Annotated in this window: 118 protein-coding genes (2 of these 118 only partly in view); 54 read left to right on the forward strand and 64 right to left on the reverse strand. The window is 42.4% G+C overall.

Translation table 11 applies throughout. The features are described from left to right. The 8 genes from I5M19_RS10630 to I5M19_RS10665 form a co-directional block, all read left to right on the forward strand. Positions 1–1,377, forward strand: the 3' portion of a protein-coding gene (locus I5M19_RS10630; RefSeq protein WP_200066310.1) for an FAD-dependent oxidoreductase. It extends 453 nt beyond the left edge of the window; only the last 1,377 of its 1,830 coding nucleotides appear in the window; its start codon lies beyond the left edge, outside the window; its stop codon occupies positions 1,375–1,377. Between the two features lie 41 nt (positions 1,378–1,418). After that, complete coding sequence (locus I5M19_RS10635; protein WP_200066311.1) at positions 1,419–1,754, forward strand: tRNA-binding protein; 336 nt, start codon at positions 1,419–1,421, stop codon at positions 1,752–1,754. Next, positions 1,751–2,125: an SdpI family protein gene (locus I5M19_RS10640; protein ID WP_200066312.1), complete on the forward strand. Its 375-nt coding sequence runs from the start codon at positions 1,751–1,753 to the stop codon at positions 2,123–2,125. Before I5M19_RS10635 ends, I5M19_RS10640 begins: the two co-directional genes overlap by 4 nt. Positions 2,126–2,131: 6 nt before the next feature. Beyond that, entirely contained in the window at positions 2,132–2,602 is a 471-nt protein-coding gene (locus I5M19_RS10645) for a nucleoside deaminase (protein ID WP_200066313.1), read from the forward strand. Between the two features lie 183 nt (positions 2,603–2,785). After that, positions 2,786–3,397, forward strand: a complete 612-nt coding sequence (locus tag I5M19_RS10650; protein WP_200066314.1) for a superoxide dismutase — start codon at positions 2,786–2,788, stop codon at positions 3,395–3,397. A gap of 99 nt (positions 3,398–3,496) precedes the next feature. Next, complete coding sequence (locus tag I5M19_RS10655) at positions 3,497–3,826, forward strand: hypothetical protein (RefSeq protein ID WP_200066315.1); 330 nt, start codon at positions 3,497–3,499, stop codon at positions 3,824–3,826. A 1-nt stretch (position 3,827) separates the two neighbouring features. Continuing rightward, positions 3,828–4,820, forward strand: a complete 993-nt coding sequence (locus I5M19_RS10660; RefSeq protein ID WP_200066316.1) for a zinc-binding dehydrogenase — start codon at positions 3,828–3,830, stop codon at positions 4,818–4,820. 1 nt (position 4,821) lies between these two features. After that, positions 4,822–5,847: a ferredoxin--NADP reductase gene (locus I5M19_RS10665; protein ID WP_200066317.1), complete on the forward strand. Its 1,026-nt coding sequence runs from the start codon at positions 4,822–4,824 to the stop codon at positions 5,845–5,847. Positions 5,848–5,949: 102 nt separating this feature from the next. On the opposite strand, the gene I5M19_RS10670 is transcribed toward I5M19_RS10665, so the two are convergent. The 3 genes from I5M19_RS10670 to I5M19_RS10680 all read right to left on the reverse strand — a co-directional run bounded on the left by I5M19_RS10670 (position 5,950) and on the right by I5M19_RS10680 (position 7,730). Continuing rightward, positions 5,950–6,720 carry a hypothetical protein gene (locus I5M19_RS10670; protein ID WP_200066318.1) on the reverse strand — a complete coding sequence of 257 codons (771 nt, stop codon included), beginning with the start codon at positions 6,718–6,720 and terminating at the stop codon, positions 5,950–5,952. Between the two features lie 50 nt (positions 6,721–6,770). Beyond that, positions 6,771–7,274 (reverse strand): heavy-metal-associated domain-containing protein, encoded by a 504-nt coding sequence (locus I5M19_RS10675; RefSeq protein WP_200066319.1) that lies wholly within the window; start codon positions 7,272–7,274, stop codon positions 6,771–6,773. A gap of 66 nt (positions 7,275–7,340) precedes the next feature. After that, a complete protein-coding gene (locus I5M19_RS10680; protein WP_200066320.1) occupies positions 7,341–7,730 on the reverse strand; it encodes an HYC_CC_PP family protein in 390 nt (129 codons plus the stop codon). A 118-nt stretch (positions 7,731–7,848) separates the two neighbouring features. Here I5M19_RS10680 and I5M19_RS10685 point away from each other — a divergent pair, with 118 nt between their 5' ends. Then, on the forward strand, positions 7,849–8,766 hold the full coding sequence (locus I5M19_RS10685) for a DUF6607 family protein (RefSeq protein WP_200066321.1): 918 nt from the start codon (positions 7,849–7,851) through the stop codon (positions 8,764–8,766). 20 nt (positions 8,767–8,786) lie between these two features. Here the strand turns inward: I5M19_RS10685 and I5M19_RS10690 are convergent, their stop codons facing one another. The 5 genes from I5M19_RS10690 to fumC form a co-directional block, all read right to left on the reverse strand. Next, entirely contained in the window at positions 8,787–9,284 is a 498-nt protein-coding gene (locus I5M19_RS10690) for a DUF3347 domain-containing protein (protein WP_200066322.1), read from the reverse strand. Positions 9,285–9,334: 50 nt separating this feature from the next. Next, complete coding sequence (locus I5M19_RS10695; RefSeq protein WP_200066323.1) at positions 9,335–9,775, reverse strand: low molecular weight protein-tyrosine-phosphatase; 441 nt, start codon at positions 9,773–9,775, stop codon at positions 9,335–9,337. Positions 9,776–9,859: 84 nt separating this feature from the next. Next, positions 9,860–10,657, reverse strand: a complete 798-nt coding sequence (locus I5M19_RS10700) for a S1/P1 nuclease (protein WP_200066324.1) — start codon at positions 10,655–10,657, stop codon at positions 9,860–9,862. Between the two features lie 7 nt (positions 10,658–10,664). Next, positions 10,665–11,168, reverse strand: a complete 504-nt coding sequence (locus tag I5M19_RS10705) for a fumarate hydratase (protein ID WP_200066325.1) — start codon at positions 11,166–11,168, stop codon at positions 10,665–10,667. A gap of 47 nt (positions 11,169–11,215) precedes the next feature. Next, complete coding sequence (fumC, locus tag I5M19_RS10710; RefSeq protein WP_200066326.1) at positions 11,216–12,613, reverse strand: class II fumarate hydratase; 1,398 nt, start codon at positions 12,611–12,613, stop codon at positions 11,216–11,218. 183 nt (positions 12,614–12,796) lie between these two features. Here fumC and I5M19_RS10715 point away from each other — a divergent pair, with 183 nt between their 5' ends. The 18 genes from I5M19_RS10715 to I5M19_RS10800 all read left to right on the forward strand — a co-directional run bounded on the left by I5M19_RS10715 (position 12,797) and on the right by I5M19_RS10800 (position 39,440). Further along, entirely contained in the window at positions 12,797–13,162 is a 366-nt protein-coding gene (locus I5M19_RS10715; protein ID WP_200066327.1) for a CoA-binding protein, read from the forward strand. Positions 13,163–13,397: 235 nt separating this feature from the next. Further along, positions 13,398–15,779: a glycoside hydrolase family 3 C-terminal domain-containing protein gene (locus I5M19_RS10720; protein WP_200066328.1), complete on the forward strand. Its 2,382-nt coding sequence runs from the start codon at positions 13,398–13,400 to the stop codon at positions 15,777–15,779. A 6-nt stretch (positions 15,780–15,785) separates the two neighbouring features. Continuing rightward, a complete protein-coding gene (locus I5M19_RS10725; protein WP_200066329.1) occupies positions 15,786–18,122 on the forward strand; it encodes a glycoside hydrolase family 3 protein in 2,337 nt (778 codons plus the stop codon). Between the two features lie 21 nt (positions 18,123–18,143). Next, entirely contained in the window at positions 18,144–19,682 is a 1,539-nt protein-coding gene (locus I5M19_RS10730; RefSeq protein WP_200066330.1) for a carboxylesterase/lipase family protein, read from the forward strand. 569 nt (positions 19,683–20,251) lie between these two features. After that, complete coding sequence (locus I5M19_RS10735; RefSeq protein ID WP_200066331.1) at positions 20,252–22,615, forward strand: alpha-L-rhamnosidase-related protein; 2,364 nt, start codon at positions 20,252–20,254, stop codon at positions 22,613–22,615. Positions 22,616–22,907: 292 nt separating this feature from the next. Further along, positions 22,908–23,663, forward strand: coding sequence for an ROK family protein (locus tag I5M19_RS10740; protein ID WP_200066332.1), 756 nt, complete (start codon positions 22,908–22,910; stop codon positions 23,661–23,663). Between the two features lie 38 nt (positions 23,664–23,701). Then, positions 23,702–25,705: a transketolase gene (gene tkt, locus I5M19_RS10745; RefSeq protein WP_200066333.1), complete on the forward strand. Its 2,004-nt coding sequence runs from the start codon at positions 23,702–23,704 to the stop codon at positions 25,703–25,705. Positions 25,706–25,783: 78 nt separating this feature from the next. Further along, positions 25,784–26,479, forward strand: a complete 696-nt coding sequence (gene rpiA, locus I5M19_RS10750; protein WP_200066334.1) for a ribose 5-phosphate isomerase A — start codon at positions 25,784–25,786, stop codon at positions 26,477–26,479. A 130-nt stretch (positions 26,480–26,609) separates the two neighbouring features. Then, entirely contained in the window at positions 26,610–27,707 is a 1,098-nt protein-coding gene (tal, locus tag I5M19_RS10755; protein WP_200066335.1) for a transaldolase, read from the forward strand. A 9-nt stretch (positions 27,708–27,716) separates the two neighbouring features. Then, the gene (locus tag I5M19_RS10760) at positions 27,717–28,340 is read left to right on the forward strand and encodes an HAD family hydrolase (protein WP_200066336.1); all 624 of its coding nucleotides are present in this window, start codon (positions 27,717–27,719) and stop codon (positions 28,338–28,340) included. 1 nt (position 28,341) lies between these two features. Beyond that, complete coding sequence (gene gndA / locus I5M19_RS10765; RefSeq protein ID WP_200066337.1) at positions 28,342–29,766, forward strand: NADP-dependent phosphogluconate dehydrogenase; 1,425 nt, start codon at positions 28,342–28,344, stop codon at positions 29,764–29,766. A 30-nt stretch (positions 29,767–29,796) separates the two neighbouring features. Then, positions 29,797–31,311, forward strand: coding sequence for a glucose-6-phosphate dehydrogenase (gene zwf, locus I5M19_RS10770; protein WP_200066338.1), 1,515 nt, complete (start codon positions 29,797–29,799; stop codon positions 31,309–31,311). 11 nt (positions 31,312–31,322) lie between these two features. Next, positions 31,323–32,051, forward strand: coding sequence for a 6-phosphogluconolactonase (pgl, locus tag I5M19_RS10775; protein WP_200066339.1), 729 nt, complete (start codon positions 31,323–31,325; stop codon positions 32,049–32,051). Positions 32,052–32,053: 2 nt separating this feature from the next. Then, positions 32,054–32,611 (forward strand): DNA-3-methyladenine glycosylase I, encoded by a 558-nt coding sequence (locus I5M19_RS10780; protein WP_200066340.1) that lies wholly within the window; start codon positions 32,054–32,056, stop codon positions 32,609–32,611. A gap of 172 nt (positions 32,612–32,783) precedes the next feature. Further along, entirely contained in the window at positions 32,784–35,594 is a 2,811-nt protein-coding gene (polA, locus tag I5M19_RS10785) for a DNA polymerase I (protein ID WP_200066341.1), read from the forward strand. A gap of 5 nt (positions 35,595–35,599) precedes the next feature. Beyond that, a complete protein-coding gene (locus I5M19_RS10790; RefSeq protein ID WP_200066342.1) occupies positions 35,600–36,466 on the forward strand; it encodes a S8/S53 family peptidase in 867 nt (288 codons plus the stop codon). A gap of 290 nt (positions 36,467–36,756) precedes the next feature. Then, positions 36,757–38,181 (forward strand): glycogen synthase, encoded by a 1,425-nt coding sequence (locus I5M19_RS10795; protein WP_200066343.1) that lies wholly within the window; start codon positions 36,757–36,759, stop codon positions 38,179–38,181. Beyond that, positions 38,178–39,440 carry a glucose-1-phosphate adenylyltransferase gene (locus I5M19_RS10800; protein ID WP_200066344.1) on the forward strand — a complete coding sequence of 421 codons (1,263 nt, stop codon included), beginning with the start codon at positions 38,178–38,180 and terminating at the stop codon, positions 39,438–39,440. The genes I5M19_RS10795 and I5M19_RS10800 overlap by 4 nt, the downstream gene beginning before the upstream one ends. A 59-nt stretch (positions 39,441–39,499) precedes the next feature. Here I5M19_RS10800 and I5M19_RS10805 read toward each other — a convergent pair whose 3' ends face one another. The 3 genes from I5M19_RS10805 to I5M19_RS10815 form a co-directional block, all read right to left on the reverse strand. Continuing rightward, positions 39,500–40,177, reverse strand: coding sequence for a metal-dependent hydrolase (locus I5M19_RS10805; protein WP_200066345.1), 678 nt, complete (start codon positions 40,175–40,177; stop codon positions 39,500–39,502). A 27-nt stretch (positions 40,178–40,204) separates the two neighbouring features. Continuing rightward, positions 40,205–40,510 (reverse strand): YbaB/EbfC family nucleoid-associated protein, encoded by a 306-nt coding sequence (locus tag I5M19_RS10810; RefSeq protein ID WP_200066346.1) that lies wholly within the window; start codon positions 40,508–40,510, stop codon positions 40,205–40,207. A gap of 103 nt (positions 40,511–40,613) precedes the next feature. Then, complete coding sequence (locus I5M19_RS10815) at positions 40,614–41,825, reverse strand: serine hydrolase domain-containing protein (RefSeq protein WP_200066347.1); 1,212 nt, start codon at positions 41,823–41,825, stop codon at positions 40,614–40,616. 110 nt (positions 41,826–41,935) lie between these two features. On the opposite strand from I5M19_RS10815, the gene I5M19_RS10820 reads away from it, so the two are divergent. Further along, positions 41,936–42,958 (forward strand): tetratricopeptide repeat protein, encoded by a 1,023-nt coding sequence (locus I5M19_RS10820; RefSeq protein ID WP_200066348.1) that lies wholly within the window; start codon positions 41,936–41,938, stop codon positions 42,956–42,958. Between the two features lie 7 nt (positions 42,959–42,965). On the opposite strand, the gene I5M19_RS10825 is transcribed toward I5M19_RS10820, so the two are convergent. Then, on the reverse strand, positions 42,966–43,115 hold the full coding sequence (locus I5M19_RS10825) for a hypothetical protein (RefSeq protein ID WP_200066349.1): 150 nt from the start codon (positions 43,113–43,115) through the stop codon (positions 42,966–42,968). Positions 43,116–43,210: 95 nt separating this feature from the next. Between I5M19_RS10825 and I5M19_RS10830 the strand changes: the two genes are divergently transcribed. The 3 genes from I5M19_RS10830 to I5M19_RS10840 all read left to right on the forward strand — a co-directional run bounded on the left by I5M19_RS10830 (position 43,211) and on the right by I5M19_RS10840 (position 44,488). Next, positions 43,211–43,765 (forward strand): RNA polymerase sigma factor, encoded by a 555-nt coding sequence (locus tag I5M19_RS10830; protein ID WP_200066919.1) that lies wholly within the window; start codon positions 43,211–43,213, stop codon positions 43,763–43,765. A 12-nt stretch (positions 43,766–43,777) separates the two neighbouring features. Continuing rightward, positions 43,778–44,167 (forward strand): hypothetical protein, encoded by a 390-nt coding sequence (locus tag I5M19_RS10835; RefSeq protein WP_200066350.1) that lies wholly within the window; start codon positions 43,778–43,780, stop codon positions 44,165–44,167. Positions 44,168–44,272: 105 nt separating this feature from the next. Then, complete coding sequence (locus I5M19_RS10840) at positions 44,273–44,488, forward strand: hypothetical protein (protein WP_200066351.1); 216 nt, start codon at positions 44,273–44,275, stop codon at positions 44,486–44,488. 9 nt (positions 44,489–44,497) lie between these two features. Here I5M19_RS10840 and I5M19_RS10845 read toward each other — a convergent pair whose 3' ends face one another. Both I5M19_RS10845 and I5M19_RS10850 read right to left on the reverse strand, forming a co-directional pair. After that, positions 44,498–44,983 (reverse strand): DinB family protein, encoded by a 486-nt coding sequence (locus I5M19_RS10845; RefSeq protein WP_200066352.1) that lies wholly within the window; start codon positions 44,981–44,983, stop codon positions 44,498–44,500. Positions 44,984–45,013: 30 nt separating this feature from the next. Further along, a complete protein-coding gene (locus I5M19_RS10850; protein ID WP_200066353.1) occupies positions 45,014–46,564 on the reverse strand; it encodes an NAD(P)/FAD-dependent oxidoreductase in 1,551 nt (516 codons plus the stop codon). A gap of 188 nt (positions 46,565–46,752) precedes the next feature. On the opposite strand from I5M19_RS10850, the gene I5M19_RS10855 reads away from it, so the two are divergent. Beyond that, entirely contained in the window at positions 46,753–47,319 is a 567-nt protein-coding gene (locus tag I5M19_RS10855) for an RNA polymerase sigma factor (RefSeq protein ID WP_200066354.1), read from the forward strand. A gap of 53 nt (positions 47,320–47,372) precedes the next feature. On the opposite strand, the gene I5M19_RS10860 is transcribed toward I5M19_RS10855, so the two are convergent. Then, complete coding sequence (locus tag I5M19_RS10860) at positions 47,373–49,664, reverse strand: GH92 family glycosyl hydrolase (RefSeq protein WP_200066355.1); 2,292 nt, start codon at positions 49,662–49,664, stop codon at positions 47,373–47,375. A 193-nt stretch (positions 49,665–49,857) separates the two neighbouring features. On the opposite strand from I5M19_RS10860, the gene I5M19_RS10865 reads away from it, so the two are divergent. The 4 genes from I5M19_RS10865 to I5M19_RS10880 all read left to right on the forward strand — a co-directional run bounded on the left by I5M19_RS10865 (position 49,858) and on the right by I5M19_RS10880 (position 52,406). Beyond that, on the forward strand, positions 49,858–50,436 hold the full coding sequence (locus tag I5M19_RS10865; protein WP_200066356.1) for a LemA family protein: 579 nt from the start codon (positions 49,858–49,860) through the stop codon (positions 50,434–50,436). Positions 50,437–50,525: 89 nt separating this feature from the next. Beyond that, positions 50,526–50,960, forward strand: a complete 435-nt coding sequence (locus I5M19_RS10870; protein WP_200066357.1) for a TPM domain-containing protein — start codon at positions 50,526–50,528, stop codon at positions 50,958–50,960. A gap of 9 nt (positions 50,961–50,969) precedes the next feature. After that, entirely contained in the window at positions 50,970–51,782 is an 813-nt protein-coding gene (locus tag I5M19_RS10875) for a TPM domain-containing protein (protein WP_200066358.1), read from the forward strand. A 72-nt stretch (positions 51,783–51,854) separates the two neighbouring features. Next, positions 51,855–52,406: an NUDIX hydrolase gene (locus I5M19_RS10880; RefSeq protein WP_200066359.1), complete on the forward strand. Its 552-nt coding sequence runs from the start codon at positions 51,855–51,857 to the stop codon at positions 52,404–52,406. Between the two features lie 10 nt (positions 52,407–52,416). On the opposite strand, the gene I5M19_RS10885 is transcribed toward I5M19_RS10880, so the two are convergent. The 32 genes from I5M19_RS10885 to I5M19_RS11040 all read right to left on the reverse strand — a co-directional run bounded on the left by I5M19_RS10885 (position 52,417) and on the right by I5M19_RS11040 (position 81,228). Continuing rightward, entirely contained in the window at positions 52,417–53,694 is a 1,278-nt protein-coding gene (locus I5M19_RS10885) for a thioredoxin family protein (protein ID WP_200066360.1), read from the reverse strand. Positions 53,695–53,861: 167 nt separating this feature from the next. Further along, positions 53,862–54,365, reverse strand: coding sequence for an acetyl-CoA carboxylase biotin carboxyl carrier protein subunit (locus I5M19_RS10890; RefSeq protein ID WP_200066361.1), 504 nt, complete (start codon positions 54,363–54,365; stop codon positions 53,862–53,864). Further along, a complete protein-coding gene (locus I5M19_RS10895) occupies positions 54,362–55,024 on the reverse strand; it encodes a DUF4159 domain-containing protein (RefSeq protein ID WP_200066362.1) in 663 nt (220 codons plus the stop codon). Before I5M19_RS10895 ends, I5M19_RS10890 begins: the two co-directional genes overlap by 4 nt. Next, positions 55,021–55,731 carry a 16S rRNA (uracil(1498)-N(3))-methyltransferase gene (locus I5M19_RS10900; protein ID WP_200066363.1) on the reverse strand — a complete coding sequence of 237 codons (711 nt, stop codon included), beginning with the start codon at positions 55,729–55,731 and terminating at the stop codon, positions 55,021–55,023. The genes I5M19_RS10895 and I5M19_RS10900 overlap by 4 nt, the downstream gene beginning before the upstream one ends. Before the next feature lie 12 nt (positions 55,732–55,743). Then, positions 55,744–57,084 carry a hemolysin family protein gene (locus tag I5M19_RS10905; protein WP_200066364.1) on the reverse strand — a complete coding sequence of 447 codons (1,341 nt, stop codon included), beginning with the start codon at positions 57,082–57,084 and terminating at the stop codon, positions 55,744–55,746. A 6-nt stretch (positions 57,085–57,090) separates the two neighbouring features. After that, positions 57,091–57,636: an inorganic diphosphatase gene (locus tag I5M19_RS10910; protein WP_200066365.1), complete on the reverse strand. Its 546-nt coding sequence runs from the start codon at positions 57,634–57,636 to the stop codon at positions 57,091–57,093. Positions 57,637–57,652: 16 nt separating this feature from the next. After that, positions 57,653–58,294 (reverse strand): DedA family protein, encoded by a 642-nt coding sequence (locus I5M19_RS10915; RefSeq protein WP_200066366.1) that lies wholly within the window; start codon positions 58,292–58,294, stop codon positions 57,653–57,655. A 55-nt stretch (positions 58,295–58,349) separates the two neighbouring features. Further along, positions 58,350–59,729 (reverse strand): NADH-quinone oxidoreductase subunit N, encoded by a 1,380-nt coding sequence (locus tag I5M19_RS10920; RefSeq protein WP_200066367.1) that lies wholly within the window; start codon positions 59,727–59,729, stop codon positions 58,350–58,352. 92 nt (positions 59,730–59,821) lie between these two features. Then, positions 59,822–59,986: a hypothetical protein gene (locus I5M19_RS18840; protein ID WP_200066920.1), complete on the reverse strand. Its 165-nt coding sequence runs from the start codon at positions 59,984–59,986 to the stop codon at positions 59,822–59,824. Beyond that, a complete protein-coding gene (locus I5M19_RS10930) occupies positions 59,983–60,195 on the reverse strand; it encodes a four helix bundle protein (protein WP_200066368.1) in 213 nt (70 codons plus the stop codon). The genes I5M19_RS18840 and I5M19_RS10930 overlap by 4 nt, the downstream gene beginning before the upstream one ends. Positions 60,196–60,242: 47 nt before the next feature. Then, positions 60,243–61,709 carry a complex I subunit 4 family protein gene (locus I5M19_RS10935; RefSeq protein WP_200066369.1) on the reverse strand — a complete coding sequence of 489 codons (1,467 nt, stop codon included), beginning with the start codon at positions 61,707–61,709 and terminating at the stop codon, positions 60,243–60,245. Positions 61,710–61,734: 25 nt separating this feature from the next. Next, positions 61,735–63,633, reverse strand: coding sequence for an NADH-quinone oxidoreductase subunit L (nuoL, locus tag I5M19_RS10940; protein ID WP_200066370.1), 1,899 nt, complete (start codon positions 63,631–63,633; stop codon positions 61,735–61,737). A gap of 94 nt (positions 63,634–63,727) precedes the next feature. Then, positions 63,728–64,057, reverse strand: a complete 330-nt coding sequence (nuoK, locus tag I5M19_RS10945; protein WP_200066371.1) for an NADH-quinone oxidoreductase subunit NuoK — start codon at positions 64,055–64,057, stop codon at positions 63,728–63,730. Continuing rightward, a complete protein-coding gene (locus I5M19_RS10950; protein ID WP_200066372.1) occupies positions 64,057–64,557 on the reverse strand; it encodes an NADH-quinone oxidoreductase subunit J family protein in 501 nt (166 codons plus the stop codon). The genes nuoK and I5M19_RS10950 overlap by 1 nt, the downstream gene beginning before the upstream one ends. A gap of 58 nt (positions 64,558–64,615) precedes the next feature. Continuing rightward, entirely contained in the window at positions 64,616–65,113 is a 498-nt protein-coding gene (locus I5M19_RS10955) for a NuoI/complex I 23 kDa subunit family protein (RefSeq protein WP_200066373.1), read from the reverse strand. Positions 65,114–65,130: 17 nt separating this feature from the next. Then, positions 65,131–66,162, reverse strand: coding sequence for an NADH-quinone oxidoreductase subunit NuoH (gene nuoH, locus I5M19_RS10960; RefSeq protein ID WP_200066374.1), 1,032 nt, complete (start codon positions 66,160–66,162; stop codon positions 65,131–65,133). Beyond that, positions 66,162–67,154, reverse strand: a complete 993-nt coding sequence (locus tag I5M19_RS10965; protein WP_200066375.1) for a 2Fe-2S iron-sulfur cluster-binding protein — start codon at positions 67,152–67,154, stop codon at positions 66,162–66,164. The genes nuoH and I5M19_RS10965 overlap by 1 nt, the downstream gene beginning before the upstream one ends. A 51-nt stretch (positions 67,155–67,205) precedes the next feature. Next, a complete protein-coding gene (gene nuoF / locus I5M19_RS10970) occupies positions 67,206–68,567 on the reverse strand; it encodes an NADH-quinone oxidoreductase subunit NuoF (protein ID WP_200066376.1) in 1,362 nt (453 codons plus the stop codon). A 184-nt stretch (positions 68,568–68,751) separates the two neighbouring features. Further along, entirely contained in the window at positions 68,752–69,276 is a 525-nt protein-coding gene (locus tag I5M19_RS10975; RefSeq protein WP_200066377.1) for an NADH-quinone oxidoreductase subunit NuoE family protein, read from the reverse strand. Continuing rightward, positions 69,269–70,480, reverse strand: a complete 1,212-nt coding sequence (locus tag I5M19_RS10980) for an NADH-quinone oxidoreductase subunit D (RefSeq protein WP_200066378.1) — start codon at positions 70,478–70,480, stop codon at positions 69,269–69,271. The genes I5M19_RS10975 and I5M19_RS10980 overlap by 8 nt, the downstream gene beginning before the upstream one ends. A gap of 6 nt (positions 70,481–70,486) precedes the next feature. Further along, a complete protein-coding gene (locus I5M19_RS10985; protein WP_200066379.1) occupies positions 70,487–70,990 on the reverse strand; it encodes an NADH-quinone oxidoreductase subunit C in 504 nt (167 codons plus the stop codon). Beyond that, the gene (locus tag I5M19_RS10990) at positions 70,990–71,532 is read right to left on the reverse strand and encodes an NADH-quinone oxidoreductase subunit B (RefSeq protein ID WP_200066380.1); all 543 of its coding nucleotides are present in this window, start codon (positions 71,530–71,532) and stop codon (positions 70,990–70,992) included. The genes I5M19_RS10985 and I5M19_RS10990 overlap by 1 nt, the downstream gene beginning before the upstream one ends. Before the next feature lie 116 nt (positions 71,533–71,648). Continuing rightward, positions 71,649–72,020 (reverse strand): NADH-quinone oxidoreductase subunit A, encoded by a 372-nt coding sequence (locus I5M19_RS10995; RefSeq protein WP_200066381.1) that lies wholly within the window; start codon positions 72,018–72,020, stop codon positions 71,649–71,651. A 76-nt stretch (positions 72,021–72,096) separates the two neighbouring features. Continuing rightward, positions 72,097–73,815, reverse strand: a complete 1,719-nt coding sequence (locus tag I5M19_RS11000; RefSeq protein ID WP_200066382.1) for a tetratricopeptide repeat protein — start codon at positions 73,813–73,815, stop codon at positions 72,097–72,099. A 16-nt stretch (positions 73,816–73,831) separates the two neighbouring features. Next, positions 73,832–74,764 carry a PstS family phosphate ABC transporter substrate-binding protein gene (locus I5M19_RS11005; protein ID WP_200066383.1) on the reverse strand — a complete coding sequence of 311 codons (933 nt, stop codon included), beginning with the start codon at positions 74,762–74,764 and terminating at the stop codon, positions 73,832–73,834. Positions 74,765–74,994: 230 nt separating this feature from the next. Continuing rightward, positions 74,995–75,819, reverse strand: coding sequence for an energy transducer TonB (locus I5M19_RS11010; RefSeq protein WP_200066384.1), 825 nt, complete (start codon positions 75,817–75,819; stop codon positions 74,995–74,997). Between the two features lie 24 nt (positions 75,820–75,843). Beyond that, a complete protein-coding gene (locus I5M19_RS11015) occupies positions 75,844–76,380 on the reverse strand; it encodes an ExbD/TolR family protein (RefSeq protein ID WP_200066385.1) in 537 nt (178 codons plus the stop codon). A 4-nt stretch (positions 76,381–76,384) separates the two neighbouring features. After that, the gene (locus tag I5M19_RS11020; protein WP_200066386.1) at positions 76,385–77,002 is read right to left on the reverse strand and encodes an ExbD/TolR family protein; all 618 of its coding nucleotides are present in this window, start codon (positions 77,000–77,002) and stop codon (positions 76,385–76,387) included. Positions 77,003–77,096: 94 nt separating this feature from the next. Continuing rightward, on the reverse strand, positions 77,097–77,936 hold the full coding sequence (locus I5M19_RS11025) for a MotA/TolQ/ExbB proton channel family protein (protein WP_200066387.1): 840 nt from the start codon (positions 77,934–77,936) through the stop codon (positions 77,097–77,099). A 300-nt stretch (positions 77,937–78,236) separates the two neighbouring features. Beyond that, on the reverse strand, positions 78,237–79,841 hold the full coding sequence (pckA, locus tag I5M19_RS11030) for a phosphoenolpyruvate carboxykinase (ATP) (RefSeq protein WP_200066388.1): 1,605 nt from the start codon (positions 79,839–79,841) through the stop codon (positions 78,237–78,239). 155 nt (positions 79,842–79,996) lie between these two features. Beyond that, complete coding sequence (locus tag I5M19_RS11035; protein ID WP_200066389.1) at positions 79,997–80,332, reverse strand: translation initiation factor; 336 nt, start codon at positions 80,330–80,332, stop codon at positions 79,997–79,999. A gap of 2 nt (positions 80,333–80,334) precedes the next feature. Further along, positions 80,335–81,228, reverse strand: a complete 894-nt coding sequence (locus I5M19_RS11040) for a diacylglycerol/lipid kinase family protein (protein WP_200066390.1) — start codon at positions 81,226–81,228, stop codon at positions 80,335–80,337. A gap of 208 nt (positions 81,229–81,436) precedes the next feature. Between I5M19_RS11040 and metK the strand changes: the two genes are divergently transcribed. Next, entirely contained in the window at positions 81,437–82,687 is a 1,251-nt protein-coding gene (gene metK, locus I5M19_RS11045; protein ID WP_200066391.1) for a methionine adenosyltransferase, read from the forward strand. A gap of 38 nt (positions 82,688–82,725) precedes the next feature. Here the strand turns inward: metK and I5M19_RS11050 are convergent, their stop codons facing one another. Beyond that, the gene (locus tag I5M19_RS11050) at positions 82,726–83,373 is read right to left on the reverse strand and encodes a CGNR zinc finger domain-containing protein (protein ID WP_200066392.1); all 648 of its coding nucleotides are present in this window, start codon (positions 83,371–83,373) and stop codon (positions 82,726–82,728) included. Positions 83,374–83,488: 115 nt separating this feature from the next. Here I5M19_RS11050 and I5M19_RS11055 point away from each other — a divergent pair, with 115 nt between their 5' ends. Continuing rightward, positions 83,489–84,418, forward strand: a complete 930-nt coding sequence (locus I5M19_RS11055) for an EamA family transporter (protein WP_200066393.1) — start codon at positions 83,489–83,491, stop codon at positions 84,416–84,418. Between the two features lie 46 nt (positions 84,419–84,464). On the opposite strand, the gene I5M19_RS11060 is transcribed toward I5M19_RS11055, so the two are convergent. Then, positions 84,465–85,913: a glycosyl hydrolase gene (locus tag I5M19_RS11060; protein ID WP_200066394.1), complete on the reverse strand. Its 1,449-nt coding sequence runs from the start codon at positions 85,911–85,913 to the stop codon at positions 84,465–84,467. A gap of 102 nt (positions 85,914–86,015) precedes the next feature. Here I5M19_RS11060 and I5M19_RS11065 point away from each other — a divergent pair, with 102 nt between their 5' ends. Then, positions 86,016–86,612, forward strand: coding sequence for an NUDIX domain-containing protein (locus I5M19_RS11065; protein WP_394370713.1), 597 nt, complete (start codon positions 86,016–86,018; stop codon positions 86,610–86,612). Between the two features lie 45 nt (positions 86,613–86,657). Next, positions 86,658–87,395, forward strand: coding sequence for a lysophospholipid acyltransferase family protein (locus I5M19_RS11070; RefSeq protein WP_200066395.1), 738 nt, complete (start codon positions 86,658–86,660; stop codon positions 87,393–87,395). 96 nt (positions 87,396–87,491) lie between these two features. Here the strand turns inward: I5M19_RS11070 and ypfJ are convergent, their stop codons facing one another. The 3 genes from ypfJ to I5M19_RS11085 all read right to left on the reverse strand — a co-directional run bounded on the left by ypfJ (position 87,492) and on the right by I5M19_RS11085 (position 91,591). Next, positions 87,492–88,337 carry a KPN_02809 family neutral zinc metallopeptidase gene (ypfJ, locus tag I5M19_RS11075; protein WP_200066396.1) on the reverse strand — a complete coding sequence of 282 codons (846 nt, stop codon included), beginning with the start codon at positions 88,335–88,337 and terminating at the stop codon, positions 87,492–87,494. An 83-nt stretch (positions 88,338–88,420) separates the two neighbouring features. Continuing rightward, entirely contained in the window at positions 88,421–89,713 is a 1,293-nt protein-coding gene (locus tag I5M19_RS11080; protein WP_200066397.1) for a M20/M25/M40 family metallo-hydrolase, read from the reverse strand. 6 nt (positions 89,714–89,719) lie between these two features. Then, a complete protein-coding gene (locus I5M19_RS11085) occupies positions 89,720–91,591 on the reverse strand; it encodes a M61 family metallopeptidase (protein ID WP_200066398.1) in 1,872 nt (623 codons plus the stop codon). A 136-nt stretch (positions 91,592–91,727) separates the two neighbouring features. Here I5M19_RS11085 and I5M19_RS11090 point away from each other — a divergent pair, with 136 nt between their 5' ends. Both I5M19_RS11090 and I5M19_RS11095 read left to right on the forward strand, forming a co-directional pair. Then, entirely contained in the window at positions 91,728–92,552 is an 825-nt protein-coding gene (locus I5M19_RS11090; protein ID WP_200066399.1) for a DUF1365 domain-containing protein, read from the forward strand. 67 nt (positions 92,553–92,619) lie between these two features. After that, positions 92,620–93,858 carry an SAM-dependent methyltransferase gene (locus I5M19_RS11095; protein WP_200066400.1) on the forward strand — a complete coding sequence of 413 codons (1,239 nt, stop codon included), beginning with the start codon at positions 92,620–92,622 and terminating at the stop codon, positions 93,856–93,858. Here I5M19_RS11095 and I5M19_RS11100 read toward each other — a convergent pair. Genes I5M19_RS11100 through I5M19_RS11115 form a run of 4 tightly spaced genes read right to left on the reverse strand, consistent with a single transcriptional unit; the run spans position 93,852 to position 97,589 of the window. After that, entirely contained in the window at positions 93,852–95,225 is a 1,374-nt protein-coding gene (locus tag I5M19_RS11100) for an MFS transporter (protein WP_200066401.1), read from the reverse strand. The two genes, I5M19_RS11095 and I5M19_RS11100, sit on opposite strands and share 7 nt — an antisense overlap. Positions 95,226–95,284: 59 nt before the next feature. Further along, on the reverse strand, positions 95,285–96,061 hold the full coding sequence (locus I5M19_RS11105) for a molybdopterin-dependent oxidoreductase (protein WP_200066402.1): 777 nt from the start codon (positions 96,059–96,061) through the stop codon (positions 95,285–95,287). Beyond that, complete coding sequence (locus tag I5M19_RS11110) at positions 96,051–96,749, reverse strand: cytochrome b/b6 domain-containing protein (RefSeq protein WP_235985827.1); 699 nt, start codon at positions 96,747–96,749, stop codon at positions 96,051–96,053. The genes I5M19_RS11105 and I5M19_RS11110 overlap by 11 nt, the downstream gene beginning before the upstream one ends. Positions 96,750–96,776: 27 nt before the next feature. After that, positions 96,777–97,589 (reverse strand): DUF1223 domain-containing protein, encoded by an 813-nt coding sequence (locus tag I5M19_RS11115; protein WP_200066403.1) that lies wholly within the window; start codon positions 97,587–97,589, stop codon positions 96,777–96,779. Between the two features lie 211 nt (positions 97,590–97,800). Here I5M19_RS11115 and I5M19_RS11120 point away from each other — a divergent pair, with 211 nt between their 5' ends. The 5 genes from I5M19_RS11120 to I5M19_RS11140 all read left to right on the forward strand — a co-directional run bounded on the left by I5M19_RS11120 (position 97,801) and on the right by I5M19_RS11140 (position 100,361). Beyond that, positions 97,801–98,388 carry a sigma-70 family RNA polymerase sigma factor gene (locus tag I5M19_RS11120; RefSeq protein WP_200066404.1) on the forward strand — a complete coding sequence of 196 codons (588 nt, stop codon included), beginning with the start codon at positions 97,801–97,803 and terminating at the stop codon, positions 98,386–98,388. A 3-nt stretch (positions 98,389–98,391) separates the two neighbouring features. After that, positions 98,392–98,667 carry a hypothetical protein gene (locus tag I5M19_RS11125; protein WP_200066405.1) on the forward strand — a complete coding sequence of 92 codons (276 nt, stop codon included), beginning with the start codon at positions 98,392–98,394 and terminating at the stop codon, positions 98,665–98,667. Positions 98,668–98,723: 56 nt separating this feature from the next. Continuing rightward, positions 98,724–99,092, forward strand: coding sequence for a hypothetical protein (locus tag I5M19_RS11130; protein ID WP_200066406.1), 369 nt, complete (start codon positions 98,724–98,726; stop codon positions 99,090–99,092). A gap of 91 nt (positions 99,093–99,183) precedes the next feature. Then, positions 99,184–99,762: a peroxiredoxin-like family protein gene (locus tag I5M19_RS11135; protein ID WP_200066407.1), complete on the forward strand. Its 579-nt coding sequence runs from the start codon at positions 99,184–99,186 to the stop codon at positions 99,760–99,762. A gap of 89 nt (positions 99,763–99,851) precedes the next feature. After that, positions 99,852–100,361, forward strand: coding sequence for a hypothetical protein (locus I5M19_RS11140; RefSeq protein WP_200066408.1), 510 nt, complete (start codon positions 99,852–99,854; stop codon positions 100,359–100,361). 5 nt (positions 100,362–100,366) lie between these two features. On the opposite strand, the gene I5M19_RS11145 is transcribed toward I5M19_RS11140, so the two are convergent. From I5M19_RS11145 to modA, 3 genes are read right to left on the reverse strand one after another with little or no spacing between them, the layout of a single operon-like run. Further along, positions 100,367–100,987 carry a sulfate/molybdate ABC transporter ATP-binding protein gene (locus I5M19_RS11145; protein WP_200066409.1) on the reverse strand — a complete coding sequence of 207 codons (621 nt, stop codon included), beginning with the start codon at positions 100,985–100,987 and terminating at the stop codon, positions 100,367–100,369. Then, positions 100,984–101,655 (reverse strand): molybdate ABC transporter permease subunit, encoded by a 672-nt coding sequence (gene modB, locus I5M19_RS11150; protein WP_200066410.1) that lies wholly within the window; start codon positions 101,653–101,655, stop codon positions 100,984–100,986. Before modB ends, I5M19_RS11145 begins: the two co-directional genes overlap by 4 nt. A gap of 11 nt (positions 101,656–101,666) precedes the next feature. Further along, the gene (gene modA / locus I5M19_RS11155; RefSeq protein ID WP_200066411.1) at positions 101,667–102,431 is read right to left on the reverse strand and encodes a molybdate ABC transporter substrate-binding protein; all 765 of its coding nucleotides are present in this window, start codon (positions 102,429–102,431) and stop codon (positions 101,667–101,669) included. A gap of 129 nt (positions 102,432–102,560) precedes the next feature. Here modA and I5M19_RS11160 point away from each other — a divergent pair, with 129 nt between their 5' ends. The 6 genes from I5M19_RS11160 (at position 102,561) to I5M19_RS11185 (ending at position 111,223) form a co-directional block, all read left to right on the forward strand. Further along, positions 102,561–103,415 (forward strand): glycoside hydrolase family 16 protein, encoded by an 855-nt coding sequence (locus I5M19_RS11160; RefSeq protein ID WP_200066412.1) that lies wholly within the window; start codon positions 102,561–102,563, stop codon positions 103,413–103,415. Positions 103,416–103,430: 15 nt separating this feature from the next. After that, positions 103,431–104,660 carry a glycoside hydrolase family 5 protein gene (locus I5M19_RS11165; protein ID WP_200066413.1) on the forward strand — a complete coding sequence of 410 codons (1,230 nt, stop codon included), beginning with the start codon at positions 103,431–103,433 and terminating at the stop codon, positions 104,658–104,660. A gap of 116 nt (positions 104,661–104,776) precedes the next feature. Then, on the forward strand, positions 104,777–106,678 hold the full coding sequence (locus tag I5M19_RS11170) for a 7TM diverse intracellular signaling domain-containing protein (RefSeq protein WP_200066414.1): 1,902 nt from the start codon (positions 104,777–104,779) through the stop codon (positions 106,676–106,678). A gap of 446 nt (positions 106,679–107,124) precedes the next feature. Beyond that, positions 107,125–108,996, forward strand: coding sequence for a glycoside hydrolase family 30 beta sandwich domain-containing protein (locus I5M19_RS11175; protein ID WP_200066415.1), 1,872 nt, complete (start codon positions 107,125–107,127; stop codon positions 108,994–108,996). Positions 108,997–109,038: 42 nt separating this feature from the next. Next, positions 109,039–110,274 carry a family 16 glycosylhydrolase gene (locus I5M19_RS11180; protein WP_200066416.1) on the forward strand — a complete coding sequence of 412 codons (1,236 nt, stop codon included), beginning with the start codon at positions 109,039–109,041 and terminating at the stop codon, positions 110,272–110,274. Between the two features lie 58 nt (positions 110,275–110,332). Continuing rightward, positions 110,333–111,223: a hypothetical protein gene (locus I5M19_RS11185; protein WP_200066417.1), complete on the forward strand. Its 891-nt coding sequence runs from the start codon at positions 110,333–110,335 to the stop codon at positions 111,221–111,223. Positions 111,224–111,282: 59 nt separating this feature from the next. Here the strand turns inward: I5M19_RS11185 and I5M19_RS11190 are convergent, their stop codons facing one another. The 3 genes from I5M19_RS11190 to I5M19_RS11200 form a co-directional block, all read right to left on the reverse strand. After that, positions 111,283–112,185, reverse strand: coding sequence for a prohibitin family protein (locus I5M19_RS11190; RefSeq protein WP_200066418.1), 903 nt, complete (start codon positions 112,183–112,185; stop codon positions 111,283–111,285). Between the two features lie 71 nt (positions 112,186–112,256). After that, positions 112,257–112,445 carry a DUF6358 family protein gene (locus I5M19_RS11195; RefSeq protein ID WP_200066419.1) on the reverse strand — a complete coding sequence of 63 codons (189 nt, stop codon included), beginning with the start codon at positions 112,443–112,445 and terminating at the stop codon, positions 112,257–112,259. 6 nt (positions 112,446–112,451) lie between these two features. Then, positions 112,452–112,766, reverse strand: coding sequence for a rhodanese-like domain-containing protein (locus I5M19_RS11200; RefSeq protein WP_200066420.1), 315 nt, complete (start codon positions 112,764–112,766; stop codon positions 112,452–112,454). Positions 112,767–112,891: 125 nt separating this feature from the next. Between I5M19_RS11200 and I5M19_RS11205 the strand changes: the two genes are divergently transcribed. Beyond that, positions 112,892–114,010 (forward strand): DUF4407 domain-containing protein, encoded by a 1,119-nt coding sequence (locus I5M19_RS11205; protein WP_200066421.1) that lies wholly within the window; start codon positions 112,892–112,894, stop codon positions 114,008–114,010. Positions 114,011–114,024: 14 nt separating this feature from the next. On the opposite strand, the gene I5M19_RS11210 is transcribed toward I5M19_RS11205, so the two are convergent. Both I5M19_RS11210 and I5M19_RS11215 read right to left on the reverse strand, forming a co-directional pair. Continuing rightward, a complete protein-coding gene (locus I5M19_RS11210) occupies positions 114,025–115,287 on the reverse strand; it encodes an NAD(P)/FAD-dependent oxidoreductase (protein ID WP_200066422.1) in 1,263 nt (420 codons plus the stop codon). A gap of 1 nt (position 115,288) precedes the next feature. After that, positions 115,289–115,343: the end of an alpha/beta hydrolase gene (locus I5M19_RS11215; RefSeq protein ID WP_200066423.1), read on the reverse strand. It continues 1,085 nt past the right edge of the window; only the last 55 of its 1,140 coding nucleotides appear in the window; its start codon lies off the right edge, out of view; it ends in the stop codon at positions 115,289–115,291.

Consider the following 115,343-nt stretch of genomic DNA (forward strand, 5'->3'; position numbering starts at 1 on the left):
GATGGCAAAGACGTAGTTATAAAAACCAAAGTATTGGTAGATGCTACCGAAACCGGCGATGTGGCCGCGCAGGCAGGAGCAATATTAACCGCGGGATTTGACAGCCGTAAGGATACCGGAGAACAACTGGCCCCTGAAAATGCGACCAACCAGATACAGGATATTACATGGATAGCTATTTTAAAGGATTACGGCCGTGCTGCCGACCGTACCATCGCCAAGCCTGATGGTTACAATGCTGCCGATTATGCTTGCCTTAAATCGGCCGAAGTAAAAAAATGGCTGGCAAATTCCAAACTGCCTAATGATAAGTACATGGTCAATTTCCCGGGTTGTGGGGGTAACCAATATCCGGTAACATCTGATGATCTTTCACCGGAGAATAGAAAAAAAACCTATCAGCAGGCCCGGCTGCATACCTTGGGGCTAATATATTATCTGCAAACCGTATTGGGCTATAAAAATTTAAGCGTAACGGATGAGTTTAAAACACCCGATCATTTACCATATATTCCATACATCCGTGAAAATAAACGCGCACAAGGTTTAGTAAGAATGGTACTGGATGATATTTACACGCCATACAGCCGCCAGTCGAAACTTTACCGTACATCAATTGGCGTGGGCGATGCTTTGCCCGGGCAGCATTATACCGAAGCCGGTGTACCGAAAATAAATTATCCGCCTTTTCCTGCTTACAGCATCCCACTGGGCGCGGTTGTAGTTAAAGACCAGGAGAATTTACTGGTTATTGAAAAAGCGATGTCGGTAACCCATTTGGTTAACGGCAGTGTTACCTACCCATCGGTACAAATGACCTTAGGACAGGGTGTGGGAGCTACCGCGGCTTACTGCGCGTTTTTTAAAACAACCACCAACCATTTAGATGTGAGGGTGATACAAGGCGAGATACTTGATTTTAAAGGATCGCTGATGCCTTTTGCCGACGTTAAACAAGGCGATACAGCATTCAGGGCTATACAACAGATAGGCGCAACCGGGCTCCTCGAAGGTTTTCAGAAAGTAAATGGCAGTACCGCCGAAGTGCTTTTTAAACCAGATACCATTGTTTACACCGCGGAACTTAAACCGATACTTAATGAAATTTATGCGCGTTCGTTCCTGTGGTTTAACCGGGTAAAGCCTGGCGAAAAATTCACTTTGGGTAATCTGCTATCATACATCAGCGAAATGACGCTTACCGATCCGGAGACGCTGAACCTGATGATGCAGAAATCGTGGGAAACAAAATATAAGTTTGGCACCAAATTCGATCTTAACCGGCCGGTAACCCGGATGGAATTTGCCGTACTGGCCAACCGTTATTTAAATCCGTTTTCGCGTGCGGTTGATATCAGCGGGAAGCTAATTATATAAAAATAAGCTTATTTTTATATAAAGCCTTATACCTTTGCTTTATGGAAACCATTAACTGGAGCGATTTTGAGCGGGTAGAGCTACGCGCCGGAACCATACTGGAAGTATCGGATTTTCCGGAAGCGCGTAAACCGGCGTATAAGTTAAAGGTCGATTTTGGTCCGCTGGGCATTAAACAATCCAGCGCGCAGATCACTAAGCATTACTCCAAAGCAGAACTGCCGGGCAGGCAAATAGCTGGTGTTGTAAATTTTCCGAAGAAACAGATCGCTAATTTCATGTCGGAGTTTTTAGTTACCGGGTTTGCCGATGAGAACGGCGATATTGTATTAACCACTATTGATAAACCCGTACCAAACGGCAGTAAACTGATATGAATGTACCAATAGAAAGCTGGTTTATTGGTCCGCAGCTGATAGGTGCGGTTTTTATTGTCATGGGGTTGATACAACGTTATTATCCACCAAAACATATCAACGGTTTGTATGGTTACCGTATGCCATCGGCTACTAAAAATCAGCAAACCTGGGATGAGGCTAATCGTTATTCGGGCACATACATGTACAGAATCGGGTGGGTAATGCTTGTTATGGGCATTATAATTACAGTTTCCCTCTATCAAATTCCGATGCAGGCAAATTTGCGCGATGGCATCAATGTAATGTTGCTGATTGCAGGCTCTATTGTGCCTTGTGTAATGCTGATCATATCCACAGAAAAACATTTACAAAACACATTTCACGATTAAGTACTGATGAGATATTTTACTTTCGGCGATGAGCCGGCAATATCACCCGACGAGTTTTTCATGAACGAAGCGCTAAAAGAAGCCCGCTTAGCGTTGGCCGAAGATGAGATACCCATAGGCGCTATTGTGGTTTGCAAAGGGCAGATCATAGGCCGGGGCCATAATTTAACCGAGCGGCTTAATGATGTATCGGCACATGCCGAAATGCAGGCACTAACCGCCGCAGCTAATTACATGGGTGGAAAATATTTAAAAGATTGCACCTTATACGTTACGCTGGAGCCCTGCGTGATGTGTGCGGGCGCCTCATACTGGTTTCAGGTGGGTAAGATAGTTTTTGGCGCTTATGATGTACGCATGGGTTTTGGCAGGCTTAATCAAACCATTACGCACCCCAAAACAGTAATAACGGGCGGCATTCATGAAAATGAATGTGCCGAACTGGTGCGCAATTTTTTTAAAAGCAAGCGTAAATAAGCACTACCTGTGGGATGTCATTTATGGGTAAGATTTAAGAAAAACTGAAAACAAAATGCTACAGAATTTATTCTATTAATACCTGTGAAGTGTGTTAAACATGACATTACTTTAGAACAAAATTTATATTCAACCCTTATATTTGTTCATCACAATTTTTTTAAACATTAAAAATTAAATATTATGGCATTCTCACTACCGGCGTTACCTTACGCTTCAGACGCATTGGAACCTCATATTGATAAAGCTACTATGGAAATTCACCATGGTAAGCATCATCAGGCTTATGTAAACAATTTAAACAAAGCTTTAGAAGGCAAACCGGAAGCTGATGGCAGCATCGAAGATATCATCAAAAATATTTCAAAGTTCCCAATGGGCGTTCGCAATAACGGCGGCGGTCATTTTAACCATACCCTATTCTGGACAGTATTGTCACCAAACGGTGATGGCGAGCCAACAGGTGCTTTAGCAGAAGCTATTAACAGCACATTCGGTTCGTTTGCTGATCTTAAAACAAAAGTATCTGAGGCAGGTGCAACCCGTTTCGGTTCAGGCTGGGCCTGGCTTATTGTTACGCCTGACAAAAAACTTGCGGTAACATCAACACCAAATCAGGATAGCCCGTTAATGGATATTGCCGAAGTAAAAGGCACGCCTATTTTCGGCATTGATGTTTGGGAGCACGCCTACTACCTGAAATATCAGAACAAGCGTCCGGATTATTTAGCTGCTATATGGAATGTAGTAAACTGGAACCACGTTTCAGAATTATATGCTAAAGCAATAGCTTAATAATTAACTATGGATCATGAGATAATGATCTGAAATGAAAACAGAAGCGGCAGGTTGGAAACAATTCTGCCGCTTTTTAATTATTTATTAAATACTCCGATGAATATCTTTAAAAGAATTATAAAAAGATCAAATGCGGATAATAGGTTTTTAGGAGAATGGATAGTTGACAAAACTGATTTAAGCACCCTTAACGAAATTGGAAATGTGAAGATGACCTTTACAGCAGACGGAAAACTTACATATGAATTTAAACTGTTGGATAAAAGGCAAATTATAAATTTAACGTACGACGTTATAGGAAATAAAATAATAACCGATCAGCCTTCGCACCCACATACAGAAGAATCAGATTTTGAATTTGAGACTTCCACGACTCTAATTATAACTTTTAACGGCCATAAAAGCCGCTTTATAAAAGCAAAGTAATATGAAAGCAATTGTTTTAGAATCTGCAGAGCGCTCCATAGTTTATAAAGAAGTTGAAAAACCGGTACCCGCAGAAGGGGAGGTTTTGGTTAAAATTATAGCCGCTGCCTTAAACCGCCGCGATTACTGGATAACCGTTGGCAAATACGCCGGCATCAAATACCCTACTATATTAGGAGCAGATGGCGCGGGCATAGTTGCCGAAGCAGGCTCAGGTGCCGAAGAGTGGCTTAATAAAGAGGTGATTATTAACCCCTCGCATAACTGGGGGGAGCATCCAGAATATCAATCAAAAGAATTTAAGATACTTGGCCTTCCCGAAGATGGCACCATGGCCGAATATGTTAAGGTAAAAGCCGAATACCTGTATCCTAAACCCGCATACTTAACCTGGGAACAGGCGGCCGCTATTCCCTTAGCTGGCTTAACCGCTTACCGTGCTTTGTTTACCAAGGGCAGGATGAAAAAAGGAGACACAGTTTTAATTAATGGTGTTGGTGCCGGAACAGGTACATTTCTGCTACAGTTTGCCGTAGCCGCGGGCTGCCGGGGTTTTGTAACATCGGGCAGTGGCGAAAAAATTGAACAGGCTAAATTACTGGGGGCCGCAGCTGGCGTAAATTATAAAGCTCAGGACTGGGCACAGGAACTTAAGCATTTATCGGGTGGATTTGATGTAATAGTTGACAGTGCTCTGGGCGATGGCTTTGCTAAACTACCGGACATATGCAATCCGGGTGCGCGTATTGTATTTTTTGGAGGCACGGCGGGCAATATTCCGGAGATAAACGGAAGACCGATATTTTGGAAGCAATTGCAGATATTGGGAACTACTATGGGTACTCCAGAAGAATTTAAAGTGATGCTTGAATTTGTAAATGAACACCAGGTAGTGCCTGTAGTAGATGAGGTGTTCCCCTTAGCGAAGGCAGCTGAGGCTTTTGCTAAAATGGAGAATTCATCGCAGTTTGGAAAATTAGTACTGGCAGTTTAAGATGATTGATTTAAGAGTAGACACTATAAAATGGGAACTTCCGGATACTGCTACTTTTTATTTCACTACCACTATTGGCAAAGAGGTATCTTATAAAGCGGGGCAATTTATAACACTGGTGTTTCAGCATCACGGGGAGGAGATACGCCGTTCTTACTCGTTAAGTTCATCGCCCGATGAGGGATTCCTTTCTATTACCGTAAAGCGGATAGCCAACGGAGAAATATCACGTTTCCTGCTGAACAAAATTAAACCCGGGGATATACTTACTGCCATTGAACCCGCCGGACGGTTTATGGTAACCGACAGCCAGGCCGAGAAAGACATTGTGTTTTTTGCAGCAGGGAGTGGTATTGCACCGGTACTTTCACAATTAAAATATATTTTAAAACGGCCGGGTAAAAGCCGCATTCATCTTATTTACAGCAATAAAAAGGATGCCTCCATACTATTTGCACATGAGCTTAATGAACTGGAAACCGTTTGCCGTAACAGATTAAATGTTGTACACCTTTTGAGCAGCGAGGCCCGGCGTCTTAATAATGTAATGGTAGAGCAATTGGTAAATGAGCAACTGCATTTTGGCGGTGATAAAGCGGAGTTTTACCTGTGCGGGCCATTCGCCTATATGCGAATGATAAATCTTACCCTGCTATATATGGGTATTGATGCCAGGCAGATACGTAAAGAGAACTTTGTATTAGAGACAGTACCGGTTACCGCCACACAAATCACCTATCCGCCAAAAAATATCCGCATAAAATTCAACGGCGAGTGGCACGATGTTACAGCAGGCGAAAACCAATCTATTTTACAGGCCGCACTGCAAAATAACATCGCTTTGCCTTATAGTTGCCGCAATGGTATATGTTCGGCGTGTACAGCCCTTTGTAAAAGCGGCAAAGTTGAAATGGCAAAAAATGAAGTGCTTACCAACGAGGATATAGCCAACGGGTTGGTACTTACCTGCACAGCCCACGCTTTAACCGACGATGTGGAAATAGAATATCAACCTAAGCTGCTTTAGCGGCCTCTGTTATACTTAAGCCATAGGTTATTTATTATGATATATAAAAAAAGCGGCCTGAATTACCAGACCGCTTTGCCTATCACCTACTGAATGAGCTTATCACAGGTTAAAGAAATTGTACTCTAAACGTATCAGGTACATATTTTTGGAATTTCGCTGCATATCATTATACAACGGTGTGCGATACGAAAGATCCAACCGGCACACACTGTTAAATATAAACTGAACTGCGGGAGCAATATCCAGATAACTTTGCCCATATCCCGGATTTACCTTGCCCAGCAACTCGGCATACAGATTCATATTTACCTGTTTATAACTGGTGTAATGCTTTGGCAAAAACAGGTATCCCCCTGATAGCGTATAAGCCCCGGCATCCCTCGCGCCCGTTAAAGGCAACGAATTATCACCTGTATTGTTAAAGGCATGCAGGTAACTCACCGATCCGGAGAACGCCAGCTTATGTACAAGCTTGGTAAATACTACCCCACCCTGAAAACCGGTATTATCGCCCTCCAGACCTATCTCCTGCGTGGTAAAACGGTTACTGCTGAAAGCCGCCTTTGCAAAAAAGGCACCTCTGAAATGCTCCTGCACCGAATCAACCGTCAGAAAACGCACCTTGGCGTAAAGGCTGCCACCTTCAAACCTTTGCTTTTCCTGATAAATATCTGAGCGGTAAACCGCGCCATGTAGCATTAGTTCCTTACTAAAACCATACATTACTTCCAGCGTGCTCCGGTTCTTGAAGGTTGGCGAAAAATAGCCCTGGTTCTCCAACCGTATCCCTAATGATTTGGTAGCCATGTTGCTGGCAGGTTCGGTATTTACATATAGCTCCTGCGCAAATAAATTGCACGCTAATGCCATAAGGCAAAAAGCCAATAAAAGTTTCCTCATCTTTTATAATTATAAGATGCTTATATAGCGATGTGGAACGTTCTGCCCGAGGCGGTTTCCGCGGCATCAGTAACCTTATCCTCGTATTTTTTTGAGACAGATGCCGGGGCGAACCCTTTATCTACAAGAGTAAGCATAACCGGACCGGTGAGTGCTTTATCAGCCGGACTAACTATTTTAAATACATCGCCTGCGTAACTAAAAGTGTTATTGGCAACCTTAGTGTTAGCGAAGTTATAGGTAGGTTTAAGATAGTTTACTGAAAAACCCGCGCCTTTTACTTTTTTACTGATCATATCCAGCTTTACCGGAACATCTTTTTTAAATGTGATCAGATATAAATTACGGGACAGATCGGGTTTTATTTCGCTGATGAATGGTAATGAGCTTAATGCTTTTTCGGTGGCTTTGGCACACATGGAGCAGGTAAGACCGCCTACCTGCAGTTCGGCCTTAGTGAATTGTGCTTTTGCAGATGTTACCACAGCTAATAATATAATAGTGAATATTTTAAGAGATTTCATGATTTTAAAAATTGAATTAAACAGTAAATAAATAAGTAATATTAATTGGGGACAATTAACTACTTATCAGATACGGAAAATGCAATTTTTAATACATAAGGTTAGGCCATCGTGCGCAATATCCGGCGGGCCGCGATCATAAAATTTGTCAGCTTGTGCTCGCTGCGGCGATAAAAACAGATCACCAAATAATGACCTTGGTATATCAAACGAAAATAAAGGATTTAAAAACTCGTTGGCTTCATTCTGATGATCATCCTTTATCTTCACGGTAAGGTGCGTATCCTTACAACATTTCATTTTACCCTCCGTCATTGGCTGCACGCAGCTTTTTACCGGAGCGTTAATTTGAACATCGGCAACGTAATTGCCACAATAGTGCAGGTTAAGCGCAAAGCCGCTTGCTGTAACTACATACAGCAACATCAACAATACGGTGCCTAACCTTTTTATCATACTGCAAATTTATGGTATAAATAGGCTAAACCTCATTATATAGAGAAATATTTTAGGTGAATTGTTGATTTATAGTCAATTTAATACTTTATTTGTATTTAGATTAATTATAAATAATATGAAAAGAATAATACCATTATTTATTATTTGCCTTTTGAGTTGTGCTTTTGTTAAGGCCCAATCAAAATTAGAGCAGGACAGGCAGGCCATTCGTTCGCTCGCAGGTTACTATAAGGTAACTTTTAATTATGCGGAAACCTTTGCGCCCGATACCACCTATAAATTTCATCCGCGTTACCAATCCTGGGGGAATGAGTGGGCCGTTATAGTAGAGGATTCACCTAAAAAAATTGTGATACAACATTTGCTGGTGGTTGGCGACAGCATGGTAATAAAACACTGGCGACAAGACTGGACATATGAAGACCCCACCCTGCTCGCTTTTGATACAGCTAATACATGGAAAAAAGCAACCTTTTCTCCGGCCGATATCAAAGGCAAGTGGACGCAAAAGGTATATCAGGTTGATGATAGCCCGAGATACGAAAGTATGGGCACCTGGGTACATGTAGATGGCAGGCATCAGTGGCAAAGCGAAACCGATTCGCCACTGCCACGCAGGGAGTTTTCTAAACGGAATGATTACAATGTGCTGCATAGAGGTAACCGTATATATTTAACTCCGCAAGGTTGGATGTTTGAACAGGACAACAACAAAATAATACGCACGGCTGATGGTGATAAGCTACTGGCACAGGAAAAAGGCTACGAAGAATTCACCAAAACTGATGAGGCTAAATTTGCTTACGCCAAAACATGGTGGGCAAGTCAGCAAAATTACTGGGCCGATGTGCGAAAAATTTGGGATGAGGTGCTGGGGAAAAGCACCACTGTTAAGCTTAGCGGTAAAAAGGATGGTAAACTACTTTTCGAGCGGCTGTTTGATATGGGCGACCAGTCGGTAAAAGAAAAATGGAATTCCGCTAAAAACCGCGAAGAAGCTAAAAAAGTAATTATGGCCTATATGGTATCGTGATAACCACTTAAAACCTGCTGTTAGTTAACGGCAGGTTTTAGGGTTATTTTAACATCGCCACACTCCAGCATTTTGCTGCCGTAATACGGATTGCGTATTTCTTCCGACTCACTTAACCAGTAAGCCTTTTTCATGGGGCAGTATTGCTGATAAAGGGTTTGCTTATTAATTTTCAGGGCTGATACCAGTGCATACATATTTTTGGATAAGCTCTCAAAATGTTCCCGCTGATGGTCAATCTTATCCGTTTCACTGATGTGACGAGCATCAAATTTTAGTTGATCTGCATATTTAGCTAATACCTTTTGCTGTGCGGGCAGTAATTCTTTACCCGGTTGTGCTGACAATTCAGATAATAATATCCCTGCGCGGCTTTTAGCCAAGGGAGCATTATCTGCTGCCAGCGAGTTCTTTACATTAATATACGCATTGGTAATATGATCAATAGTATTTACTTGTGGCGCTTTAACAGCAAATAAGCCGCAGGAAATAAAAAATCCAATAATAATATTCTTCACAATTAATTTATAATTTGGTTAACAAAGCTATTAGTATTTCGCTCCCCTGTTTATTTATTTTTATACTGATCGATGATCTTCTTGCAACCAGCTTCTATCATTTTAAAAACAGGGGTAAATTGTGTATCATCATAATAAGGATCGGGAACTATTTTATCGCCTAATAACAGTTTTACCTTTGCGCGATGCGCATCATCGCCGGCCATCGCTAAAATATCCGAGAGGTTACTTTTATCCATTACCAGTATCAGGTCGAACTCATCAAAATCACTTTTGCGGAACAAACGGCACACCTGCCCACTGATGTCGATACCCTGCTCGCGGGCGGCCTTAACCGATCGTCTGTCGGGGCCTTCGCCTACATGCCAGTTGCCTGTGCCTGCCGAATCTATCTCCCAATCCAAACCCTCTTGTGTGGCCAGGTGCTGCATAATACCTTCCGCCAGCGGCGAACGGCAAATATTGCCCAGGCAAACCATTAATATTTTCATAAGGTAAATGTGAAAATATGCAGTATGCTGATGTGCAGATATTTATTTGCACATTCAAGCATCAGCATAACTGCACATCAATTATTAGCCAAACAACTCGTTTAATACTCCTGCTAAACGTACACCGCCTTTTAGTAATTGGTTATTAAGCAGGCTGATGTATTTAAAATTGTATTTATAACCATTTATGTTCTCTCCGTTTTGGGCGTCTGCATAAATATTGTCCGCTAACTTGCTCGACTCAAACAACCATTGGCTTATCGGTGCTTTTTGCCATTCGGTGCGCTCGGTGGCCGTAGTATGGTTTATCGCGTTAGCATATTCGGTATAGCTTAACTGCTGAAATTCTATTAATTGCGTATCCCATATAGAATGCAAGTTGGTAGGTGTGCTGAACCAGTTCACCTTTATATCATTACCTCCCTTATCCGCAGTGTGTGCAGTATGCATGGGCTGGTGAACATCTTCCACAATATGGATAAGCATACGCAGGTAAAGTAATTTATTGGCTTGCGGCAGATCTTTCTTTTTCAGTTCACCTATTAAAAAGTTCAGCTTGGTGTAAGCATCCACGCTGGTATCCTTTAATAAAAATGCCTGCATTTCCGGATAGGTGTATGGCTTATCAAAATCAATATAATGCCAGCTGGAAAGGTAGCTGTACGCCGGATCGGATTTAATAAAATCAGCCCAATTACTGGCCATAGCTACCGACTCATCTCCTAAAATTGCCTGTATGGCTTTACGTGCTTTGGGGGTAAGGTAGCTTTCGGCTATCTGGCCGCAAACCCGGTGCCCGGTGGTACCCCATGCCATACTTTGCAGGGGCAGATACATAACAGCTACTCCTAACAATAGCTTTTTTAATACATTCAGTTTCATATATAATTTACAAGGGTTTGGGAATACAAGTACTCTTTTTTATTAAACGTAATTCAAGAGGTATAACGCTGGATGTGGGATTAAATTGAATAAGCGAGTCGGTTTTTTTACCGATCACAAATTCTTCTTCATAAACACCCGACCTGAAGCATCCTCCGGGCTCTTTATAACTCATATCAGCATTGCAGAAAAGTCCCTTCAAATGCAGGGTGTCACTCTTTTGATAATAGTCGCCTTTAGCATACTCAGCCCAATGACCGCTTTTATAACACGTATCCGCCCCGGGATTGGTTTTACTGAATGATTGCACGCTTACAAAAAAAGAATCGCAGCTGAATTTAAAATGGTATAAAGAATAATTAACCAGCTGTTTCTCCATACTGATACTGTCCTGCTGCCACTCACCCTGCAAATAATCCGTTCCCAGTGTTTGCATATCCGGATTGAAACGGCAGGAGAGCGAAAGCATTAAACCAACAGCTAACAGGACAAAGACAGGTGTTTTTTGCATAGTATTTAATACCCTCTCCTTTTGTGGGAGAGGGTTAGGTAATGATCTTATTTTAAGCTGCCTATCATATTTCCAGGCTTCACCCATTCGTCAAACTGTTGGCTGGTAAGTAATTCCAGCTCTATGGCCGCTTCACGTAACGATTTATTTTCCTTTAATGCTTTCTTAGCAATTTTGGCCGCATTCTCATAACCGATATGCGGATTAAGCGCGGTTACCAGCATCAGCGAATTTTCCAGGTGCTTTTTAATACCGTCGTAATTTGGTTCAATGCCCGATGCGCAGTGGTCAGTAAACGAAACGCAGGCATCGCCTATCAGCCTGGCAGATTGTAAAAAGTTCGCCGCCATAACAGGCTTAAACACGTTAAGTTCATAATGTCCGTTTGAGCCGCCTATGCTGATGGTTACATCGTTACCCATTACCTGCGCGGCAACCATGGTAACCGCCTCGTTTTGGGTTGGGTTAACCTTGCCCGGCATAATAGATGAACCCGGTTCATTATCCGGGATATGTATTTCGCCGATACCCGAACGCGGTCCCGAAGCCAGCATGCGTATATCGTTAGCTATCTTCATTAACGATACCGCTATCTGTTTTAACGCGCCGTGGCTCTCCACAATAGCGTCATGCGCAGCCAGTGCCTCAAATTTGTTTTCGGCAGTAACAAAAGGCAGGCCTGTAAACTGGGCAATGTATTCCGCCACTTTAACATCATAGCCCTGGGGTGTATTTATACCCGTACCAACGGCAGTACCACCCAAAGCCAGTTCGGAAAGGTGGGGAAGCGTATTTTTTAACGCCTTTAAGCCATGATTTAGCTGCGATACATAACCCGAGAACTCCTGTCCCAAAGTTAGCGGAGTGGCATCCATCAGGTGGGTACGGCCAATTTTAACCACACTTTTAAAAGCTTCGCTTTTAGCCTGTAAGGTATCGCGCAGTTTCTCCACACCGGGGATGGTTACATCCGTCAGTATTTTGTAGGCCGCGATATGCATAGCTGTAGGGTAAGTATCATTTGACGACTGCGATTTATTCACATCATCATTAGGGTGAATAAAAGTTTTACCCTCACCCAGTTTATTACCCTGCAAAACGTGTGAACGGTTGGCTACCACCTCGTTCACATTCATGTTTGATTGCGTGCCCGATCCGGTTTGCCATATCACCAGCGGAAACTCGTTCGCCAGTTCCCCTTTCAATATCTCGTCGCAAACCTGTGCTATCAGGTCGCGCTTTTCGGCAGGCAGTACGCCGCAATCCGTGTTGGTATAAGCGGCGGCCTTTTTAAGGTAAGCAAAAGCCTCTATGATCTCCTTAGGCATTGATGCCTCCGGACCTATCTTAAAATTATTGCGCGAGCGCTCGGTTTGCGCTCCCCAGTATTTATCGGCAGGCACCTGTACAGGGCCCATGGTGTCATGTTCGGTTCTGAAACTCATTATAATAGTACTTTGTTGCGGGTGCAAAGTTAGGATTTTATGCTTAGTTAGCTAAATGCCTGCCGGTAATCTTTTTAGTACAATGTATATTAACACCCCCATTGCCACATCCCGGTAAAAATCACGAACAAAAAGCCTTCTGCAACTGTTGAACTATTAGCGTTTGCTTAATTTTGTATAACCATGGCTGATAAAAAAACACTGATACTTGGCGCAACGCCCGACACCGGTCGTTATGCTAACCTGGCTGCTAACCGACTGGTAAGCCGCGGACACAGCATTGTTAACGTAGGCATAAAAACCGGCGAAGTAGCAGGTGTACCCATAGAAAAACCCGAAACCATCCACACCGATATTGATACCATTACCCTGTACGTTGGTCCGCAGAACCAGCCGCCCCTGTACGACTATATACTTAACACCAAACCCAAACGCATCATATTTAACCCCGGCACCGAAAACGCCGAACTGCGCCGCATGGCCCACGAAAACGGCATAACCACCGACTACGCCTGTACGTTGGTGCTGTTATCTATAGGCCAGTATTGAGATTCTTATTAATTTCCTTCTTATACCTATAATCTATATATGTTATCCTAAACTTATTTTAGGAATTAATAATATATTGGCTAAATATTCCCGCTAACTCATTCAACACTTGTTATTTAAAATAATAATATATACTATTGTGTATTATTGACACAATATCTGTTTTTTTGTGTCAGCACAACCAATCAATTATTTTATTATAACCTGATATTAACCACTTAAAAGAGTGTTCCTCATGAGAAAAAACTACACTGTATGCACGGTATTGTCCGTTTTTGCGCTGGTATGCCTGCTGCAAATCCCGGGCTTCGCCCAAAACAAAAAAAGCGCGCCACAGCTTAACACCAAAAATGTAAAGCAGGTGGTAGCCGCCATGACGCTCGAAGAAAAAGCCAAGATGGTGGTAGGGATGGGTTTCCGTATGCCGGGCATGCCGCCGCCGAGTAAAAAACAAAAAAAGGAAGGTGTGGATATCGGCGGGTTCAAGCTCCCCCCTTCCGATCCGGATGCTTATAACATTCCGGAGCGAGTGCCCGGTGCTGCTGGTCGTACCCATGCTATTGCGCGCTTAGGTATCCCGTCGCTAACCGTTTCCGACGGGCCTGCGGGTTTACGTATTCAGCCCAAACGCGATGGCGACAGTGTTAAAACTTATTATGCCACCGCTTTCCCGGTAGCTACTTTACTGGCTTCCTCCTGGGATACCTCGCTGGTACGCAAAGTAGGTGTTGCCTTTGGTAACGAAGTGCGCGAGTACGGCGTGGATATTTTATTAGCTCCCGCCCTTAACATTCACCGCGACCCGCTGGGTGGCCGTAATTTTGAATACTACTCCGAAGATCCTTTAGTATCCGGCCGCATGGCCGCTGCCATAGTAGAGGGCATCCAATCGAACGGAGTGGGTACTTCCATTAAGCACTTTGTAGCCAACAACCAGGAAACCAGCCGTAACAGCATCAACACTATAGTAAGTGAACGTGCCCTGCGCGAGTTGTATTTAAAAGGTTTCGAGATCAGCGTAAAGGCTGCCCAGCCGTGGACGGTGATGTCATCATACAACCTGCTGAATGGCACTTATACGTCCGAACGCCGCGACCTGCTCACCACCATTTTAAGGGGAGAGTGGGGTTTTAAGGGGTTCGTGATGACGGATTGGTTTGGCGGTAAGGATGCCGTTGCTCAGATACACGCCGGTAACGACCTGTTAATGCCGGGCAGCCCTAACCAGTCGGAAGCCATTGTAGAGGCTGTTAAATCGGGCAAACTAAATGTAAAAGATCTGGACGAAAGCGTAGAGCGCATACTACATATTGTGCTGGAATCGCCTACGTTCAAAAAATACAAATATTCTGATGCACCCGATCTTAAAGAGCATGCCGAAGTTTCGCGCATGGCGGCAGCTAACGGTATGGTATTGTTAAAGAATGATGATAGCGCCCTGCCGCTTAAGAGTGGCAAAAGCGTGGCTGTTTTTGGCAATACCTCTTATGATATTATAGCAGGCGGTAGCGGTAGCGGCGATGTAAACAAGGCCTATACCATATCACTTTTACAAGGGCTGGATAATGCAGGCTATAAGGTAGATGCTAACCTTGCCAACAGCTATACCGGCTACATTGCTGATGCTAAGGCCAAACGTCCTAAACAGCGCAACTTTTTTATGCTGCCGCCTCCCATCCCTGAAATGGATGTTACCGGGATGATAACTACCGAAGCCGAAAATACCGACGTAGCCCTGGTTACCATTGGCCGCAACGCGGGCGAAGGTGCCGACCGTAAACTGGAGAATGATTTCTATCTGTCGGATACAGAAAAAGCCATGCTGAAAAGTATTTCGGATGCCTACCATGCTAAAGGCAAAAAAGTAGTGGTGGTATTAAATATAGGCGGAGTTATTGAAACTGCCAGCTGGCGCGATTGGGTTGACGGTATTTTATTGGCCTGGCAACCCGGCCTGGAAGCAGGCAACGCCATCGCCGATATATTAAGCGGCAAGGTAAATCCATCTGGCAGGTTAGCTACTACCTTCCCGGTTGATTACGGGCAGATACCTGCCGGTAAAAACTTCCCGGGCACCCCGGCAGCAAAACCTACACAGGTAGTGTACGAAGAAGGCATGTACGTAGGTTATCGTTACTTTAACACCTTTAATGTAAAACCGGCGTATGCCTTTGGTTATGGTTTATCGTATACCAATTTTGATTTCAGCGATATTAAACTGAGTGATAAAAACTTCAACGGTACGCTTACCATAAACGTAAGGGTTAAAAATACCGGGTCTGTTGCAGGCCGCGAGGTAGTGCAAATGTACCTGTCGGCACCAACCAAAACATTGGATAAACCATCCGAAGAGTTGAAAGGTTTTGTTAAAACTGTGATGCTGCAGCCGGGGCAATCGCAGGTTGTGGGTTTTGTTATACGCGCTACAGATCTGGCTTCATTCAATACCGATAAACAAGCATGGATAGCCGATGCAGGAAAGTACACGGTTAAAATAGGTCCATCGTCTGAAGACATCAAACAAAGTGAGAGTTTTAACCTGGCTGCCGATATAATTACTGAGAAGGTAAATAAAGCATTAGTACCACAACAGCCAATTACCGAACTAAAAAAATAAACCCCTATGCGTACCAATTATAAATTTTTACTATTGACAGTCCTGTTGCCTGTAGCGGCATCGGCCCAAAACAAGTGGACAGAAACCAAAAAGGGCGATGTTGTTTTTGTGAACAATAAGAATGGCCGCGAACTGGGCTACTCGGCAACATCGGGAGTTAAAATTTTAACCGTAGATGGCCTGGCCTTTAAGGATCTGAACAAGAACGGAAAGCTGGACAAATACGAGGATTGGCGCCTGCCGGTTGATGAGCGGGCAAAGGACCTGGCCGCTAAAATGAGTGTGGAACAAATAGCCGGGCTTATGTTATACAGCCGCCATCAGCCTATACCGGCGGCTCCTGCGGGGCCGTTTGCTGGTACGTACAACGGTAAGGTGTTTGCCGAAAGCGGCGCAAAGGCATCAGACCTGTCTGACCAGCAAAAGCAATTTTTAAAGGATGATAACGTACGTCATGTGCTTATTACCTCGGTACAAAGCCCGGAGATTGCCGCTCAGTGGAACAACAACGCGCAGGCCTTTGTAGAGGGTATTGGGCTGGGTATACCAGCCAATAACAGTTCCGATCCGCGCAACGGAACGGTGGCCACGGCGGAATATAATGCCGGTTCGGGAGGCACTATTTCCATGTGGCCCGGGTCATTGGGGCTGGCGGCCACTTTCGATCCTGCGGTAACACAAAATTTCGGGCACATTGCGGGGCAGGAGTATCGCGCGCTGGGTATAGCCACCGCGCTTTCGCCACAGGTTGATATCGCTACCGACCCGCGCTGGGCACGTGTAAGCGGCACTTTCGGCGAAGATCCGCAGTTAGCAGCCGATATGGCACGCGCTTATATTGATGGTTTCCAAACCTCAACCGGCAGCAGCGAATTAAAGGGCGGCTGGGGATATGCCAGCGTTAACGCCATGGTAAAGCACTGGCCGGGTGGCGGCGCAGGCGAAGGTGGCCGCGACGCGCACTATGGCTTTGGCAAATATGCCGTGTATCCGGGTAATAATTTCGCGCAGCATTTAATCCCTTTTACCCAGGGCGCTTTTAAGTTGAATGGCAAAACAGGTATGGCTGCCGCGGTAATGCCTTATTACACCATCTCTTACAATCAGGACACCAAAAACCACGAGAACGTAGCCAACAACTACAACAAATACATTATTACCGACCTGCTAAGGAACAAATACCATTATGATGGTGTGGTATGTACCGACTGGCTGGTGACCGGTGATGAAACCGCAATAGATAATTTCTTGTCGGGTAAATCATGGGGGATGGAGAAAGCCAGCGTAGCCGAGCGTCATTACAAAATACTAATGGCCGGGGTTGATCAGTTTGGGGGTAATAACGAAGTAGCGCCCGTAGTAGCTGCTTACCAAATGGGCGTAAAAGATCACGGTGAAGCATTTATGCGTGCCCGGTTCGAGCAATCTGCCGTGCGTTTATTGCGTAATATCTTCCGCACGGGTTTGTTTGAGAACCCTTATCTTGATCCGGAAGCTTCGCAAAAGCTGGTGGGTAATCCCAACTTCATGAGCGCGGGTTACCAGGCGCAGCTAAAATCAATAGTGATGCTGAAGAACAAGAACGGCATACTGCCGCTGCAACAGGGCAAAACCGTTTACGTACCAAAAAAATACACGCCGGCCGGTCGTAACTTTTTGGGTATGAACACCCCCGAAAAACTGGAGTACCCGGTTAATATGGATATCGTAAAAAAATACTTTAAAGTAACCGATAACCCCGATGAAGCCGACTACGCGCTGGTATTTATCAGCAGCCCGGCGGGCAATGGCGGTTACAACAGTGAGGATGCTAAAAACGGCGGCACCGGGTATGTGCCCATATCGCTGCAATACGGAAAGTACACTGCTGAAACTGCACGTGCCACCAGTATTGCCGGGGGCGATCCGTTAGAGAGTTTTACCAACCGCAGTTACAAAGGCAAATCAACCATAGCTACCAATACAACAGATTTAACTATGGTAACCGATACCTATGCTAAAATGAAAGGCAAACCGGTAATTGTTTCAGTCAATATTAATAACCCTATGGTTTTCGGCGAGTTTGAACACGATGCCGATGCCATCATAGCCGACTTTGGTGTACAGGGACAAGCCAGCCTGGATATTCTGACAGGAAAAACAGAGCCATCAGCCTTGTTGCCTCTGCAAATGCCTGCCGACATGAAAACCGTTGAAGCACAATTTGAGGATGTACCGCATGATATGAAATGCTATACCGATAGCGAAGGCCATTTGTATGATTTTGGCTACGGACTAAACTGGAAAGGTGTAATTAAAGATAATCGCACGGCCAAGTATGTTAAACCCGTTGCAAAACCATAAATTCGTTTTAAACCTTAAATTATGAAACGCTTTTTTGCCCTACCGCTAATATTGTTGCTGGCCTGCTGCACCACAGCACAAACTAATTTGAATATTGTAAAAACCGATGCCGGGGATATATCAGGAGCGGTTAACCAGGATGGCAGCGTACATATTTTTAAGGGGATACCCTTTGCCGCACCACCCGTGGGTGATTTGCGCTGGAAAGAGCCTCAACCTGTAAAATCCTGGAGTGGCGTAAAAGCATGTACCGCCTACGGCCCAAGTCCTATGCAGGCCGAACCTAACCCGTTTGGGGTATATACCAAAGAGTTTTTGATAGCCAAGCAGCCCATTAGCGAAGATTGCCTTTATTTAAACGTGTGGACAGGCGCACAATTATCCGGAGAAAAACGCCCCGTACTGGTGTATATTTATGGCGGGGGATTTGTGAGCGGCGGTACCAACGTACCCATTTATGATGGTGAGGCCATGGCAAAAAAGGGGATCATTTTTGTGACAATAAATTACCGTGTGGGCATATTCGGTTTTTTTGCCCATCCGGAGCTTACGAAGGAATCACCGCACAGCCAGTCAGGCAATTATGGCATTATGGATCAATTGGCGGCTTTGCAGTGGGTACAAAAGAACATAGCTGCCTTTGGCGGCGACCCGGAAAAGGTAACCATAGCGGGGCAGTCGGCAGGATCCATGAGTGTAAATTATTTAGTGACCTCACCATTGGGCAAAGGCTTATTTAACGGAGCCATAGCCGAGAGTGGCGCTTATATGCTGCCCGACCCATCCGGAGGAACGTCGCTGGCACAAGGCGAGCAAAGCGGCGTGGAGGCGGCTAAAGCATTAAATGCGAATTCGCTTGCCGAACTGAGGAAACTGCCCGCTCAGGAATTATTAAAACAAAACAACTTCAGGCCTATAATAGATGGTTATGTGATGCCAAAAACTCCCCCGGCCATTTATGCGGAAAACCAAGAGAACAAAGTGGCTTTACTAACCGGATGGAATGAGGATGATGCCTTTTTTGGCGAACTGAAAGATGCTGCCGACTATAAGGCGCAGATGCAACACCGTTTTGGCGACAAAGCTGCTGAAGCATTAAAACTTTACCCCGGCGGAAACGATTCGGTGGCAAAGGTTTCGCAGATACGCTTATCGCGCGATGGGTTGTTCGGCATACAAAATTACAGCTGGGTAAATGCCCAAAGCGCAAAGAACGGTGCGCCGGTTTATCTTTACCGCTTTACACGCCGTATGCCTGCCACACCGGAATTCGAGAAATACGGGGCCTTCCATACCGGAGAGGTGGCTTATGCTTATGATAATCTGAAATTTGTTAACCGCCCTTTTCAACCCGTCGATCAACAACTGGCCAACACCATGTCGGCATACTGGGTAAACTTTACTAAAAACGGAAATCCTAACGGCAAAGGCTTACCGGAATGGCCCGCTTATAATACACAAACCAACATGACCATGATATTAGGCAAGGAAACCAAGGCCGAGCCATTGCCGGATAAGGCCGCTTTAGATTTCACCATAAAACAACTTACTCAACACTAACTAAACTATATATTAACTGATGAAAGCGGTGGCCTAAAACCATCGCTTTTTTTGTTTTTGGGGGATAAATATTTTTGAATTTCATTCATGCAAGGGGAGAGCGCAAAAAACCATCTCCACTGCATTTAAACGCGGTTTTCAATTTTAACACTTGCAAAATCTGTTAATTTTTTTACCTGTAACCCGTGTTTGAGAGGTAACAAATTTTTGGTTTTTACCGCTGTAAGGCGGTAGAGCGGTAATAATTTTCGAAGGGTTTCCCGGCCCAATTTCAGCACTTTTTGAGTATAATAAATATACGAAAAACTAGCAGGATTTGAAAGGCGGGGTTTGAGCATAACATAATGAAAATTGATATTTTACCAGCATTACAAACGTCAATTTTGGCTGAAGCCATACCTATCTCTAATTCTTCCGTCCCATAAATGGGACGGCAATGAAGTTAGTAGCTGTTTTAGTTTACTTTTTTCTAAAGTCCGTATCTTTGCTATTCCTAAAACCCATAAATGGGACGCCAATAAATACATTTTTGTACCTTTAAAACCAACCTGTTACCAATACCTTAATTCATGAAATACAAAGCTGCTGTACTGGCCCTGTTATGCTTTCTATTGCTGCAAAATGCCTGGGCGCAAACCGTTAACACCCTATTGCTTGATCATCCCTGGAAGGCCCAATGGATAACCGTTCCTGATGCGCCGGCCAAAAGCTACGGTGTTTACCATTTCCGTAAAAGTATTGCGCTGGATGCAGCACCCAAAAAATTCATCATCCATGTATCGGCAGATAATCGTTACAAATTATATGTTAATGATCAACTGGTTTCGCTTGGCCCGGCACGCGGGGATATGTATTACTGGAATTACGAATCCCTTGACATAGCTCCTTACCTCCTGGCCGGAAAAAACATGATCCGCGCCGTGGTTTGGAACGAGGGAGAATACCGCCCTGAAGCACAAATAACCGACCGTACCGCCTTTATGTTGCAGGGGGATACCCCCGCAGAAGAAATACTGAATACCAACAACACCTGGCAGGGTATACGCGACCCGGCCTATCAACCCCTAACGGGCGTGGGGTACAGCACCTATTATGTGGCAGGTCCCGGTGAAATGGTAAACATGCACCAGACTGTTAAAAACAATAGCGATACCGAATGGAAAGCCGCAAAAAATATTGACCGTGGCAATCCCAAAGGAACGGTAAACGCAACAGGGTGGATGCTGGTACCGTCATCGCTGCCACAAATGGAACTAAAAACGCAACGCCTGGCAACTACCAGGCAAGTTACGGGCGTTAATATTCCGGCCAGCTTCCCGGCGCGAAAAGGCGGATTCGCAGTGCCGCCACATACCAGGGCATCCTTCCTGCTCGATCAGGGGTTCCTCACCAATGCCTATGTAACGCTCAATTTTAGCGGGGGCAATAACGCGGGCATATCGCTCACGTATGCCGAGTCGCCCATGATTAATGTGGGCAACATTTACCAGATAGTAAAACCCAACCGTAACGAAACTGTGGGGTTCAAATTTGTGGGCCGCAAGGATAGCCTGATAGCAAATGGCAGCAACGGGCAAGGTTTCACCACGCTGGCTTACCGCACCTTCCGTTATATTTTGGTAAACATCAGCACCGATGATGAACCTTTAACTATTGATGATATCTATGGTACGTTTACCGGCTATCCGTTTAAGCTGAATGCCAGCTTACAGGTTGCCGATCCTGAAGTTCAGCAAATACTGGACATTGGCTGGCGCACCGCGCGTTCATGCGCAATGGAAACCTATATGGATTGCCCCTATTACGAACAGCTGCAATATATAGGTGACGGACGCATACAGGCATTAGTATCGTACTTTAACAGCGGCGACGACAGGCTGGCCCGCAACGCCCTTAACCAGATGGATCATTCGCGGCTGGCAGAAGGGATTACGCTGAGCCGGCACCCATCCTACACGCCGCAGATCATCTCCACCTTTTCACTTTGGTATATCTGCATGCTGCATGATTACTGGATGTACCGCCCCGATACCGGTTTTGTAAAAAGTAAGCTGAACGGCACCCGTGAAATACTGAATTTTTTTAGCCGGTACCAGCAAGCCGATGGCTCGTTAAAAAACGCCCCGTACTGGACCTTTGTTGACTGGGTAGATAGCAAAGGCTGGGATTTTGGTCAGCCGCCAAAAGCAGCAGACGGCACATCGGCCATATTGGATATGCAATTGCTGCTCACTTATGAGCAAGCTGCAGAAATGGAAAGCAAATTGGGTATGTCTGTGTACGTACAGTTATATCAAAACAAAATAGCGCAATTAAAAGCTACCATTCAGCGTAAATATTACGACAGTAAAAAAGGCCTGTATGCCGACACGAAGGATAAAACAACATGGTCGCAGCACGCGAACGCGCTGGCCATTTTAACCGGAGTTGCTGGCGTCCATACAGCCGCATTAAGTAAAAAACTGGAGCGTGATACTACCTTGGTACCTTGTACTATCTACTTTAAATATTACCTGCACAGGGCCTTAATAAAAGGCGGTTTAGGAGACGACTATATGAATTGGTTGGGCGTTTGGCGCGATAATATTAAGATGGGCCTGACCACCTGGGCGGAAATTTCGGACCTGCAGCACAATCGCTCAGACTGCCATGCCTGGGGGGCCAGTCCTAATATTGAATTTTACCGTACGGTGTTAGGCATCGACAGTTATGCCCCCGGCTTTAGTAAGGTTAAAATAGAGCCGCATTTAGGTAAAATGGAAAAAGCATCGGGGCAAATACCTCATCCTGATGGAACTATAGCGGTAAATTATGTGAAAAGTGGCGGAAAGTGGAGTTTAAAGATTGGGTTACCCGGCAAAACTACCGGAATTTTGGTATGGAAAGGAAAAAACTATCCTTTAAGCGGTGGCAATAATAATTTTAATTTATAATTATATAATTATGCCTGTCGGGTAAATTGTGAAATTTTAAATATACATACAGCAGATGAACTGTATATTAGAGCAATCTTGTTTGTTAAATGTCATATCATGTCAGGCTTATTAAGCAACAGGAAACCTTTAGGGATATAAACTGTTATACTATGACAAGGCGCTATACTGTTATTCCTGCTTTGTTAATTTGATGCTTAATATTATAGTTTAATAATATCTATTTATTATTAAAAATGTGATATTTACAGCACGATCCGGGCTAATGGCCTGTTAACTATATCAACGGTTCATGAAAAGTACTACTGCTCCATTAAAGATCCTCTCTATAGATATCGGCGGATCGCACATTAAAGCTACAATTTTAGATAGTAAAGGTAAATTACAAATAGATTATCAGAAAGTGGTTACCCCATCGGAAGCTGACCCTGACAATGTAATTAAAGCCATAAAAACCTTAGTTAAAGGCTTTCCTCCCTATGACAGGATATCAGTTGGCTTTCCGGGATACGTAAGGAACGGCGTTGTAAAAACAGCACCTAATCTGGGCAGTCACTTTTGGGAAGACGTTGATCTGAGTAAAAAATTAAAAGAAGCCTTAGGTAAGGAAACCCAGGTAGTTAACGATGCCGATATGCAAGGCCTTGGCGTGGTGAATGGCCAGGGGCTTGAAATGGTAATTACCTTAGGTACAGGGTTTGGTACCGCCCTTTTAATGAACGGCCACCTGCTGCCACATCTGGAGATAGCTCACCACCCTGTGTCTAAAGGGCGTGATTATGATGAGTATATCGGTGATAAGGCCCTGGATAAAAAGGGAGCTGAAAAATGGAGCCGCCGCGTAAAAAAGGTTTTTAAAATTTTGAAAACCGTATTCAATTACGACACATTATATATAGGAGGAGGAAACTCCAGCAAGCTTAAATTTAAGCTTGATAAGAACATGAAAATAGTAACAAATGCCGATGGTATAAAAGGGGGAGCACGATTGTGGGATGAGGACAGAAAACCCCTGAGTAAAATAGGTATTGCCACACCCACCAAATAAATTAACCCTACCCCTTATTCCTTCATTATTTTAAAAAAATGGATAACACAAACAAAGATCTTGAAAAATTAGCAATTGATACCGTACGCATCCTATCAGCTGATGCCGTACAAAAAGCAAACTCAGGCCATCCCGGCACACCTATGGCTCTTGCGCCAATGGGCCATGTGCTGTGGTCAGAGGTGATGAATTATAACCCAAAAAATCCTGATTGGGCAAACCGCGACAGGTTCATCCTATCGGCAGGGCATGCCTGTATGCTGCAATACAGCTTTTTATACTTAACGGGGTACGATCTTTCCCTGGATGACATCAAAAATTTCCGCCAGCTTAACAGCAAAACAGCTGGTCACCCGGAGTATGGTTTAGCACCGGGTATTGATGTAACTACGGGTCCGCTTGGGCAGGGCTTTGCCAATGGCGTTGGTTTTGCCATAGCGCAAAAGCATTTGGCTGCACGTTATAACAAGCCGGAATTCGATCTTTTTAATTATCATATTTATGCTATTTGCAGCGATGGCGATTTGATGGAAGGTGTAACTTCAGAAGCGGCCTCGTTAGCGGGCCATTTGGAGTTAGGCAATCTTATCTACCTGTATGATGATAACAAAATATCCATTGAAGGCAGCACCGATATTACTTTTAACGAAGATGTAAGTATGCGTTTCCGCTCATACGGCTGGCATGTACAGGAAGTTGACGATGTTAACGATGTACACGCGCTGCAGTTAGCATTAAGAAACGCGAAAGCTGAAACACAGAAACCTTCCTTAATTCGTGTAAGATCATTAATAGCTTATGGCAGTCCTAATAAATCGGGTACAGCCGGATCACACGGATCACCGCTTGGTGCTGATGAAATAAAATTAGTAAAGGAATTTTTCGGGTTCGATCCGGAAAAATCATTCGTAGTGCCTGATGAAGTAAAAAAATTCTATCATGAAAAAGGCGCAAGGGGTGCAGAATACGAAAAGAAATGGAACGAGCTTTTTAAAGCATATAAAGAGAAATTTCCTGAGCTTGCCGCGGAATATGAACTGGCCGCCAGCGGCGAATTGCCAAAAGGCTGGAAAGATAACCTGCCAACTTTTAAGGCAGATGGCAAAATGGCAACCCGCCAGGCATCAGGTAAAGTGTTAAACGCTATTGCCGCAAGCATTCCGCAACTTATGGGCGGCTCTGCGGATCTGGCACCATCAACAGAAACACATCTTAAAGAGTTTGATTCCTTTACTTCAGAGAAGCGTGATGGACGTAATTTCCACTTCGGCATACGCGAGCATGCCATGGGTTCGGCTATTAATGGTATGGCTTTAACTAAGGGTATCATTCCTTACAGTGCTACCTTTTTGATATTCTCAGAATATCAGCGCCCGCCAATAAGGCTGGCCGCTATCATGAAGATCAGTCCTATTTATATTTACACGCATGATAGTATTGGTTTAGGCGAGGACGGTACAACTCACCAACCTGTTGAGCAATTGATATCGTTACGTTCTATACCTAACATTACGGTGATACGCCCGGCTGACGCTAACGAAACCGTACAGGCGTGGCGCGTGGCTTTAGAGCATAAAGGCGGGCCTGTTGTATTAGTATTTACCCGCCAGGGATTGCCAATTATTGATCAGGATAAATACACCAGTGCAGCCGAACTGGAAAAAGGCGCCTATATCTTATCAGACAGCGACAAAGAGCCTGAAGTTATTTTAATGGCAACCGGATCAGAGGTATCATTGATACTGCAGGCCCAGGAAAAATTAAAAGCTGATGGTATTGCAGCCCGTGTGGTAAGTATGCCATCATGGGAGTTATTTGAAAAACAATCAGCAGCTTATAAAGAAAAAGTTTTCCCTAAAGCTGTTAAAAAACGTTTAGCGGTGGAAACCGGCTCACCTTTAGGCTGGCATAAGTACGTTACCGATGAGGGCGATATTATAGCCATGACCACTTTTGGCGAATCAGCTCCGGCAGAAGAACTTTATAAGGTGTTCGGCTTTACAGTTGATAACGTAGTTAAAAAAGCTAAGGCTTTACTTTAGGAGATATAAGTAGATGGTATTGGGCGGTTGGGCTGAAACCTGCTGCCTGATGCCGTTTATTAACATCAATCTCATTAAATGGATAGTTTAATCAGTCAGTTGGAATGGTCGGGCGAGATCATTAACAAAAGTGGTAAACAAAAAGTAGGGCTTGAAATTGCCTCAATGGTAAAGGATGGCGATGTACTTGGGGTTGGCTCCGGCTCAACAGTTTACATGGCTTTACTGGCCATAGCTGACAGAATAAAAACAGAACGGATAAACGTTAAGGCTATCCCCACTTCGCTGGAGATCTCTATGTTTTGCAGCAAGTTGGGTATACCATTAACTACGTTGTTTGAACATACACCCGATTGGCTTTTTGATGGCGCGGATGAAGTTGACCCGAACAATAACCTTATTAAGGGGCGCGGAGGTGCAATGTTCAAAGAGAAGTTGCTGATAAGCGCAAGTACGGTTAATTATATTATTGTTGACGACTCTAAAAAAGTGGAGAAGTTAGGTACTAATTTCCCTATCCCGGTGGAAGTTTTTCCGCAGGCGTTGCTGCATGTTGAAAAGGGATTAAAAGCTATTGGCGCGACTGCTGTTAAATTAAGGCCTGCAAAAGGCAAGGACGGGCCAATAATAACCGAAAACGGCAATCTGATATTGGATTGTAATTTTAGCGAGATGCATAACGAATTGGAGAAAGACATTAAAACAATTACCGGGGTTATAGAAAGTGGCCTATTTATTGGTTATAACCTTAATATATTAATGGCAGCCAATTAGTGTTTTTACACTGCGAAGGCAGAATTAGGAGATTATAATTACAAAAAACAGCATATAAATTAAGACCTTTATTTGAAGAGAACTTTTACCTTCTAACAATAATAATTACAAATTTTAACCGACCTATAATATGGCAACTAATAAAGTTAAGCAAATTCATAATTTCGGCCAGAGCATCTGGCTGGATTTTATTGACCGCGAGATCATCTCATCAGGAAATTTAAAAAAATTAATTGATGAAGATGGTATAAGAGGCGTAACCTCAAACCCCGCTATTTTTGAAAAAGCAATAACCAGCAGCGCTGATTATGACGAGGATATAAAAACACTTTCCAAGGACGCAAAAACCACTGAAGAGTTATTTTTTGGCTTGGCGGTGAAGGATATACAACATGCTGCTGACGTTTTCAGCGGGGTATATAACGAGGAAGTTAAAGGTGCCGACGGTTATGTTAGCTTAGAAGTATCTCCTTTTCTGGCATTAAAAACCGAAGAAACCGCTGCACAGGCTAAAGAGCTTTGGGCAAAAGTTGACCGCGAAAACGTAATGATAAAAATACCGGGAACAAAACCGGGCTTACCTGCTATACAGCAATCTATTGCAGCTGGTATCAACATTAACGTTACGCTGTTGTTTGGTTTACCACGTTACGAAGAAGTAACAGATGCTTACATCTCCGGTTTAGAAGAACGCGTTGCAAAAGGCGAATCAATTGAAAACATAGCGTCAGTAGCGAGTTTCTTTTTAAGCCGTATTGATGTAATGGTTGACCCAATGCTGGACGAAAAAGGCTTGGGTGATTTAAAGGGGGAAGTAGCCATTGCATCAGCTAAAAAAGCATACGAGATATACAAGAGGGTGTTCAACAGTGAGCGCTGGAAAAAACTGGAAGCTAAGGGTGCCAGGCCACAACGTTTGCTTTGGGCCAGCACCAGCAGCAAAAACCCTGATTTCAAAGATACTAAATACGTAGAAGCACTTATTGGCCCGGACACGGTTGATACTGCACCTTTGGAAACCATTGAAGCGTTCCGTGATCATGGAGTTGCGGCCAACACGCTGGAAGAAGGCATGGACAAAGCCACTGAAACGCTTGAAAAACTTAAACAAGCGGGCATCAACATTGATGAAATTACTCAAAAGCTGGAAGATGAGGGAATAGAGAAGTTTAATAAGCCTTTTGAGAAATTGTTAAAAGCAATTGAAGATCAGCAAAAAAAGGCTTAAATAAACTCAATGAAATATACAGACCTTAAGATCCTGTTTTTTGATATTGGCGGTATCCTGCTGAGTAATGGCTGGGGCCATGAGTCCAGACAAAAAGCGGCAAAAAAATTCGGATTGGATTATGCAGAGGTTAACGCTCTGCATAATTTTATTTTTAACGTGTACGAGATTGGCAGCATAACGCTTGATGATTACCTGGATACTGTTATTTTTAACCAACCCAGAGACTTTGTGCGCGAGGATTTTAAGGAATATATTTATTCCCAATCTGTTGAATTGCCCGATATGCTGCAATGGCTTAAGGAATGGAAAAAAACCTGCGGATTCCGTATCATATCCATTAATAACGAGGGTAAGGAACTAAACGACTACCGGGTAAAAAAATTCAAACTTCATGAGTGTTTCGATGCTTTTATCTCCTCATGCGAAGTGAATATGCGCAAACCCGATCCGGGTATATTTAAGCTGGCAATGGGTATAGCCCAGGCCGCGCCTAACCAATGCGTATATTTCGACGACAGGATAATGTTTGTGAAAACAGCCCAAAAACTGGGCATCCGCGCTTACCAGCACGTCGACTTCGAATCAACAAAAAAAATATTAAACGATCTAAAGAAAGAAAATCTCCAATAAGATGAGTACCACAGACAAAAAATACGATTTCGGGATGATTGGCCTTGGCACTATGGGCCGTAACCTGTTGCTTAACATGGGCGATCATGATGTAGCCGGAGCCGGCTATGACAGCGATGCTTCAAAAGGTAAATTACTGGAAGAAGAAAGCACCAAAAAGAATTTAAAAGGCTTTAGCGATATTAAAGAATTTACGCAGAGCCTTAAAAGCCCGAAAGCTATTATGATGCTGGTACCGGCAGGTAAAATTGTTGATGATGTTATAGAAGAACTGATACCGCTTTTAGATAAGGGAGATATATTAATAGATGGCGGTAATTCGCATTTTACTGATACCAACCGCCGTGTAGATTACCTGGAGGCAAAAGGTCTTCACTTTTTTGGCATGGGTATATCGGGCGGTGAAGAAGGTGCCCGTAAAGGCCCAAGTATGATGCCGGGTGGCGACAAGGAAGCCTATGGTGTAATGAAACCTATACTCGAATCCATAGCGGCTAAGGTTGACGGTGAACCATGCGTAACTTATTTAGGTCCCGGTGCTGCCGGACATTTTGTAAAAATGGTGCATAACGGTATTGAGTATGGCATTATGCAGTTACTTGCCGAAACCTATGAGATATTACAAAACGGACTTGGTTTAGATAACCAGGCCATACAAAAGATCTTCGCCGAATGGAACGAAGGCCGTTTACAATCGTTTTTAATGGAGATAACCAAAGATATCTTCGCTTTTAAAGCACCTGGAACAGACCACTTGTTACTGGATGACATCAAGGATGAAGCCCGTGCAAAAGGAACCGGTAAATGGACCTCACAGGTAGCAATGGACCTGCAGGCACCTATCACGGTTATTGATACTGCAGTATCTATGCGCGATCTTTCTAAATATAAAGAACTACGTGTGCAGGCGGCAGAGCTTTACAGCAAAAACGGCACTAAAATGACCGGTGATGCTGACGAAATGGTAAAAGCCTTAGAACAGGCGTTCTATTTCAGCATGGTCATCACTTATGCACAGGGCATGTTCGAGCTTTCGCAAGCATCAAAAGAATATAATTACGATCTTAAATTAGCTGACATAGCCAAAATATGGCGCGGAGGCTGCATCATACGCTCCGAGTTCTTAAATGACATTTACAATGCTTTCCAGAAGGATAAAGGTTTAGCACATTTACTATTGGACAGCGAAGTTCAAAAACTGGTAAGCGGTGCGTTACCGGGTGCCAGAACAATAGTATCAGGCGCGGCATTGGCAGGTATCGGCGCTCCGGCATTTGCTGCCGCTTTAAGTTATTTTGATATGTTCCGCAGTAAACGTATGCCATCAAACCTTACGCAGGCACAGCGCGATTATTTTGGCGCGCACACCTATGAACTGATCGGCAAAGAAGGTAAATTTCATACACAGTGGGTAGCTAAAAGCTAACCCGCGTTATTTTTTAAGTTTAATATTATCATGAGCAATACCATAAAATCCGAACCTACCATATTTATCATCTTTGGTGGCACAGGTGATCTTAATTCGCGCAAGCTTGCCCCGGCTTTATACAATCTTTTTTTAGATGGCTGGATGCCCGAACAATACTGTATCATCGGCACCGGTCGTACCAAGCTTACCGACGAAGAATTCAGGGCTAACCTGATGGAAGGCATCAACAGTTTTTCGCGCAATGGTAAAGTTAAAAAAGAGCAGTGGGAAGAATTTTCGCAGCACATTTTTTACCAGATATCTGATGCTAAGGACGCGGAAACCTATCGCGAATTTGGTAAAAAAATAAAGGATAAAAATAAAGAGTGGAACACTGTGGCCAACGTAATTTATTACCTGGCAGTGGCCCCTAAATTTTTCCCTATCATTGCTTCCAATATTTCAAAAGCAAACCTTGCCGACGACAAGGATAAAACCCGTATAGTTATTGAAAAACCTTTCGGGCACGATCTTGAATCAGCTAAAGAATTGAACACACTGCTTTCGGGCATATTTGACGAATGCCAGATATACCGTATAGACCATTATCTGGGTAAAGAAACGGTACAAAACATTATGGCGTTCCGGTTCGCTAACTCTATACTGGAGCCTTTGTGGAACCGTAATTTCATCGAACATGTGCAAATTTCTGTTACCGAGCAACTGGGCGTAGAAGACCGCGGCGGTTATTATGAAGGTGCAGGAGCCATGCGCGATATGATACAGAACCACCTGCTGCAATTGCTTTGCCTGGTAGCTATGGAGCCTCCTGTTAGCTTTAATGCTGATGAAGTACGTAACCGCAAGGTAGATGTATTAAGGGCAATGCGCAAATTCAGTGGGGATGATATCAGCAAATCCGCCGTGCGCGGCCAATATGGCCCCGGATGGATGGAAGGCAAAGAAGTACCCGGCTACAGGCAAGAGCAGGAGGTAGATCCGAAATCAAATACCGAAACTTTTGCGGCCGTTAAATTCTTTATTGATAACTGGCGCTGGCAGGGCATACCGTTTTATGTACGCACCGGTAAACGCATGCACCAGTCATCATCAGTAATTACCATTCAGTTTAAGGATGTACCCCACCTGGTGTTTCCTTCAGAAGCGGCTGAAAGCTGGCAGCAAAACCGCTTGGTGATAAGTATACAGCCCGAAATGAGCGTGCGCATGCAGGTACAGGCCAAACGCCCGGGTTTAGACATGATACTTAACAATGTGGATATGGTGTTTGACTATAAAGGCACTTATACTACACAAGCACCCGAGGCTTATGAAACACTACTATTAGATACCATGCTGGGCGACCAAACGCTGTTTATGCGAGGCGACCAGGTAGAGGCAGCGTGGGAACTGATCATGCCGATACTAAGTGCATGGGAGGCTAAAAAAAGCCTGAACTTCCCGAATTACTCTGCCGACTCATGGGGACCTGAAATCGCTGAAGCCCTTATTGCCCGCGATGGCTACCATTGGTTTACCCTCCCGGTTAACGGAAAAAAATAAAATATATACTGATGAAGATCAACGTTTTTAAAACTGCCGACGAAGCACTGGAAAATATAGCCGATTTTTTTATTAAATGTGGCAATGAGGCCATAGCTAAGCGTGACCGCTTTACGGTAGCACTATCCGGCGGTAATTCCCCCAAAAAACTGCATGCGCTGCTGGTATCATCATACAAGGATAAAATTGACTGGAATAAGATCTGGTTTTTTTTCGGGGATGAACGCGATGTGCCTCAAACCGACGAGCGAAGTAATTACCTGATGGCCAAAAACACTTTGCTTGACCCGCTGGGGATAGACCCGGCACATGTTTTCCCGGTGGAAACCGCTTTAGGTGCAGAATTAGCCGCTGAAAAGTACACCAGTAACCTGATTGATTTTTTTGACGGTGAAAACGCCTGTTTTGATTTTATACTGCTGGGATTGGGCGATAACTCACACACGGCGTCATTGTTCCCGCATACATCCGTACTGCACGATGATACCGCTACCGTACAGGCATTATATATTGATGAGGTAAAAATGAACCGTATCACCTTTACTGCTCCGCTCATTAACAACGCCCACCATATTGTGTTTATGGTATATGGCGAAGGCAAAGCCGAAGCAGTAAAGCATATTATTGAGGACGATAAGGATATTGAAGAATATCCTGCTCAATTAATAGTGGAAAAACCTGACGGCGACCTGCAATGGTTTTTAGATGAGTCTGCCGCTTCAAAATTAAGTTCACACTAAAAATGGCAACCGGTAATGATTTAAAACGCTGCAGCTGGTGCGGTACCGACCCGCTTTACATGCAATATCATGATGAGGAATGGGGTAAGGTTACGCACGATGATGACAAACTGTTCGAGTTTCTGCTACTCGAAGGCGCGCAGGCCGGCTTAAGCTGGATAACTATTTTGCGCCGTCGCGAAAATTACCGTAATGCCTTTGCCGGTTTTGATGCTGAAAAAGTAGCAGCCTTTACCGATGTTGATAGAGAACGTTTAATGAATGACGCGGGCATCATCCGCAACCGCTTAAAAATTAATGCTGCCATCAGCAACGCCAAGCTCTTTTTAGCACTGCAAAAGGAGTTTGGCTCATTTAACAACTATCTGTACAATTTTATGCCCGGTAGTAAACCTATTACCACCTACAACGGACCGCAGGTAAGCACCCCCGAGTCTGACGCTATTAGTAAGGACATGAAGAAGAGAGGTTTTAAGTTTTTTGGTACTACTATTTGCTACGCCCACATGCAGGCCACCGGCATGGTGAATGACCATATACCGGAGTGTGCTTTCAGATAAAAACTAATTGCCTCCACACCGGCACAGTCCACCCTGTTTATTTTAAATTAATGCACCCGTCGCAAAATCATTTTTACAGATTTTAGCTGATGGGAAAACATAAATCGTATTTTTGAAAGTATCCGCTAAGGGTAAATCACAAATTATAATCGGAGTAATCAGTAATAAACAAATGAAGAAGCTTTTTCTATTGGATGGCATGGCCCTTATATACCGTGCACATTTCGCGTTGAGTAAATCACCCCGTTTCACTTCCGGTGGTATAAATACATCGGCGGTTATGGGCTTCACTAATACTTTGCTTGATGTATTAAAAAAAGAAAAGCCCACTCATATGGCTGTGGTGTTTGATACCGACGCCCCTACCGAGCGCCATACCGATTACGAGCATTATAAAGCACACCGCGAGGCTATGCCCGAAGATCTGGCGAAAGCATTACCCTATATATTTAAAGTAGTATTAGGTTTCAATATTCCCCTCATCACATCAGACGGGTACGAAGCCGATGACATTATAGGCACGCTTGCCAAAAAGGCCGAAGCAAAGGGCTACCAGGTTTATTGCATGACCCCTGATAAGGATTTCGCGCAGTTAGTTTCAGACAACATCCGCATATATAAGCCCGCGCGAATGGGAAATGGCATGGAGATTTTAGGTGTTAAGGAAGTTTGCGAGAAATGGGAAGTGGAACGCGTAGAGCAGGTAATAGATATTCTGGGTCTTTGGGGCGACGCAGTGGATAATATCCCCGGAATACCCGGCATTGGCGAAAAAACCGCTAAGGCACTTATTAAACAATATGGCTCTATGGAAGAGATCATCAGCCATAGCCATGAACTGAAAGGCAAGCAACGTGAAAATGTTGAAAAATTTGCCGAGCAGGGTCTGCTATCAAAAAAGCTGGCCACTATATTACTTGATGTACCTGTTGAGCTGGATGAAGCCGGACTGGAAATGTGCGCACCCAGTAAAGATCTGCTGGAACCGCTGTTTGCCGAACTGGAGTTTCGTACCCTTGGTCGCAGGGTTTTTGGTGATGATTTCAGTATTACAGAAACCAGGGCATCATCCATTCAAACCGATCTGTTTGGCAACCCTGTAGAAGGCGGCCACAAAACGTTAACTGTTGATGTAGAGGATATTTACGAAGCACCGGAACAGCCAGAAGCAAAACATATAGATAACGTACCGCATGAATATTACCTGGCTGACACCCAGGAAAAACGCGCCGAACTGATTGCCATACTAAAGCAACAAAAGAGCATTTGTTTTGATACCGAAACCACCGGAACTGATGCCAACCACTGTGAACTGGTGGGGCTGTCGTTCGCTGTAAAACATCACGAAGGTTGGTACGTACCTGTACCTGCCGATGAGTCAGGAGCCAAAGCAATTGTGGCTGAATTTAAACCGGTTTTTGAAGATGCCGGAATCACCAAAACCGGACAAAACCTGAAGTTTGATATACTGATGCTGAAATGGTACGATGTGGAAGTAAAAGGCGATCTGTTTGATACCATGATGGCGCATTACGTACTTGACCCGGACACACGCCATAATATGGATATCCTGTCAGAAAATTACCTTAATTATTCGCCTGTTTCCATTACCACGCTTATTGGTCCCAAAGGCAAAAACCAGGGTAACATGCGCGATGTAGAGATAGAAAAAATAAAAGATTACGCCGCTGAAGATGCCGACATTACCCTGCAGCTAAAAACAGTTTTTGAGCCTAAATTAAAAGAGGTAGAAGCCGAAAAGCTTATACATGAGATAGAGCATCCGCTGATATATGTACTGGCCGATATTGAACACGAAGGCGTACGTATAGACCACGACACCCTGCGTGAATTCTCAAAGGAACTGGAAACCGATATTGCCAAACTGGAGAAGACCGTTTTTGAAAAAGCCGGGGTGCGCTTTAACATCGCATCACCTAAACAGCTGGGCGAGGTGCTTTTTGAAAAACTGATGCTGGACCCTAAGGCCAAAAAAACCAAAACAGGTCAGTACCAGACCGGGGAAGACGTGTTGCTTTCGTTGGCCGCAAAAAGTGATATTGTGCGGGATATACTGGATTTCCGCCAGCTGCAAAAACTAAAATCAACCTATGTGGATGCGCTGCCATTAATGGTAAACCCAAAAACCGGGCGTGTACACACCTCCTACAATCAGGCCGTAGCGGCAACCGGCAGATTAAGCTCTAACAATCCAAATTTGCAGAATATCCCTATCCGCACCGAGCGTGGACGGGAGGTACGTAAAGCATTTATACCGAGGGATGAGAACCACAGCATCGTATCAGCAGATTATTCGCAGATAGAACTGCGCATAATAGCGCAGATAAGCCGCGATCAAAACATGATGGATGCCTTTACCAATAACCTGGATATACACACCGCCACCGCGGCAAAAGTATATGGCGTAGAACTTGATGAGGTGACCGTTACACAACGCCGTAACGCCAAGGCGGTAAATTTTGGTATTATTTACGGTCAGTCGGCATTTGGCTTGTCGCAAAGTTTGGGCATCCCCCGAAAGGAAGCAGCCGAGATCATAGAGAATTATTTTATTCAATACCCCGGCATTAAACAATACATGGCCGATACCATGAATTTTGCACGCGAAAATGGTTACGTATGTACCCTGATGGGACGGAGACGCTATCTGCGTGATATTAATTCGGCCAATGCAACTGTACGTGGCTTCGCCGAACGAAATGCCATTAATGCGCCCATACAGGGCTCGGCTGCGGATATGATCAAAATAGCGATGATCAACATTCATCGCGAACTAAAGGCTCAGAACCTGGATACCCGTATGACCATGCAGGTACATGATGAGTTGGTTTTTGATGTACCCAACCACGAGATAGAAAAAGTGAAGCCTATTATTATGGAAAACATGAAAAATGCTATTAAAACCGAAGTACCCATTGTGGTAGAAATAGGCACCGGCAAAAACTGGTTGGAAGCGCATTAAGGGAGGTGAAATATTTAGTTTTTATAGTTGCCATTGTTCTTTTTGGGTGTAAACACGCGCCGAAGAAAATTGCAGCTGTAAAAAACGCAGCACCAGTATTGGAAGAAAGATTTCGCCTTAAAGCCCTCACATCAAAACGCGGAGAGAAAGATTCTATTAGGTTAGAAACTGAGAGAGAAGAGAAATTAGATAGTCTCAGGCAGATTAAATTGCTGGATACCGCTATGAAATTTGCCATTAAACATCAACATGATAATTTTTATACGAAAAACTTAACCATTAATGATGGATTAGGTGCGTCTGCAACGCTTAAGTTTGGCTTTTTATTTTCCAAGGAAAAAAGACACTTGATTTTAAAAACGAAGTCTGCCTGGGATCTTCATTTAAGGGTGCTGTATCTCGACAGGAATAAATTTAAGGAAGTGATACATACGGTAATTTGGGACTTAAACTATGTTGCAGATACTGTAAGGGATGTTAATGGAGACGGATACAAAGATTTTATATCAACCACTTATTATTCCGCTGGCTGTTGCGCGCGAAACCGTGACGAAGTTAGGTTATATCTGCCTGGTGATGGAAATTTTTCTGGTAGTTATACATTTATAAATCCCTCCTATTCTCCAAATGAAAAATTCATCCGTGGTGTTGATTACGGCCATCCGGGCGAAGTACCCCTTTATAAATATAAGTGGAACGGCCTTAAAATTGACACCGTTGAATATATATACCCCGCCGATACGCTAAAAAAGAACTTCTACATTGTAAAGCGCTATGGCGATGAAAACGATCCTACAAAACGCCGGGTAATAAATTCTATCCCTAAAGAATACCGCAAAATGTATGGATATAATTGGTTTATTGATTATTAAATCTTTTCGGATTATCTCGTTTGCGTTTTTTTCTCACTTCATAGCAGCCTCCCTTTGTTTCGTCGAGATAGTCCCTTATAATATACGGGTTTACTGTATATAAATTAAGCAGAGCATATACTTTATTGCCATTTTCGTAATCCGAGAAACTATGTAGAGCCATTTAATATTAAAATGGCAAAACTCCCCCATTTTTAATTAAATAATAGCACCATTTAAAACACATTTTTCCAATTATGTGTTTGTTCTTATAGGGAAATGTTTAGTACCTTAAACCAATAAATTCCTGAATGAGAATATTCCACTTAAGTGCCGAATGCTATCCTGTTGCCAAAATTGGCGGCCTTGCCGATGTTGTGGGCGCCCTGCCAAAATACCAGACACAGGCAGGCTTGCAGGCTGCCGTAGTAATGCCCTATTACAACCGTAAGTTTGTACACGACAATGTTTTTGATACTGTTTTTCAGGGCGCTACACTGCTGGGTACCCGCCGCCTTTATTTCGAGATATTAAAGGAAACAACCAACAAATTGGGTTTTGAATTGTATTTAATAAAGATACCCGGCTTGCTGGACCGTGAAAATATTTACGGCTACCCGGATGAGAAGGAGCAATTCATTGCTTTTCAGATAGCGTTTCTGGACTGGATAAACTGGAGCGGGCAAACACCCGATATAGTGCATTGTCACGATCATCATTCAGGCCTGGTTCCGTTCCTGATGTACCATTCTTCATTGTATAAACGCCTGGCGAATGTGCCTACTGTTTTCACCATTCACAACGGGCAATATCATGGTGCATTTGGTTGGGAAAAATTGGATTACCTGCCCGAAATAGATTTTTATAAGACAGGTTTGCTTGATTGGAACGGCGGTATTAATCCGCTGGCATCAGCCGTAAAATGCTGCTGGAGATTCACTACCGTATCGCCCAATTACCTGCAGGAACTTTCCTACAGTTCCAACGGGTTAGAGTATTTGTTTTATATAGAGCGCCATAAAGGGTTAGGTATATTAAACGGTATTGATACGGAAGTATGGAACGCGGAAACCGACCCTATGCTGCCCGAACATTATGACGCTGCCGGGGTAACTAAAGGGAAACAAAAAAACAAAGAGGCGTTATGCGCGCGGTTCAACCTCGATCCGAAGAAACCGTTGATCACCTTTATTGGCAGACTGGTAAGTGAAAAAGGATCGGACTTGTTACCCGCCGCAATTGAAAGAAGTCTGCGCCTGCACGGCGATAAGGTTAACTTTTTATTGCTTGGCGCAGGTGATGCCTTAACAGAGGCTGCCCTGATGCAGTTAAAAGATACCTACCCGGCTAACTGCAATGTTTTTGTTGGCTATGATGAAGCGCTGGCACACCAGATATATGCCGGAGCAGATTTTCTGCTGATGCCGTCGCGGGTGGAGCCTTGCGGTCTTAATCAGCTATACGCTATACGTTATGGTACCGTACCAATGGTAAGAACAACCGGCGGGTTAAAAGATACCGTTATTGATGTGGCGGACGAGGATGGTTACGGCATCCGGTTCGATGAAGCATCGGTTGATGATATTTGCACTGCGGTAAGCAGGGCAATAACGCTTTACAGCGACACAAAAAAAATGCAATTATTACGTAAACGCATGATGGGCCTCGATTTTTCATGGGACCGGTCGGCAAAGGAATATATTGATCTATACGAAAGTTTAAAACCACAGTTATGACATCAAAAGTAATCAGCATCGTACTCGGAGGAGGCCAGGGGAGCCGTTTGGCACCACTAACAGAAACACGTTCAAAACCTGCTGTGCCGATAGCGGGTAAATACCGCTTAGTTGATATACCTATATCTAACTGTTTACATTCGGGCATCGATCGTATTTATGTACTTACGCAATTCAATTCCGCGTCGTTAAATAAACATATAAAAAACACCTATCACTTTAGTACATTCAGCACCGCCTTTGTAGATATATTGGCTGCAGAGCAAACCCCCAAAAGTTCGGGCTGGTACCAGGGCACGGCTGATGCGGTAAGGCAAAGTTTACACCACTTAGCAGTACACGAATTTGATTACGTGCTTATCCTCTCCGGCGATCAGCTTTACCAGATGAACTTTGATGAGATGATCAATCAGCATATCGAAAAAAATGCCGAAATATCTATAGCCACCATCCCTGTTGACGCAGATGATGTGCCTGGTTTTGGAATTTTAAAAACCAACAGCGATAACCTGATCACCTCTTTTATTGAAAAACCTAAGAGCGGTTTTGAGAGCTGGGCATCGGAGGTAAGTGATGAAATGAAAGAACAAGGCCGGGTATATCTGGCATCAATGGGTATATATTTGTTTAACCGCAAGCTGCTGTATGATCTGTTAGAGACCACTGACGTTACCGACTTTGGTAAAGAGATCATCCCGCAATCCTTATCGGGCCATAAAGTGCTCAGCTACCAGTATGAAGGCTACTGGACAGATATAGGTACTATCCCGTCGTTTTTTGAAGCTAACCTGGGGCTTACGGATAATATCCCAAAATTTAACTTGTTTGATAAGAACCATATTTTTACACGTGCACGCATGCTGCCGCCAACAAAAATATCGGCGACCATGGTAGAGCAATCAATTATTGCTGATGGATGCATTATTAATGCCACGCTTATTAAACACTCCCTTATAGGCATACGTACCCGTATAGGTGTTGATACCACTATTGAGAATTGTTACGTAATGGGGAGCGACAGTTACCAAACCTTGGAACAACTGGCCGATGCCAAAGAAAAGGGTATCCCGTTTATGGGCATTGGCGACGGATGCAAAATTAAAAACGCACTGATAGATAAGAATACCTGTATAGGCGATAATGTATGCATTAACTGCGGCGATAAATTACCCGACGGCGATTTCCCTACCCATACTGTAACGGATGGTATAGTGATCATCAAGAAACGCGCGGTTATACCAGCCGGAACTGTAATATAATATTATTAAGTAAAAATAGATTTCAGCAAAAAGGCACCTTAGTTAAGGTGCCTTTTGTTTTACAGATCAAGACTTTCGCCTATGGCAGGGAGTTTTAAATTAAGCCCTGCGTTTTTAAATTTCTCAGCCGTTTCTTCCTTATCGATCTTAATGACCGGGAAGGAATCATAATGTATACCGATAATGTTTTTGCAATTGATAAATGCGCTGGCCTTTATGGCATCATCAGGCCCCATGGTATAATTATCGCCAATAGGTAAAAATGCCCAATCCAGGTGCTCATCTTCCAGTAGTTTCATATCATAGGTAAGTGCGGTATCTCCGGCAAAATATACCTTTTTACCTTCGGCATAAATAACAAACCCTGCGGGGTTGCCTGCCGGTGAGCCATCGGGCATAGTGCTGGAGTGTATGGCATTTACCATTTTTACACGGCCAAAATCAAAATTAAAGCCGCCGCCGATGTTCATGCCGTGGGCATTATCAACGCCTTGCTTACCCAGCCACCCCGCTATTTCGGCAATACAAATAACTTTTGCGCCACTGTTTTTTTGTACAGTTAACAGATCGGCAACATGATCGCCGTGCCCGTGCGATACCAATATATAATCGGGTTTTAAGCTGTTAACATCAATATGCTTTGCCAGTTCGTTCGGAGATATAAAGGGATCAAACAGCAATTTTTTTCCATCTGTCTCTATTTCTATAGTTGATTGTCCGTAATAGGTAACTTTCATGGGTAAAACTTTAAAGTTTATAATAAATTATTTGCCAAACATACCGCCCAACCCACCAAACATATCTTTGGTCATGGCTGCCATTTCGCTTTGGCTTACATTATCCGCCTGCTCCATTGCCTTATTGACAGCAATGACCATCAGCTCTTCCAGCTCCTCCTTATCGGCTTCTTTCAAGAATTCATCATCAATGGTAATTGATTGAATTACTTTGTTGGCATTAGCATGTACCACAATTTTGCCTCCCTCGGCAGTACCCGTTACACTAATGGCATCCAGGCGTTTTTTCATTTCGCCAGCTTTTTGCTGGGCTTCCATTAATTTATCGAACATAGCTTTTAATATCTGTAGGTTATTTAAGCAAATGTATAGCAGCTTACATATCCTTATTATTAATTTTTAATTATAACGAAGTTAAACATAAATCACCCGCAACCTAATCGTCAGATGTATCGCCGTTGCCGGTATAGGCCCCCTTACGTACTACAGGCATACCCGTCATTTTATACAGATCATCCAGGTGAAGCAAACTGCCATTAACTACATTACCTAACAAAACAATGGTAATATCGTTTTTCATATCGCGCAAAAATATATGGCGGAAACCATGCCACCATCCCGTATGGTATATCACCTTTTGACCGGGTGCCTCAAATATGCGCCAGCCATATCCATAGCTAAAGTGGCCGCGTATCATGGGATTGCGGGCGGTGTAGGCCGAATCCTGTGTTCTTGGTTTTATCAATAAGCCAGCACGCAGGGCCTGGTCAAAAATGTACAGGTCGCCAACTGTGCTGTAAATACCTTTATCGCCAACTGGGCCGTCAAGGTAATTTTGCGCAACAGAGTATTTCCAGCTGTTACGGTCATGCCCTACCACATCAACCGGAATTTTATCATAAACCGCTTTAGAATATACCGCGGTATGATTCATGCCTATAGGTTTAAAAATATTCTCCTTCATGTACTGCGCATAGCTCATGCCGGTAACTTTTTCAATTATCGAACCCAATACCATAAAGTTGGAGTTGTTATACAAAAAGCGCACATCGGGTTTATTAAAACGGGCAGGCTTATATTTGGCTATCATGTCCATGGTTTCGGCATTGGTGATACCTTTACGCTGGTCGAGGTGCTGAGTACGGTAAATGTTATCCAAGAAATACACGTAATTCATCATCCCGGAACGGTGGGTAAGCAACAAACGTATGGTAACCCCATCATAAGGGAAATTCGGAAAAAAATCCTTTACATCCTGATCCAGCTTTAATTTACCGCGCTCCATTAACTGCAAAATAGCAGTACCCGTCATAGTTTTTGATATGGATGCCAGCTCGAACTGTGAGTTAAGCGTTAGGCTGTCGCGCAGTAAATGGTTGGCCCAGCCAAAAGTATTCTCGTAAATTATTTTACCCTTTTTTGCCACCAGCACGTTGCCATTAAAATTGGCTACCTTATGCAGATGTTGCATAAATTCATCTATTTTTTTATCGGCATGTTTAGGGTCATATTTTAAAAGCTTAGCATTATCCAGCTTTTTGGGCGGAGTTTCCGCAGTACTTTTATCATCGCTACGGCCTGACAGACAGGAAGTTAAAAAAAATAGAAAGGTTGTACAGGTTATAGTAATACTCAGCGCAGATCTCATAGATAAATTATTTCACTTTAACGAAAGCGAAAATTAGAAATTATATACCACCTATAAGATATATTTTAAAATAATGTTTCAACATTTTTATTAAAGCCTTAAATTTAGTTATGAAACTCTTTCACAAAATTTTCCTGGGGCTGTGTTTTTACTTCATTAGTACGTCATTATTCGCGCAAAATAACCCAAAGGCAGACATCCTTATTAAACAAGGTACAGCCCTTCACGATGAGGGAAAATATACGGAAGCCATTGCCAAATATAAGCAGGCGTTGGAGCTGGAGCCTGCAAATTTATCAGCCAATTATGAGTTGGGATTTACCCTGTACAGTAGCGGTAATACTAAGGAAGCCATTCCGTATCTGGAAAAGATTATAAATGCAAAAACAACAAGTTTAGCGGCACAAGCCTACGACCTCTTGGGAAGCATTTATGATGATGATAAACAACCCGAAAAAGCTATAGCATATTATAAAAAAGGAATAGCTGCCAATCCAAAATATCAGCGACTATACTTTAACCTGAGTATAACCTATTTACGAAAAGGTAATGATGCAGAGGCGGAAAGGTATGCAGCAGAGGCTTTAAAACTTGACCCTTTACACTCCAGCAGCCATCGCATTTATGCACTGGCAACCTACAATCAACATAAACGCGGCGCATCATTACTGGCATGGTGCAATTTTTTGATGATCGAACCGCTAACCGACCGATCAACTCAGGCTTACCAATACGTGCAAAACATACTTAATTACGGCATTTCAAAATCGGACGATAAAAGTGTAAACATCAAAATAAACGATCAGTCTGCTGAAGGTACCATCTTACCCCTGGCGGTACTATCCGCAACAGCGGATAAAAAGGGGCTTAGCGCGGTTGATTCACTTACCCTGCAGTTAAGTTCTGTATTCAGGATATCGGATAATTTTCAAAAACAGCAAACGACGGATTTTTATAATAAATTTTATTCGGGCTACTTTAAAAAACTCGCCGCAACAAATTATATGCCCACACTTGCGCGCTATATTAGTTTAGTGGCCTATAAAGATGAGAATGAGGCATGGATAAAAGCGCATGAGGATAATTTTAATGAACTGGTAAGCTGGGTAGAAACCAATAATCGTGAATTTTAAACATTTATTAACGACTCCCCGGTAGCCTGGATGGAACAAAGTAACCGATGAGCTGTACGGCAAATAAGTAATGATATTTAGATATGAAATCAAAAACTGACCCTATCGTACTTGCCTCAAAATCAAAATGGTGATCTTTATTAAATAATTCTCTCACAAATTCTCAAATAAAAAATAATTTTTTTTAAAATGTTTTGCGGGCATGGTCGTCTTTATATTTAAACAATATAACAGAAGTTGACAACCGCCATAATGCCCCAGGATAAAAACAGCCACATCATACAAACAATAACTGCGTATGGTAAAAGCTTGCTGGGCTTTATCCGGAAACGTGTGAAAAACGATGCTGACGCTGAGGACATACTGCAGGATGTTTGGTACCAGTTCAGTAACGTAATAAACGCCGGCCCTATTGAGCAAACCAGCGCCTGGCTTTACCGTGTGGCAAAAAACAAGATACTGGACAAGCATAAAAAGCACACTGAAACCTTGCTGGATGATATGCTGCAGGGCGACGAAGATGACGATGCTCCCGACTTTAAAGATATATTGCTTACCGAGGCTACCACGCCCGAAACAGAATACCTGCGCAACCTTTTTTGGGAACAGCTTTTTATAGCGCTTGATGAGCTGCCCGATGAGCAAAAACAGGTATTTGTATGGCACGAACTGGAAGATATCCCCTTTGAAGAAATTGCCCAACGAACGGGAATGAATGTGAACACCCTGGTATCACGCAAGCGGTACGCGGTATTGCATTTACGTGAGCGCCTTAAACAATTGTATAAAGAGATAACGGAATATTAAAAATATTGAACAATGAGAAACGGATTTTATAGAAACAGAAAAAAATTCCTGCTTATACCTATCGGGGCGGCAGCGATTTTAGCACTCATCAGCTACGTGGTGATGCAGTTATGGAACCACCTGCTGCCGGATATACTGCACGTAAGCACCATAACCTTTTGGCAGGCTATGGGGATATTTATTTTAAGCAAGATATTGTTTGGTTTCGGCGGCAGAGGCAAGGGCGGCGCACCCTGGATGCGGCGTAAAAGAATGATGGAAGAGCGGTTTAAAAACATGTCGCCGGAGGATCGCCAGCACTTTAAAGAACAATGGAAAAGCCGCTGCGGTGCCTGGGGCAACCGTGGACGCGACTGGATGCAGCCCGAAGCTGAAAAAGAAAAGCCGGGGTTTGAACAATAGGTTTATAAAATAATTCGAAAATAATTCGCGGGTTTGTCCGGTTTGGCGGTTGCCAACTGTTACAACCTTAAAATGAGTTTGTTTTAACATTTAAACGGATTTATTATGGATGTGCTGATATTTAAAACAAGTGTGGCAACCAAGCAAGAGGTAGCAAGGGTGCATCCCCTGCTTACTTCTTTGGCTGATATTAAGCAATACAACTTTGACCTGGAAGATTGCGACAAGGTACTACGGATAGAAAGCCGCGGCCTTGAACCACAAACCATCAACCATGTATTACAGATAGCAGGCTTCGATTGCGAAGAAATGCCTTATTAAGCTTACACACTATCCGTTGATAATGCGGTTAAGCAAGGCTATTTGTCCTGCATGGTAAATGTGATGCTGTATTAAACCGTTGATAGTTTCGGCGTAGCTGGCCGGGGCGCCCGGCTCATCGCGTGTATCGTTAATAGGTTTATCCCAGGTATCAGCGGGCATGTCCTGAATAATGCCTGCCAAACGGGTATTAGCGAGTTTAAAATCGTTTATCAGGGTTTGCCATTTTTGCTCATCAGGTGTTCCCGGATCGGGCCAGTTTTGCGCTTCGGGCATACCTGCTTCTTTACCCTGTATCCGTTCGCTTACTTCAATTGTCCAGTTAAGCATGTGCAGTAATATCCCGGCAATATTATGAACACTGCCGCCGGGCTTTTCATAAGCAGCTTCAAAAGTGGTACTACCTATTATATCGTAAACGTTAGTACCATACCAGGGATAGCCTGCCAGCACTTGCTGCAGGTAAGGTTGAAGATAATTGCCGTTCATTTCCATAAAGGTATAACATACGGGCGTGTAATTGGTTTAAGCGTAATAACGCATTACACCATCGGCACAATTAACCCCGTCAATAGCGGCAGAGATAATGCCTCCGGCATACCCGGCACCTTCACCGCATGGAAATAAGCCGGCCACCTGCGGATGCTGAAAAGTTTCGCGGTCGCGGGGTATTTTTACGGGTGATGAAGTGCGCGACTCCACCCCTACTAATATAGCCTCGTTAGTAAAATACCCTTTCATTTTACGGCCAAACGCGGGCAGCGCTTTTTTAAGGCGGGCATGTATCCAATCGGGCAATACCTCTTTCATATCCGCGCTTTTACAACCCGGCAGGTAAGAGTTTACAGGCAGATCGAAAGACACACGACCCTCGGCAAAATCAACCATCCGCTGTGCCGGGGCTACTAAATCACCGCCGCCTGCTTTAAAGGCCAATTGCTCGGCCTGCTGCTGAAAATTCAGCATCCGGAAAGGATCGTTTATATCCCCCTTAACATCCTCCATATTTATTTGCACTACCGTACCCGAATTGGCAAACGGGTTGTTCCGTTTAGAAGGGCTCCAGCCGTTCACTACTATCTCATCAGCAGCCGTTGCACATGGCGCAATAATTCCACCGGGGCACATACAAAACGAAAATACGCCCCGGTTATCAACCTGCTCCACCAAATTATAATAAGATGGCGGCAGATATGGCCCGCGGTTTTCGCAATGGTATTGGGCGCGGTCAATTATTTCCTGCGGATGCTCTATCCTTACCCCTAATGCGAAGGGTTTAGCCTCAATCAAAATCTGTTGCTGGTGCAGCATCTCAAATACATCGCGTGCGGAGTGGCCCGTAGCCAGTATCACCGCATCAGCTAATAACTTTTCACCATTGCTTAATTGCACACCATTTATTTTACCGAAGCCAACCAGCAGTGCCGTTACTTTAATATCAAACAGCACCTCGCCGCCTGCATTTAAAATGCTTTCGCGCATGGCGGTGATGATCTGCGGGAGTTTGTTGGTACCAATATGCGGACGGGCATCTACCAAAATATCTTCGGTAGCGCCATGCGCCACAAAGGTTTTTAAAACGCCGTTAACATCCCCCCGCTTTGTAGATCGGGTGTATAATTTACCATCCGAGTAGGTGCCTGCTCCGCCCTCGCCAAAGCAATAGTTTGATTCGGGATTTACCACCCCCTGTTTATTGATGTTAGCCAGATCACGCCGTCTCTGTTTAACATCTTTGCCTCTTTCGATTATAACGGGTTTAAGGCCATGCGCTATACATTGTAACGCGGCAAACAAGCCTGCCGGGCCGGCGCCTACAATGATCACCGGCTTTGCATCCTTTACATTTTTGTAATGCTGCTCATAATTTTCGGAACTTGGTATTTCATCTATATAAGCGGCTATCTGCATTCGGTAAACCACCTTACGGCCCCGCGCATCAATAGAACGCTTTAATATTTTTATACCACTGACGCGTTTTGCTGCGATGTTTAATGCCGACGATACAAGTGATAGTAATACCTGTTCATCGTGCTGCTGCCCGGGATGGCAAACAATCTCAATTTCTTTTATCATGGGAATACGCCGGGTTTTTATCCCGGATATACAAAGATACACTGTTTGGCTAAACAACCGTACGCTATGGCACATTAACTGTTCGATAGCGAACAACTGTCATTTTATTTGAAATTTAATTTATTGATTATTAGATACTTAATTATTTGGTTGCATTTTGGCATACGTACATGCAAAAGAATATCACAATGACAACAAATAATGATAACCGCTTAAATATGCTATGGGAAGGCTGCCTGCGTAATGACAGGAAACAACAAGAGATGCTGTATAAGCTATTGGCGCCAAAAATGCTTGCGGTTTGCATGCGCTATGCTAAGGATAAAGATGAGGCACAGGATATATTACAGGAAGGGTTTATAAAAATGTTTAAGAACATGCATAACTATCGTGGAGACGGAAGTTTAGAAGGCTGGATACGCCGCATAATGGTGCATGCCGCTATATCCCGCTACCGCAAAGCCAAGAACACAGTTTTAGTAGAAGACTTTGCCGATAGTAATATTAACGGCGGAACCAGCTATAATGCCAACAGCCTTGAAGTTAAGGAGCTGATGAAGTTGATACGTCAATTACCTGATACTTACCGCTCAGTATTTAATATGTATGCTATTGAGGGTTACTCACACCAGGAGATCGGTAATAGTTTGGGTATGTCCGAATTATTATCACGCACTACTTTGCACCGCGCGCGTACTATTCTCAAAAACAAAATATCGTCACTTACATCTATCAATACCCGCTGTTATGCATAAAAAAACCGGCACCTTATAAGAGATGCCGGTTTGCATATATTAATTATGCTTTTCTATTTGTGTTTGCTGCCCATATAAAATACCAGGTCGCCGCCATTCATGATCTCATCATGAGTGATAGATAATCCCTTTAAAGGCTTTCCGTTAAGTGTCATCTTCTGGATATAAACATTCTTCTCGGCCTGATTTTTTACAGTAATGTTAAATGTTTTTCCGTTACCTACCCGTATAACCGCGCTGTTAATAGCCGGGCTGCCAATAGCATAATTTGGCGAGGCCGGTGCAACCGGATAAAAGCCAAGCGTACTAAAAATATACCAGGCGCTCATTTGGCCGGTATCATCATTACCACCCAAACCATCAGGAGTCGGCTTGTACATGCGGTTAAGTATCATCCGGATGCGTTCCTGTGTTTTCCAGGGCTTGTCGGTCCAGTTGTACAGGTAAGCTACGTGGTGTGATGGCTCATTTCCATGCACATAGTTGCCGATGATACCATCGCGGGTAATATCCTCCGTTTCGGCAAAGTATTTATCGGGCAGGTTCATGGTAAATAAAGAGTCGAGGTAGCCTACAAATCGTTTATTACCGCCCATCAATTTAATTAAACCTTCGGGATCCTGTGGTGCAAAAAGCGTATAATTCCAGGCGTTGCCCTCAATAAATCCTTCGTTAATAGTACTTAACGGGTCAAATTTTTTGCGGAAGGTACCATCTGCCTTGCGCGGACGCATGAAGCCCGAAGCCGGATCGTAAACGTTCTTATAATTTTGCGAGCGTTTAATAAATTCGTCATAAATATCCATCCGGTTCAGCTTTTTAGCCATTTGGGCAATGGCCCAGTCGTCGTAAGCATATTCCAACGTGCTTGATACGGATATTCCGGTTTTCTCGTCAGGAATATAGCCATTATTCATATACTCACCTATGCCTTCGTAACTGCGGTGGCGGGCGGTAGTAACGGCCGCGTCAAGCGCCTTATTGGCATCAAACGGCGCGTTACCCTTTACAATGGCATCGGCTAAAACCGAAACACTGTGGTAACCGCTCATGCACCAGTTCTCGTTAGCGGAGTTGCTCCAAACCGGCAGCATGTGCTCCGGACTTTGATCAAAATGCTTTAACATGGATTGTATCATGTCGACATTTCTGTCAGGCTCAATAATATTGAACAAGGGGTGCAGTGCACGGTAAGTGTCCCAAAGTGAGAAAGTGGTGTAATTTGTAAATCCGTCTGCCTTGTGTACATTCTGGTCAAGGCCTTTGTACTGTCCGTCAACATCCATGTAAATGGTTGGGTTGATCATGGTATGATACATGGCAGTATAAAAGTCCTGTTTCTTTTCGGTACTGCCGGTAACCGTAATTTTCTCCAGTTCCTTTTCCCATTGCTGTTGCCCGGCGCTTTTTACCGCATCAAAATCCCAGCCCGGTACTTCGGCCTGCATGTTGGCTAAAGCACCATCCATACTCACTGGCGAAAGGGCAAATTTTATCTTGATCTTTTCTCCTTCATCGGTTTTAAAATCAAAATAAGCGCGTATTTGCTTGCCAGCTATTTCCGGGAAGTTTTTGCTTTGGTTGAATTTTCCCCAAAAGCCGCCATAAACCTCACGCTTGTCGTACTTTTTAAATCCATACTGGTTGAATTTTTTATTGAACGCCATAGCAAAATACAAGGTACGGGTGCGTGCCCATCCGTTTGTTTGGCGGTAACCTACCAGGGTGCTGTCGTTCAATATTTTAACATAGGTCCATACGTTTTTGTCAGGATAGTTGTAAATACCTGCCATAAGATCAAGAATGATATGCGCCTGGTCGGACTTAGGGAACGTATACTGATGGAAACCTACACGAGTGCTGGTGGTCATTTCGGCAATAATATTGCTGGCATCCAGTTTTACTTTATAATAATTGGCCTCGCTTACTTCGTTAGCATGCGAAAATGCCGAGCGGTATCCACTGCCCGGCTTATCGGCCACGCCGGGATTAAGCTTTAAAGGGCCAACCGTTGGCATAATTAAAAAATCGCCCAGGTCGGAGTGGCCGGTACCACTAAAGTGCGTGTGGCTAAAACCTACAATAGTTTTGTCATCATACTGGTAGCCTGCGCAGTATTTATACACATCAGGGTTGTAATGCCCGTTAAGTTCGTAACTTGCGGTATCCGTTTCGGGGCTTAATTGCACCATACCAAACGGAACGGTTGCGCCCGGATAGGTATGCCCCATGCGCTGGGTACCTATAATGGGTTTAACATATTGAACCAGATTTTCGTGCGGGGTAGTTTGTGCAGCGGCCTGTAAGCCGGTAAAAATTAAAACAGCAGCAAATACTTTCTTCATTATTCAGAGGAGATAGTTTGTACGATCAGTAATTAATTAACGAAAGCAAATATAAAATCATATATTGGTTAACCCTACTTAATTACAATTTAATGCTTTTTTATTGCCATTATGGCGTAATTGTTACGTTTTGTAACATCGGTATGGGTTTTGCAATCTAATTAGTAAATTCACATTAGCAATAATTAACAACATGAAAAAACTATTAACAGCGATATTAATAATAGCAAGTGCTATGTCATTAAGCTCATGCAGCTACAACGGTATGGTAAAGGCTGATGAAAATGTAAAAGGCAAATGGGGGCAGGTAGAAACCCAATATCAACGCAGAAGCGATCTGATACCTAATTTGGTTGCTACCGTAAAAGGAGAGGCGAACTTTGAAAAAAGTACACTTACTGAAGTAACCGAGGCCCGTGCCAAGGCTACCTCTATACAGGTTGACCCTACTAAACTTACGCCTGAAAGCATACAAAAATACCAGGCTGCACAAGGGCAGTTAAGCACTGCTTTGGGCAGATTGCTGGTAGCATCAGAAAATTATCCCAACCTTAAGGCAAACGAAGCTTTCAGGGGTTTACAGGTACAATTGGAAGGTACAGAGAACCGCATATCGGTAGCGCGTCGCGACTTTAACGAGGCTGTACAGGCTTATAACAGCAAAATACGCTCCTTCCCGGCAAACCTTACCGCTAAAATGTTCGGCTTTAAAGAAAAGGGATATTTTGCCGCTGAAGCAGGTGCAGATAAAGCACCTAAAGTGGAATTTTAATAAGAATTTACGAATGGGATAAAAGCCGTGCCGGATCTACCTGCGCGGCAACCCATTTTTAATATTATTACCAAATAATTAACCTTAACATGGCAGTATTTACCGACGAAGAACAACAAATTATACAGCAGGCTGTAATGGATGCCGAAAAAAACACATCGGGCGAAATACGGGTTTGCGTAGAAAAAACTTGTAACGAAGAGGTGCTTGACCGCGCCGCTAAATACTTTACACGCCTGGATATGCATAAAACTAAGCTGCGCAATGGCGTGCTTATTTATGTAGCCACTGTTGACCGTAAATTCGCCATTATTGGGGATGGCGGTATTAACAAAGTGGTTCCGGATAATTTTTGGGACGAAGCAAAAAACGATATGCTGAACCAATTTAAATATGGCAACCTGGTAGAGGGCATTGTGGAGGGCATAACAAAAGCAGGTACACAATTGAAAGCCTTTTTCCCTTACCAGGAAGATGATGAAAATGAACTGCCAAATGATATTGCCTTTATGGATGGCAAATAAACTATAAAGATGTTTAAAAAACTATTAGTATGCCTGGGCCTTATGCTCAGCATCGTAACCTTAACCTTTTCGCAGGACTTTCCTGAAAGACCCAACACACTTGTTGCTGATTTTACCAATACGCTTTCGCAAGGTGATAAACAACAACTGGAAAACAAACTGGTAGCCTTTGATGATTCCACCTCTACACAAATAGCTGTGGTTATTATCCGTTCGCTTGGCGATTACGATATTAATGATTACGGCACACAGCTTGGGCGTAAATGGGGTATTGGCCAAAAGGACAAGAACAACGGTATTTTGATACTGGTAGCGATGGACGATCGCAAGATGTCTATACAAACGGGTTATGGTGCCGAGGGAGCTTTGCCTGATGTGGTTACGCAGCAGATCATCCAGAATGATATGCGCCCTAATTTTAAGAACGGCGATTATTATGCCGGCCTTGACGCTGCCACAACGGACATTATAAAATACATGAAAGGCGAATATAAGGCGCCTAAAAAGAATAAAAAGCTTAACAAAAAAGATGGGGGTGCTGCAGGTATCATCATTATTATTATAGTAGTTGTACTTATTCTTATTTTCCGAAATGGCGGTGGTGGAGGTGGCGGCAGACGCATTATTGGCCGACGCGGCGGCGCAAGTCCGTTCTGGTGGTTTTTAGCAGGCAATATGCTTGGTAACAGCGGTCGGGGTAACGGCGGTTGGGGCGGTTTCTCCGGAGGTGGCGGAAGCGGCGGCTTTGGCGGCGGCGGTGGTGGTTTCGGCGGCTTTGGCGGCGGTAGCTTTGGCGGTGGCGGCTCAAGCGGTAGCTGGTAGTTACCAAAAAGCTAAAGAAATAGAAGTGTGTTGCTATAAAACAACCCTATACTGCATTTTCATTAATACATAATGACTGAACTTACCTGGAAGATACGTTCTTCCACTTATATACATAAAGGACCGTGGGCTACGCTACGCAGCGATAAGTGTGAAATGCCTGATGGGCGCATTGTTGAAGATTATTACGTGCTGGAATATCCTAACTGGGTAAACGCGGTAGCTTTAACTAATGAAAATAAAATTCTGATGGTGCGCCAGTATCGCCACGCGGCTGGTATTGTATCATTAGAGATACCAGGCGGCGTTATTGAAGATGGCGAAGAACCGGCTACAGCCTTACGGCGCGAACTGCTGGAAGAAACAGGATACGAATTTGGAGACCTTGAATTGTTAAGTACCGTTTACGCTAACCCATCCACAGCTAATAATAAAACTTTTTGCTATTTGGCCAAAGGGGGTAAAAAAGTGCAGGAACAAATGCTGGATGAACACGAACACCTTATTGTAGAGGAATATACCATTGCTGAGGTGAAGCAATTATTAGCCGATAATAAAATAGCCCAGGCATTGCATTGCACCGGTTTGTTTTACGCGCTGATGAAATTAGGCGAGCTACACTAACGTTATAATATTACCACGTTTCTTCGCCTTTGCTCATTTTCTCTTTTATTTCGGGGAATCTGCCGGCTTTATTGCCAAGCCGTTTAATGGCATCGTCTGTTATGGCCAAAGCTTCTTCTTTTTTACCCAACTTATATAGCAAATTAACGTAGGTAACTAAATACCAGTCCTTTTTTTCGGGCACGCCCACTTCCATGGTTTTTTTTGACCAGTTTAATGCCTGTTTCAGGCAGTTTTTATCATCCGTAAAAAGGAATATATCATTCGCATAACTGTTTATCTGGTCGGTGTGTTCAACATCGCCATATCGGCCCACAAAATCAGTAATCTGCGCGGTATACTTTTGCCAGTCTTTAGCATCGCGGTAATATTTTAGTTTGGATATAGCCAGAATCTCATCGGCCATATCCGGATATTGCGCATCAAGTTTTGCCTTAACATCATTCCAGTTTACATTTTTATTAAGGTCGCCGGTATAATAATACATCCCTCCTTTATTAACTTTAGCTCCATTTACACGTACCACAGGAAGCACCACCTCATCAAATGCAATATTTGCAATCAGTGCCCGACTACTGCCAAGCCCGTTCACTGCGTCAAATTCCTTGCTATGCTCCCGTACGACTTTAAAGCCCGGATCAGTTGACTTTGCTGTTGCCCTTGCTATAAACCTAAGATTATCTTTTGTCAACAGATCTTTTTGTGTTGCCAGGTAAACATTAATCACTTCAAGTACCTGGCTATTCCACATGCCCAGCGCGTTTATAAACGCTTTTAAAAACTCAGGCGAACGGTTACCATCCACATATTGCTTTTTAAGGGCTGCCAATTGTGTTTTAGGATCCAAAGCGGCCTTTGCTTCGTTTAAAAATGTATTGGCATCAGACCCACCGATAACTGTGTGCACCATAGAACCATCCGGAGTAAAGAAAAGATAAGTCGGATAGCCTTCTACCTTATATTCCTTCCCTATCTTCTTCACTTCTGCACGCCACCGTTTAGTATCGGCATCATCGTTCTTTGTTTCATCAAATTGCAGAGCTACGCTTATAAATTTATCATTAAAAAAATTTGCCACTTCGGGTTGCGGAAAAACATCATTGGCCATATCCTTACAGGGCACACACCAGGTAGTATAGCAATCAATAAAAATGTATTTGTTCTCCTGTTTAGCTTTTTGCTTTACCTGCGCCCAGGTTAAGTTATTTTGGAACTTAATTCCTTTATCCTGAGCGCCTGCTGTAAATAAAGTAAAACAGGTAAGTGTTATGGCAATGATAAATTTCATCGTGTATCAGACTTGTTATTGCACAAGCAATTTAATTAAGATGATTTAAATAACAAATTAAATTTGTTAAAAAATAACTTATACAGAATAATAAACCGTATCGAATAAAATTACAAGAGCCACAAAGAATAATATTTGTGGCTCTTGTAATTAGGTGCTTTATAGGTTTAAAACATGATCAGTATTTGTCCTTTTTCTACTTTATCACCGGGCTTTACTTTTATAGATTTAACGATAACATCCGCAGGAGATTTGATGATGTTTTCCATTTTCATGGCTTCCAATACCAATAAGTTTTCTCCTTTTTTTATTTCGGCGCCAGGTTCTGTAAATATTTTAAGCACCAGGCCGGGCATTGGCGCCTTAATTTCGCTGATGGTGGCTGCATTAAGATTGCTCAATCCCATTTTATCCAGCAGCAAATCAAACTGATCTTTAGCACTTACGGTGTAAACGGTGTTATTTACCTTTATTTCCGCTGTTTTAGTATCCTTATCAAAACTTACAACTTCGGCGGTATATGAGCCATTGTTATTGATGATATGATAAAGTAGCTCGTTCAACTGCTTTATATCAGCATTAACCACCTGATTATTTACCAATAAAGCATCCGCATTGCGGCTTACTTCAAAATCGTATTTTTTATTAACGTTTATTTTTAGCGTACTCATTTGGTAAATATATATTGAATTAAATTAGCGCCCATACGCAGGGCTTTAAGCCGGGTTTCCTGCGCGTCTCCGGCATAGGTGCCGTAATCTTCCCAACCATTACCCAGATCGCATTCGTAGGTATAAAAACAAACCAGCCTGCCTTTATATATCAGGCCGAAACCCTGCGCTCGTTTGCCATCATGCTCGTGTATCTTCGGTAAGCCGTTAGGAAAATTATATTTTTGGTGATAAATTGGGTGGTTAAGCGGTAGTTCCACAAAATCCAGCTCCGGGAAAACCTTTTTCATTTGCGGACGAATAAATTTGTCCAATCCATAATTATCATCAATATGCAAAAAACCGCCGCCCATTAAATATTTGCGCAGGTTAAGCGCTTCCTGATCGCTGAAGATCACGTTACCATGCCCCGTCATAAAAACAAAAGGATAATTGAATAATTCGGCGCTGCCAACATCAACCGTCTCCTCCTCGGGCTGAAAATTAGTTTTTAAATTATAGTTGCAAAACTTTATCAGATTAGGCAACGCCGTACGATCGCCGTACCAATCGCCGCCGCCATTGTATTTTAATCTGCCTATTTTGTAGGATGGTGCCGTAAAACTGCTTATGCCTAACAGCATTAAAAAGGCGACAAACATACAGGCAATTCTTTTCATAAGCGGTTTAAAAAATTCACCTCAAAACAGGCTACAAGCGCTGCCGTTTCGGTACGCAGGCGACTTTCACCTAAAGTTATGGGTTTATATTCGCTTTGCAAAGCTTCCTCAATTTCAGCAGGAGTAAAATCACCCTCGGGCCCTATTAAAATTAAATAACGGCTTTGCTTTTGTATAGATTGTGCCAATGCAGTTTTTTCGCCCTCATCACAATGAGCAATAAATTTTTGACCCGAAAAATCCTGCTTTAGTAATTTATTCAGCGATACTGGTTCATTCAAAAAGGGATGATAAGCTTTAATAGATTGTTTTATAGCCGCAGTAATTATTTTGTTAAGCCTGTCAAGCTTTACATCCTTACGTTCGGATCGCTGGCATATAATTGGGGTTATTTCATCAATGCCTATTTCGGTAGCTTTTTCTAAAAACCACTCCAGGCGCTCAATATTTTTGGTGGGCGCTACGGCGATGTGCAGGTAGTGGTTACGCTTGTTAAATTCAGCAGTAACCTCCATTATTTGCAATATGGTACGTTTAGGGTGAGCGTCGGTTATAACAGCCCGGTACAGGCCGCCCCTGCCGTCTACCAAAGTAACTTCATTACCAACGGTAAGCCTTAAAACGCGTATACAATGCTTGCTTTCTTCTTCGCTTAAAAAATATTGCGATAACGATGGATCAATATCCGGCGTATAAAAAAGCTGCATAGGCGTTCAGGGTTAGTCGGACTCTTCAGTCTCATCCTCGGTTTCCAGCAATTCCAGTTTTACCGATTCAATGTTCTGATCGGATTTTTTGAGGACAGTGATATTATATCCGTTGGCCTCCTTTTGCTCGCCCACATCAGGTATTTTACCAAATATATCCCCCATCCAGCCGGATACAGTATCAAAATCGCCATCCTCTGGCAAATCATGCGGGAGATGTTCGTTTACATCGTAAATAGGTGCAAGAGCGTTTACAATAAACTCCCGGTCATTTATACGTTCCACTATAGGTTTTTCCTCATCAAACTCATCTTGTATCTCCCCTACCAGTTCTTCTACGATGTCTTCCAATGTAACCATGCCTGCGGTACCGCCAAACTCGTCTGATACGATGGCGATTTGTATACGCTTAAGCTGCAACTCGGCCATCAGATCATTGATCTTTTTAGTTTCAGGAACAAAATACGGCTTACGCATAATATTACGCAGTACCACTTCCTCGTTATGTACAAGTAAAGGCAACACATCCTTGGCATGTACTATGCCTATTATTTTATCTATAACATCATCGTACACAGGCATGCGCGAGTAGCCTTCAGTTATTAATATCTCTAATAATTCCTCTTTTGTGGTCTCTACTTCTATACCGGAAATTTTTGTGCGGGGCACCATGATATTTTTTACCACACGCTCGTTAAAATCAAACACGTTCTGTATCAGTTCATGTTCGTTAAGATCAAGCGCGCCACTTTGCCTGCCTTGCTCCAGCAGGAACTGTAATTCTTCAGAACTATGGTGTGTTTCACCCCCTGCCAATGTGTTTATACCCAGCAGCCTTAAAATAAAATTGGCAAAACCATTAAGCAACCATATGAATGGCCTGAACACCACAAAGAAAAATCTTAGGGGCAATGATACGGCCATAACCGTACGTGCCGATTTTTGTATAGCTAATGATTTAGGGGCCAGTTCACCAAATACAATATGTAAAATAGTGATGGACGAGAAAGCCAATACGTGACTTGCGGTAATAAACCCCGGAGTAAGATTAATACCTAAGGCCATAAAAAGCTTAAGCATAATATTGGTGAGCACCTCTTCGCCCACCACACCCAATCCAAGGGATGCTATGGTAATTCCTAATTGTGTTGCGGCAAGGTAACCATCTAAATTTTGTAATATAACCCTGGCAACTTTAGCAACCCCGCTACCTGCTTTTGCTTTTATTTCTATTTGTGAGCCACGCACCCTTACCATAGCAAACTCAGCAGCTACAAAAAAACCATTGAGTAAAACCAAAAATATGGTCAGGAATATAAAAAAGATGTTTATTTCGACAGGTCCGGGGTCCATTAATTTTTATTTATGATTCGGGAAAGTTGACTTATAAAGTTCCAAACTTTCGGTGATTACTTTGTGTGCATACCTAACGCCAAGCAGATGTTCAATAGTCACATTTTTGCCTTCCAGCTTTTTATAATCTTTAAAAAAGCGTACAATTTCTGTCATTGCGTGTGGTGGTAATTCATTAAGATCGTTAATATAATTTACCGACATATCGTTTTTGGCTACCGCTATTATTTTGTCGTCCTGCTCACCATTATCAACCATGTGCATTACACCAACAACCTTTGCCTCGATAATAGACATAGGAAATACATCAATAGAACAAAGCACTAAAATGTCAAGAGGGTCATGATCGTCGCAATAGGTTTGCGGTATAAAACCATAGTTAGCCGGGTACATTACTGATGAGAACAAAACACGATCGAGTTTTAATAAACCCGAATTTTTATCAATTTCATATTTAGCCTTTGATCCTTTTGGTATTTCTATAATTGCATTTACTATTTCCGGTATATCTACTCCAGGAGAAACCTCGTGCCAGGGGTGTTGTGTGCTCATTTATGTTTATATGTATTTATTTACTTTCTTTTCGCTTTGTAATTCTTTTTCTAAAATAGGCTGCAATTAACGGAATGGTTGTAACAATTATCAGTCCAAGTACTATGTATTGCAGATAATCTTTCAATTGCGGAAAGCGTCTGCCCAAAAAATAACCCGCTAAAGTTAAAGTACTTACCCATGCAACACTACCTACAATATTGTATAATGTAAACTTTTTTATATCAACTTTAACAATTCCTGCAAATATAGGAGCAAATGTTCTAACTATCGGGAAAAATCTGCCTAAAATCAAAGCCATACCTCCGTATTTGGCGTAAAACTCTTCGGCTACTACAATATATCTCTTTTTAAAAAAGAAAGAATCGTTTCTTTTAAATAATACAGGTCCTGTGCGGTAGCCAAACCAATACCCTGCATAGTTACCCAATATACCTGCTGCTGTTATGGAAAGTACGAGCGTATAAATAGGTACATCTATTAATCCTGCGGCGCTTAACAGCCCTGTCAGGAACAATAAATAATCGCCGGGTAAAAAAAAACCGAAGAATAAACCAGTTTCAGCAAATACGACAATAAGTAACAGATAAAAGCCACCACTGCTTATGATAGCTTGCGCGTCTGTTAAGTTTTGAAGGTATTCCCAAAAATGTTCCATTAACTATATCCGTAAAACTACAAATATTAAATTAAATTGCAGTTAACGGGTATTATTAAATAAGTCCGGAGATAAAGGATGGATATATGCCAATAATAATGGTTGCCAGTGCCGAAAAACCTAATACAAATTTATAATAGGCTGGTACAATTACCACCGCACGTTCCTCATCGCGGAAATACATGGCTATAATTACCCTGAAATAATAGAATATGCTGATGATGGCATTCACCACTGCAATTATAACCAGCCATACTTTGTATTGAGACAGTGCCCCCGAAAACATATAGAATTTACCAATAAAACCGGCAGTTAATGGTATGCCCGCTAACGACAACATACTTATGGTAATTACAAATGCCAGGAACGGATTGCTTTTCGCTAATCCGTTAAAGCCCTCAAAATTATCGCTTCCAGTTTGTTGGCGTACCAGTATTAAAGCGCCAAAGGCTATAATAGAGGCAATGGAATATGCTGTTGCGTATACAAAAACCGAATTAGCTGACGCAGCGCCTAATGCCACGATAGCAAAAAGCAAGTATCCTGCATGTGATATACTGGAGAATGCCAGCATGCGTTTAAAGTTTTGCTGATATAATGCCGTTATATTACCTATAAACAAAGTTAGCACTGTAACGGCTAATAATACAGGAGTCCAAAAATCGGCGATAGTGATAAAGCAAGCCGAAAACAACCGCAGAAATGCCGCGAACCCAGCGGTTTTTACCACTGTTGACATAAAAGCCGTTATCAATGATGGCGCTCCCTCATAAACATCCGGCGTCCAGAAATGAAAGGGGGCCGCCCCTACCTTAAAGCACAAGCCTACAATGATAAGTAATACGCCTATATAAAAGATAGGGTCAATATTGCGCGGATAGGTCACTACAAAATCACGTATAGCATCCAGATCAAAAGATCCGGCTGAACCATAGATAAGGGTGATACCAAACAATAAAAAGCCTGTTGAAAAAGCGCCCATTAAAAAATACTTCAGCGCGGCTTCATTAGATGCAAAATCATTTTTACGAATGCCCGCCAAGATGTATAAACTAACCGACATGATCTCGATACCGATGAACAACATGGTTAAGTTATGGTACGACACCATTACAATAATACCCGCTAAAGAGAATAATATAATGGCATAATACTCCGCAACATGCTTACTTATCTTTTCGAAATATCCTTTTGATAGCAGCAGTATAAGCATAGTAGATATGATACTTACTACAGAAAAAGCTACAGAGAAGTTATTGAACAGCATCATGCCATGATAAATTGGCTGAGCATTACTGTTCCACTGCATTACCGCTGTTACTAAAGCCGCCAGCAAACCAATAAGTGTTACCGGCAGTAAGGCTTTTTGTGCTTTATATAAACCCAGGTACAAAAGCACTATGGGTAAAACAGATATAATTATTAATGTAGTCATGTTTATATATAAATCCTAAAAGCTAAACTTTAAATCCTAAACTTTAAATCCTAAACTCTAAAAACTAAATCCTAAATACTGAAATTATATATCTATGATTTATTTACTTTCATTTTTTCGATGATGGCACCAAATATTCTAGTTAACTCCGTTGCTTCCTGAAGCAAATTCATACGAGCATTTTCAATCCCTTCATCAACATCAATAAGTTTAAGCCATAACTGACTTTCCTTACTCTCTTTTCTGCAAATTTTTATCCTATGCGTATAATCATTCTGCTAAAACTTTCATTGGCCTCAATCAGATTAGCCGCAACCGAGCCGGATGAACGAATTAGCTGTTTATAGTATTCTATGTTATGTATCGATCTTTCTATCTTTTTTAAAAACTCTTTTATATTATTAGCAAAATCAAAAGTTCTTTCCTCTAAATGAAACTTTCTGGCCATTTTGCTATCTGCATCCATTCCGTTATTAATTTTGGATTTAGTTTTTAGTATTTAGAGTTTCAATATCAGAATTTACTATTTGCAAAATTTTGATTTACTGAACGTACCAGTTTAACTACTGATGCTTCTGATATATGTAAAATTGCCTGCGGATAAACACCTATCCCAATTATAAGCACGCATATAATTCCCAGCACCAGTTTCTCTGATGCGGTTATATCAGCAAATATGGCGGTTAACTGGTTGGTTTCTCCCTGCATCACATTTTTATACATGCGCAGCATATAAACCGCTCCAAAAATAATGGTTAAACCAGCCACAGCGGCAAACCATATATTGTAACTAAACACCCCTTTTAATAATAAAAACTCACCCACAAATCCGTTAGTAAGCGGCAGGGCAACAGTACCTAATACAATAATTAAAAACGCTATAGAAAAATTAGGAGCCACTTTGGCAATACCACCAAGCTGACTTATCTCACGGGTGTTTAAGCGCCTGCTGATAATGTCCCATATAAAAAACATACCCACCACGTTTATACCGTGGCTAAGCATCTGTATCATGGCGCCCTGTACTCCCTGGACCGACCAGGCAAATATACCTGCCGATATCAGGCCGACGTGCGCTATGGATGAATAGGCCACCAAACGTTTGCCATCTTTTTGATTGAACGCGATAAGCGAGGCATAAATAATACCTATTGTAGATAGAATTATAGCCAGGTTTTGCCATTGCAAAAAGCCCAGCGGAGCATTTGGTATTAGCCAGCGTATAACGCCATATATCCCCATTTTTAGCATAATACCCGATAGCAACATGGTACCTGCGGCAGGTGCCTCGGTATAGGTATCGGGTTGCCAGGTGTGGAAAGGGAAAAGCGGCATTTTTATAGCAAAGGCTAAAAAGAACGCCCAAAACACCCACGACTGATGCGCGGCATCTAATCCTGCATTATAAAACTCATGCAGATCATATAGTTTACCCGGAGTTTGCAGGTACAGATAGATGATACCTACAAGCATAAATAACGAGCCTGCGAATGTATAGATAAAGAATTTTATGGTAACACGTATACGATTTTGTCCGCCCCATAACGCGCAAATAAAATAGATGGGTATTAAAGCGGCTTCCCAACCTACATAAAATAAAAAGCCATCAAGCGCGGTAAATACCGTTAACAAACCCGCCTGCATAAACAGGATAAGTGCATAAAACGCTCGGGCGTTTTTATAGGTATGCTGATAAGTGGATAGTATAATAAGCGGAACCAAAATAGTGGTAAGCAATACCATTACCATACTTATACCATCGATGCCGGCGTTAAAATATATACCAAAATCCTGAATCCAGGGCAGATCGATAACATATTGGAAAGATGCATCGGGTACAAAACCTGAAAGGAAATAAAGCGCGATACCTAATTCCGCCACAGCGAAAAATAGCGCCGCATGCTTAGCTGTTTCATTCTTAAACAACAGCACTAAAAGGGCTGCCAAAATCGGTAAAAAAAGTAAAATACTAACCGTCATTTTATCTGATAAAAACGCTATCGTTTTATATTTTAAATATGCTGTACACTAATATGGCGATAATACCTATCACCATCATGAATATGTAAAAGCCCACGTTCCCTGTTTGCAGTAAACGCAAACCTTTGCTGGTTTCAATTGATCCTTTACCCAATCCGTTCACAAAACCATCAATGCCTGATAGTTCTATAACGCGGTAGAAAAATACCGATACAGCATCCAGCGGTTTGCGTATCAGCGTATCATATATTTCATCCACATAAAACTTGTGGTAGGATAGCTTTACCAGCTCCGGGCGTTCTTCGCCATCAGCTACTGGTACATGGTTATTTTTTACGTATTTAACATAGGCGTATATCAATGCTATTACCGCAAGCCCTACTGATATGCCCATTAACAGCCACTCCGTACTTGCCGCAGGATGATGTTCTAATAATAACTTGTTCGAACCTTCAAAAACGGGCGCTAAAAAATGCTCAAGTTCATGATGGCCTCCCATTAGCTCAGGTATACCTATAAAACCACCTATGGTTGACAGGATGGCTAACACAATAAGCGGGATGGTCATACTGGCAGGTGATTCATGTACATGATGTTCTTGTTCATGCGTTCCGCGGAATTTACCCCAAAAAGTAAGGTACATCATCCGGAACATATAAAAAGATGTTAACCCGGCTGTAATAACACCTATTACATAAAAGCTGGTGCTGATCTCGAAGGTATGTGCCAATATCTCGTCCTTAGAAAAGAAACCGGCAAACGGCGGAATGCCTGATATAGCCAGCGTACCAATGAGCATCGTCCAGAAGGTGATCTTGATCTTTCCTTTAAGGCCGCCCATTTTACGCATATCCTGCTCGCCACCCATAGCATGTATTACCGAACCTGCTCCAAGGAATAATAACGCTTTGAAGAAGGCATGGGTTAATACGTGGAAAAACGCACCTGTAAAGGCACCCATACCTAAACCCAAAAACATATACCCTAACTGCGATACGGTGGAGTAAGCCAATACCTTTTTTATATCCGTTTGTGATATGGCGATCAGGGCAGCAAAGGCAGCAGTAGCTAAACCTACAATAGCCACTACATGCATAGTAGTTGGCGCCAGTACAAATAAAATATTGGAACGTGCTATCATGTAAACACCTGCGGTAACCATTGTTGCCGCGTGTATAAGCGCTGAAACTGGCGTAGGACCCGCCATTGCATCGGGCAGCCAGGTAAATAAAGGCAACTGTGCCGATTTACCTACTGCACCTACAAACAATAAAAGAGTGATAAGCGTGAACGGCACTCCAGCAGCGCTTGCTGCTTTAGGAAAAATATCTGCAAAGGCAACGCTGTTAAAGCTGCTTGCCAATAAAAATATACCTAATAAAAAGCCAAGGTCACCAATACGATTCATGATGAAAGCCTTTTTGGCCGCATCGGCATAGCTTGGGTTGGTATACCAAAAGCCTATTAACAGGTAAGAGCATAAACCTACACCCTCCCAGCCAATAAACATAATAACGTAGTTTGAACCCATTACCAGCAGCAGCATAAAAAACACAAACAGATTTAAATAAGCGAAAAACTTACCAAAACCTTTATCATCGTGCATATAGCCTATGGAGTATAAATGGATAAGAAAACCAACGCCTGTAATGATGAGCAGCATGATGGAACTCAACTGATCTATCAGGAAGGAGAATGATATATTGAATGAACCAACACTTATCCAATTGAACAGGGTAACGTCTATTGAGGCACCTGTTGATCTGATCTGAAAGAAGGTGGCAAGGCTTATGCCAAATGCTGCTAATACCAGTAAACTGCCAATAGCACCTATAATATTTTTTGACAGTGAATTACGCCCAAGTCCGTTAATAACAAAACCGGCTAAGGGTAATACAGGAATAAGCCAAATGTAATTATCCATTTATATATCTAATATTTAAAGCTCTACCATTGCAAAGGATAGAAGTTTATTATTTTATTCGTTACGAATGATCATCTCAACCGGATAATCGAGTTTACCATTTCAACCTGTTCAGTACGTTAATATCTATTGAGTTGGTGTTACGGTATATCATTACAATGATGGCCAAACCCACAGCAACCTCCGCCGCGGCAAGTGCCATAATAAAAAAAACGAACACCTGGCCCGAAGCGTCTCCCCGATAAACCGAAAAAGCGGTTAGCAAAAGGTTTACCGAGTTAAGCATCAGCTCAACCGACATAAATATAACTATAGCATTACGGCGCAGTAAAACGCCCATTACCCCTATAGAAAAAATAATGGTGCTTAATAAAATGTAATGATTAAGCGGTACTGCTTGTATAGTATTGGTTAAACTTCCCATCAGATGGTTGCTTTAGTATCTTTTGTAGCCAGTAAAACAGCCCCTACCATTGCCGATAACAGCAATACGGAAGAAACCTCAAACGGCAGTAAAAACTCATTGAATAAAACTTTCCCCAGATTTTTAACCAGGCCCAGATCAGGGTTTTTAAGTACTACAGGCTGCGAAGTGCCTAACGATTTAAGCGACGCCACCAGTACAACCATTAATATGCCTGCTCCAAAAACAGCGGCCAGCTTTACCATAAAAGGTTTTACCGGTTCCGATTCTTTGTTCAGGTTGATGAGCATCAGCGTGTATAAAAACAACACCAATATTGCCCCCATATAAACTATAAAGTTTACAATGGCCAAAAACTGGGCATTCATTAATATATAGTGAATGGTAAAAGTAAAAAAGGTGAGTATAAGATATAATATACTATGCACCGGGTTTTTTGCAGAAATAACCAGTATAGAGAAGAAAATAGATAAAAACGCGATGAAGTAAAATGTACTCATGTTAATATTTTACAAAATACTTTTGCCAAAAGAGTTGGGCAAAGGTATAAAACTTCTGTTATTGATTTAAAGGTGCTTCTACTAATTTATCTTTCCCGTAAATAAAATCTTTTCGCAGGTAGTCCGAAGGAATAATATCACCATCAAGGTAAATAGCTTCTTTAGGGCAAGCCTCTTCACACAGGCCGCAAAATATGCAGCGCAGCATGTTTATTTCATATACAGCGGCGTACTTTTCTTCGCGATATAAATTCTCTTCGCCTTTTTGGCGTTCACCGGCGGTCATAGTAATGGCCTCTGCCGGGCATGATAAGGCGCACAATCCGCATGCCGTGCAACGCTCGCGCCCTTCTTCGTCGCGTTTTAGCGAATGCATCCCCCTGAAATTTTCAGAAAATTCTCTTTTTTCTTCGGGATATTTTATAGTTACCGGCTTTTTGAAAAAATGCTTCAGGGTAATTGACAGCCCCTTTACAATTGCCGGCAAGTAAGCCCGCTCCCAAAAATTGAGCGGTTTTACTTCTAATTGTTTACGTTTATTACTTAACGATTCCATTTAAACTTTGATCCTCTCTATTTTAATAAAGTAATAACAATTCCCGTCAATACAATATTAGCTATAGCCAGCGGTATCAACACTTTCCAGCCCAGATCCATCAACTGATCGTAGCGGAAACGCGGGATGGTCCAGCGTACCCACATAAAAAAGAAGATGAATGCGAATATTTTCATGAATAATACAAAAGTGCCAAACAACGGACCCCATACCGGGCCTAAAAGGTTACCCATAAAATCCATACCCGGATAGTTATAGCCGCCCCAGTACAGGGTAGCCATTACTGCCGATGAAATGAACATGTTAATATATTCGGCAAATAAGTAAAAGCCTAATTTCATGGACGAATACTCGGTATGGTAACCACCTACCAGTTCGGTTTCGCATTCAGGTAGATCAAACGGGGTACGGTTAGTTTCGGCAAAAGCACAAACTATAAATAATAAAAAGCCTAACGGCTGATATAATACATTCCAATGCCAGCCGTGTTGTTGCTGGGCAATTTCGCCTAAGCTTAACGTACCGGTAACCATTAAAAGGGCAATGATAGATAGCCCCATGGATATTTCGTAACTGATGTTTTGTGAAGCAGCACGTATGGCGCCCAATAATGAGTATTTATTGTTAGATGCCCAACCGCCTATCATTACACCGTAAACGCCAAGAGATACCACGCCAAATATGTATAATATGCCCACATTAATATCGGTAACCTGCAGCGGAATTACACGGTCACCTATGGTTACGCTTTGCCCCCATGGAATAACCGCCGAGCCGATACAGGCCGTCATAATAGCTAAAGACGGACCTACAATAAACAAAAAGCCGGTTGCATTAGCCGGAATGATCTCTTCTTTCAGGAACATTTTAGCACCATCGGCCATCGGCTGCAAAATACCAAACGGGCCTGCACGGTTAGGCCCAACCCTGTCCTGAAAAAATGCCGCTATCTTACGCTCGGCATAGGTAGAGTACATGGCTATAACCAGGCTTATTAAAAAGATGACTATAATCAGTCCGAATTTTATGGCAATATCTGCTAATTCCATTACAGGCGTGTCTCCCTTTCAAATTGTTCTTTATTTGCTTCAATTAATACCGGATTGGTTTTTACTACCGGCGGTGGTTTAAGCTGACCATAATGATTTGAGCTGATAACCGATTTATGCGATACCTTACGCGGGCCTTCAATTACCCAGTCGCTGGTTTTCTTTTTATCAAAACGGCAGGTATTACATATAAATTCTTCTGCCTCTCCGTATTCATCTTTACGGGCGGTTACGCGTAACACATCTTCGCCTTTATACCAAAGGGTAACTTTACCACAGCATTTATCGCAATCGCGATGTGCCTCAACCGGTTTGGTGAACCAAACACGATTTTTAAAACGGAAAGTTTTATCGGTTAATGCACCAACAGGGCAAACGTCAATTACGTTGCCGCTAAAATCGTTATCAACAGCTTTAGTAATGTAGGTTGAAATTTCGGAATGATCACCGCGGTTTAATATACCATGTATACGATGATCCGTTATCTGATCGGCAACGTACACGCAACGATAGCATAATATACAGCGTGTCATGTGCAACTGTATCTTATCGCCAATATCTATTTTTTCAAAAGTACGGCGGTCAAACTCGTAACGTGTTTTGGCAGCACCATGCTCATAACCCAGATCCTGCAGATGGCATTCACCGGCCTGGTCGCAAACCGGGCAATCCAGCGGGTGGTTTATCAGCAACATCTCTACCACACCCCTGCGGGCTTCAATAACTTCCGGCGAAGTAATATTCTGTACTTCCATCCCGTCCATTACTGTTGTACGACAACTTGCCACCAATTTTGGCATCGGACGCGGGTCTTTTTCAGATCCCTTGCTTACCTTAACCAAACAGGTACGGCACTTACCGCCGCTACCCTGTAACTTGGAGTAATAGCACATAGCAGGCGGAACTATATCGCCACCTATCAGCCTTGCGGCATTAAGGATAGTAGTTCCCGGTTCTACTTCAATAGGAAATCCGTCTATAGTAACTTTCATTAAGTCAAAATTAAAAAATCAAAAGTCAAAACCTATCTAAAGGTGATAACCTTATTCCGCTGTTTCCAGTTTTGGTAACGGGTCAGCATAATTTGCCAATCCGTAATTTTTTGTTACTGCTTCACCAGCATTGGTTACATGCCACTCAAATTCATCCCTGAAATGACGTATAGCACTGGCTACAGGCCAGGCCGCTGCATCGCCCAACGGACAAATCGTATTCCCTTCAATTTTTTTAGAAACGTCAACCAGCAGGTCCATGTCGCTCATTTTACCGTGACCATACTCCAGCCGATGCAGTACCTTCTCCATCCATCCGGTACCCTCACGGCATGGCGAACATTGCCCGCAGCTTTCATGATGATAAAAACGGGCGAAGTTCCAGGTGTTACGCACAATACACTGATCTTCGTCATAAGCAATAAAACCACCTGAACCCATCATGGTTCCGCTAACAAATCCTCCGTCGGCTAATGATTCATAGCTCATTAAGCGAGCCTCGTTATTAATGGTTTTTAGTATTAAGTTAGCCGGAAGAATAGGAACGGATGAACCACCCGCTACAACTGCTTTTAAACGTTTGCCATTGGCAATTCCCTGGCAATAATCATCGCCGTATATAAATTCCTCTACCGGAACACCCAATTCAATTTCGTAAACTCCGGGTCGTTTTAAGTTACCACCTGCTGAAATAAGTTTGGTGCCTGTACTACGGCCTATACCTATTTTAGCATACTCTTCGCCGCCATCGTTAATAATAGGTACAACTGCCGCTATGGATTCTACATTGTTAACCACTGTAGGGCAGCCGTATAAACCGGCTATCGCCGGGAATGGTGGTTTTATCCGGGGGTTACCACGTTTACCTTCTAATGATTCTAACAAAGCGGTTTCTTCACCGCAAATGTAAGCGCCGCCACCAGGCTGCACGTAAAGTTCCAGATCGTATCCGGTGCCTAAAATATTTTTTCCTAAAAATCCGGCGTTCTTAGCTTCTGCAATGGCTTTTTCCAGTATGCGTATCTGCGGCATCATTTCGCCGCGTACATATATGTATGATGTTTTTGCACCCAGCGCATAGCTGGCTACTATCATCCCCTCAATTAAAAGGTGAGGGATATAGGTCATCAGGTAACGGTCTTTAAAAGTACCGGGTTCCGACTCATCCGCATTACAAACCAGGTAACGAGGCACGCCTTCGGGTTTAGCCAAAAAACCCCATTTCATGCCGGTAGGGAAACCCGCGCCACCACGGCCGCGCAACCCCGACTTCTTCACCTCTTCCACAACCTCATCGGGAGTAAGAGTTTTCAGCGCCTTTTCCACTGCTGCATAGCCGCCTTTAGAGCGATACACATCAAAGGTATTGATGCCGGGTACGTTTATATGTTCAAGTAAAAGTTTGCGTCCCATTACTAATATATTTTGCCGTTTAATTTATAAGCGGCTATATGATTTCTTATACAATTTGTAAGAATCAACACGGTTATAAAACCGATGATAAGGCTGTAACGATCTGGTATTTGCAGCAATAAATACAGGACTATGCCTATTACAAATGCTGCATCCCAGCTTATCAACCTGTATCTTACATTCATTAGTTATTTGCCTTTGCTTTTAAATCACCAATCAGCTTATCAACCGATTCGTTAGTTAAATTCTCGTAGAAAGTGTATTCCGGGCCTATTTGCAATACCGGACCATAGCCACATGCTGCAAGGCATTCCACACCGCGCCAGCTAAATAAACCATCGGGAGTAACTTCGCCTTCTTTAACGCCAAGTGTTTCTTCTATATGATCCATTATCTTATCGGCGCCAACTATTCCACACGGGCCTGTACGGCAAACCTCCAGCATGTATTTGCCCTGCGGCTTTAAAAAATACATGGTATAAAACGAGGCTACTTCATAAACCTCTATAGGCTGTATGTCCAGATATTCTGCAACTTTATCCATTGCAGGAGCGCTTACCCAGCCAAACTCAGCCTGTACCATGTGTAAAACCGGCAATAAAGCCGATTTTTGTTTCCCTTCGGGATAACGGCTCACTACGTCATCAAACTTGCTGATCAGTTCCGGTGAAAATTCTACCGGTGAATTATTATCCTGTACACTAAGCATCTAACTCTCCGGCTATAATGTTTAAACTACTCATGTTAATAATAGCATCTGATAATAACATACCCTGACTCATTGGCGCATACATTTGGTAATTAATAAAGCTCGGTCTGCGGAAATGCAAACGGTATGGCGAGCGCCCGCCATCATTAACCAGGTAAAAGCCCAGTTCGCCATTAGCACCCTCAACTGCGTGGTAAACCTCGGCAGTAGGTGTGTCCACCTCGCCCATCACAATTTTAAAATGATAGATCAAAGCTTCCATGTTATTATATACTTCCTCTTTAGGAGGCAAATAAAATTCAGGTACATCCGCGTGGAATATATCTGATGGTTCTTTTTCTAATTTAGCTAACGCCTGCTCTATAAGGCGTAAACTTTGCCACATTTCCTCGTTACGTACTAGAAAACGACTGTAAACATCACCATTGTCACCTACAGGCACTTCAAAATCAAAATCTTCGTAGGAAGAGTAAGGCTCCATTGCCCTTACATCATAATCAACGCCGGCAGCGCGTAATAACGGTCCGCTCCAACTGTAGCTTAATGCGGTTTCGGCGGTAACCGCCGCTACGCCCTTTGTACGGTCAACAAAGATACGGTTACGGTTAAACAGATTTTCAAACTCCTTTAATGCTGCCGGAAATTCCTTCAGGAACTTGCGCATCTTATTAAAGGCAATGGTATTAAAATTACGCTCAAAGCCGCCTATCCTGCCAATATTGGTGGTTAAGCGTGATCCGCATATTTCTTCATAGATCTCATATATCGCTTCGCGATACTCCATCATATACAAAAAGCCCGTAAAAGCGCCGGTATCTACACCCAATACACCGTTGCAGATGATGTGGTCGGAGATACGAGCAAGCTCCATAATAATTACCCGCAGGTAATCTACCCGTTTAGGGGTTTTTATATTAAGGAGTTTCTCTACCGTCATGTGCCAGCCCATATTGTTTATGGGGGATGAACAGTAGTTCATTCTATCGGTAAGTGGTGTTATCTGATAAAACGGCCGGTGTTCGGCAATTTTTTCAAACGCGCGGTGTATGTAACCAATTGTTGACACGCCGCTAACAATGCGTTCGCCATCCAACTGCAGCACATTCTGAAACACACCGTGCGTAGCGGGATGCGTAGGCCCCAGATTCAGGGTTGAATACTCGGTTTGCGGATCGTTATCAGTATATACGGGATGATTCTGCATTTTATATTATCTTCCGAAAAAGTAATCTTTTTTATCAATACGGTTAGGGTCTTCCAGCGGATATTCTTTCCTCATCGGGAAAACGGTCATGTCGTCAACATTCAATATACGCCGCAAATCGGGGTGACCATCGAAGATCACTCCAAAAAAGTCGTAGGTTTCGCGTTCCATCCAGTTAGCGCCATCCCACAAAACAGTAGCAGTAGGGATGTGCACATCCTCGGCAGGTAAAAATACCTTAACGCGTATGCGCGTATTTGTAGTAAGGCTATGCAGATGATAAATTACACCTATAGGCATCTCCTTTTCAGGATAATGAATAGCCGTAATATCTGTTAAAAATATGAATTGCAGCGCCGGATCTGTTTTTAAAAAGGTAAGCAGTTCGGTTATTTGCGCTCTGCCGGTTTCAACAGTAAGCAAGCCATAATCAGCACCCAAGACGTTTACCTGGCCTGGAAACTTATCGCCAATTTTTTTTAAAAGCTCGTCGTTTGCTATTTTACCCATTATTGAATTCCGTATTTAGCCATTAACTCCTGGTATTTAGGCTCTTCTCTGCGCCTTAAGGTTTCTGTTTGTACCAGTTTCTGAATTGCCATAAAACCATCTATGATAGCTTCGGGACGCGGAGGGCAGCCCGGCACATATACATCTACCGGTATAACCTCATCAATTCCTTGTAAAACAGAGTAGGTATCAAATATGCCACCGCTTGAAGCGCATGCACCCACCGCCATTACCCAGCGTGGCTCGGCCATTTGCAGGTAAACCTGCCTTAAAACCGGACCCATTTTTTTGGAGATGGTACCCATTACCATTAATAGATCGGCCTGACGAGGCGAAAAACTTAATCGCTCGGCGCCAAACCTGGAAAGGTCGTAATGTGAAGCCATGGTAGCCATAAATTCAATACCGCAGCATGATGTAGCGAACGGCAATGGCCATAATGAATGCGAGCGCGCCAATCCTATTGCCTTATCAAGCGATGTGGCAAAAAAACCCGACCCTTCTACACCCGCGGGGGCTTCAACTATTTGAATATCACTCATTGAATTTTTTATCAAATAAACTTAACCCATCAGCTCTGCTGATGCGCAAATTTACAATTAATACATTGTAACTTATACACCTATGCTTCCTGTTAAGTATTTAGAACTAATCTAAACTAATCCCAATCGAGGGCACCCTTTTTTATGATGTAGATAAAACCCAGTAGCAAGGTACCTATAAAAATGAACATCTCTATCATGCCATCCTTACCCAGATCGCGAAAGTTTACTGCCCAGGGATACATAAATATTACCTCCACATCAAATAATACAAACAATATGGCCACCAAAAAATATTTGATAGACATAGGCGTACGGGCATTACCAATTACCTCGATGCCAGATTCAAAAGGAGTTAACTTATCGCCGGTTACCCGCTTGGGGCCAATTTTGTGTGTTACAAACATGGTTGTTATCACAAAACCTAATGCAACCAGCATTTGAAATATGATAGGTAAATAGTTTACCGGTAAACTTTGTAGTTCCATATATAAGTACAAATATACGAATGCGTATAAAATATATAAGGCCTCTTTTGTAAGAGGCCTTATATATCATATTTAATTATTTGCTTTTGCCTGCGGCAGCCTTACGGTCAAAATAGTATTGAGCACGTTTGTTGGTCGGGTCGGCTTCTCTGGCTTTAGTGTAAGCCTCCAATGCTTTCGCATCATCTTTTTCTATAAGCTCATAAATTCCACCCATGTATGCGTAGGCTTCAGCTAAATTCCTCTTATCATATTCTGAAGGGTTAGGCTTAGCTGATATAAGCTCAATATATTGTTCATAATACGGCCTTGCCAATCCTTTGATGTTATTACGGTCGGTCTCTTTATACTCAGCCACACGAGCCTGATATATAGTAACCGCCGGAATAGGTTTGGCTACCTTACTTTGAATATGTGCAAATGCGGAATCGGCTTTAGTTAGCAATGTTGAATCAGGAGTAGGTTTTGGTGTTGCTTTACTAAAGTACTGATCTTCATAAGCAAAATAGTAGCTACGACCTTCTGCCAGGTAATCATTTAACGTAGCATTTTTAGATTTTTCTACGTAATTACTATAGGCATCCCCGGCTTTCTCATACTTTTTCTGATCGTAATAAGTTTTACCTATTTCCTGGAAAACATCAGCCTGAGTGCTATCCATCTGGTAAGCTTTTCTTAAAGCTAATATACCAAGGGAATCTTTATTAGTTTTAATCTCTAAACGGCCCAAATATAAATAGTCGCGTGCTATAATACGTTTCGGGTCAGCTTTGCTTAACCAGGTATTTATAGCATTTAACCCGGCAGGGTAATCACCATTCTCATATCCGGCATAAGCCAAATAACGATATGCTCTTAAGTTACCGTTCGCTGTTTTTGACAGATCGGTTGCCACTTGCTGTAACGTTTTAAAATCACCGCTTTGTATAAGGAAATCCGCATAACGCATCTCTGACTCAACAGACATATCTGTTAAAGACAAATATTTACGGTAATGATCGGTACCTTCCTTTATTTTTTCTGAAGCCATTTTAGGATCGGTATTAGCCCATCTTACATCGGTTTCAGCCCATTCGCGGTAAGCAGGCCCGTAATTAGGGTCTATTTCCAACGCTTGCTTAAATTGGGTTTCTGAATCCTGAAAGTTATCGGCATATTTCCATAATACACCGGTAGCTACCTTAGCTGCAGGCAATTTAGGATCAATGTTTAACGCGGCTAAATAAGCTTCGTATGCTTCTGTATTTTTTAACTGAGAACGGTAAGCATCGCCAAGGGTAAGATAAAGTCCAGTGCTTTTATCGCTGTTTTTCACTTCCTTAGCTTTATTTAATACCGCAATAGCAGCATTTGCATCTGCTGCAGGTATCTTACCATCCACAGGCGAAAGCAAATATCCCTTAGCTATATAAATATAAGGTTCTACATCCTTTTTAGCCAGATCCATCGCTTTATTAAAATCAGTATTAGCTGTTGCTTTATCTTTATCAATTAAAGCAACAACACCTAAGCCGGCGTAGTTAAGGGCTGATTTTTCTTCAACTGCTATTCCCTTATTAAATTGCATTTTGGCTGAATCCGGGTAATCTTGCAGTATATATACCCAACCCAGATAAAAAAAGTTTTCATCCTTGTTAGACTGGGTTGTAGTCAAATTTTTAAGCATTGACTTGGCTTTCTGGTATTGTTCAGCATCAATTGCTTTTTTGGCGTCGTCCAAACTTTGCGCAAAAACTGATGAACCCAAAAATAGCAGCATCAATACTATCTTACTTGTTTTACTGATCATTTTCATCTTAGTTAGTGTGTGTTTATTCTTTAGTATTATGTATAATGTTTATCTCTCTTCCGGGTATTGAATCAGGCAATAAACCCGATTTTAATATTATCCGTTGTCCTCGTTCGCTGGCTAAAAATGAAGCAAACCCTGCTCCTAAGCCTTTTTTACCACTGCAGTCAATAATATATAACGACCTGCTAAGCGGGTATGTATGTAAGACAAGCGTAGTTTGCGAAGGTTTAGTGTACCCCAGTGCAGCCTTTGCCACCGTACGGTCATCCTTTACTCCCATTATCTTTACCTTATCTACTGCATCCGCATAATCTTTATCCGGATCATTCAGCCAGCTAAACCCGGTAATACCTATGGCATTATCGTGTTCGCTTACATACTTTATAACAGCCTTGTTCGATTGTAAGGCGTAAATATTTTTTTGCTCAAATTCTTTATTGCCTGATAATTGCTTCAAATATCTTACCAAACTTGAATTAGGATTATCAAACACTATATTTTTGTCAGTCCTAATAGTGCCGTTAAGCATTCTTTTTATTTCGCTAACGGTTATAGTTGTATCATTTGATGATTTATTTACAATCAATGCTATGGCATCAATGGCAAATTTGTTTACATCAGGCGGCAAAGTTCGCCTTATTAAAACATTAGTCTCTGCGGTGTCAAGCTCTCTTGATAGTATAGCTACCCTTACACTGTCGTTCAGCAGCATACTAATAACCCTTGATTCAGGCATGAATTTAATTTCAGGATGAGCGTCGGGGTACAATGCCTCAAATATATATTCTTCTTCCCCAACAATAGGAGAAAATGATTCATCGGCAGCAAACACCTGGGTTCCTGAGGTAAAGCCATCCTTTATTGTAACGGTTTTTTTTGTTCCCTGATCGCAGCTCTGAAACAAAACCAATACGATAAAACCGGATATAATACCAGCAAAACTAACCTTCATCTACCGGTTCCTTTCTTAACAAACGCGAAAAGCGTAAAACTGCATATATAATTATTACCGAACCGAATATGGTTCTTTGGGAATGTGATAAATTCAACGGAAACTTATCCCAAAAAATTATCATCAAACCTAAAACACAAAATCCGACAAATGCGGTAACTCCTATAATAAACAAAAACCGCCTTTTGGGCGATTTTTGTTTATTGTTATTATTTGTTAACATTCTCTCTTTACTGATCTGAAAGCGAAAACGATACCGGAACGCTGTATTGTACACGTACCGGACGACCGTTTTGTATACCCGGCGACCATCTTGGAGAATTTTTAAGGGCACGGACTGCTTCTTCGTCGCAACCGCTACCAATTCCACGTATAACCTTAATATCAGTTAACGATCCGTCGCGCTCAACCACAAACTGTAGTATTACACGGCCCTGTACGTTATTCTCTCTTGCTATTGCAGGATACCGTATAGCTTTACCTAAATATTTATAAAAACCAGCATCGCCTCCGGGGAAGCTTGGTTGTTTCTCAACAGCGGTAAAAATCTTATTAGGATCGGCTTCCACCACTTGTTTTATATCAGAGTTACCTACAGGCTCATCAATTCTGATATCAGCATTAGGGTCGCCTTTCTGATCTTTAGGACCAGGGTCAGCAACTTCCAATTCCTTAACCGTTGGCGGATCTTTTTCACGCACTTCGTTATCCGGTTTAACTACCGGAGGCGGAAAACGCACCTGATCAACCTTTGGTTTTGGCGGTTCCGGTGGTGGTGGTGGTGGTTTCTTAATTTCATCTACAGGAGGCGGAGGTAATACCACTTCGGTTACCTTCACCTTTTCAGCAGCCTTGGGGATAAATCCCTCTATTTTATTGATAATTGTTTTTAAGGATATCAAAAACACAAATACTACAACCCCAACTAAAAGCGCACGATTAGTGTTTCGTGAGTTAAGTTTTCTTAATTGGTATGCACCATAGTTTTTATTACGTCCGCTAAAAACAACGTCAATCCACTCCTGATTTAATATGTCTAATTTTGATCCAAACATTTTTCAGTGATTAAATAACGTTAATTAATTGTACAAATTTTCACGTTTCAGCAGCTCAATCTCTTGCGGAGTAATATCTACAATCGCATATGATTCTACCTTAGTGATATTCATTTCATCCAAAGCGTCAACAACATTCTTATAAACTGCCTTGTCGCTCGGTTTTATAAGCACGATCATGAACTTGCCATAACTTTGCTGTATTTCCTTGCCTTTTTCGACAAGGAGTTTCCGCAGGTCATCTTTGCCATAACCAATAACCTCAGGTTGAGATTTTCCGGGCTCACCCTGGTACCATTCCAACTTATTATCACTACCCAAAAGCAGTGTTAATGATCTGGAAGCAGCTACATCTAATTGGTCCTTTGTTTTCTCATCCTTAGCCGGCATGGTTACATCCATAGCCTTTGGTTTTGATAAAGTGGTGGTTAGCATAAAGAATGTGATCAGTAAGAAAGCCAAATCAACCATGGCTGTAAGATCCACACGTGTTGATACTTTTTTACTTCTTACCTTCCCGCCTTTACTCCCCCCACCGGAGGAGGTATCTAATTCTGCCATGATATTACTTTTTAGGTGCCTCTCTGATAGTAGTTATTAAACTAAACTTATTAGCCTTCTGATTTTGCAGAACGCCAATTACTTTCTTGATTGTTGGGTACTCTTCCTTATTATCTCCTTTTATAGATATCCTCAGCGACTTATTATGTAATGAAGCATCTGCTTTGCGTGCTTCCAGTATCCAGTCGGACAATTCATTATTGGCAGTTGTATCAACTGGAATGCCCGGTTGTTTATACTCCTTACGCTGATCAACATCCAGATCAAGGAAGCCCTTAAGACCTTTCATCGGAACACCAAATATTGGCAACGCTGAAAATAATTCCTGCTCTTGCTGTGAAAATTTGATGCCGTATTTATCGCCCATTTGTATAAGCGTTTGCTTACGCACATCGTTTCCATCAACCGAAACAAACACCTTGCCCTGACCAATGGTCAGCAACAAAACATTGTCTTCAGGCAACAATACTTCTACCGAAGAAGCGGGTATATCTACCGGCACAGGATCTTCTGTACGCGGCTTTGCGGTTAATATAAAGAAAGTAAGCAACAGGAAAGCAACATCACACATAGCCGTCATGTCTATGGATGTACTTTTTCTTTTTACTTTTGCTCTTGACATGTTGTAAATTTAAACAATTATAATGTAAAGTTCCAAATTTTCCAAATTATATTTTGTTATAACGAAAAATCCGTACTATTATTGTGACCCTTGATTATGCTCTGTGCTTATGTGAAGCAGAGAATGTTTGCACAATGCTAAAGCCTGTTTCGTCAATCGCGTAAGTCAGTTTGTCAATTTTTGAAGTAAACAAGTTGTACATTACAATTGAGATAGCCGAAGTACCGATACCTAAAGCGGTATTTACAAGTGCCTCAGAGATCGCTGTGGATAATGCCGACTGGTTAGGAGCACCTGATGCTGCCAGGGCACCGAAGGCCTTGATCATACCGATTACCGTACCTAACAAACCGGTTAATGTACCAATTGATACCAAGGTAGCGATAATAGTAAGGTTTTGCTCTAACATAGGCATTTCCAAAGCGGTTGCTTCCTCAATGTCTTTTTGAATTGCCAAAGTTTTTTGGTCGATATCCATTGTAGTATCAACTTCCATTTCTTTGTATTTCTTTAAACCTGATTTGATAACGTTAGCTACCGAACCTTTTTGTTTGTCGCACTCAGCGCTTGCAGCGTCAATGTTGCCCGCATTTAAAAAGCTTTGTATCTTTCTTACGAAGGCATCAACATTACCTGTTCCTGATGCTTTTCCGATAACTAAAAACCTTTCAATTGAGAATACGATAACCATTAACAGGTATGACATGATGATAGGTACGATTACCCCACCCTTATGTACGGTACCAAATAAGTCTGTTGGTTCACCGTCTACAGGATCGCCGCCTTTGTAGTGGCTTGGGTCGCCTAGTATAAAGATGAATATACAAATTGCCACTGCTATACAAATAGGTATGGTCAAAGTTGCAAATGCGCCCGATGCACTTGAGCTTTCTTTTTTAACAGGGGTAGTTGGTTTTGTTGGTGCGTTTGCCATTACTTTTTAGTTTTTAATTTTCGTTTTGTTTATAATATTAGTTAATAAAAATGTGTGCGCTTTTTTTGCGAATAACAAAAATAGAATTTAAATGAATTAAAAAAATATTTTATGCAATTCTTTATAATAATTTAATAATTAAAGTACTAATTTTTTTGATTAGTGCAATACATAACGTTTCTAAACAAAAAAATTGTCTTTTCGACAGACAATTTTTTTACAATAAAACTCAAATTTTTTAATAATAGCAAGCCTTAGCTAATAAAAAGTATGTAACTAAACTGATATAATAGCCTCATTTTATGCAATAATGGCGGGTTGGGGTCCAGCCTTTGTTATTTCGGGACTGCACAAGCTGCTGTATTTTTCAAAGTTTTTTACAAATGCATTGGCCAGTGCATTTGCTTTATCATCATAGTTTTCGTGAACTGGCCATATATTTTGCGGATCCAGTATATCGTCAGTCACATTTGGACAGGTAACCGGCATCATCAGGTTAAATACCGGGTGATGCTTAAAATCTACATTTTCAAGTTCTCCGTTCAGTGCGGCAGTTATCATAGCACGAGTATCCGAAAGTTTGATACGGCTGCCTTTACCATAAGGGCCACCTGTCCAACCGGTGTTAACTAACCAAACATTTACCTGGTGTTCTTTAATTTTTTTACCTAACAACCGGGCATACACTACCGGGTGCAATGGCAGAAAGGCTTCTCCGAAACATGCAGAAAAGGTAGCTTTTGGCTCATCTGCTCCTGTTTCGGTACCGGCTATCTTAGCGGTATAACCAGATATAAAATGATACATGGCCTGTTCAGGCGTAAGTTTTGCTATTGGCGGCAATACCCCAAATGCATCGGCTGTTAAAAAGAATATGTTTTTAGGTGTTGTTCCTATTGATGGCTTTACCGCGTTGCTTACATTATATAAAGGGTATGCTACACGGGTGTTCTCGGTTTTATCAATATTCGCGAAATTAACCCGTCGTGTACCTTCAATAAAATTTACGTTTTCAAATAAAGCGCCATACTGTATGGCTTTAAAAATCTGAGGTTCTTTTTGGGCGGTAAGGCCGGCACATTTTGCGTAGCAGCCACCCTCGAAGTTGAATATGGTGTAATCGCTCCATCCGTGCTCGTCATCTCCTATCAGGTTGCGGTGCGGATCGGCCGAGAGCGTGGTTTTACCCGTTCCGGAAAGGCCGAAAAAGATAGCGGTATCTCCACTTTCTCCGGTATTTGCCGAACAATGCATAGAAAGCACCTTTTTTTGATGAGGCAGTATAAAGTTAAGCACCGAGAATATGGCTTTCTTAATTTCGCCGGTATAGCCAGTACCCCCAATAAGTATTATTTTTTTACTGAAGCTGATAACGGTAAAATTTTTTTGACGGGTGCCATCCTGCTCTGCATCGGCGGCGAAGCCGGGGGCGGCAATAATTGTCCATTCCGGTTTAGCTGCGGCATTTATAAGTTGTGGTCGTAAAAATAAATGATGTGCAAACAGATTTTGGTAAGCGGTCTCAGTAATTACACGGATATCAATATGATATTTTTCGTTAGCACAGGCGCTGGCATCGCGTACAAATACTTCGCGACCTGTTAAATAAACAGATACCTTATTATATAAAGCATCAAATTTATCCGGACTGAATTTAATATTTACATCGCCCCACCAAACATTATCACGAGTGATATCATCCTCCACAATAAATCTGTCTTTTGGTGAACGCCCTGTAAATTCACCGGTATCAATGGCAAGTGCACCGGCTTCCGTTAATACCCCTTCGCTTTTTTTTATGGCAGCTTCTATTAATTGTGCCGGATTCAACTGGTAGTGAATACTTAAATTATCCGGCATGCCCAAATACCCCAGATCGGGTATCTGATAACTATGTTTGTTCATTAAAGGTAATACAATTGGTTGGGGCAAACTTACCTTTTTATAAAACTATTTTACAACTTTTTTGCGCAATTTTTTACATAATGTAAATTTTACACACCATTTAAATAGTTGACTATCAATAGTATACTATACCATTAAATTTTACACCTAATACACTAACCTCCGGCTTTTTTGGCCTTGTAATTATCGGCCTGTAACAAAGTGAGCACCTTGTCTCTAAAATCGCCCTGTATCAATATTTCACCCTCTTTAACAGAGCCGCCAACACCGCATTTTGTCTTCAGTTTTTTGCCGATAGCTTCCAGGTCTGCAGTAGCGCCAATGAATCCACTTATACGGGTTACCAGCTTGCTCCCACCCTTACGGTCGAGGTATATTTTAAGATTTTGCTGTTGTGGCGGTAACGTTTGCTGCTCCTCCCCAGTTTCTTCCTGATATTCAAAATCCGGATCGGTAGAGTACATAATGCCAGTAAATTTCTTTTTTACCATAACTATTTGTTTTTATAGGAAACGCCTACAATTACTTTTAGTGTTGCGGGCACAATATCAATCTTCAGGTTTGTACCTGCAACCTGCGGCTCGCCGTCTAAATGTATAGCGCCATCCGCTTTGCGGCTAACTTCAATATGCTTGCCTTGTATGATCTCAACATACGAGGTTTTATTGGCCGTTTTGGTGATCATACGCAGGCCCATCTCCGGGAAACGATATAGCGGAAAAGGCTTAATGATACATACATCCAGTAAACCGTCCTGAACGGATGCCTCCGGCGAAATATGCGCATTGTTGCCATACTGTGAGGAATTGGCAAAGCTCAGCATAAAGGCTTCACGCTCGTAAGGCTTACCATCTATCAGTAGTTGATACGTTTGGGCTTTATAACTTGCAATTTCCTGTATTGATGATTTAAGATAATTATAAAAGCCACGTGTTTTACTGCCCTGGGCAAAAACATGGCTGATGTGCGCATCAAACCCCATACCGGCCATATTAAAAAACCACTGATCATTCATTTTTGCGGCATCAATAGTGATGGTACGCCCGGCATTAAATGTTTTAAATGCACCTTCCACATTCATGGGGATGTTTAAAAAACGTGACAAGCCATTGCCTGATCCATAAGGGATTATGCCCAATACGGTATCGGTACCTGCAATAGCCGAGGCTATTTCATTAATGGTTCCATCGCCGCCAACCGCTACAATGATATCATACTCATCCGCCGCTGCCTTAGCCAGCGAGCGGGCGTGTAATACGCCCGAAGTAAATTCTACGTCGGTTTCAAAAGCTGACGGATCAACATATTTTTGTATAAGCTCCGGCACTTCATCTTTCTTCTTCCCTCCCGATACCGGGTTAATAATAAATAACGCTTTCCTTTTCAACTATATAGGGTTTCAGCCGCCAAAAGTAAATGTATTTTCCGCTTTGTGAAAAATTGTTTTATTTTTGCCACCCGAAAGTGGACTGATTTTACTGCCCGGCATAGTTCCGGAAAGGATTGCAACCACGTAAAAAAGTGCTAACCCCGCCCCTTTTACAACGTTCAAAAAAATCCATATCTTTCGGTTTAACGTTTATTAAAAAAACAATATGCCATATTTATTCACCTCGGAATCGGTATCTGAAGGGCACCCGGACAAGGTAGCCGACCAGATATCTGACGCATTGATCGATAATTTTTTAGCTTTTGATCCGGAGTCAAAAGTTGCCTGCGAAACTTTAGTGACTACCGGGCAGGTAATATTAGCCGGGGAGGTAAAATCCAAAGCCTATTTAGATGTACAAAAAATCGCACGCGAGGTGATCAATAAAATTGGTTATACCAAAGGCGACTATATGTTCGACGGCAGCTCATGCGGGGTACTATCGGCCATACACGAGCAATCACCGGATATTAACCAGGGTATTGACCGTACTGCTAAAGAGGAACAGGGCGCCGGCGACCAGGGTATGATGTTTGGTTATGCTACCAGCGAAACTGCTAACTATATGCCTCTGGCACTGGATATTGCTCATGCTTTATTAATTGAACTGGCTGCCATCCGTCGCGAGAATACCGACATCCAATATCTACGCCCTGATGCGAAATCACAGGTAACACTGGAGTATGATGATAACAACACGCCTATCAGGATTGATGCTATCGTAATATCAACCCAGCATGATGATTTTGACGAAGAGAAAGCGATGCTGGAAAAAATCAGCAAGGATATCATCAGCATATTAATACCGCGGGTTAAAGCAAAATACCCAAAATACGCTCACTTTTTTAACGACGAAATTAAATATCACATTAACCCCACCGGTAAATTTGTTATAGGAGGGCCACATGGTGATACCGGCTTAACCGGCCGTAAGATCATTGTAGATACCTATGGTGGTAAGGGAGCACATGGTGGTGGTGCTTTTTCGGGGAAAGACCCTTCAAAGGTTGACCGTTCCGCGGCTTACGCCACACGCCATATTGCAAAAAACCTGGTTGCAGCCGGTGTTTGTTCCGAAGTTTTGGTGCAGGTATCCTACGCTATTGGCGTTGCTAAACCAATGGGTATATATGTTAACACTTACGGAACAAGCAAACTTGGTTTAAGCGATGGCGATATAGCTAAAAAGGTAGAGGCGATATTTGACATGACCCCTTACGCTATTGAAACCCGTTTTAAACTGCGCAATCCTATTTACAGTGAAACTGCTGCTTACGGGCACTTTGGTAAACCAAGCCAAACGGTTACCAAAACTTTTACCAGTCCGGACGGGCAAACTACTACAACAGAAGTAGAATTATTTACCTGGGAAAAACTGGATTATGTAGATAAGGTAAAAAGCGCCTTCGGTTTATAATTTATAGTACATTATATAATACATACAAAAGCGGCTTGTTAACAAACCGCTTTTTTTGTTGCCCGCTTTTTTGGCGCAGCAATACGGGTGTGGTAATATTTTTTGGCCTTACTAATACTGCCACAGGTTTCGGTACAGCACCACTTACGGTGACCTTTGGCGCTGGTATCTAAAAACAACCATCCGCAGCCGGGGCATTCTTTTAGCAGTTTTAGCTTATCGGATTGCAGCAGATCATACGCCGATTTAATGATCATCCAAAACTGCCGCTCAAATTCAGCTTCGGGGTTGTTCCAGGCCAAGCGGATCCCTGCCTTATCAGATACAAAGTAAGTTTGTGTTAACGCCTCCTTTACCCATGCATTAAATTGCTGCATTACCCTTTCAGCAACAGGCTTACCTTTTGCCAGTAAGGAGAAAAGCCTGTATAACATTTCACGGGCATCAATTATTCGTTTATAACAACACTTTACGGTTCCGGCGTAGCAGTATTCGTTTAGTTTTGTTTCGCGCAGTTCGTTGTAGGTAAGCAGCTCCATTTCGTAACACCATATCAAATATTCCGAATAATCTCTTAAATATTCTGTGGGCATTTCCTTTTTTCTGGTTTGCACGGTATTAATAAAATCCAAGCACAAAAAACCGCCGATGCGTGGCAGATTCTGAATATTTACTTTTTTTCTCATATAATTATTAGTGAATTTTTTACGTATAGAGGCCACTTATGCAGTAATAAAATTTTTACTTTTACTATTGCAGGGCGTTTTAGCGGTAATAAAAAAATCCTGTTTTTTTTTTAAAATGACATCAAAAAATACTGCGCCGCGTTGGCTGATCGTCTTCGCTTTTTTTAATATTTATATAATATGGGGATCTACCTATCTGGCGGTAGCCTATGGGTTAAAAGGTTTCCCCCCATTTATTTTAGTTGGCCTTCGCTACTTTTTTGCCGGTATAATTATACTGGCTTGGTGTTTGTTAAAGGGTGAAAAACTCCCTGCTAAAAAATTTATTTATAAGCATGCACTAAGCGGCTCGTTAATGCTGGTAGGCGGTACCGGCATGATAGCCTGGGCCGAACAATATATCAGCTCTGGGCAGGCGGCAGTTTTAATAGCTACCGAACCATTAATGTTTTTATTGATCGATCGTAAACGTTGGTCGGAATATTTTTCAAACAAGTATATTCTTAGCGGGCTGCTTATAGGGTTTACAGGTATATTTTTGTTTTTAAAACTTGGCGTTGCAAGCACGACCACCTCGCCAATGGCAACACTTGCCGCTGTTATTACCTTATTAAGTGCCGTTTTATGGGTTTTAGGATCGTTAATTACTAAAGAAAGCAAGGGCAGAAGTTCATCAGTGATGAATGCCGGAGTACAATTGCTGGCCGCGGCCGCAGTGTGTGGCATTATCGCTTTATGTAAAGGCGAATATACAGAATTTTCTTTAAAAAACATTGGGCTTGACGCCTGGGGCGGGCTTGTTTTTTTAATTGTTATGGGGTCGCTGGTGGCTTATATCTCTTTTGTATGGCTAATTAGTATAAAACCACCCGCCATTGTAAGTACGCATACCTATGTAAATCCGGTGGTGGCGGTTGTGCTTGGCTGGCTGCTGATGCATGAAAATGTAAACCGGGCCCAGGTCATCAGCCTTTTTATTATTTTATTAGGCATACTATTGGTAAACATTCCGGGTTACCGGAGCCGTAAAAAGGCAGTAGCATAAAAAGACCGCTTATAGCGGCCCTTTAAAAAAACTGACACTGCTTTATTTATTGCCAGCCCGTCATTTCATCCAGCGTGAACACATTACCCGCGTTATATAACCCGGATATAGCCGAATTTGAATTTTGTTGTTGCGTAAGCTCGGCCCAACCCAGTAAATATACCCACCTTGGCTGTGAAGCCAGTAAGCTTGACGTAGGCAGCGTACCGCATTCGCCAATGGCTATAGGTTTGCTGCCCGCTTTATTCAGTAAAAGGTTATATTTTGTGGTGGTAAACCCGGTGCCATCGCTGCCGTAATTATCCAGCGCCAGTACATCCCAGTATGATGAACCCGGATCGTAACTATTCAGATCACTTGATAAGCTGCCGAAATCCTGCAGGTTCCAAACCCATATCAGGTTGGTTAATCCTTTGGTATTTACCAGATAGTCATGCGTTATTTGATACAATTTGGCGGTACCGTTTGGCCCCGGGCGCCCTGCCCACCAAAAAACGCCCTGGTTCATTTCATGAAACGGGCGGAATAATACCTCTACCCCGTTATTTTTCAGGTCCTGCAAATAAGTAGCAATCAGGTCGAGCCTTGCTTTCCAGTTATTATTCAGCGTTGTTCCATTGGTAATCAGTTCGTTCCATTGACTATCGCTTAAATGGCTTTTTACACCACCGTCCCACTGGCAGGGCTCAGCCTGTGTTGGCGGGCAGGCATGAAACATTAAGGCAATGAGCGCCCCGCTGTTCCACCGGGTTTTAGCAGTACTGGTAACCAGACTGCGCCATTGGGCCATAGTTGATGTTCCCTGAAACGGCTGAAACGAAAAATCTTCGCCCCATAACCCCGGATATTTATTGGAGATATCTTTCATAGGTTGCCAGTATTGCATTCCCTGTTGGCCTGCCACCGTTTTTTGCCCGGAGATGCTATATAAATAATTCAGGCTTTTGAACGACAGCGGTCCCGGCACCACCTGGTACGTAAAGTACTCCCAATCAGAAGCCGTGGCACGGTTACAGGTTACGGCCTGTGTGCCATTTTCGCTGGATATGTATTTACCGTTATTACCCCGAAGACTTATTTTTCCGTTGCCGCTCTCCACCCAGTCAAACATTTCCCAGGTACTGTAGGATGTACGGTTGCAGGTTACCGCCTGCGTGCCGTTTTCACTGCTAAGGTATTTGCCCTGGCTTTTTAAAGCTACTTTACCGCCACCTGCATCAACTACCAAAAAGGTTTCCCAGGAGCCTGCCGCAGGCCGGGTACAGGTTACTGCCTGCGCCCCGTTTTCACCACTGAGGTACTTTCCGTTAAAGCCTCTTAAAACAATGCTTTTCCCGACAGGCGTTGCAGCCCGCGGGTTGGTGGTTTGTACTCCTGCATTTCCGGACGCCGCCGGCGCCGAAACATCCTTTGTGCAGGAACTGCTTAAACATAATCCTGCTGATAAAAAAGCAGCTATACTGTTTTTTAATAATGTAACTAATTTTTTCTTCATGAGTTAAATTTGATTTAGTTGGTTTAGCATAAAGGTGGGGGTACTGTAAGTAAATAAATTATGCTATGGTCCTGAATGCTTGTAAAATAGTACCGCTAAATTATGCCCCCGATATTAATTTGTAATACCTTTATAACCATGCATCACCCTACAGAAAACCCCTGGCAGATTAGCAGTGAAAAAGAAATTTATGATAACCCCTGGATAAATGTTACCGAATACCAGGTAATAAACCCTGCGGGCAAACCCGGCATTTACGGCAAACTGCATTATAAAAATTTAGCCATTGGCATATTACCGCTTGACGAGGACATGAATACTTATTTGGTTGGCCAGTACCGCTTTGTACTTGACCAGTACAGTTGGGAAATGCCGGAGGGCGGAGGTCCTTTAAGGACCGATCCCCTTGAATCGGCCAAACGCGAACTGCTGGAAGAAACCGGATTAAAAGCCGGCGAATGGACCGAGATACAACGCATGCACCTGTCCAACTCGGTAAGCGATGAACTCGCTATTATTTATATTGCCCGGGGCCTGCAGCAATTTGACCCCGAACCAGAAGATACCGAGCAACTGATAATTAATAAGGTGCCCTTTATAAAAGCTTATGAAATGGTACAGAACGGTGAAATAACCGATTCGCTTACTGTAGCCGCTATATTAAAAGCACGTTTAATGCAACTGGAAAACCGTTTGTAACCTAACTGTTTATCATATCTCAAAAAAATTTAAATTTGCGGGTTGATGAAAAAGTTTTTAGGCTACATTTTATCGCCGTTTGCGATTGTGGCATTTTTTTTAATGCTGATCATTTTTCAACCCATACAATGGTTTGCTTATAAATTTATGGGATACGGTGCCCATAAAAAAGTGGTTGATGTACTGAACATTTGTTTGGTAAGTACTTTTTATATTTTAGGTAATACAGTAAAATTTACCAATAAACAGGATTTGCCTATAGGCCGCTCCATCATTTTTATAGCTAACCACCAAAGCTTGTTTGATATACCGCCGATGATCTATTTTTTGCGAAAGTATCATGCAAAATTCATATCAAAGGTGGAGCTTACCAAAGGTATCCCCTCTATCTCCTATAACCTTAAAGTAGGCGGTGGGGCGAATATAGACCGGAAAGATCCACGGCAATCTATTACCGAGCTGGTAAAGTTCGGTACACGGATGAAGGAGAACAAATGGTCGGCAATGATATTCCCGGAGGGCACACGCTCTAAAGACGGACACGTAAAAACCTTTCAGTCGGCAGGCGTGGCCACCCTGTTAAAAAAATGCCCCGACGCATTGTTGGTACCCGTTGCCATTAAAGATTCATGGAAGATGATACGCTATGGGCTTTATCCGTTAAATACTTTTACCCCCATGAGCTGGGAAGTTCTGGAACCTATTGAACCCGGTAAAACCTCTGTTGATGAACTGGTAAAAGAGGTGGAGAACCGCATAAGGGCGGTGGTTGATGGAGAATAAGGTTTCCGGCCTTGTGCTCATCCTTCGATAAACTCAGGATGACCCTGTGCTAACAAAAAAAGTACATGTATTGGTGAGCTTGTCGACCATATAAGCTCATTCCAGATCAGCAGCGGCAAAAGTATTCCCCTGACTTAAATCTCCGGTCTCGTAACCCTTTTTAAACCAATACATACGTTGGGCGCTGGTGCCATGGGTAAAACTGTCGGGTGTAACACGCCCCTGGTATTCCTCCTGCAGGCGGTCGTCGCCAATTTGGTGAGCAGCGTTCAAAGCCTCCTCTATATCGCCCGGATCAAGCACATTTTTCATGCTCTGCTCATAGTGCGCCCATACGCCAGCATAAAAATCGGCCTGTAATTCTAACTTAACCGATAGCTTGTTATACTCCGTTTCACTTAACTGGTTACGCGCCTGATCCATTTTGGCGGTTACCCCAAGCAAATCCTGTACATGATGGCCCACCTCATGAGCTATAACATAGGCTTGAGCAAAATCGCCGGCGGCACCAAATTTGTTTTCCAACTCATCAAAAAAAGAAACATCAATGTACACCTTTTGGTCGCCCGGGCAATAAAACGGCCCGGTTGCCGATTGCGCGAAACCGCATGCGGTGGTTACACCACCATCAAAAAAGTGCATTACAGGTTCCTGATAGGTTTTGCCCATATCGTTAAACAGCTTTGTCCAGATGTCTTCTGTATCGGCCAAAACCACACGTGCAAATTTTTTAGAATTAGTTTCGGGCCCTGCAGACCGGGTATTTTCCTGCGGGCTATTGTCCTGCATTTGATTAACGATCTGCGAAGGATCAACCCCGGTAAAAAAGTAGATAGCCGCAGCTATAATGCCTATAATGCCGCCACCAAAGGCTAAACCCCGGCCACCGCCGCTGCTGCCTTCTTCAACATTGCCGCTTTCGCGCCTGCCAAACCATTGCATATTGTATGTGATTAAGTTCAGCCATTTAACATTAAGGCCCAAACAATTGTTTGAGCCTTATTTTAGTTATACTAAGCGTATTATTATCTTTCCAGTTTACCTACACGCGTTGGTGTGTCTTCGCCGGAAACTATGGTGCGTGAGCTTAATGCTATGGCACGTATAGTTGCAATAATGTTTTTTACATCCAGTGTGCTGTATTCATCCGTTACGTGGTGATAATGCTTATCCACGTCGATCTGATCGGTAGAGATGGTATGCGCCGGAACACCTAATCTTGCCAGGGTAGCGTTATCGCTGCGGTAGAACAGGTTTTGTGCGGGATATGGATCGGGATAAAATTTGAATGCCGTGCCTTCCAGGTTCTTTTGCAGGATCTTGCCAAAATCCGAACGTTCATACCCGGTAATAAATGCCGAGTTATCACCAAATTTAGAATCCTTACCTATCATCTCAATGTTGAACATGGCTACTACCTTATCCGGATCGAGCTGTTTGGAGAAGTATTGTGAGCCATAACCGCCAATTTCCTCTGCTGTGAATGCTACAAATATGAGTGTACGGGCATTATTGTTTAGCTTTTTATAATATTTAGCCAGGCTGATAACGGCAGTAGTACCAGAAGCGTCATCATCTGCGCCGTTGGCAATACTGTCGCCTTCAACAGGTTTAACAATCCCCAGATGATCATAATGCCCCGAAAACACTACGTATTCATCAGGTTTTGTTTTACCGGGAATCATACCGGCAACATTAAATAATGGCAGCTCCTGGGATCTTACTTCGCAGCTTACCTGAAAAGATTTTGGGCTGGTTGACGCAAGCACAAATACCACCGGGGGCGCATCATTTACTTTAGCTGATACCCTACCCTCTATTCCTCTTGCATGAATTTGCTTAAAAATGGAAGTTAAAGCAGTATCCAGCAGTATCAAAGATTTTTTACCGCTACGCATGGCAGCCGAGTATTCCTTACGAAAGTTAGCCATATCTGCAATAGTGATCATCTGCACATCACTATCGTTATTCCAACTGAATGAAGAACCTGCGGATACTGATACATTTTCCTCGGGAATAGCCACGCCATCAAAAACTACTTTAGGGTTTACAGGCGTAGTACGTGTCATACTAAAATTCTGACGGAAACCCGTAGCGCCTGCTAACGGCTGCAGTCCGGCAGCTTTAAATTCACCTTCAATAAAGGTTGCGGCCTTATCAATTCCGGGCGAAAAAGTTGCCCTTCCCTGCATGTCATCGGCACTAAGGGTTTTGATGATGCGGTCTACATCATCAGCTTTTATCATTTTGTTTACATCCTGCGCGAAGCTGCAAACCGACAGGGCCAAAAAAGCGGCCGATACTAAATATTTTTTCATGTGCTGTTATTTAACTTTTGATGATAACCATTTATCGCGGAAATCCTGTTGTTTTTTAGTTAACTCTTTACCTGCTTTTTCATAAGTAACCACCTCAAGGTACGGATTTTCGGCCAGGGTAAGTGTGGTTTCGTGTTCGCCGGTACGGTTCTTATAGGTAATGCTCATTTTATCTCCGGGTTTTTTTGCAGCTACTGCTTCGTTTAAGCCGTCCGCATCCACTTCTTTACCATCAGCCTTTAATATTACATCATCAGCATCAATACCTGCTTCGTAAAGCGGAGTACCTATTTGTGTAGGCGAAGTAATGGCCACACCCTCGTTACCCGACCCGGTACGCGCCTGGCCGGAGCGGCCACGGCCACGGCTACCACCTATCGGCCCTATCCATGCTTTACCCGGTGCTGATTTTTGCAGTAAAAATCCGGCGTTGGCTAATAAAGCGGCGTAATCATTTTTTTCTGTTCCGTAGATGTAACGTTTAAAAAAATCCGCAGCGAAAGCCGGGTCATTAGTTGTTTTTGCTAACACAGCCTGCAAGTCGGCAACGTTGTATGATTTTTCTGTTTTACCATGAGCTAACCATAACTGGCGCATAAAATCATCAAGTGTAAGATTAAACTCGCTGCGCAGTTTTAAATCGAGCGCCAAAGCGGTAGCTCCACCGTAAGAATAATAACTGGTGAATATGTTGCCGCTGTTCAACTGATCAACCGCTACACCTGCATCCGCATAAACCGCGTAACGGCTGGCTTGTATAGGTGTAAAGTATTTAGCTCCGGGTGTGTTAAGCACAGAGTTTACTAAACCCGCCAATGTACGGGTATATTGCTCCGGTGTATGGAAACCCGCACGGGTTAAAACAAGTTCTCCGTAATATTGGGTAAAACCTTCGGCACACCAAAGCTCATTACTCATGTTAGCGTGCTCGAAATTAAAAGGCTCCAAAGTTGTGGGTCGGATACGCTCTACGTTCCAGCTATGGAAATATTCATGAGCGAAAGTACCCAGTAACCTTACTTCGTTACCTTCTACTTTGTTTATGGGCTGTACAATAACAGTTGAGTTACGGTGCTCCATGCCATCGCCTGCGGTGCTTGGGTGCACATCCTGTAAAAAGGTGTAATTGCCATAATCATAGGTTGGCAGTTCGCCGTAAACGGCTTTTTCTTCTAAAACTACCTTTTTAACCATCTCCGCAAAGTTGTTGATCACGGGCTGGCTGTCATCGGAGTGGGTGGTGAGTCTGATGTTCTCCACCTTTCCATCGGTATTAGTAACCGTCCATTTTACTTCCTTATAGTCCGAAAGTTCGGTAGGGCTGTCCATCATGTATTGCAGATCGCGGGCATAGTAAACACCGTTGCCCATTGGCTTTAATTGTGTGGCTACTTTCCAGCCATATCTATCCAGATCGTTAAACTTAAATTCAACGGGGCGCTTGTCCATACCATAGGCCCACATAAAACTGGCAGGCATGTTCAAGTGGGCGTGACTGGGTTCGATACTTGCGTAGGTACCATCTGTCCAGTTACCAAAAAGGGTATAAGCTATTTTTACCATAGCGCCATGTTGCGGAATCTCGTATACGTCGCCTTCGAGTTGTTTAATATCTAACGGCTTATTATTATCGCCATAAGCCTTTACATTATAAACATTTTTACCAAACTCATGGGTGGCATACCTACCCGGAGATGAACGGCTCATGCGAACACGCAACGGCCCGGCAGGCACCTGTGGTATAGTCATGGTTATTTCGGCCTCGTGGTGTACCGCATTAGGGAACGATACCGTATAAAATATAGCGTTTTGGGTTGATTGTGCCATAGTGGCGGAAGCCAGCAAACAGGCGGCTCCAAACAAAAACAATTTCTTCATATTGTGATGATGATCTGATACAGGGGGTTAAATTACCATTAAATGTGTAAAAGTAATCTATCAATTTTATTACAAGTGAAATTACATGGAACGGGCCATTCATCCGGAATATGAATTTTAACGTATATTTAAACCTATGGCAAACGCCGCTTTTAATTCCTGTTTATATAAGGCTAAAGTAATGCACCACCGCATGGCACCTAAAGTACATAGGTTCCATTACGAGGTATTTATGTTTTACCTTGATCTGGATGAGATTGACACGTTGCATAACAAGCTTAAACTGATGAGCCGTAACCGGTTCAATTTATTCAATTTCAGGGATAAGGATCATTTACAGCTGCCTCGCGAAAATCCTGATACTAATAAAACTACACGCCAGCATTTAAATGATTATTTACTGGCCAACGGTATAGCCATTGCTCCAAAACGTATTATGGTGCTTACCAACCTGTGCACTTTAGGCTATCAGTTTAATCCGGTGTCGTTTTATTTTTGTTACGATGAGCAGGATAAACCTGTATGTTCTGTAGTAGAGGTTTGTAATACCTTCCGCGAAATGAAACCCTATTTTTTAGGGTCAGCTACTAAAACAGGCGATACTTTTAAACTAAATACCGAAAAGTATTTTTATGTGTCACCGTTTATTGACATGGATACGCATTTTGATTTTGACCTGCATATTCCCGGCGAAAAGCTGCAGATAAGGATAGATGATTATGACAAGCAAGGCAACCGCTTTTTTATAAGCACCTTAACCGGAAACCGTAAGCCCCTTAATGATACCAACCTGCTAAAATATTTTATCAGCTTTCCGCTGATTACGCTGAAAGTTATCGGGCTTATACACTGGCAGGCGCTTAAACTCTGGTTTAAAAAAATACCTTATCATAAAAAAGCAGATGATAAAGATTTACAACAGGAGGTTTATCGCCCTTATAAATCAAATTATATAACTTAGTAAAAACCTATTGCCAATTATAATTCGTACATCCTATAAAATAACGACGTATACAGATACTTTACCAATGGCCGATTCTATCACATTAGTCAAAAAAAACAGTTTTTATCAGGATCTGGTTCTCCGTTTTTTAAACAAAATGGAGAAAGGCACTTTATACCTGACCTTACCGGGAGGCGATGTAATGATGATAGGGAACGGCGAGGGGAATGTGACTGCCAATATAGTGGTCAATAATGTGGAGTTTTATAAACGCCTTATCCTGTTTGGAGACATTGGCTTTGGAGAGGCATATGTTGACGGAGTATGGGATACGGATAACATTACTAATGTTATAAAGTGGGTTTTGCTGAATGTGGAGAGTGCGCCCGGGCTTTCGGGTAGTAAAACCCAAACCTTAGCGCTTAACCTGCTAAAGTGGCTTAACAAGCTAAGCCATATTAAAAGGGCCAATACGCTTAACGGATCGCGCAAAAATATATCGGCGCATTACGACCTGAACAATGATTTTTTTGCCAGTTTTCTGGACCCGACCATGACCTACTCCAGCGCATATTTTTATCGGGATGGTTTAAGTTTAGAAGAAGCCCAGCTTGCTAAATATGACAGGTTGTGTAGACAGCTGCATTTAAAACCTGCCGACCATGTACTGGAAATAGGTAGCGGATGGGGTGGCAATGCTATTTATATGGCCCAGAAATATGGCTGCAAGGTAACATCGCTCACCATATCGCAGGAGCAGCATAAAATGGCGGTTGAACGTGTTGAGGCTGCGGGGCTTAGCCATAAGGTTAAAATATTATTACAGGATTACCGGCTGATGGAGGGTAAGTTTGATAAAATTGTATCGGTGGAGATGCTGGAAGCCGTTGGTCATAAATACATGGATGTGTATTTTAAAAAATGCCATGATCTGTTAAAAAAGAGCGGGATACTTGCCTTGCAGGTGATCACTTCGCCCGATTCGAGATACGATAGTTTAAGAAAAGGTGTGGACTGGATACAAAAGCACATTTTCCCGGGTTCGTTACTTCCATCTGTAGGGGCAATAAACGGTGCCGTTAACCGCACCGGCGACATGACCATGGTAGACCTGAAAGATATAGGTATGGATTACGCCAAAACTTTAAAGTTATGGTATGATCAGTTCAATCAGAATTTAGGCAAGGTGCGCTCACTCGGATTTGATGATACCTTTATACGTAAATGGAACTATTACCTGTGCTATTGCGAAGCGGCCTTTGCCATGCGCAATATCAATGTAATGCACCTGGTATATACCCGCCCTAACAACGTGAGTTATTGATCTTTTACAGGCTGCTTTACAACTTTCGCGGGCTTACGCTCCCTGAAACGGCTAAAGAAGATAACAGCCATTACGCACAAAACGCAGCCACATATCCCGTTAAGCCGCAAGCCAAAGTCATTACCCGGGTCTTTACCGTACACGGTTAAAAAAGCAAAGAGGGCAATGCCAAATGTTTGGCCAAACTTTACAAATAAGTATTTTACCGCAAAAAACATCCCTTCGCGGTTTTCTCCTGTACGCCTGGCATCGTTCTGCGCAATTTCGGCCAGTATAGCATTAGGTAAAATACCCAATGAGGCCAGCGGGAACGATGCACTGATAACCAATATATAAATTTGAGCAGTGGGCGACAGGGGTAATTTGCCAAGAAAAAATATCGCCACAAAAATTAAACTCAACAAGCCAAAAGAAAACAGCACGATTGGCTTCTTACCGATTGTTTTGGACAGGTAATTTACCAGCGGATAAAATAACAGCGATACCAAAACCATAGTACCCATTAAGATTCCGCCATCAGACTCGGGCAGGTGCAACAGCACAGTTATAAAAAACAACAATCCGCTTGATATGATGCTAAGGGCCATGTAGTACGAAAAATCGGATATGAGGTAATACTTAAAATTACGGTTGCGGAAAGTTTTACGAATGGCGGTTAAAAGCGGCAGATGAGATGGTATACTGCTGGAGTATTTTTTTTCATTAATGACCAATACCGGCACCAGCATTACCAGGCCGCCAAAAAGGGCCAAGCCCCAAATGGTATATTGCACGGCATTATCACGGTTAGTAATGTGAAAAACATGCTCTACCACATCCGCGAAATTATTTACCAGGGCAGAAAGTATAATGCCGATTACAAAGCCTACCTGCTGTAACGAAGAAAGTTTTACCCTTTCGGCTCCGGTGTTAGTTAGCTCGGGCAGCAAGGCATTATAGGGGATAATGTAGGCTGTTGCTCCCATAAAAAAACAAATCAGGGTTAAGGTTAGCCACCATGCATTATAAACGCTTTCGCCTTTCACCAGCGGATAAAATGTGAGGCAGCAAAATACCACAGCAGGCAAAACAGCCCATTGCATATAAGGTATGCGCCTGCCCCGCTTGTTATTACTTTTATCGCTGAGGGAGGCTATAAACGGGTCAAAAAAAGCATCTACCAGGCGGCCTGATGCAGTGATGATGGACATGATATTGAACAACCCGAACAATAATAGCTGTGGAATAAGTGGCTGAAGGCCTGCATTTGATGGCGGGAGGTAAAAGTACGGGAGCATCACAATAATAATATTGGTCATCACGCTCCAGCCTATCATCCCGCAGGCGTATGCAAGTTGTTTGGAAAGGGGCAGTTTCTCAAGGGCCATCAACTGCAATATGCGAATATTAAGTTGATAAGCTAAAAATTTTAACTGCTTTTATCTTCCTACAAACCCGAATAATAGTCGTATCCCCGCTCGGCCCAGTAATCAGGCGGGCGCTTGTTGCTAAAATTGATGCTGCCAATTCGTTTTAAATTTTTAATGCCATACTTTACCGGGATAATGAGCCTTACCGGTGCCCCGTGATTTGCCGGAACAGGTTTACCATTCATTTCATAAGCCAGAATAGTTTGCGGATGTACCGCGCTTGGCATATCCAAACCTACATAATAACCTTTATCAGGTGTGGTTAGGCCTACATAGGCCGCCCTGGTATCTCCTGCCAGGTTAAAATGCTCTATAAAGTCAATAAATTTTAAGCCACCCCAATATTGTATCTGATCCCAACCCTCCACACATTTAAAATCGTAAACTATCTCTGTTTTTGGCAAAGCCCTGATTTGATCCATACTGATGTTAAGTACTTCACCAGAAAGCCTTTTAACTTGCAGCATATAGTTATCAAGGTTTGGTGTACCGCCCGAGCCTATATCACTGTTATGGCGTACATTTTTAGCCGCCCGTTCTTTTGGATAGGTTTTTACCAGATGATTATTACTAAAAAAGTTCCGGAAAAAAAGTTCGGTTTTATTTAGTGCCCTGCGTAATGGCTTATGTGCGCCCGCAGTTACTCCCTGTTCCTCTGCCGGTGAATGGTAAAGCCACTGCCAACCTTCGTAAGCAGCGCCCGATAATACAGCAAATATCCCAAACGAAATAAAGTTGCGCCTTTTTATTTTTTGGTCAACGGTAAGTTCCTTTTTTTTATGTTTAGTTTCCATCTTTAGCGGGAGTTGATTGGGTTGCCGGTTTAGGTTTATCGTTAACTATTTCGAAGCCGGAGATAACAGAACGGAAATTGTTCCAGCCAGCCAGGATAACCTGTATAACATGTACCAAAAAGAATAACACGTAGCCAATAGTTAATATAAAATGTATTATGCGTGCGGTATGATAACCACCGCAAAGCCATGTGAGGTAATAAAACTGTACCGGCTTATATATGGCAAGCCCGGTAATAAGAGAGCCGAAACCCATGACAATTATAGCAGTATAAGCTATACGCTGGGCGGCATTGTACTTTTTTTGAGGTGGGGCCATTTTGCGGATATGCAGATCATGCAGCAGCACCAGCCATGCCTCTTTAAATGAATGGCGATTAGGCAGAAGTTCGCGCCAGGCACCTGATATAAGGGTATATAAAACATACACCAAACCGTTTATGGCAAAAATCCACATAAATAAAAAGTGAAACGCCATCCCTTCGGCCAGACGATGCGGAATATTTAACGCCGTATAAAATCCGTCCGGAAAAAAGTTAAAAATGGTCGCACCAAATATGGAAAGGCTATACTCATCATTAGCCCAGTAGATCAGCATTCCGCTCCATATCATTACAGTAAGGATGGGGAAATTAACCCAGTGGGTCCATCGCATCAGCAGGGAGTGCTTTTCTTTTATTCTTTTCATTTTATCGGGAGAGGTTTTGGTATGTTATTAATTACTGGCAATATCCGTAGTATTGAATGCAGAGCGTGATGCCGCTAAAATTTCGCCGCTGGCACTGTTTTGTACAAAGCCGATGATTTCATATTCACGGGCCGAAAAATTAGCAGGCAATGTGATCGTTGCAGTTCCGGATCTTTTACCTTCCAAAGTTACGTTTTCAATTTCACGTACAATTTGCACATGCGTTAAAGTACGGCCACCGTTTTCGCCCCTTTTTACATTTGATACCGCCTTTTTTTGCACTACAGCTAAAAGCAATGCGGCATTACCCGGCGCGCCTTCGGTAGTGTATTTTACGGTTGCCTGTTTGTTTGTGGCATGCACCTCGGTTATAACTAACGCTGCATTTGTTGATTTTCTTAACCCGGCAATTATAGCATTGTGCAATGTACCTGTTGAGGATCCTACAAATTCTTTTTGCCCGTTAACTACAGCCTGCGGTGTATAAACCGATCTTAAATTAAGCCATTGCGCATATTTGCTTTGCCTTTGTGAATACTCCGCTTTACTGAAAACATCTTTCCAGCCCAGGCGGTTCCAGTAATCAACATGATAAGCTAAAATATAAACCGGCTTACCTGCGTATTCCTTTTGCACACGTGCTACCAGTTCATCAGCAGGGGGGCAGCTTGAGCAGCCTTCGGAGGTAAAAAGTTCTACTACCGCAAAGCCATTATCATCGGCAGCATTTGCGGAAACTTTATTTTTATCACCGGCATCTTTTTTTGTTAAAATAGCCGCTGAAACTAATCCTGCAATAACCAGGCATCCCGCGAGCATTAATATTTTTATCGTTTTCATGTCCTTTTATGTTTACTTACGCCGGGTTAGTCGGCCATCGGTAAAAAACCTTACAAATAGTTTAATTTTATTGAAGATTAATTTATACCATAAATATACAGGTAAATCCCTTTGATATATACGTATAAAAAGGCAAGCACAATTGTAAAACTAATGTGATGTTTTTTGTAAGGTTTAGTTATTTAAACGACTAAGTACCCGATTTACTACAATGGATAAAACAAAAAGAGCGGAAACACACGAACTGCTTAAACCGCAAGAATGGGTTAATATGTATGCCGATTATTTATACGCATACGCAATTACACGGATACAAAACCAGGAACAGGCGCGCGATCTGGTGCAGGAAACCTTTTTATCTGCCCTGGAAGGGATGCATAGGTTTGAGGGAAAAAGCTCGGAACGCACATGGCTTACAGCCATACTAAAAAATAAGATAATTGATGTTTATCGTAAACGATCATCAGGGTTGCAAATGATAGATGTGAATAGGGCCGAAGATGAACAAGGTGATTTTTTTTCGGAAACTACCGGCCATTGGAATAATGAACATGCCCCCCAACCTTTCGGCATCGACCACAGCGACCCTTTAATGAGCAAGGAATTTAACCGCATTCTTCAACAGTGCATGCAAAAGTTACCCGCGCTTTGGTTATCGGTTTTCAGCATGAAACATATGGACGATGAACTTACCGATACAATTTGCGCAGAACTAAAAATAAGTGCCTCAAACTTTTGGGTGATCATACACAGGGCAAAAGTGAACCTGAGGGCCTGCCTTCAAAAAAATTGGATATAAGCCATGAATGAATTAAATAAAATAAGGTATAACTGCAAGCAGGCTACTTTTTTAATAGAGAAAAAACTGCTGGGTAAAATAACCCTGAAAGAAAGCGTTGAACTGCGCATACACCTTATTGGCTGCGATGCCTGTAAATTATATGCCAAACAAAGCGATAAAATTAATAGGATGATGCAGCGAATGTTTAAGACGGTTGCCGGCAAACCTGTTACCATGGATGAGAAATTTAAAATAGAGTTACAAGAACGTATAACTGATAAATTAAATAGTGATTGACTGTAAGGTTTAACCATAAGAGCCGACAAACCAGGCAAAACGTTAAACTTAAAAACATGAAAATTACAAGCAAATCAATTTTATCAGGAGTTGTTTTAACAGGAATCGCGGCTTTAGGTTTTGGCCTGAATACTGACGCAAGGGCTACCAGTCATTCAAATACCTATTCAACCGTTGCCGCTTTAGATACCGGCAAGATGAAAATGGATAAGATGGAGAAGGATAAAATGAAGGCTGACAAAATGGAGAAATCTAAAATGGACAAGATGGACCATGACAAAATGAAAGCCGGGAAAATGGAAAAATCCAAAATGGACAAGATGGAAAAAGATAAGACGAAGACCGGGAAAATGGAGAAAAAGAAAATGGACAAAATGGAGGGGGATAAGATGGGAAAAGACAAAATGGAAAAAGGCAATAAATAATTGGGAGGTTGTTTTTGTTTTTGATGAGGATGGAGGCAGCCCCGGCTCCTCCTCCTTTCATTTTCACCAACCGACATTAATTTAACAACACATGAAAAAATTTATACTATTTGCACTTAGCGCTGCCTTTTCGCTGAACGTTTCGGCACAAAAAGGATTGACAACAGGCGTTAAAGCTCCCGCATTTACTGCAACAGATAATTCCGGAAAAAAGATCGACCTTAAAGCTTTACTTAAAAGTTACAAGTCTGTAGTGCTGTTTTTTTACCGGGGCGAGTGGTGCCCCTATTGCAATAAACATATACAGCAATTACAGGATTCGCTGCAACTACTAACAGCTAAAGGCGCATACGTTATTGGTGTTACACCCGAAACCGGTGATAACATTAAAAAGACCATTGATAAAACTCATGCTTCTTTTTCTATAGTTCAGGATAAGGGGTACGCTATTATGAAAAGTTATGATGTTAACTATGTTCTGGATGAAGCAATAGTTAATAAGTACAAGGGTTTCGGGCTTGATCTGAATGCTGCTAATGGCAATGCCGAACATGTTTTACCGGTACCGGCGACCTATGTTATTAATAGCTCGGGTATTATCTCCTTTGTACATTTCGATAAGGATTACCGCAAGCGTGCAACGGTTAGTGATATACTAAACGTGCTTTAATTTATAATTATTCCCTTAATTGAGTATCAATTTTATTATTTTGCCCAAAGTTCAGAAAAGTACTTTGGGCTTTTTCTTTTGAAGGGATCATGAAGAAATTACTTATCTTATTCTTTTTGTATGCAGGTGACGTTTTTGCACAAACCGACAGTTTACAAACCAAACAATTTACAATAAGTGGCAATGTGGAGACGGAAAGCGTGATCACGCTGGACTCGCTACAGCAATATCATGTTAAAGCTATAGGCGATTTAAATATCACTGATCATACCGGCAAGTTTAAACACCGGGATAACATGGTAAGAGGCGTATTATTAAAGGATATTTTATCACACACAAAATTTAAGGCGGATAGCCCCAAATTGTTAAGCCGCATTTACTTTGTTTGCACCGCTGCCGACGGTTATAGCGTAGTGTATTCCTGGAACGAGTTATATAACACTGCTGTGGGCGACCATGTATTTATTATCACCGGAAAAAATAAGGTTAAGGCCGCGGACATGCCAGAAAGCATCCAAATGGCATCAACCAGTGATTATAAAACCGGGCGAAGATATATCCACAATCTTGTTTCTATAGATGTAAGGCAAATAAAGTAGCGCCGCTATTGCTCCAGATCAAGTTCATCGGTGCTTATTCCGTCAAGTTCCTGCGGATTGTGGCTTACAATTAAAGCGGTAATATCTAATTCAGCAAACAAGGTTTTTAATTGCATAATAAGGCCCGACTTTGTTTTAATATCCAGCGCCGAAAAAGGTTCATCCATTAATAACAGCTTAGGTTTAATTGCCAGGGCACGCAATACTGACAGGCGCTGCTGCTGCCCGCCAGATAAATGCGCGGGTTTCTCTTCTTCAAAATTCTCCAGCATACCTATAGCCAGCAGACGGTTTATCCATTCCGCATCGGTAGTGGCGTATTCCAAATGCTGCTTAACCGTCATGTTGGGGAACAAGGCATAATCCTGAAAAACAAAACCAATATGGCGCTGCTGTGGCGGCAGGTTGATTTTTTTAGCGTCATCAAACCAAATAATGCCATCAACTATGATCTTTCCGCTATCAGGTGTAGCCAATCCAGCTATCATTTTTAATAGTGTTGTCTTTCCCACACCCGAGGGGCCTGTAATCCGCAGGATAGCTCCTTCAGGAATTTCCTTACTTATTTGCAGCGTATTTAAACCTTTATAAGCCTTTAGCTTTTTCTCAACAACTATTTCAATCATTCTAAAGGACTTTTGGATTGATATTTATTATACATAAAAACACTTATCACCATGATAAATGTAATAGCAAATAATACCAATGAATAATTATTAGCGGCTTTGTAATCCATTTGCTCTACCGAATCATAAACGGCGATAGAGGCCACACGGGTAACACCCGGAATATTTCCGCCAATCATCAGCACCACACCAAACTCGCCAAGTGTATGGGCAAAAGTAAGTACCGCAGCTGTTAGTAAAGATGGCTTTATATTGGGTAATAATATATGTACAAAGGTTTGCCACCGTGTTTTCCCTAACGTATACGAGGCCTGCGACAAGGATAACGGTAATTGCTGAAAAGCAGACTTAACCGGGCTAACCATAAAAGGCATACTATAAATAACTGATGCCAGCACCAGGCCCTGAAAAGAAAAAACGAATCGAACATCAAACGTTTGCTGTAACCATTTGCCTAAGCCATTTTGCGGACTAAAACCCAGCAACAGATAAAATCCTAATACTGATGGCGGAAGCACCAGAGGCATGGTAATAATAGCCTCTATTAATATTTTGAACCACGATCTTTTTTTTGACAGCCACCAGGCAAGCGGCAAGCCAACAAGCAACAGTATCAGTGTAGTGATACCCGCAAGTTTTAATGTAAGCCATACTGGTGACAGATCCATTTGTATTCGTTTTATTGAACGTGATAGCCGTAAGCCGCAAATATCTTTTTAGCGGGTACACTTAAAATGTACCGGTAAAATTTGCCGGCAGCTAAATTGTGTTCCGCATGTTTAAGCATTACCATCCCCTGCTTTATAGGCTGGTAACTCTCCGGCGCCACCAGTTTATAGTACAGCCGGGTTTTATTAGCGGGCGCTTTAACCAGGGCCAAGGTGGTAAAACCTGCCTGTACGACACCTGTAGTTATATAAGTATTTACCTGAGTTATGCTTTCACCAAACACTATTTTAGGACGCAGTTTATTGTATATCCCCAAACCGGTTAATGTTTGCTTTGCCGCTTTACCATAAGGTGCAATTACCGGGTTACCAATGGCAATTTTGCTGATGCCACTGCCCGAGAGTAAGCCGCGTACATCATTAAAGTTTAAATTTTGAGTGCTGCAAATAATAAGCGTGCCAAACGCATAAACCACAGGTTTTTGTAAGGCAACTCCTTTTTTGAACAGCGTTTGAGGAAAATTAACATCAGCAGATAAAAAAACATCGTAAGGCGCACCGTTGCTGATCTGGGCGGTTAAATTGCCGGATGAGCCAGAAATAGCGTCAACGCTTATTCCTGTACGCTTCTTAAAATCCTTTTGCAGTTCCTTCATTACCGGTTGCAGGTTGGCTGCTATGGCAACTTTTAGATTTTGAGCGGCTCCGGGTAAATAAAAAAAGGGCACAAGTATTATTGTTATCCACAGTTTACAGTTAATTTCTGCTCTTCTCATTTTATCATACATCCTTGTTCTGCAAAATACGCATATTGCTAACAACCCGGCAAATGCTCGTAATTAATATCCCGATATAAATACATTATATTTGTTTTGCTTTTACCAATTATCAGCAAATTCATCTTTATGAGAATTTATTACGCTTTAAGCGGTGCCGCTATTATTTTAAGTCTTGCAGCGTGTTCAGGAAGTAAAAATAATCCGGAACCCAAAACCCCAACTGTTGTGCCCAAGGTGCTTCCGGAGGATAAAGGCTGGACCTTTGAAACTACACCATACTTTTCGGATGACTTTGACTACACCGGAAAACCGGATAATTCCAAATGGACCTATGATGTTGGCGGCAGCGGCTGGGGCAATAATGAACTGGAATATTATACCGATGGCGCTAATGCGGACGTAGCTGACGGCAAACTAACCATCACTGCTAAAAAAGAAAATTTTGGTGGTAAAAATTATACCTCTACGCGTTTGGTATCTAAAGGCACAGGCAGTATGCTTTATGGCCGTGTGAAAGTAAAGGCAAAACTGCCTTCGGGCGTTGGCACCTGGCCGGCAATATGGATGCTACCCGATACTTATGCATATGGCGACTGGCCAAAATCGGGGGAGATAGATATTATGGAAATGGTGGGTTACGATCCCAATAATATACATTTTACCGTGCACAACGCTTTGTATAATGGCACCAATGGCAAGGGAAATAATATGATAATACCCACAGCAAGTACGGATTACCATATTTACCGTACCGACTGGACCCCATATGCCATCAGGGGGTATTACGATGACACGCTGGTTTATACTTATATAAACAGCGGCGACGGTTCCCCGGCCTGGCCATATGATCAAAAATTCCACCTGTTATTGAACATTGCAGTGGGCGGTAACTGGGGCGGCGTGCAAGGTGTTAACGATGGCGCGTTTCCTACCACGATGGATGTGGATTATGTTCGTTTTTATAAAATGATAGATAAATAATTTCCTTAAAATTTCATGAAAAAACTAAGTATCCTTCTTTTAATTATTTGCACTGCCGTATTTGCTTCACAAGCACAAAAAAAGTTTATAACCGTCAAAGGGAAAGAAATAATAGGGCCCGACAATAAACCCTTTTTAATACGAGGAACCAATTTGGGCAACTGGCTGGTACCGGAAGGGTACATGTTCAAATTCAAAAGTGTTAATTCGCACAGGCTGATAAATGAGGCTATTTCAGAACTGATAGGTCCGGAAGAGGCTAACGTTTTCTGGCATAAATTCCAGGACAATTATATTACCGAGGCCGATATCCATTTTTTAAAAGAGTCGGGAATGAACTCTATCCGTATCCCTTTTAATTACCGCCTGTTCACTAACGAAAGCTACATGGGTGAAAATAATCCTAACCGCGGTTTTGAATTACTTGACAGGGTAATAGGCTGGTGTAAAAAAGAGAATTTATATGTGCTTTTAGATATGCATTGCGCACCAGGTGGCCAAACCGGAGATAATATTGATGACGGTGTAGGCTATCCGTTTTTGTTCGAGAGTGCTGCCAGTCGTAAATTAACAGCCGATATATGGCGCCGTATTGCCGATCATTATAAAAATGAAACCATTGTAATGGGTTATGATCTGCTGAATGAGCCTATCGCGCATTATTTTGATGTAAAAAAATTAAACCCTTACCTGGAACCTGTTTATAAACAAATTACAGCGGCTGTTCGGTCGGTTGATAAAAATCATATTGTTTTTATAGGCGGTGCGCAATGGGACAGCAACTTTAATGTATTCGGTGCTCCTTTCGATAGCAAAAGTGTTTACACTTTCCATAAATACTGGACGGAACCCGTGCAAAAAGTAATACAGGATTATGTTGACTTTCGTGATAAATATAACGTACCTATTTATGTGGGTGAAACGGGAGAAAACACTGACGAGTGGGTGAAAGATTTCAGGATACTTTGCGAGAAAAACAACATCGGCTGGCATTACTGGCCGTATAAAAAACTGGATAATACGCGTGGAATAGTAACCTTTAAAGAGCCGGAGGGTTATGACTCGGTTATTGCCTATACCGAAAAACCACGTGCCAGTTTCGAGGAGATCCGCAAGGCTGCACCCGCCGACAGGGAAATGATAAAACGTGCTTTGGACGGATTTCTGGAAAATTGCAAGTTTGCCAACTGTACACCCAATAAAGGGTATATCGAAGCCCTGGGGCTTAAAGTACCGGCTAAATAAATGTATAAAATACCGTTAATAGGATGTAATTTATAAATGCTTATCTTGCATAAGCATTTATAAACCAAAGTTCTGCCGCGCCCTTCTGTGCGCTTGCAGAAGTTTTTTAACATAGCATGTATAAACTTTACTGCGGGTTGCTCTGCCTTGTTTTGTCTGCCTTTACATTAAGCAGTATAGCACAAACAGTGGTACCAGTGGCCGATACCGCCAAACAACATGTTTTCAGGTACGGTGAGATAGAGTATTTTAAAGAAGCGGGTAACACGCTGAATATTAAAACTGTAAGCAGCGCAGAATTTAATAGTAAATTCAAAAAAAATAACGAACCTACGCCGCAGCTTCGGGATGTAAATGCTACCTATTGGTATCGTATCAGGTTAGATCAAAATACCCTTACCAAAAACAACTGGATTCTTGAGTTTTTTGATCAGACCATTGACAGCATAACCGTATACTCGCCTACCAAAAAAAATAATTACACCACCACCCTTCTGGGTAGTAACCGTCCTTTTTCCGAAAGGTTATACAATCACAAAAACTTTAGCCTTAACCTTGATAACGACATTGACGGAATTAATACCTATTATTTTCGCATCAGGTCACATCAATCTGCCAATATCATTATTGTACTGCGTTCGGTTAGCTGGTTCATCAGCTACGCGCTCGACGAATACTTTTGCTTTGGCATATTTTACGGTATGATCCTGGTTTTCGGCCTGTACAATTTCATGATGTTTATTGCTATGCGGCAGCGGCAGTATTTGTATTACATCGCCTATAACCTTAGCATCGGCCTTTATGAAATGTGTACCGATGGTATTGCTTATCAATACCTTTGGCAAATGGCACCTCACTGGAACCATTATGCCTATGGCATAGCCCTGTTTTTCGCCAGCATTTTCGCTATGCTTTTCGCCCAAAGCCTGCTCAATTTAAAGGAAAATGCCCCCCGGTTTAACAGGCTGATAACGGGTTTGATAATTATACGTACCCTGTTCTTTTTACTGTGCCTTACTGTAAATAAAAATTGGTTTAGTTACAAGATCATTGAATTTATACCATTATCAGTGGCATTTGTAAGCGGATGCTATGTTTTATACAAGGGGTATCGTCCGGCGAGATTTTTTGTAATTGGCTATAGCTTTTTATTTATCGGTTTTATTATTAAAACGCTGATAGCGCTTAATATTTGGTGGCTGCCGGTTACCGCACTTAATTTTTACAGCTTAAGCTTTTGTTTTATCATGGAAATGCTGTTCATCACCTTTGCCATTGGCGACAGGGTGCGATTGCTGAAACGCGACAAAGATCAAACGCAGCAACGCATGATCAAACAGTTACAGCAAAACGAGGAGTTGAAGGATCTGCTGAACAAAAACCTGGAAGAGCAGGTTGCCGAACGCACTAAAGAGCTGGTGGAAAAAAACTCGCTCATTGAGTCGCAAAATGACGAATTGTTATCGGTAAATACGTTATTACAACAACAGGCTGAAGAGATATCCCGCATGAATGTATTGCTGGAGAAAGACAACCTATCCTTGCATAATGATATTGAGAAAGTAACATACGACAGGGTAATGTCTGCCGAGGTGGATTTTGAGGAGTTCAGTAAAATATACCCGGATAACGAAACCTGCTTTAAATTCCTGTCCGATCTGAAATGGGAAAAAGGTTATGCCTGTAAGAAATGCGGGAACACTAATTACAGCAGCGGCCATTTGCCTTACAGCCGCCGTTGTTCTAAATGCGGATACGAAGAGTCAGTTATTGCCTATACTATTTTACATGGCACGCGAATACCTATTAATAAAGCTTTCTACATGATATTTTTAATGTACTCCACTAAAGGGAAAATATCATCGCACAAACTGTCAGAAATACTATCTATAAGGCAAAGTACCTGCTGGTCGTACACTTCACGTATAAAAAAAGCGATGGAAAGCCGTAAAAAAGAGATCAAAAACGCAGGCAGTAAAGGTTGGAGTAAATTGGTTATTGAGAATAACACCGACTAAACACACCCGTTACTTACTGCCATTTACATTTAAGCTTGTATATTGTAATTGCCTATAGTGTGATATTCTCAACACCTATTTTTTTTAAAAATTAACTGTGAATTAAGCGTATCACAACTATTTTTTAAATTTCTTAAAATCCGTTTTAACGTCCCTTAAAGCGGTTTGCTGTATTTTTTGCCTGTGAAGCAAGCGTATCAAATAAATTATAATCAATTAATTATCAATTGTTTATGAAACTTTTTATTTGATTGTAACGTAAAAATTACTTTAAATTTGTACCACCAATATAAACCGGCATCTGCCTGCCATACGAAAAACTAATTACAAAAGCCCCATTGCTCAACAGCAGTGCTAGCCTTTTAATTTAAATGGCAGTTAATGCTGATCTTATATTCTACTATGCCTATAGATATGCAACCAACTACAAAATCAAATAAACAATTATGAAAATCAGTTACAAATTAAAATTGCTGGCGGCTATTATTGCAATACCCGCATTGCTGATGTACGCCTGCAAAAAGGATGTCGGCGGACAAACTGCTATAAATGCTGCTGGCGGCACCCCAGCACGCGCCGCCAACGAAGTGGTAAATGCCTGGTTAACCACCTCTAATAAATCAAGTTTGCTGGCACAAAGCAGCTTTAATTTTGCCGCGGATGCAGGAACCAACTCCACTACAATTACCGTAGATGAAAACACAACTTACCAGGGTATTGATGGTTTTGGTTTTACACTTACCGGGGGCAGCGCCGGATTGCTTAACGGATTAGGAGGCAATCAAACCAATGTACTGAATGAGCTGTTCGGAACCGGAAACGGCCAAATCGGTATCAGTTACCTGCGCATAAGTATAGGAGCATCCGATCTGAGTTCATCAGATTTTACATACAACCAAACCGCCGGAGATGTTAATATGAATAATTTTAGCCTGGCGCCTGAGATGCAGGACATGATCCCTATTCTGAAAAAGATTATTGCCATTAATCCTACCATAAAAATATTAGCCACCCCATGGACGGCTCCTACATGGATGAAAGTAAATACTACCGGGAATAAAGGGTATACAGGCGGAAGTCTTAACACTGCCTATTACGATGCTTATGCCCGGTATATTGTAAAATATATACAAGCCATGCAGGCGCAAGGCATAACCATTGATGCAATAACTCCTCAAAACGAACCTCTTAATCCATACAACAACCCAAGTATGGTGATGCAGGCTAATGAGCAGGTAACGTTTATTAATAACAACTTAGGGCCGCAGCTGCATAACGCGGGTCTGAACACCAAAATAATAGCGTATGATCATAATGCCGATGTACCAAGTTACGCTACAACGGTTTTAGCAGGTGCCGGCCAATATGTTGACGGTTCAGCATTTCACTTATACGCAGGGGATATAAGCGCGTTAGCAGGTGTACATAACGCTTATCCTAACAAGAACGTTTACTTTACAGAGCAATGGGTTGGCGCGCCAAGTAATTTTGGCGGCGATCTTTCGTGGCATGTAAACAACCTGATTATAGGGGCAACCCGCAACTGGAGCCGTAACGTGCTGGAATGGAACCTTGCATCAGATCCGAACAATTACCCGCATACTAACGGAGGCTGCAGCAACTGTTTAGGAGGTATAACCGTAAGTGGCACCTCAATAACCCGTAATGTAGGTTATTACATTATTGCCCACGCCTCTAAATTTGTAAGACCGGGCGCTGTACGTATAGCCTCTAATGTGGCAGGCAATATCCAAAATGTGGCCTTTAAGAACAGTGATGGCTCTAAAGTAGTTATCGCGCTGAATACCGGCAGCAGTTCAGTAAGCTTTAAGCTAAAATGGGGTGCCGAATCCTTTACCTATAGCCTGGCAGCGGGCGCAGTGGTAACCTTTAAATGGTCGGGTACGCAATCAAGCGGTAGCGGCGGTAGTTCCGGTGCTCCAATCGGGCAAACTATTACATTAAAAGGTTTCAACAACCAATATGTATCATCGGAGAATGGCACGCAACCCATGAATTGCAACCGCGCTACGGCACAGGGCTGGGAACAGTTCACTGTAGTTGATGCCGGCGGCGGCAAAATAGCACTGCAAAGTCAGGGAAAGTATGTATCATCAGAAAACGGAACACAAGCCATTACCTGCAATCGCACCAGTATTGGCGACTGGGAAAAATTCGACTGGGTGCCTACGTCTGACGGAAAGGTAACCTTCAGAGGAAACAACGGGAAATTCATCTCGAGCGAGAATGGAACGCAACCCATGACCTGTACACGGGCGTCCGCTTCCGGCTGGGAAGCATTTGGCGTAAACCAATGATCACTATAAAACCAATCAAATACTAACTATAAATCAATTATTATGAAAAAGCAATTCTTTAACTTTCTGAAAAGCGCCGGAATAGTGCTGGTGCTTGTCTCCTTGGCGCTCTCTTGTAAAAAGGATGTGGGGCAATCGGCTGCGGAACAGGTGAAGGTTTCATCTGCCACAGAAAACAGCACCACGCCAAGAGCGGCCACGCTGGTTTGGTCTGATGAGTTTAATGGCAGCAGCGTTGATGGTTCCAAATGGAACATTGATAATGGCAACCCAAATGTGAATAACGAGAAAGAGTATTATTCATCAGGCAATGTGGCCGTAACAGGTGGAAATTTGGTTATTACCGCAAAAAACCAGAGCATGGGCGGGCAGCCTTACACTTCGGGTAAATTAACCACTTCGGGTAAATATTCGGTAAAATATGGCCGTATCGAGGCCCGTATAAAACTTCCGGCCTTCCAGGGAAGCTGGCCCGCTTTCTGGATGTTGGGCAATAATATCGGATCAGTAGGCTGGCCACAGTGCGGTGAGATAGATATTATGGAACAAACTAACACCAGCAATACTATTTTGGGTACAATGCACTGGAATGCTAACGGGCATGTTTATTATGGCAACAGTACTACCGTGGGCAGTGTACAGGATTACCATGTGTACGCCGTGGAGTGGGATGATAGCAGTATACGTTGGTATGTAGACGGTAACCTTTTCAACACCGGCAATATTGCTAATAATATTAATAATACCGAGGAATTTCATTTACCGTTCTTCCTGATACTGAACCTTGCAGTTGGTGGCGATCTGCCGGGCAATACCATTAACAACGGCGCGTTACCTGCAAGCATGTATGTGGACTATGTGAGGGTCTACTCATTATCGGGCGGTTCAACTTCCAATCCGCCTATCGGCCAAACCGTGACCTTAAAAGGTTTTAACGGAAAGTATGTATCATCAGAGAATGGCACGCAAGCTATGACCTGTACACGGGCTACCGCGCAGGGTTGGGAACAGTTCACTGTAGTTGATGCCGGCGGTGGCAAAATAGCACTGCAAAGCCAGGGCAAATATGTATCATCAGAAAACGGAACACAGGCTATTACCTGTAACCGAACCAGCATTGGCGACTGGGAAAAATTCGACTGGGTGCCTACGTCTGACGGGAAGGTAACCTTCAGAGGAAATAATGGGAAATTCATCTCGAGCGAGAACGGCACACAGGCTATGACCTGTACACGGGCGACCGCATCAGGGTGGGAAGCATTTGGTATTAACCAATAAAAAATACTTATTTTTAAGCCTGCCCTTAAACCGGGGCAGGCTTTTTTTATTTACCTGAATGAAAAGACCAATTATTATTTGCCTTGGTATTTTATTAAATGCCGGACTGTTATTTGCCCAGGCAATTCAAAAAAAAGTGCAGTTAAACCTTTCTACAGGCTATCAGCAACAGGATTTGAAATGGTCAATAGCTGGAAACCAAGCGGGGCAAAATCCTAATATCTACTCTGAACTGCAATGGAAAAAAGTGGGCGGGCAATTAATAGCAGGCGAACTGCAATGGAACTTTTATAAAAAACTATCCTTAACAGCTGGCTTTTCGCATGTTTATATCGGTTCGGGTACGGTATCTGATAATGATTACAATGGCGACAACCGCACCAACCGCGTATACAGTGAATTGTTTAATGCGGATAAAGGTTTTACCCGGTCATGGTCGGCAGGAGTGGGATATATGATATTTAATACGCAAAATTTTAGTTTAATCCCTTATGCCGGATATGGTACCAATAAACAATCTTTATTTTTACTTGATCGCTCGGGAGATTTTCCGGATCTGAACAGCACTTATAATACAGATTGGAAAGGGCCTTTCCTGAAAGCTACCGCTACAGCCAAACTTGCTGCTCGCTTAAAGCTGACCGCTGATATTACCTACAACCAGGCCGATTATAAATCGAAAGCCGACTGGAATCTTATACAAACATTTCAGCACCCGGTGAGCTATCGGCACACCGCTAAAGGTTATGGTATTACTGCCAACGCGGGCTTAGGATATGCTATTTCCCGCAATATAGGCATGCACTTATCCGGAGGTTATTTTAGCTGGCAAACAGGCAAGGGGGTAGATGAGTTATTCCTGGCATCCGGCGGATCTGAAAAAACGCAGTTAAATGGCGTGGATCACAGCGGTTACAGGGTTGCCCTTGGAGTAGAACTGGGCTACTAACAAAAAATAGCGCTGACATATGGTTTATCCCACATATCAGCGCATATTTAAATTTTCTTTTACTTATCGCTTAGCATTACAGGCGTTTTGCTGTTACCCATAATAATAACCTTTGCATTTTGTGATAACGCGATCTCTTTTTGAGCCTTAATAGCCTCGTACTGCAATTGCTTATCAGACAAGCCTGTTGAAAGTATTTTTTGATAATCGGCTATACCTTGTGCCTCTACGCGTTTACGATCAGCTTCCTGACGTTCCTTTTGCAAAACGAACTGCATTTTTTGAGCATCCTGTTCGGCTTGTATCTTTGATTCAATGCTCGCCCTTACTGATGCGGGTAGGGATATGTTACGCACCAATATTTGCTGTAGCTCCAGCCCTCTTTTAGCAAAGCTTTTTGATATGGTACTGGTAATTTTATCCTGAAACTCCTGCCTCTTAGTAGAATAAAGGTCAACAGCCGGATAAGCTACAGCATTATCACGAATTGCTGTGCGCGATACGGTACGTACAATTTTATCTACGTAGTCCATGCCAATGTTCTGTAATATAAACGGAGCCTTTTGCGGATCAACCTTATACAGAACGGAAAGATCAACAGTAACTTCCAAACCATCGGAGGATAATATCCTGATAGCGTCATCGCCCTGTACTTCGCCTTCACTTTGTACAGCGCTCATGGTATAGTTTTGTGTTTGTACATTAAACAGGGTAATATCAACCATAGGGTTAATAACGTGAAGGCCGCTTTCCAAAACATTGTTTTGTACTTTACCAAACAGCACCTGTACGCCAACCTTACCAGGATCTATCACCTTAATAGTAGAAAATAACAAGCCGAGTACAACCACCACTATACCTACCGAGGTAACTATTCCACCAAAACGATTACCCGGTTCAGGTGAACGTTTTACCATTATCCCGACAATAAATACGATAATACCAATAATTGCTATAAACATGTTAGTAAGTGTTAATTTTATTATTAGAGTAACATATCCGGCAATTATTACTAAAAATCGGCAAAAATCGACTATTTCGGTTTCTGAGTTTCCTTAACCTGTTTTATCAGCTTAATTTTTAGTACAACCAAAATGGCACCTGCAAACAACGCGGCCAGCAAAAACTCATAGCGTGCATGCTCAAAACCCCAATATGCAGTTAGCATACAAAAGAAAATGGCCAGATTATAAAACACATTAAGCGCTAGCTTTTTACCCATAATTAATTAATACACGTTTATAGTCGGATCTATTTCGGCTTGCCAGGCTAATATGCCGCCTTTTAAGTTAAAAAGGTTAGTAAAACCTTGCTGCTCCAGTTGCATTATAGCTGCTGCGCTGCGTTTACCGCTACGGCACATTACTACAACCGGTTTATTTTTTTCAACTTTATCAGTTTCTATCAATATACCACCAAGGGGAATAGAGAGCCCGCCTATATTTGAAGTTTCATATTCAAAATCTTCACGAACATCTATCAGTTGGAAATCTTCACCTGCGTTTAATTTCTCTTTTAGTTCCTGTACGCTTATTTCTTTCATATTAAATAGAATTAATCCGTCAAAGGTAACTTTTTCCGCACCAAATATTTAAGTAAGTTTTGTAACAATCACTTACTACCGGCGTTTTAATTATGTTTGTATATAAATTATCAGCAATACGTTAAATGAAGAAAGTAACCCGGTTTTTTTGGTTTTGCTCTGGTGCGCACATCGGTACATTAAAAAAATACCCCATAGAACATAATAAATTCGTGGGCGTGGGTGCCACTATATTCTTTACCGCGCTATTCGCTTCCTTATCGGGCGGATATGCCATGTATTTCGTTTTCAGCGGCAATCCGTTCGCTGTTATATTTGCCATATTGTTTGGCCTGATATGGGGTACGGCAATTTTTAACATGGACCGTTACATTGTATCGAGCATCAATAAACAGGGAAGTGTTAACTCGCAGATATTGCAAGCCACGCCTCGTATACTTTTGGCTATAATGATAGGCATTGTAATATCCCGACCGCTTGAATTAAAAATTTTCGATAAAGAGATACGTCAGAAACTAAAGACCGCCTACCTAAAAGGGCAACGCACTAAAATAGATACTCTGCAAAAAACCTATCAGCAAAAATATGCGCAGGAACTGGGCAAAAATAACGACCTGAAGCAAGAGAAGGACTCCTTAGAAAAAGACATTAACCGTTCCCGTTTTCTGTTAAATCAGGAAGTTTTCGGGGATAAAACTAATCAAACTTCGGGTATAGTAGGTTATGGCACTTATGCCAAACAAAAAGCCGATGTACTTAAAGAAAAGGAAGATCGCCTGAAAACCGTTACTGCTGACCTGGATAAAATGGACCAGTACCTGAGTGACCGCAAGGATTATGAAGGAGTAAATGGCACCCGTTTATTTACTGAAACCCAATTAGACAGCCTGGCCAACGTGGCGGGGTTTGCTGATCGTAACTGGGCGCTGGGCCAACTTTCTTACAACAATAAAGGCACGCGCGATCTGGATACTTACCTGGCCATAGCATTTATAGGCTACTTGTTTATTTTATTTGAATGTTTACCCGTATTTGTTAAGCTGATGTCTCCGCGCGGGCCTTATGATAAAGCCCTGGCCAAGATAGCTGAAGCGAATACTTACGCCGCTGAAAAAGACCGGGAACGCGACATGCTGGTTACCGACAAGACCTACGCTCACAGTGTAGATGTAGAATTTGAAAACCGAAAGCAGATCATAACAGCACAGGCAGCTTATGACCTGGAACACCAAACTTACGATTAAGTAAAAGCGATCAATTATTCGTAAATACGTTTGTGCAGTAACTGTGAGCAAAGCTGCACGGCACTGGTAAAAGCATCTTCATGAAAACCATATTTAAAATAACTGCCGCAATAGTAAACCGGCCCGCTTTGATTCAATTTCCATAATTCATCCTGGGCGTTTATTGCCGGAACATCAAATAAAGGGTGCTCATAATCTATCTCCTTTATTATCTTTTTTTCATCAATATTATTATTCGCGTTGATGGACACGAAATAGTTTTTTTTGTCGGATACGCCCTGTAGTTTGTTCATCCAATAAATGGTGCTGGGGTTTAGTTTGCCATTCTGCATTTGCACGCGGTAATTCCAGCTGCTCCACGCTAATTTTGTTTTGGGCATAATGCTTTCATCAGTATGCAGTATAGCTTTATTATATTGGTATTTGAATTTAGATAACAAGCGTTGCTCATCTGCAGTGGGCGCATCAAGCATGGCTAAAGCCTGGTCTCCGTGCGTCGCAATGATCACCCTGTCAAAAACTTCCTGTGTACCGTCGGAAGCATGAACGGTTACCTTTTCGTTAGCACGTGTGATTTTTACCGCTTTGCGGTTAACCTGTATCTTATCTTTAAAAGGCTTTATCAGAATTTCGCGGTATGACTGACTACCCTTAACCGGGGTGTACCATTGGTGCTGAGTGTCCAATCCTAAAAAGCCGTGATTTAAAAAGAAACGGATCAGTGTAACTGCGGGGAAATCCAACATCTGCTCCATTGGGGTCGACCATACTGCGGCACTCATGGGCACCAGGTATTTCCAAAGCATATCCTCCCCGTAGTTAAACTCTTTTATATATTGACCAATGGAATAATTAGCGTATGTAGGATCGTCAAGTATGTTTACACTTTCCCTGTTAAAACGCGCTATTTGCTTTAGCATTTTAAGATAAGAAATATTGAAGATGTTCTTACGCTGGGCAAATAGGTGGTTAATGCTACTACCGCTATATTCCAGCTTTTCGGGCAAGTACTGCACACTAAAAGACATGTCAGTTTTTTTTACAGGTGCGTCTATTTCGGCAAATAACTTACATAAGTTAGGATAGGTTTTATAGTTAAACACCATAAAGCCGGTATCAACATAAACAGGGTGGCCATCTTCATCAACAGTTATCGTATTAGTATGACCGCCTATGTAATTGTTTTGCTCGTAAATAGTAATATCGTTATTGTGCTGCAAAAAATGTCCGCAACCCATACCTGCTATGCCTGTACCTATGATGGCTGTTTTATACATATTATTTGGTTATGGTGTTTAAAAAAAACAGCGTAGCATAGGTTGATAACTGCCCG

The sequence above is a fragment of the Mucilaginibacter segetis genome, assembly GCF_016522075.1.
GTDB classification, from domain to species: domain Bacteria; phylum Bacteroidota; class Bacteroidia; order Sphingobacteriales; family Sphingobacteriaceae; genus Mucilaginibacter; species Mucilaginibacter segetis.

Excerpts from the sequence above, each read along its gene's own strand:
- I5M19_RS10685 (WP_200066321.1), top strand. The coding sequence starts at position 7,849 with ATGAAAAGAATAATACCATTATTTATTATTTGCCTTTTGAGTTGTGCT.
- I5M19_RS11120 (WP_200066404.1), top strand. The coding sequence starts at position 97,801 with ATGGATAAAACAAAAAGAGCGGAAACACACGAACTGCTTAAACCGCAA.
- I5M19_RS10965 (WP_200066375.1), bottom strand. The coding sequence starts at position 67,154 with ATGAAAGTTACTATAGACGGATTTCCTATTGAAGTAGAACCGGGAACT.
- I5M19_RS11165 (WP_200066413.1), top strand. The coding sequence starts at position 103,431 with ATGAAAAAACTAAGTATCCTTCTTTTAATTATTTGCACTGCCGTATTT.
- I5M19_RS10990 (WP_200066380.1), bottom strand. The coding sequence starts at position 71,532 with ATGAGTGATATTCAAATAGTTGAAGCCCCCGCGGGTGTAGAAGGGTCG.
- I5M19_RS11080 (WP_200066397.1), bottom strand. The coding sequence starts at position 89,713 with ATGAAAAAATATTTAGTATCGGCCGCTTTTTTGGCCCTGTCGGTTTGC.
- I5M19_RS10700 (WP_200066324.1), bottom strand. The coding sequence starts at position 10,657 with ATGAAACTGAATGTATTAAAAAAGCTATTGTTAGGAGTAGCTGTTATG.
- I5M19_RS11085 (WP_200066398.1), bottom strand. The coding sequence starts at position 91,591 with ATGAAGAAATTGTTTTTGTTTGGAGCCGCCTGTTTGCTGGCTTCCGCC.
- tal (WP_200066335.1), top strand. The coding sequence starts at position 26,610 with ATGGCAACTAATAAAGTTAAGCAAATTCATAATTTCGGCCAGAGCATC.
- I5M19_RS10855 (WP_200066354.1), top strand. The coding sequence starts at position 46,753 with ATGACAACAAATAATGATAACCGCTTAAATATGCTATGGGAAGGCTGC.
- I5M19_RS11035 (WP_200066389.1), bottom strand. The coding sequence starts at position 80,332 with ATGGTAAAAAAGAAATTTACTGGCATTATGTACTCTACCGATCCGGAT.
- I5M19_RS10860 (WP_200066355.1), bottom strand. The coding sequence starts at position 49,664 with ATGAAGAAAGTATTTGCTGCTGTTTTAATTTTTACCGGCTTACAGGCC.
- I5M19_RS10695 (WP_200066323.1), bottom strand. The coding sequence starts at position 9,775 with ATGAAAATATTAATGGTTTGCCTGGGCAATATTTGCCGTTCGCCGCTG.
- nuoL (WP_200066370.1), bottom strand. The coding sequence starts at position 63,633 with ATGGATAATTACATTTGGCTTATTCCTGTATTACCCTTAGCCGGTTTT.
- I5M19_RS11065 (WP_394370713.1), top strand. The coding sequence starts at position 86,016 with ATGCCCCCGATATTAATTTGTAATACCTTTATAACCATGCATCACCCT.
- I5M19_RS10840 (WP_200066351.1), top strand. The coding sequence starts at position 44,273 with ATGGATGTGCTGATATTTAAAACAAGTGTGGCAACCAAGCAAGAGGTA.
- polA (WP_200066341.1), top strand. The coding sequence starts at position 32,784 with ATGAAGAAGCTTTTTCTATTGGATGGCATGGCCCTTATATACCGTGCA.
- I5M19_RS10955 (WP_200066373.1), bottom strand. The coding sequence starts at position 65,113 with ATGGAATCGTTAAGTAATAAACGTAAACAATTAGAAGTAAAACCGCTC.
- I5M19_RS10875 (WP_200066358.1), top strand. The coding sequence starts at position 50,970 with ATGTTTAAAAAACTATTAGTATGCCTGGGCCTTATGCTCAGCATCGTA.
- I5M19_RS10655 (WP_200066315.1), top strand. The coding sequence starts at position 3,497 with ATGAATATCTTTAAAAGAATTATAAAAAGATCAAATGCGGATAATAGG.
- I5M19_RS11020 (WP_200066386.1), bottom strand. The coding sequence starts at position 77,002 with ATGTCAAGAGCAAAAGTAAAAAGAAAAAGTACATCCATAGACATGACG.
- I5M19_RS10715 (WP_200066327.1), top strand. The coding sequence starts at position 12,797 with ATGGCTGATAAAAAAACACTGATACTTGGCGCAACGCCCGACACCGGT.
- I5M19_RS10740 (WP_200066332.1), top strand. The coding sequence starts at position 22,908 with ATGAAAAGTACTACTGCTCCATTAAAGATCCTCTCTATAGATATCGGC.
- zwf (WP_200066338.1), top strand. The coding sequence starts at position 29,797 with ATGAGCAATACCATAAAATCCGAACCTACCATATTTATCATCTTTGGT.
- I5M19_RS11140 (WP_200066408.1), top strand. The coding sequence starts at position 99,852 with ATGAAGAAATTACTTATCTTATTCTTTTTGTATGCAGGTGACGTTTTT.
- I5M19_RS10830 (WP_200066919.1), top strand. The coding sequence starts at position 43,211 with ATGCCCCAGGATAAAAACAGCCACATCATACAAACAATAACTGCGTAT.
- I5M19_RS10645 (WP_200066313.1), top strand. The coding sequence starts at position 2,132 with ATGAGATATTTTACTTTCGGCGATGAGCCGGCAATATCACCCGACGAG.
- I5M19_RS10915 (WP_200066366.1), bottom strand. The coding sequence starts at position 58,294 with ATGGAACATTTTTGGGAATACCTTCAAAACTTAACAGACGCGCAAGCT.
- I5M19_RS11050 (WP_200066392.1), bottom strand. The coding sequence starts at position 83,373 with ATGAGAAAAAAAGTAAATATTCAGAATCTGCCACGCATCGGCGGTTTT.
- I5M19_RS10835 (WP_200066350.1), top strand. The coding sequence starts at position 43,778 with ATGAGAAACGGATTTTATAGAAACAGAAAAAAATTCCTGCTTATACCT.
- tkt (WP_200066333.1), top strand. The coding sequence starts at position 23,702 with ATGGATAACACAAACAAAGATCTTGAAAAATTAGCAATTGATACCGTA.
- I5M19_RS10950 (WP_200066372.1), bottom strand. The coding sequence starts at position 64,557 with ATGAGTACATTTTACTTCATCGCGTTTTTATCTATTTTCTTCTCTATA.
- I5M19_RS11160 (WP_200066412.1), top strand. The coding sequence starts at position 102,561 with ATGAGAATTTATTACGCTTTAAGCGGTGCCGCTATTATTTTAAGTCTT.
- I5M19_RS10810 (WP_200066346.1), bottom strand. The coding sequence starts at position 40,510 with ATGTTCGATAAATTAATGGAAGCCCAGCAAAAAGCTGGCGAAATGAAA.
- I5M19_RS10665 (WP_200066317.1), top strand. The coding sequence starts at position 4,822 with ATGATTGATTTAAGAGTAGACACTATAAAATGGGAACTTCCGGATACT.
- gndA (WP_200066337.1), top strand. The coding sequence starts at position 28,342 with ATGAGTACCACAGACAAAAAATACGATTTCGGGATGATTGGCCTTGGC.
- I5M19_RS10670 (WP_200066318.1), bottom strand. The coding sequence starts at position 6,720 with ATGGCATTAGCGTGCAATTTATTTGCGCAGGAGCTATATGTAAATACC.
- I5M19_RS11025 (WP_200066387.1), bottom strand. The coding sequence starts at position 77,936 with ATGGCAAACGCACCAACAAAACCAACTACCCCTGTTAAAAAAGAAAGC.
- I5M19_RS11090 (WP_200066399.1), top strand. The coding sequence starts at position 91,728 with ATGGCAAACGCCGCTTTTAATTCCTGTTTATATAAGGCTAAAGTAATG.
- I5M19_RS10675 (WP_200066319.1), bottom strand. The coding sequence starts at position 7,274 with ATGAAATCTCTTAAAATATTCACTATTATATTATTAGCTGTGGTAACA.
- I5M19_RS10865 (WP_200066356.1), top strand. The coding sequence starts at position 49,858 with ATGAAAAAACTATTAACAGCGATATTAATAATAGCAAGTGCTATGTCA.
- I5M19_RS10660 (WP_200066316.1), top strand. The coding sequence starts at position 3,828 with ATGAAAGCAATTGTTTTAGAATCTGCAGAGCGCTCCATAGTTTATAAA.
- I5M19_RS10815 (WP_200066347.1), bottom strand. The coding sequence starts at position 41,825 with ATGAGATCTGCGCTGAGTATTACTATAACCTGTACAACCTTTCTATTT.
- I5M19_RS11125 (WP_200066405.1), top strand. The coding sequence starts at position 98,392 with ATGAATGAATTAAATAAAATAAGGTATAACTGCAAGCAGGCTACTTTT.
- I5M19_RS10850 (WP_200066353.1), bottom strand. The coding sequence starts at position 46,564 with ATGATAAAAGAAATTGAGATTGTTTGCCATCCCGGGCAGCAGCACGAT.
- I5M19_RS10905 (WP_200066364.1), bottom strand. The coding sequence starts at position 57,084 with ATGGACCCCGGACCTGTCGAAATAAACATCTTTTTTATATTCCTGACC.
- I5M19_RS10795 (WP_200066343.1), top strand. The coding sequence starts at position 36,757 with ATGAGAATATTCCACTTAAGTGCCGAATGCTATCCTGTTGCCAAAATT.
- nuoK (WP_200066371.1), bottom strand. The coding sequence starts at position 64,057 with ATGGGAAGTTTAACCAATACTATACAAGCAGTACCGCTTAATCATTAC.
- I5M19_RS10890 (WP_200066361.1), bottom strand. The coding sequence starts at position 54,365 with ATGAGTACGCTAAAAATAAACGTTAATAAAAAATACGATTTTGAAGTA.
- I5M19_RS11180 (WP_200066416.1), top strand. The coding sequence starts at position 109,039 with ATGAAAAAGCAATTCTTTAACTTTCTGAAAAGCGCCGGAATAGTGCTG.
- I5M19_RS10640 (WP_200066312.1), top strand. The coding sequence starts at position 1,751 with ATGAATGTACCAATAGAAAGCTGGTTTATTGGTCCGCAGCTGATAGGT.
- I5M19_RS11190 (WP_200066418.1), bottom strand. The coding sequence starts at position 112,185 with ATGTTTATAGCAATTATTGGTATTATCGTATTTATTGTCGGGATAATG.
- I5M19_RS10920 (WP_200066367.1), bottom strand. The coding sequence starts at position 59,729 with ATGACTACATTAATAATTATATCTGTTTTACCCATAGTGCTTTTGTAC.
- I5M19_RS10845 (WP_200066352.1), bottom strand. The coding sequence starts at position 44,983 with ATGGAAATGAACGGCAATTATCTTCAACCTTACCTGCAGCAAGTGCTG.
- ypfJ (WP_200066396.1), bottom strand. The coding sequence starts at position 88,337 with ATGCAATGGTTTGGCAGGCGCGAAAGCGGCAATGTTGAAGAAGGCAGC.
- I5M19_RS10650 (WP_200066314.1), top strand. The coding sequence starts at position 2,786 with ATGGCATTCTCACTACCGGCGTTACCTTACGCTTCAGACGCATTGGAA.
- modA (WP_200066411.1), bottom strand. The coding sequence starts at position 102,431 with ATGAGAAGAGCAGAAATTAACTGTAAACTGTGGATAACAATAATACTT.
- I5M19_RS10705 (WP_200066325.1), bottom strand. The coding sequence starts at position 11,168 with ATGCAAAAAACACCTGTCTTTGTCCTGTTAGCTGTTGGTTTAATGCTT.
- I5M19_RS10800 (WP_200066344.1), top strand. The coding sequence starts at position 38,178 with ATGACATCAAAAGTAATCAGCATCGTACTCGGAGGAGGCCAGGGGAGC.
- I5M19_RS10985 (WP_200066379.1), bottom strand. The coding sequence starts at position 70,990 with ATGGGTAAAATAGCAAACGACGAGCTTTTAAAAAAAATTGGCGATAAG.
- I5M19_RS10720 (WP_200066328.1), top strand. The coding sequence starts at position 13,398 with ATGAGAAAAAACTACACTGTATGCACGGTATTGTCCGTTTTTGCGCTG.
- pgl (WP_200066339.1), top strand. The coding sequence starts at position 31,323 with ATGAAGATCAACGTTTTTAAAACTGCCGACGAAGCACTGGAAAATATA.
- I5M19_RS10885 (WP_200066360.1), bottom strand. The coding sequence starts at position 53,694 with ATGAAATTTATCATTGCCATAACACTTACCTGTTTTACTTTATTTACA.
- I5M19_RS10880 (WP_200066359.1), top strand. The coding sequence starts at position 51,855 with ATGACTGAACTTACCTGGAAGATACGTTCTTCCACTTATATACATAAA.
- I5M19_RS10930 (WP_200066368.1), bottom strand. The coding sequence starts at position 60,195 with ATGGATGCAGATAGCAAAATGGCCAGAAAGTTTCATTTAGAGGAAAGA.
- I5M19_RS10805 (WP_200066345.1), bottom strand. The coding sequence starts at position 40,177 with ATGAAAGTTACCTATTACGGACAATCAACTATAGAAATAGAGACAGAT.
- I5M19_RS11145 (WP_200066409.1), bottom strand. The coding sequence starts at position 100,987 with ATGATTGAAATAGTTGTTGAGAAAAAGCTAAAGGCTTATAAAGGTTTA.
- I5M19_RS10820 (WP_200066348.1), top strand. The coding sequence starts at position 41,936 with ATGAAACTCTTTCACAAAATTTTCCTGGGGCTGTGTTTTTACTTCATT.
- pckA (WP_200066388.1), bottom strand. The coding sequence starts at position 79,841 with ATGAACAAACATAGTTATCAGATACCCGATCTGGGGTATTTGGGCATG.
- metK (WP_200066391.1), top strand. The coding sequence starts at position 81,437 with ATGCCATATTTATTCACCTCGGAATCGGTATCTGAAGGGCACCCGGAC.
- I5M19_RS10980 (WP_200066378.1), bottom strand. The coding sequence starts at position 70,480 with ATGCAGAATCATCCCGTATATACTGATAACGATCCGCAAACCGAGTAT.
- I5M19_RS11060 (WP_200066394.1), bottom strand. The coding sequence starts at position 85,913 with ATGAAGAAAAAATTAGTTACATTATTAAAAAACAGTATAGCTGCTTTT.
- I5M19_RS10725 (WP_200066329.1), top strand. The coding sequence starts at position 15,786 with ATGCGTACCAATTATAAATTTTTACTATTGACAGTCCTGTTGCCTGTA.
- I5M19_RS11200 (WP_200066420.1), bottom strand. The coding sequence starts at position 112,766 with ATGAAAGAAATAAGCGTACAGGAACTAAAAGAGAAATTAAACGCAGGT.
- I5M19_RS10935 (WP_200066369.1), bottom strand. The coding sequence starts at position 61,709 with ATGACGGTTAGTATTTTACTTTTTTTACCGATTTTGGCAGCCCTTTTA.
- I5M19_RS11185 (WP_200066417.1), top strand. The coding sequence starts at position 110,333 with ATGAAAAGACCAATTATTATTTGCCTTGGTATTTTATTAAATGCCGGA.
- I5M19_RS11055 (WP_200066393.1), top strand. The coding sequence starts at position 83,489 with ATGACATCAAAAAATACTGCGCCGCGTTGGCTGATCGTCTTCGCTTTT.
- I5M19_RS11130 (WP_200066406.1), top strand. The coding sequence starts at position 98,724 with ATGAAAATTACAAGCAAATCAATTTTATCAGGAGTTGTTTTAACAGGA.
- I5M19_RS10730 (WP_200066330.1), top strand. The coding sequence starts at position 18,144 with ATGAAACGCTTTTTTGCCCTACCGCTAATATTGTTGCTGGCCTGCTGC.
- I5M19_RS11135 (WP_200066407.1), top strand. The coding sequence starts at position 99,184 with ATGAAAAAATTTATACTATTTGCACTTAGCGCTGCCTTTTCGCTGAAC.
- I5M19_RS10760 (WP_200066336.1), top strand. The coding sequence starts at position 27,717 with ATGAAATATACAGACCTTAAGATCCTGTTTTTTGATATTGGCGGTATC.
- I5M19_RS11115 (WP_200066403.1), bottom strand. The coding sequence starts at position 97,589 with ATGAAAACGATAAAAATATTAATGCTCGCGGGATGCCTGGTTATTGCA.
- I5M19_RS10900 (WP_200066363.1), bottom strand. The coding sequence starts at position 55,731 with ATGCAGCTTTTTTATACGCCGGATATTGATCCATCGTTATCGCAATAT.
- I5M19_RS11170 (WP_200066414.1), top strand. The coding sequence starts at position 104,777 with ATGTATAAACTTTACTGCGGGTTGCTCTGCCTTGTTTTGTCTGCCTTT.
- I5M19_RS10895 (WP_200066362.1), bottom strand. The coding sequence starts at position 55,024 with ATGAAAAGAATTGCCTGTATGTTTGTCGCCTTTTTAATGCTGTTAGGC.
- I5M19_RS11100 (WP_200066401.1), bottom strand. The coding sequence starts at position 95,225 with ATGGCCCTTGAGAAACTGCCCCTTTCCAAACAACTTGCATACGCCTGC.
- I5M19_RS10635 (WP_200066311.1), top strand. The coding sequence starts at position 1,419 with ATGGAAACCATTAACTGGAGCGATTTTGAGCGGGTAGAGCTACGCGCC.
- I5M19_RS11210 (WP_200066422.1), bottom strand. The coding sequence starts at position 115,287 with ATGTATAAAACAGCCATCATAGGTACAGGCATAGCAGGTATGGGTTGC.
- I5M19_RS10995 (WP_200066381.1), bottom strand. The coding sequence starts at position 72,020 with ATGGAACTACAAAGTTTACCGGTAAACTATTTACCTATCATATTTCAA.
- I5M19_RS11070 (WP_200066395.1), top strand. The coding sequence starts at position 86,658 with ATGAAAAAGTTTTTAGGCTACATTTTATCGCCGTTTGCGATTGTGGCA.
- I5M19_RS10780 (WP_200066340.1), top strand. The coding sequence starts at position 32,054 with ATGGCAACCGGTAATGATTTAAAACGCTGCAGCTGGTGCGGTACCGAC.
- I5M19_RS10680 (WP_200066320.1), bottom strand. The coding sequence starts at position 7,730 with ATGATAAAAAGGTTAGGCACCGTATTGTTGATGTTGCTGTATGTAGTT.
- modB (WP_200066410.1), bottom strand. The coding sequence starts at position 101,655 with ATGGATCTGTCACCAGTATGGCTTACATTAAAACTTGCGGGTATCACT.
- I5M19_RS11015 (WP_200066385.1), bottom strand. The coding sequence starts at position 76,380 with ATGGCAGAATTAGATACCTCCTCCGGTGGGGGGAGTAAAGGCGGGAAG.
- I5M19_RS11195 (WP_200066419.1), bottom strand. The coding sequence starts at position 112,445 with ATGGGTAAAAAGCTAGCGCTTAATGTGTTTTATAATCTGGCCATTTTC.
- rpiA (WP_200066334.1), top strand. The coding sequence starts at position 25,784 with ATGGATAGTTTAATCAGTCAGTTGGAATGGTCGGGCGAGATCATTAAC.
- I5M19_RS10735 (WP_200066331.1), top strand. The coding sequence starts at position 20,252 with ATGAAATACAAAGCTGCTGTACTGGCCCTGTTATGCTTTCTATTGCTG.
- I5M19_RS11205 (WP_200066421.1), top strand. The coding sequence starts at position 112,892 with ATGAAGAAAGTAACCCGGTTTTTTTGGTTTTGCTCTGGTGCGCACATC.
- I5M19_RS11105 (WP_200066402.1), bottom strand. The coding sequence starts at position 96,061 with ATGGAAACTAAACATAAAAAAAAGGAACTTACCGTTGACCAAAAAATA.
- I5M19_RS11000 (WP_200066382.1), bottom strand. The coding sequence starts at position 73,815 with ATGAAAATGATCAGTAAAACAAGTAAGATAGTATTGATGCTGCTATTT.
- nuoF (WP_200066376.1), bottom strand. The coding sequence starts at position 68,567 with ATGGGACGCAAACTTTTACTTGAACATATAAACGTACCCGGCATCAAT.
- I5M19_RS10975 (WP_200066377.1), bottom strand. The coding sequence starts at position 69,276 with ATGCTTAGTGTACAGGATAATAATTCACCGGTAGAATTTTCACCGGAA.
- I5M19_RS11010 (WP_200066384.1), bottom strand. The coding sequence starts at position 75,819 with ATGTTTGGATCAAAATTAGACATATTAAATCAGGAGTGGATTGACGTT.
- I5M19_RS10910 (WP_200066365.1), bottom strand. The coding sequence starts at position 57,636 with ATGAGCACACAACACCCCTGGCACGAGGTTTCTCCTGGAGTAGATATA.
- I5M19_RS11005 (WP_200066383.1), bottom strand. The coding sequence starts at position 74,764 with ATGAAGGTTAGTTTTGCTGGTATTATATCCGGTTTTATCGTATTGGTT.
- I5M19_RS11175 (WP_200066415.1), top strand. The coding sequence starts at position 107,125 with ATGAAAATCAGTTACAAATTAAAATTGCTGGCGGCTATTATTGCAATA.
- I5M19_RS11095 (WP_200066400.1), top strand. The coding sequence starts at position 92,620 with ATGGCCGATTCTATCACATTAGTCAAAAAAAACAGTTTTTATCAGGAT.
- I5M19_RS10870 (WP_200066357.1), top strand. The coding sequence starts at position 50,526 with ATGGCAGTATTTACCGACGAAGAACAACAAATTATACAGCAGGCTGTA.
- I5M19_RS11110 (WP_235985827.1), bottom strand. The coding sequence starts at position 96,749 with ATGAAAAGAATAAAAGAAAAGCACTCCCTGCTGATGCGATGGACCCAC.
- nuoH (WP_200066374.1), bottom strand. The coding sequence starts at position 66,162 with ATGGAATTAGCAGATATTGCCATAAAATTCGGACTGATTATAGTCATC.
- fumC (WP_200066326.1), bottom strand. The coding sequence starts at position 12,613 with ATGAGTTTCAGAACCGAACATGACACCATGGGCCCTGTACAGGTGCCT.